109 protein-coding genes and 1 pseudogene (2 of these 110 only partly in view) are annotated in these 110929 nt (G+C 71.6%); 58 read left to right on the top strand and 52 right to left on the bottom strand.

Annotation, left to right across the window (positions count from 1 at the left end; genetic code table 11):
• The 3 genes in view from ACNYS0_RS42355 to ACNYS0_RS42345 are tightly spaced (at most 4 nt apart) and all read right to left on the bottom strand, a layout consistent with a single transcriptional unit that may run on beyond the window.
• Window positions 1-384 carry the start of an iron ABC transporter permease gene (locus ACNYS0_RS42355; RefSeq protein ID WP_422482213.1) on the bottom strand. 1671 nt of this gene lie to the left of the window's left edge, so the window shows 384 of its 2055 coding nt (coding positions 1-384); the start codon lies at window positions 382-384; the stop codon falls past the left edge of the window.
• Window positions 385-388: 4 nt separating this feature from the next.
• Window positions 389-1372 carry an ABC transporter substrate-binding protein gene (locus ACNYS0_RS42350; RefSeq protein ID WP_422482211.1) on the bottom strand — a complete coding sequence of 328 codons (984 nt, stop codon included), beginning with the start codon at window positions 1370-1372 and terminating at the stop codon, window positions 389-391.
• Complete coding sequence (locus ACNYS0_RS42345; protein ID WP_422482209.1) at window positions 1369-2241, bottom strand: ABC transporter ATP-binding protein; 873 nt, start codon at window positions 2239-2241, stop codon at window positions 1369-1371. The genes ACNYS0_RS42350 and ACNYS0_RS42345 overlap by 4 nt, the downstream gene beginning before the upstream one ends.
• Before the next feature lie 143 nt (window positions 2242-2384).
• Between ACNYS0_RS42345 and ACNYS0_RS42340 the strand changes: the two genes are divergently transcribed.
• The 5 genes from ACNYS0_RS42340 to ACNYS0_RS42320 all read left to right on the top strand — a co-directional run bounded on the left by ACNYS0_RS42340 (window position 2385) and on the right by ACNYS0_RS42320 (window position 7393).
• A complete protein-coding gene (locus ACNYS0_RS42340) occupies window positions 2385-2942 on the top strand; it encodes a Dps family protein (protein WP_422482207.1) in 558 nt (185 codons plus the stop codon).
• Between the two features lie 131 nt (window positions 2943-3073).
• Window positions 3074-3238 carry a hypothetical protein gene (locus tag ACNYS0_RS42335; RefSeq protein ID WP_422482205.1) on the top strand — a complete coding sequence of 55 codons (165 nt, stop codon included), beginning with the start codon at window positions 3074-3076 and terminating at the stop codon, window positions 3236-3238.
• A gap of 98 nt (window positions 3239-3336) precedes the next feature.
• Window positions 3337-3825 (top strand): HPP family protein, encoded by a 489-nt coding sequence (locus ACNYS0_RS42330; protein ID WP_422482203.1) that lies wholly within the window; start codon window positions 3337-3339, stop codon window positions 3823-3825.
• 212 nt (window positions 3826-4037) lie between these two features.
• On the top strand, window positions 4038-5672 hold the full coding sequence (gene abc-f, locus ACNYS0_RS42325) for a ribosomal protection-like ABC-F family protein (protein WP_422482201.1): 1635 nt from the start codon (window positions 4038-4040) through the stop codon (window positions 5670-5672).
• Window positions 5673-5755: 83 nt separating this feature from the next.
• Window positions 5756-7393 (top strand): ABC-F family ATP-binding cassette domain-containing protein, encoded by a 1638-nt coding sequence (locus ACNYS0_RS42320; protein WP_422482199.1) that lies wholly within the window; start codon window positions 5756-5758, stop codon window positions 7391-7393.
• Between the two features lie 9 nt (window positions 7394-7402).
• On the opposite strand, the gene ACNYS0_RS42315 is transcribed toward ACNYS0_RS42320, so the two are convergent.
• A complete protein-coding gene (locus tag ACNYS0_RS42315) occupies window positions 7403-8137 on the bottom strand; it encodes a nitroreductase family protein (RefSeq protein ID WP_422482197.1) in 735 nt (244 codons plus the stop codon).
• Between the two features lie 200 nt (window positions 8138-8337).
• Between ACNYS0_RS42315 and ACNYS0_RS42310 the strand changes: the two genes are divergently transcribed.
• From ACNYS0_RS42310 to ACNYS0_RS42300, 3 genes are all read left to right on the top strand, one after another.
• On the top strand, window positions 8338-8673 hold the full coding sequence (locus ACNYS0_RS42310) for a hypothetical protein (RefSeq protein ID WP_422482195.1): 336 nt from the start codon (window positions 8338-8340) through the stop codon (window positions 8671-8673).
• A 72-nt stretch (window positions 8674-8745) separates the two neighbouring features.
• Window positions 8746-9327: a carbonic anhydrase gene (locus ACNYS0_RS42305; RefSeq protein ID WP_422482192.1), complete on the top strand. Its 582-nt coding sequence runs from the start codon at window positions 8746-8748 to the stop codon at window positions 9325-9327.
• Between the two features lie 8 nt (window positions 9328-9335).
• A complete protein-coding gene (locus tag ACNYS0_RS42300; protein ID WP_422482190.1) occupies window positions 9336-10829 on the top strand; it encodes a SulP family inorganic anion transporter in 1494 nt (497 codons plus the stop codon).
• 63 nt (window positions 10830-10892) lie between these two features.
• Here the strand turns inward: ACNYS0_RS42300 and ACNYS0_RS42295 are convergent, their stop codons facing one another.
• The 3 genes from ACNYS0_RS42295 to ACNYS0_RS42285 all read right to left on the bottom strand — a co-directional run bounded on the left by ACNYS0_RS42295 (window position 10893) and on the right by ACNYS0_RS42285 (window position 13741).
• Entirely contained in the window at window positions 10893-11300 is a 408-nt protein-coding gene (locus ACNYS0_RS42295) for a RidA family protein (RefSeq protein WP_422482188.1), read from the bottom strand.
• A gap of 65 nt (window positions 11301-11365) precedes the next feature.
• Window positions 11366-12703 (bottom strand): alpha/beta fold hydrolase, encoded by a 1338-nt coding sequence (locus ACNYS0_RS42290; protein ID WP_422482186.1) that lies wholly within the window; start codon window positions 12701-12703, stop codon window positions 11366-11368.
• A gap of 177 nt (window positions 12704-12880) precedes the next feature.
• Window positions 12881-13741: a Cof-type HAD-IIB family hydrolase gene (locus ACNYS0_RS42285; protein WP_422482184.1), complete on the bottom strand. Its 861-nt coding sequence runs from the start codon at window positions 13739-13741 to the stop codon at window positions 12881-12883.
• A 220-nt stretch (window positions 13742-13961) separates the two neighbouring features.
• On the opposite strand from ACNYS0_RS42285, the gene ACNYS0_RS42280 reads away from it, so the two are divergent.
• From ACNYS0_RS42280 to ACNYS0_RS42260, 5 genes are all read left to right on the top strand, one after another.
• Window positions 13962-14774, top strand: a complete 813-nt coding sequence (locus ACNYS0_RS42280; RefSeq protein WP_422482182.1) for an alpha/beta fold hydrolase — start codon at window positions 13962-13964, stop codon at window positions 14772-14774.
• 9 nt (window positions 14775-14783) lie between these two features.
• A complete protein-coding gene (locus ACNYS0_RS42275; RefSeq protein ID WP_422482180.1) occupies window positions 14784-15551 on the top strand; it encodes an IclR family transcriptional regulator in 768 nt (255 codons plus the stop codon).
• A gap of 95 nt (window positions 15552-15646) precedes the next feature.
• A complete protein-coding gene (locus tag ACNYS0_RS42270; RefSeq protein WP_422482178.1) occupies window positions 15647-16660 on the top strand; it encodes an aromatic ring-hydroxylating dioxygenase subunit alpha in 1014 nt (337 codons plus the stop codon).
• The gene (locus ACNYS0_RS42265) at window positions 16657-16827 is read left to right on the top strand and encodes a hypothetical protein (protein WP_422482176.1); all 171 of its coding nucleotides are present in this window, start codon (window positions 16657-16659) and stop codon (window positions 16825-16827) included. The genes ACNYS0_RS42270 and ACNYS0_RS42265 overlap by 4 nt, the downstream gene beginning before the upstream one ends.
• Window positions 16824-17759 (top strand): PDR/VanB family oxidoreductase, encoded by a 936-nt coding sequence (locus tag ACNYS0_RS42260; RefSeq protein WP_422482174.1) that lies wholly within the window; start codon window positions 16824-16826, stop codon window positions 17757-17759. The genes ACNYS0_RS42265 and ACNYS0_RS42260 overlap by 4 nt, the downstream gene beginning before the upstream one ends.
• Here ACNYS0_RS42260 and ACNYS0_RS42255 read toward each other — a convergent pair.
• The 5 genes from ACNYS0_RS42255 to mdlC form a co-directional block, all read right to left on the bottom strand.
• Window positions 17743-19299 (bottom strand): MFS transporter, encoded by a 1557-nt coding sequence (locus tag ACNYS0_RS42255; RefSeq protein ID WP_422482172.1) that lies wholly within the window; start codon window positions 19297-19299, stop codon window positions 17743-17745. The genes ACNYS0_RS42260 and ACNYS0_RS42255 overlap by 17 nt on opposite strands.
• Before the next feature lie 106 nt (window positions 19300-19405).
• The gene (locus tag ACNYS0_RS42250; RefSeq protein WP_422482170.1) at window positions 19406-19891 is read right to left on the bottom strand and encodes a GNAT family N-acetyltransferase; all 486 of its coding nucleotides are present in this window, start codon (window positions 19889-19891) and stop codon (window positions 19406-19408) included.
• Window positions 19892-19958: 67 nt separating this feature from the next.
• On the bottom strand, window positions 19959-21188 hold the full coding sequence (locus ACNYS0_RS42245; protein WP_422482168.1) for an MFS transporter: 1230 nt from the start codon (window positions 21186-21188) through the stop codon (window positions 19959-19961).
• Window positions 21189-21289: 101 nt separating this feature from the next.
• Window positions 21290-22747, bottom strand: coding sequence for an aldehyde dehydrogenase family protein (locus ACNYS0_RS42240; protein ID WP_422482166.1), 1458 nt, complete (start codon window positions 22745-22747; stop codon window positions 21290-21292).
• A gap of 2 nt (window positions 22748-22749) precedes the next feature.
• Window positions 22750-24333, bottom strand: coding sequence for a benzoylformate decarboxylase (mdlC, locus tag ACNYS0_RS42235; protein WP_422482164.1), 1584 nt, complete (start codon window positions 24331-24333; stop codon window positions 22750-22752).
• A 128-nt stretch (window positions 24334-24461) separates the two neighbouring features.
• Between mdlC and ACNYS0_RS42230 the strand changes: the two genes are divergently transcribed.
• Window positions 24462-25370: a LysR family transcriptional regulator gene (locus tag ACNYS0_RS42230; protein ID WP_422482162.1), complete on the top strand. Its 909-nt coding sequence runs from the start codon at window positions 24462-24464 to the stop codon at window positions 25368-25370.
• Window positions 25371-25406: 36 nt separating this feature from the next.
• Here the strand turns inward: ACNYS0_RS42230 and ACNYS0_RS42225 are convergent, their stop codons facing one another.
• The 4 genes from ACNYS0_RS42225 to ACNYS0_RS42210 form a co-directional block, all read right to left on the bottom strand.
• Window positions 25407-27689: an FtsX-like permease family protein gene (locus ACNYS0_RS42225; RefSeq protein ID WP_422482160.1), complete on the bottom strand. Its 2283-nt coding sequence runs from the start codon at window positions 27687-27689 to the stop codon at window positions 25407-25409.
• Complete coding sequence (locus tag ACNYS0_RS42220; RefSeq protein ID WP_422482158.1) at window positions 27689-28372, bottom strand: ABC transporter ATP-binding protein; 684 nt, start codon at window positions 28370-28372, stop codon at window positions 27689-27691. Before ACNYS0_RS42220 ends, ACNYS0_RS42225 begins: the two co-directional genes overlap by 1 nt.
• Window positions 28369-28893 carry a PadR family transcriptional regulator gene (locus ACNYS0_RS42215; protein ID WP_422482156.1) on the bottom strand — a complete coding sequence of 175 codons (525 nt, stop codon included), beginning with the start codon at window positions 28891-28893 and terminating at the stop codon, window positions 28369-28371. Before ACNYS0_RS42215 ends, ACNYS0_RS42220 begins: the two co-directional genes overlap by 4 nt.
• A gap of 99 nt (window positions 28894-28992) precedes the next feature.
• A complete protein-coding gene (locus ACNYS0_RS42210) occupies window positions 28993-29580 on the bottom strand; it encodes a TetR/AcrR family transcriptional regulator (protein WP_422482154.1) in 588 nt (195 codons plus the stop codon).
• Between the two features lie 115 nt (window positions 29581-29695).
• Between ACNYS0_RS42210 and ACNYS0_RS42205 the strand changes: the two genes are divergently transcribed.
• A complete protein-coding gene (locus ACNYS0_RS42205) occupies window positions 29696-30481 on the top strand; it encodes a glucose 1-dehydrogenase (RefSeq protein ID WP_422482152.1) in 786 nt (261 codons plus the stop codon).
• A 22-nt stretch (window positions 30482-30503) separates the two neighbouring features.
• On the opposite strand, the gene ACNYS0_RS42200 is transcribed toward ACNYS0_RS42205, so the two are convergent.
• Complete coding sequence (locus tag ACNYS0_RS42200) at window positions 30504-30908, bottom strand: tautomerase family protein (protein ID WP_422482150.1); 405 nt, start codon at window positions 30906-30908, stop codon at window positions 30504-30506.
• 188 nt (window positions 30909-31096) lie between these two features.
• Here ACNYS0_RS42200 and ACNYS0_RS42195 point away from each other — a divergent pair, with 188 nt between their 5' ends.
• Entirely contained in the window at window positions 31097-31486 is a 390-nt protein-coding gene (locus ACNYS0_RS42195; protein ID WP_422482148.1) for a hypothetical protein, read from the top strand.
• Window positions 31487-31558: 72 nt separating this feature from the next.
• Here ACNYS0_RS42195 and ACNYS0_RS42190 read toward each other — a convergent pair whose 3' ends face one another.
• Window positions 31559-33952, bottom strand: coding sequence for an ATP-binding cassette domain-containing protein (locus ACNYS0_RS42190; protein WP_422482146.1), 2394 nt, complete (start codon window positions 33950-33952; stop codon window positions 31559-31561).
• 352 nt (window positions 33953-34304) lie between these two features.
• Between ACNYS0_RS42190 and ACNYS0_RS42185 the strand changes: the two genes are divergently transcribed.
• Window positions 34305-35180, top strand: a complete 876-nt coding sequence (locus tag ACNYS0_RS42185; RefSeq protein WP_422482144.1) for an SGNH/GDSL hydrolase family protein — start codon at window positions 34305-34307, stop codon at window positions 35178-35180.
• Between the two features lie 45 nt (window positions 35181-35225).
• Here the strand turns inward: ACNYS0_RS42185 and ACNYS0_RS42180 are convergent, their stop codons facing one another.
• A complete protein-coding gene (locus ACNYS0_RS42180; protein WP_422482142.1) occupies window positions 35226-36365 on the bottom strand; it encodes an alpha/beta hydrolase in 1140 nt (379 codons plus the stop codon).
• A gap of 289 nt (window positions 36366-36654) precedes the next feature.
• Here ACNYS0_RS42180 and ACNYS0_RS42175 point away from each other — a divergent pair, with 289 nt between their 5' ends.
• The 5 genes from ACNYS0_RS42175 (at window position 36655) to ACNYS0_RS42155 (ending at window position 42428) form a co-directional block, all read left to right on the top strand.
• The gene (locus tag ACNYS0_RS42175; RefSeq protein WP_422482140.1) at window positions 36655-38919 is read left to right on the top strand and encodes an FUSC family protein; all 2265 of its coding nucleotides are present in this window, start codon (window positions 36655-36657) and stop codon (window positions 38917-38919) included.
• A gap of 96 nt (window positions 38920-39015) precedes the next feature.
• A complete protein-coding gene (locus ACNYS0_RS42170) occupies window positions 39016-39783 on the top strand; it encodes a nucleoside phosphorylase (RefSeq protein WP_422482138.1) in 768 nt (255 codons plus the stop codon).
• On the top strand, window positions 39780-41072 hold the full coding sequence (locus tag ACNYS0_RS42165) for an amidohydrolase (RefSeq protein ID WP_422482135.1): 1293 nt from the start codon (window positions 39780-39782) through the stop codon (window positions 41070-41072). The genes ACNYS0_RS42170 and ACNYS0_RS42165 overlap by 4 nt, the downstream gene beginning before the upstream one ends.
• Window positions 41069-41680: a sulfite oxidase-like oxidoreductase gene (locus ACNYS0_RS42160; protein WP_422482133.1), complete on the top strand. Its 612-nt coding sequence runs from the start codon at window positions 41069-41071 to the stop codon at window positions 41678-41680. Before ACNYS0_RS42165 ends, ACNYS0_RS42160 begins: the two co-directional genes overlap by 4 nt.
• Complete coding sequence (locus tag ACNYS0_RS42155; protein ID WP_422482131.1) at window positions 41673-42428, top strand: ferredoxin reductase; 756 nt, start codon at window positions 41673-41675, stop codon at window positions 42426-42428. Before ACNYS0_RS42160 ends, ACNYS0_RS42155 begins: the two co-directional genes overlap by 8 nt.
• A gap of 3 nt (window positions 42429-42431) precedes the next feature.
• On the opposite strand, the gene ACNYS0_RS42150 is transcribed toward ACNYS0_RS42155, so the two are convergent.
• From ACNYS0_RS42150 to ACNYS0_RS42140, 3 genes are all read right to left on the bottom strand, one after another.
• Window positions 42432-43754: a S28 family serine protease gene (locus ACNYS0_RS42150; protein WP_422482129.1), complete on the bottom strand. Its 1323-nt coding sequence runs from the start codon at window positions 43752-43754 to the stop codon at window positions 42432-42434.
• 163 nt (window positions 43755-43917) lie between these two features.
• Window positions 43918-44409 (bottom strand): peptidylprolyl isomerase, encoded by a 492-nt coding sequence (locus ACNYS0_RS42145; protein WP_422482127.1) that lies wholly within the window; start codon window positions 44407-44409, stop codon window positions 43918-43920.
• Window positions 44410-44521: 112 nt separating this feature from the next.
• Window positions 44522-45001, bottom strand: coding sequence for a DUF4188 domain-containing protein (locus tag ACNYS0_RS42140; RefSeq protein ID WP_422482125.1), 480 nt, complete (start codon window positions 44999-45001; stop codon window positions 44522-44524).
• A 103-nt stretch (window positions 45002-45104) separates the two neighbouring features.
• Here ACNYS0_RS42140 and ACNYS0_RS42135 point away from each other — a divergent pair, with 103 nt between their 5' ends.
• Window positions 45105-45743, top strand: a complete 639-nt coding sequence (locus ACNYS0_RS42135; protein ID WP_422482123.1) for a MerR family transcriptional regulator — start codon at window positions 45105-45107, stop codon at window positions 45741-45743.
• 75 nt (window positions 45744-45818) lie between these two features.
• Window positions 45819-46103: a zinc ribbon domain-containing protein gene (locus tag ACNYS0_RS42130; protein ID WP_422428680.1), complete on the top strand. Its 285-nt coding sequence runs from the start codon at window positions 45819-45821 to the stop codon at window positions 46101-46103.
• 202 nt (window positions 46104-46305) lie between these two features.
• Here ACNYS0_RS42130 and trpS read toward each other — a convergent pair whose 3' ends face one another.
• From trpS to ACNYS0_RS42115, 3 genes are all read right to left on the bottom strand, one after another.
• Window positions 46306-47376 (bottom strand): tryptophan--tRNA ligase, encoded by a 1071-nt coding sequence (trpS, locus tag ACNYS0_RS42125; RefSeq protein ID WP_422482121.1) that lies wholly within the window; start codon window positions 47374-47376, stop codon window positions 46306-46308.
• Window positions 47377-47567: 191 nt separating this feature from the next.
• Window positions 47568-48791, bottom strand: a complete 1224-nt coding sequence (locus tag ACNYS0_RS42120; RefSeq protein WP_422482119.1) for a cytochrome P450 — start codon at window positions 48789-48791, stop codon at window positions 47568-47570.
• Between the two features lie 80 nt (window positions 48792-48871).
• Window positions 48872-49912, bottom strand: a complete 1041-nt coding sequence (locus ACNYS0_RS42115; protein WP_422482117.1) for an NAD(P)-dependent alcohol dehydrogenase — start codon at window positions 49910-49912, stop codon at window positions 48872-48874.
• Between the two features lie 299 nt (window positions 49913-50211).
• Here ACNYS0_RS42115 and ACNYS0_RS42110 point away from each other — a divergent pair, with 299 nt between their 5' ends.
• Together ACNYS0_RS42110 and ACNYS0_RS42105 are read left to right on the top strand one after the other, a co-directional pair.
• A complete protein-coding gene (locus tag ACNYS0_RS42110; RefSeq protein ID WP_422482115.1) occupies window positions 50212-51216 on the top strand; it encodes a Dyp-type peroxidase in 1005 nt (334 codons plus the stop codon).
• A complete protein-coding gene (locus ACNYS0_RS42105; RefSeq protein WP_422482113.1) occupies window positions 51213-52037 on the top strand; it encodes a family 1 encapsulin nanocompartment shell protein in 825 nt (274 codons plus the stop codon). Before ACNYS0_RS42110 ends, ACNYS0_RS42105 begins: the two co-directional genes overlap by 4 nt.
• A 21-nt stretch (window positions 52038-52058) precedes the next feature.
• Here the strand turns inward: ACNYS0_RS42105 and ACNYS0_RS42100 are convergent, their stop codons facing one another.
• The 5 genes from ACNYS0_RS42100 to ACNYS0_RS42080 all read right to left on the bottom strand — a co-directional run bounded on the left by ACNYS0_RS42100 (window position 52059) and on the right by ACNYS0_RS42080 (window position 57053).
• Window positions 52059-52562 (bottom strand): FBP domain-containing protein, encoded by a 504-nt coding sequence (locus ACNYS0_RS42100; protein WP_422482111.1) that lies wholly within the window; start codon window positions 52560-52562, stop codon window positions 52059-52061.
• A 56-nt stretch (window positions 52563-52618) separates the two neighbouring features.
• Window positions 52619-53497 carry a universal stress protein gene (locus ACNYS0_RS42095; protein ID WP_422482109.1) on the bottom strand — a complete coding sequence of 293 codons (879 nt, stop codon included), beginning with the start codon at window positions 53495-53497 and terminating at the stop codon, window positions 52619-52621.
• 45 nt (window positions 53498-53542) lie between these two features.
• Window positions 53543-54901: a polysaccharide deacetylase family protein gene (locus ACNYS0_RS42090; RefSeq protein WP_422482107.1), complete on the bottom strand. Its 1359-nt coding sequence runs from the start codon at window positions 54899-54901 to the stop codon at window positions 53543-53545.
• Window positions 54902-55060: 159 nt separating this feature from the next.
• Window positions 55061-56446, bottom strand: a complete 1386-nt coding sequence (locus ACNYS0_RS42085) for an FAD-binding oxidoreductase (RefSeq protein ID WP_422482105.1) — start codon at window positions 56444-56446, stop codon at window positions 55061-55063.
• Between the two features lie 157 nt (window positions 56447-56603).
• Window positions 56604-57053, bottom strand: coding sequence for an ATP-binding protein (locus tag ACNYS0_RS42080; protein ID WP_422482103.1), 450 nt, complete (start codon window positions 57051-57053; stop codon window positions 56604-56606).
• Between the two features lie 166 nt (window positions 57054-57219).
• Here ACNYS0_RS42080 and ACNYS0_RS42075 point away from each other — a divergent pair, with 166 nt between their 5' ends.
• The 3 genes from ACNYS0_RS42075 to ACNYS0_RS42065 all read left to right on the top strand — a co-directional run bounded on the left by ACNYS0_RS42075 (window position 57220) and on the right by ACNYS0_RS42065 (window position 62220).
• Entirely contained in the window at window positions 57220-59175 is a 1956-nt protein-coding gene (locus ACNYS0_RS42075; RefSeq protein ID WP_422482101.1) for a hypothetical protein, read from the top strand.
• A gap of 92 nt (window positions 59176-59267) precedes the next feature.
• A complete protein-coding gene (locus tag ACNYS0_RS42070; RefSeq protein WP_422482099.1) occupies window positions 59268-60818 on the top strand; it encodes an SDR family oxidoreductase in 1551 nt (516 codons plus the stop codon).
• Window positions 60819-60858: 40 nt separating this feature from the next.
• Window positions 60859-62220, top strand: a complete 1362-nt coding sequence (locus ACNYS0_RS42065; RefSeq protein ID WP_422482097.1) for a cryptochrome/photolyase family protein — start codon at window positions 60859-60861, stop codon at window positions 62218-62220.
• Here the strand turns inward: ACNYS0_RS42065 and ACNYS0_RS42060 are convergent.
• A complete protein-coding gene (locus tag ACNYS0_RS42060; protein WP_422482095.1) occupies window positions 62195-63193 on the bottom strand; it encodes a MerR family transcriptional regulator in 999 nt (332 codons plus the stop codon). The two genes, ACNYS0_RS42065 and ACNYS0_RS42060, sit on opposite strands and share 26 nt — an antisense overlap.
• Before the next feature lie 158 nt (window positions 63194-63351).
• Here ACNYS0_RS42060 and ACNYS0_RS42055 point away from each other — a divergent pair, with 158 nt between their 5' ends.
• Together ACNYS0_RS42055 and ACNYS0_RS42050 are read left to right on the top strand one after the other, a co-directional pair.
• On the top strand, window positions 63352-63948 hold the full coding sequence (locus tag ACNYS0_RS42055; RefSeq protein ID WP_422482093.1) for an RNA polymerase sigma factor: 597 nt from the start codon (window positions 63352-63354) through the stop codon (window positions 63946-63948).
• 173 nt (window positions 63949-64121) lie between these two features.
• A complete protein-coding gene (locus ACNYS0_RS42050) occupies window positions 64122-65351 on the top strand; it encodes a GNAT family N-acetyltransferase (RefSeq protein WP_422482091.1) in 1230 nt (409 codons plus the stop codon).
• A gap of 57 nt (window positions 65352-65408) precedes the next feature.
• Here ACNYS0_RS42050 and ACNYS0_RS42045 read toward each other — a convergent pair whose 3' ends face one another.
• The 4 genes from ACNYS0_RS42045 to ACNYS0_RS42030 form a co-directional block, all read right to left on the bottom strand.
• On the bottom strand, window positions 65409-65777 hold the full coding sequence (locus ACNYS0_RS42045) for a peptidase inhibitor family I36 protein (protein ID WP_422482089.1): 369 nt from the start codon (window positions 65775-65777) through the stop codon (window positions 65409-65411).
• A gap of 31 nt (window positions 65778-65808) precedes the next feature.
• On the bottom strand, window positions 65809-66327 hold the full coding sequence (locus ACNYS0_RS42040) for a hypothetical protein (RefSeq protein ID WP_422482087.1): 519 nt from the start codon (window positions 66325-66327) through the stop codon (window positions 65809-65811).
• A 7-nt stretch (window positions 66328-66334) separates the two neighbouring features.
• Complete coding sequence (locus ACNYS0_RS42035; protein WP_422482085.1) at window positions 66335-66706, bottom strand: hypothetical protein; 372 nt, start codon at window positions 66704-66706, stop codon at window positions 66335-66337.
• A 94-nt stretch (window positions 66707-66800) separates the two neighbouring features.
• Window positions 66801-67235 (bottom strand): hypothetical protein, encoded by a 435-nt coding sequence (locus tag ACNYS0_RS42030; protein WP_422482083.1) that lies wholly within the window; start codon window positions 67233-67235, stop codon window positions 66801-66803.
• Between the two features lie 245 nt (window positions 67236-67480).
• Here ACNYS0_RS42030 and ACNYS0_RS42025 point away from each other — a divergent pair, with 245 nt between their 5' ends.
• Together ACNYS0_RS42025 and ACNYS0_RS42020 are read left to right on the top strand one after the other, a co-directional pair.
• A complete protein-coding gene (locus tag ACNYS0_RS42025) occupies window positions 67481-67981 on the top strand; it encodes a mycothiol transferase (protein WP_422482081.1) in 501 nt (166 codons plus the stop codon).
• Between the two features lie 169 nt (window positions 67982-68150).
• A complete protein-coding gene (locus ACNYS0_RS42020; RefSeq protein ID WP_422482079.1) occupies window positions 68151-69848 on the top strand; it encodes a chitinase in 1698 nt (565 codons plus the stop codon).
• 45 nt (window positions 69849-69893) lie between these two features.
• Here ACNYS0_RS42020 and ACNYS0_RS42015 read toward each other — a convergent pair whose 3' ends face one another.
• Together ACNYS0_RS42015 and ACNYS0_RS42010 are read right to left on the bottom strand one after the other, a co-directional pair.
• Window positions 69894-70421, bottom strand: coding sequence for an OsmC family protein (locus ACNYS0_RS42015; RefSeq protein WP_422482077.1), 528 nt, complete (start codon window positions 70419-70421; stop codon window positions 69894-69896).
• A 247-nt stretch (window positions 70422-70668) separates the two neighbouring features.
• Entirely contained in the window at window positions 70669-71163 is a 495-nt protein-coding gene (locus ACNYS0_RS42010; protein WP_422482075.1) for a cupin domain-containing protein, read from the bottom strand.
• 179 nt (window positions 71164-71342) lie between these two features.
• Here ACNYS0_RS42010 and ACNYS0_RS42005 point away from each other — a divergent pair, with 179 nt between their 5' ends.
• From ACNYS0_RS42005 to pgm, 5 genes are all read left to right on the top strand, one after another.
• Window positions 71343-75656 (top strand): discoidin domain-containing protein, encoded by a 4314-nt coding sequence (locus tag ACNYS0_RS42005; protein ID WP_422482073.1) that lies wholly within the window; start codon window positions 71343-71345, stop codon window positions 75654-75656.
• A gap of 76 nt (window positions 75657-75732) precedes the next feature.
• Window positions 75733-76686: a BUD32 family EKC/KEOPS complex subunit gene (locus tag ACNYS0_RS42000; RefSeq protein WP_422482071.1), complete on the top strand. Its 954-nt coding sequence runs from the start codon at window positions 75733-75735 to the stop codon at window positions 76684-76686.
• Window positions 76687-76774: 88 nt separating this feature from the next.
• Window positions 76775-77809, top strand: a complete 1035-nt coding sequence (locus ACNYS0_RS41995; protein ID WP_422482069.1) for an aldo/keto reductase — start codon at window positions 76775-76777, stop codon at window positions 77807-77809.
• Between the two features lie 75 nt (window positions 77810-77884).
• Entirely contained in the window at window positions 77885-78628 is a 744-nt protein-coding gene (locus ACNYS0_RS41990; protein WP_422482067.1) for a Clp protease N-terminal domain-containing protein, read from the top strand.
• Between the two features lie 88 nt (window positions 78629-78716).
• Complete coding sequence (gene pgm / locus ACNYS0_RS41985) at window positions 78717-80342, top strand: phosphoglucomutase (alpha-D-glucose-1,6-bisphosphate-dependent) (RefSeq protein ID WP_422482065.1); 1626 nt, start codon at window positions 78717-78719, stop codon at window positions 80340-80342.
• A gap of 9 nt (window positions 80343-80351) precedes the next feature.
• Here pgm and ACNYS0_RS41980 read toward each other — a convergent pair whose 3' ends face one another.
• Both ACNYS0_RS41980 and ACNYS0_RS41975 read right to left on the bottom strand, forming a co-directional pair.
• The gene (locus tag ACNYS0_RS41980; RefSeq protein WP_422482063.1) at window positions 80352-81041 is read right to left on the bottom strand and encodes a phosphonatase-like hydrolase; all 690 of its coding nucleotides are present in this window, start codon (window positions 81039-81041) and stop codon (window positions 80352-80354) included.
• Window positions 81038-81826 (bottom strand): GntR family transcriptional regulator, encoded by a 789-nt coding sequence (locus ACNYS0_RS41975; RefSeq protein WP_422482061.1) that lies wholly within the window; start codon window positions 81824-81826, stop codon window positions 81038-81040. The genes ACNYS0_RS41980 and ACNYS0_RS41975 overlap by 4 nt, the downstream gene beginning before the upstream one ends.
• Before the next feature lie 127 nt (window positions 81827-81953).
• Here ACNYS0_RS41975 and ACNYS0_RS41970 point away from each other — a divergent pair, with 127 nt between their 5' ends.
• From ACNYS0_RS41970 to ACNYS0_RS41960, 3 genes are all read left to right on the top strand, one after another.
• Window positions 81954-83141: a TIGR03364 family FAD-dependent oxidoreductase gene (locus ACNYS0_RS41970; protein WP_422482059.1), complete on the top strand. Its 1188-nt coding sequence runs from the start codon at window positions 81954-81956 to the stop codon at window positions 83139-83141.
• Between the two features lie 261 nt (window positions 83142-83402).
• A complete protein-coding gene (gene asnB, locus ACNYS0_RS41965; protein ID WP_422482057.1) occupies window positions 83403-85244 on the top strand; it encodes an asparagine synthase (glutamine-hydrolyzing) in 1842 nt (613 codons plus the stop codon).
• 128 nt (window positions 85245-85372) lie between these two features.
• Window positions 85373-85762, top strand: coding sequence for a VOC family protein (locus tag ACNYS0_RS41960; RefSeq protein WP_422482055.1), 390 nt, complete (start codon window positions 85373-85375; stop codon window positions 85760-85762).
• A gap of 61 nt (window positions 85763-85823) precedes the next feature.
• On the opposite strand, the gene ACNYS0_RS41955 is transcribed toward ACNYS0_RS41960, so the two are convergent.
• From ACNYS0_RS41955 to ACNYS0_RS41945, 3 genes are all read right to left on the bottom strand, one after another.
• Window positions 85824-86168: a VOC family protein gene (locus ACNYS0_RS41955; RefSeq protein ID WP_399234406.1), complete on the bottom strand. Its 345-nt coding sequence runs from the start codon at window positions 86166-86168 to the stop codon at window positions 85824-85826.
• A gap of 106 nt (window positions 86169-86274) precedes the next feature.
• Entirely contained in the window at window positions 86275-86511 is a 237-nt protein-coding gene (locus ACNYS0_RS41950) for a hypothetical protein (RefSeq protein ID WP_422482052.1), read from the bottom strand.
• 74 nt (window positions 86512-86585) lie between these two features.
• Window positions 86586-87122, bottom strand: a complete 537-nt coding sequence (locus ACNYS0_RS41945; protein ID WP_422482050.1) for an SRPBCC family protein — start codon at window positions 87120-87122, stop codon at window positions 86586-86588.
• Window positions 87123-87271: 149 nt separating this feature from the next.
• Between ACNYS0_RS41945 and ACNYS0_RS41940 the strand changes: the two genes are divergently transcribed.
• A complete protein-coding gene (locus ACNYS0_RS41940; protein ID WP_422482048.1) occupies window positions 87272-88243 on the top strand; it encodes a glutathione S-transferase family protein in 972 nt (323 codons plus the stop codon).
• A gap of 37 nt (window positions 88244-88280) precedes the next feature.
• The gene (locus ACNYS0_RS41935; RefSeq protein ID WP_422482046.1) at window positions 88281-89429 is read left to right on the top strand and encodes a dihydrofolate reductase family protein; all 1149 of its coding nucleotides are present in this window, start codon (window positions 88281-88283) and stop codon (window positions 89427-89429) included.
• Here the strand turns inward: ACNYS0_RS41935 and ACNYS0_RS41930 are convergent.
• Entirely contained in the window at window positions 89343-90302 is a 960-nt protein-coding gene (locus ACNYS0_RS41930) for a DMT family transporter (RefSeq protein WP_422482044.1), read from the bottom strand. The genes ACNYS0_RS41935 and ACNYS0_RS41930 overlap by 87 nt on opposite strands.
• A 108-nt stretch (window positions 90303-90410) precedes the next feature.
• On the opposite strand from ACNYS0_RS41930, the gene ACNYS0_RS41925 reads away from it, so the two are divergent.
• Genes ACNYS0_RS41925 through ACNYS0_RS41915 form a run of 3 tightly spaced genes read left to right on the top strand, consistent with a single transcriptional unit; the run spans window position 90411 to window position 92192 of the window.
• Window positions 90411-91031: a TetR/AcrR family transcriptional regulator gene (locus tag ACNYS0_RS41925; RefSeq protein ID WP_422482042.1), complete on the top strand. Its 621-nt coding sequence runs from the start codon at window positions 90411-90413 to the stop codon at window positions 91029-91031.
• On the top strand, window positions 91028-91465 hold the full coding sequence (locus tag ACNYS0_RS41920) for a protein-tyrosine phosphatase family protein (RefSeq protein WP_422482040.1): 438 nt from the start codon (window positions 91028-91030) through the stop codon (window positions 91463-91465). Before ACNYS0_RS41925 ends, ACNYS0_RS41920 begins: the two co-directional genes overlap by 4 nt.
• Before the next feature lie 58 nt (window positions 91466-91523).
• Window positions 91524-92192, top strand: coding sequence for a DUF4230 domain-containing protein (locus ACNYS0_RS41915; protein ID WP_422482038.1), 669 nt, complete (start codon window positions 91524-91526; stop codon window positions 92190-92192).
• Window positions 92193-92231: 39 nt separating this feature from the next.
• Here the strand turns inward: ACNYS0_RS41915 and ACNYS0_RS41910 are convergent, their stop codons facing one another.
• The 4 genes from ACNYS0_RS41910 to ACNYS0_RS41895 form a co-directional block, all read right to left on the bottom strand.
• Window positions 92232-92972: a dienelactone hydrolase family protein gene (locus tag ACNYS0_RS41910; protein ID WP_422482036.1), complete on the bottom strand. Its 741-nt coding sequence runs from the start codon at window positions 92970-92972 to the stop codon at window positions 92232-92234.
• A 139-nt stretch (window positions 92973-93111) separates the two neighbouring features.
• Window positions 93112-93987, bottom strand: a complete 876-nt coding sequence (locus tag ACNYS0_RS41905; protein ID WP_422482034.1) for a PhzF family phenazine biosynthesis protein — start codon at window positions 93985-93987, stop codon at window positions 93112-93114.
• Window positions 93988-94075: 88 nt separating this feature from the next.
• Window positions 94076-94447, bottom strand: a complete 372-nt coding sequence (locus tag ACNYS0_RS41900) for a hypothetical protein (RefSeq protein WP_422482032.1) — start codon at window positions 94445-94447, stop codon at window positions 94076-94078.
• 86 nt (window positions 94448-94533) lie between these two features.
• Window positions 94534-95337 (bottom strand): putative protein N(5)-glutamine methyltransferase, encoded by an 804-nt coding sequence (locus ACNYS0_RS41895; RefSeq protein WP_422482030.1) that lies wholly within the window; start codon window positions 95335-95337, stop codon window positions 94534-94536.
• 274 nt (window positions 95338-95611) lie between these two features.
• Here ACNYS0_RS41895 and ACNYS0_RS41890 point away from each other — a divergent pair, with 274 nt between their 5' ends.
• Both ACNYS0_RS41890 and ACNYS0_RS41885 read left to right on the top strand, forming a co-directional pair.
• Window positions 95612-96337, top strand: a complete 726-nt coding sequence (locus tag ACNYS0_RS41890; RefSeq protein ID WP_422482028.1) for a 2OG-Fe(II) oxygenase — start codon at window positions 95612-95614, stop codon at window positions 96335-96337.
• A 111-nt stretch (window positions 96338-96448) separates the two neighbouring features.
• Window positions 96449-97225: pseudogene (locus ACNYS0_RS41885) on the top strand (slipin family protein); the annotation flags it as partial.
• Between the two features lie 12 nt (window positions 97226-97237).
• On the opposite strand, the gene ACNYS0_RS41880 reads toward ACNYS0_RS41885, so the two are convergent.
• From ACNYS0_RS41880 to ACNYS0_RS41865, 4 genes are all read right to left on the bottom strand, one after another.
• The gene (locus tag ACNYS0_RS41880; RefSeq protein ID WP_422482026.1) at window positions 97238-97615 is read right to left on the bottom strand and encodes a nuclear transport factor 2 family protein; all 378 of its coding nucleotides are present in this window, start codon (window positions 97613-97615) and stop codon (window positions 97238-97240) included.
• Window positions 97616-97641: 26 nt separating this feature from the next.
• Window positions 97642-98958, bottom strand: coding sequence for an MFS transporter (locus ACNYS0_RS41875; protein WP_422482914.1), 1317 nt, complete (start codon window positions 98956-98958; stop codon window positions 97642-97644).
• A 128-nt stretch (window positions 98959-99086) separates the two neighbouring features.
• A complete protein-coding gene (locus tag ACNYS0_RS41870) occupies window positions 99087-99542 on the bottom strand; it encodes a MarR family winged helix-turn-helix transcriptional regulator (RefSeq protein ID WP_422482024.1) in 456 nt (151 codons plus the stop codon).
• Between the two features lie 84 nt (window positions 99543-99626).
• Window positions 99627-100253, bottom strand: a complete 627-nt coding sequence (locus ACNYS0_RS41865; RefSeq protein WP_422482022.1) for a TetR/AcrR family transcriptional regulator — start codon at window positions 100251-100253, stop codon at window positions 99627-99629.
• A 142-nt stretch (window positions 100254-100395) separates the two neighbouring features.
• Between ACNYS0_RS41865 and ACNYS0_RS41860 the strand changes: the two genes are divergently transcribed.
• Window positions 100396-101844: a cytochrome P450 gene (locus ACNYS0_RS41860; RefSeq protein ID WP_422482020.1), complete on the top strand. Its 1449-nt coding sequence runs from the start codon at window positions 100396-100398 to the stop codon at window positions 101842-101844.
• Between the two features lie 30 nt (window positions 101845-101874).
• On the opposite strand, the gene ACNYS0_RS41855 is transcribed toward ACNYS0_RS41860, so the two are convergent.
• Window positions 101875-102621 carry an MgtC/SapB family protein gene (locus ACNYS0_RS41855; RefSeq protein ID WP_422482018.1) on the bottom strand — a complete coding sequence of 249 codons (747 nt, stop codon included), beginning with the start codon at window positions 102619-102621 and terminating at the stop codon, window positions 101875-101877.
• A 93-nt stretch (window positions 102622-102714) separates the two neighbouring features.
• Here ACNYS0_RS41855 and ACNYS0_RS41850 point away from each other — a divergent pair, with 93 nt between their 5' ends.
• The 9 genes from ACNYS0_RS41850 to ACNYS0_RS41810 form a co-directional block, all read left to right on the top strand.
• Entirely contained in the window at window positions 102715-102963 is a 249-nt protein-coding gene (locus ACNYS0_RS41850) for a hypothetical protein (RefSeq protein ID WP_422428733.1), read from the top strand.
• Between the two features lie 74 nt (window positions 102964-103037).
• Window positions 103038-104288, top strand: a complete 1251-nt coding sequence (locus tag ACNYS0_RS41845; RefSeq protein ID WP_422482016.1) for a cytochrome P450 family protein — start codon at window positions 103038-103040, stop codon at window positions 104286-104288.
• A 51-nt stretch (window positions 104289-104339) separates the two neighbouring features.
• Window positions 104340-105152 (top strand): arylamine N-acetyltransferase family protein, encoded by an 813-nt coding sequence (locus ACNYS0_RS41840; protein ID WP_422482014.1) that lies wholly within the window; start codon window positions 104340-104342, stop codon window positions 105150-105152.
• 95 nt (window positions 105153-105247) lie between these two features.
• On the top strand, window positions 105248-106414 hold the full coding sequence (locus ACNYS0_RS41835) for a substrate-binding domain-containing protein (protein ID WP_422482012.1): 1167 nt from the start codon (window positions 105248-105250) through the stop codon (window positions 106412-106414).
• A 103-nt stretch (window positions 106415-106517) separates the two neighbouring features.
• Window positions 106518-107861 carry an ABC transporter substrate-binding protein gene (locus ACNYS0_RS41830; RefSeq protein ID WP_422482010.1) on the top strand — a complete coding sequence of 448 codons (1344 nt, stop codon included), beginning with the start codon at window positions 106518-106520 and terminating at the stop codon, window positions 107859-107861.
• A 29-nt stretch (window positions 107862-107890) separates the two neighbouring features.
• Window positions 107891-108874 carry a carbohydrate ABC transporter permease gene (locus ACNYS0_RS41825; protein WP_422482008.1) on the top strand — a complete coding sequence of 328 codons (984 nt, stop codon included), beginning with the start codon at window positions 107891-107893 and terminating at the stop codon, window positions 108872-108874.
• Window positions 108871-109734 (top strand): carbohydrate ABC transporter permease, encoded by an 864-nt coding sequence (locus ACNYS0_RS41820; RefSeq protein ID WP_422482006.1) that lies wholly within the window; start codon window positions 108871-108873, stop codon window positions 109732-109734. The genes ACNYS0_RS41825 and ACNYS0_RS41820 overlap by 4 nt, the downstream gene beginning before the upstream one ends.
• A complete protein-coding gene (locus ACNYS0_RS41815) occupies window positions 109731-110738 on the top strand; it encodes a hydroxyacid dehydrogenase (protein WP_422482004.1) in 1008 nt (335 codons plus the stop codon). Before ACNYS0_RS41820 ends, ACNYS0_RS41815 begins: the two co-directional genes overlap by 4 nt.
• Before the next feature lie 2 nt (window positions 110739-110740).
• Window positions 110741-110929: the beginning of a DUF2264 domain-containing protein gene (locus tag ACNYS0_RS41810; protein ID WP_422482913.1), read on the top strand. The gene runs 1689 nt beyond the window's last position; only the first 189 of its 1878 coding nucleotides appear in the window; it begins with the start codon at window positions 110741-110743; the stop codon falls past the right edge of the window.

Raw genomic sequence — 110929 nt, 5'->3', positions numbered from 1 at the left:
GGACGCGAACACGGAGACGGTCGCGCCGGTGGCCGCGAGCACGCCGAGCGCGAGGTACGAACCGGCGTTGACGGCGAGGGTGTCGGGCGAGGCGAGCACGTTGCGGCTGACCGCCTGGAGTACGGCGCCCGCCGCGCCGAGCGCCACGCCGACGAGCAGTCCGGCCGCCATGCGCGGCAGCCGGGAGGCGACGACGACGGAGGCGTCGCCCGCCTCGGCCTGCCCGGTCAGGGCCTGCCACACCTGGCGGGCGCCGACGTCGGCCGTGCCGTAGGTGATGTCGGCGACGGCGAGCACGGCGACGAGCAGCACGAGCCCGGCCGTCACCCCGACGGCGCCGAAGGACGGCGCCGTCAGAGTGCGGGGAGGTGCGGTGACGGCCACGTGCCTACTTCTTCGTCAGGGCGGCGACGACGCCGTCGATGTACTGCTCCATGGACTTCGGTCCGCCGAACAGCCAGGTGCCGTCGGGCAGCCGGTGCACGTCGCCGGACTTCACGAAGGGCAGCGACGTCCACACGGAGTTGTCGGCGAGGTCCTTGGCGAACACGTCGGAGCCGCCGGCCTTCTTGTTGCCGATGTACGTGAACCGCACGTCGTCGCCGAGCCCGGTGAGGCCCTCGACGTCGGTGGTGGCCAGGCCGTAGTCCTTGTCGCCCTTGAGCTTCCAGGCGTTCTTCAGACCCAGGTCCTCGTTGACGGCGCCGAGCAGGGAGTTGCCCGTGAAGGCGCGCACGGACACCTGGTTGGAGGCGGAGTAGCCGTCGGCGGTGGCGACCTTCGAGCCGTCGGCGCCCGCGTCCTTCAGGGCCTTCTTGCCCTCGGCGAGCTTCGCCTCGTACGCCTTCTTGGCTGCCTTCGCCTCGTCCTCCTTGCCGGTGGCCTTCGCGAGGGTGTCGAGGGTGTCGAACATCGTGCCGACCTGGTCGGCGCCGTCGGCCGACTTCACCTGGAGGACCGGTGCGATCTTCTTCATCTGCTTGACCGCGGAGGCCGACAGGTCGGTGGTGGCGACGACGAGGTCGGGGGCGAGGGCCGCGATGCTGTCCATGCTGGGCTCGCCGCGGGTGCCGATGTCCTGGGGCGCGTTGGTGAGCGGCGCGGCGGTGTCCCAGGCCTTGTAGCCCTTGACGTCGGCGACGCCCGTGGGGTCGACACCGAGGGTGACGAGGGACTCGACGACGTTCCACTCGGTGCCGACGACCTTGGTGGCCGGCCCGTCGAGGGTGACCTTGGAGCCGTCGGCCCCGGTCAGGGTGATCGGCTCGCCCTTGCGGTCGGGGTCGGTCTGCGCGGGCTCGGAGCTGCCGCAGGCGGACAGGACGAGGGCGGCGGCAGCGGCGCTCGCCGCGGCGATCAGGGGGCGTCTCATGAGGTGCTCTGGAGCCTTTCGCTTCTGCTGTGGTGACGGCCTATCGCGCGGGTGCGCAGCCGTCCGGTGAAGGGGTCGGTGTCGACGTCGACACGGATGCCGTACGTCTCGGTGAGGCGTTCGGAGCACAGAACATCCTCGGGGGCGCCGTCGGCGATGACACGGCCCTCGCTGAGCAGCGCGATCCGGTCGGCGACGGCGGCGGCCTGGTCGAGGTCGTGCAGGACGACGCCGACGGCGATCCCGCCGTCGTCCGCCAGGTCCCGCATGAGGTCGAGGAGTTCGATCTGGTAGCGCAGGTCGAGGTAGGTGGTCGGCTCGTCGAGGAGGAGCACGCCGGTCTGCTGGGCGAGGCAGCTCGCCAGCCACACGCGCTGGAGCTGTCCGCCGGAGAGCTGGTCGACACCGCGGTCGGCGAGGGTCTCGACCCCGGTCATCGCGAGGACCCGTCCCACGACTTCGGCGCCTTCGGCATCGGCCTGCCCCCACCGCCCCCGATAGGGGTAGCGGCCGAACTCGACGACGTCGCGCACGGTGAGCCCGCCCGGCGTGGGCCTGCTCTGCGTCAGCAGGGCGACGCGGCGGGCGAACTGACGGGCGGTGAGGTCGAAGCCGTCGGCGGCGTCGGACGTTCCCGCGTCGAGGCTCAGCGTGCCGTGCCGGGGCTTCTGAAGCCGGGCGACGGTCCGCAGCAGCGTCGACTTGCCGCTGCCGTTGGGGCCGACGAGGGCGGTCACTTCACCGGGCTTGAGGACGAGGGCCGCGTCGTGCACGACGTCGACTCCGTCGTACGACACGGTCACATGCTCGGCCGACAGTTCGTGACCGCGCGGACGAGGGGCGCTACCTGCGCGTTCACCAGATCTCACGTGCCGAAGGTTAGCCTAACCTTACCGATCGGGGAACCCTGGGTCCGCACCCCCGATCGGCGTCGATCAGGAATGGATCTCTCCTGCTGGGTAGTCCGTCAGGGCAGCTCATTGCGCTCGAAGTCCGAAGGGAGACACGCACCATGGCTCTGCGGAGCAACCCGAAGTACACCGTCCCCGGCCTCGACGTCTCCGAGGCGGGCGAGCTCATCGACATCCTGCAACTGCGCCTGCACGCCCTCAACGATCTGCACCTCACGCTCAAGCACATCCACTGGAACGTCGTCGGACCGCACTTCATCGCCGTGCACGAGATGATCGACCCGCAGGTCGACAAGGTCCGGGAGATGGCGGACGAGGTCGCGGAGCGGGCCGCTGCGCTCGGCGGCGTCAGCTGCGGCACACCCGGCGTGCTCGTCGCCGCGCGGACCTGGGAGGACTACAGCGTCGGCCGGGCGGACGCCCTCGCCCACCTCGGCGCCCTCGACGTCGTCTACACGGGCCTCATCGAGGACGTCCGCAAGGCGATCGAGCAGACCGGCGCGATCGACCTGGCCACCCAGGACCTGCTGATCGGGCAGCTGCGCGAGCTCGAGAAGTTCCAGTGGTTCGTCCGCGCCCACCTGGAGACGGCGGGCGGCGCCCTGCGCACCGGCGACGCCGACACCGAGACGGAGGCGGCACACCAGGCCGTACGGTGAGGCCCACGGACCCGAACGTGTGACTGCGCCCCGCCGGTGCACCCGGCACGCCACCGGGTGTGTCTACCGTGGAAGTTCGTCAATTGTTGAGCCGACGCGGCACCGCGCCGCGTCGGCCGTGAGGAGCTCTCATGTCCGACGAAGAGCCGCAGCGCACAAGTAAGTTGGGCGTCGAGATGCGGCAGGTGTCGCTGGAGGACGGCAGCGTGATGACGATCGTGTGCGACGCGGGACTGTCCGAGGCGGATGTCCGCTCCCGGGCGACACGGATCGCGGAGGACAACCGCCGGCAGTAGCGGGCCCCGGGCTCTTTGCCCGAGAGGCAAGCGAAATGCCCGCGCTTCAACAGTTTGTTTATGATCACCGGGTCCCCGCTCCCCTGCCCGGAGATCGCATGTCCACGCCCCCGTCCGCCGTCCCCCGACCGCACCCCCTGCACGCCCTGCGGGCCACCGTGTTCGCGATCGGCGCCCTGCTGGTGCTCGTCGGCGTCGGTGTGCTGCTGCGTCAGCCGCTCCTGATACCCCCGCTCGCCGCGAGCGCCGCCCTGGTGCACGGCGCGCCCGGGCTGCCGATCTCACAGCCGCGCAACCTCGTCGGGGGCCAGCTGATCTCGGCGGCCATCGGGTCCGCGACGCTCGCGGTGACCGGGAGCAACGGCTGGGGCGCGGCCGTCGCCGCGGGGCTCTCGCTGGGCGCGATGATGCTCACCCATCTCTCCCACTCCCCCGCGGCCGCCACGGCCGTGATCGTCGTGCTTCAGGCCCCGCGCCCGGTTCCGTTCCTGTCCCTGCTCGCGCTCGGCACCGCGCTGCTGGTCCTGGTCGGGCTGCTGCCGGCCAGGATCGGCGGACACCCGGTCCGCTACCCATTGAACTGGTGAGCGGACGTCCGTAGCTGTTAGTGTTCTTGGACCTTTCGCGTCTGGAGGAGAACGAACATGGCGGTGGACGACGACATCTCCGGGTGAAGACCCGGCTCTGACAGGCCAGCGGCCGGTGCGCGGATGCATCGCCGGTGTGGCCTCACAGTCGTCCCCTTTCCTGTTCCGGGCAGCCGTTTCGGCCTGTCCGTCTCCCACGCGAGGTCTCTTCCGTGTCCGACGCTTCCGTCGTCTGCTCGAACCTGTCCTTCTCCTGGCCCGACGACACTCCGGTGTTCGACGGCCTGTCCTTCTCCGTGCCGTCCGGCCGCACCGGGCTCGTGGCCCCGAACGGCGCGGGCAAGAGCACGCTCCTCAAGCTGATCGCCGGTGAGCTGAAGCCCACCGGCGGCTCGGTGACCGTGCACGGGGTGCTCGGCCATCTCCCCCAGAACCTGCCGCTGGCCGGCTCGCTCTCCGTGGCCGAGGTGCTCGGTGTCGCCGAGATCGTCCGGGCCATCGACGCCGTCGAGTCCGGAGATGTGAGCGAGGAGCACTTCACCGTCATCGGCGACGACTGGGACATCGAGGAGCGCACCCGCGCCGAGCTCGACTCCCTCGGTCTCGGCGCCCTGGGTCTCGACCGCCGCCTCGACACGCTCAGCGGCGGCCAGATCGTCTCCCTGGGCCTGGCCGCCCAGCTGCTGCGCCGCCCCGACGTACTGCTCCTCGACGAGCCCACCAACAATCTGGACCTCGACGCCCGGCACCGCCTCTACGACGTGCTGGAGCGCTGGAAGGGCTGCCTGCTCCTGGTCAGCCACGACCGGGCACTCCTGGACCGAATGGAGCGCATCGCCGAACTGCACCACGGCGATCTGCGCTGGTACGGCGGCAACTTCACGGCCTACGAGGAGGCGGTGAGCGCGGAGCAGGACGTCGCCGAGAAGAACGTCCGCAACGCCGAACAGGAGGTGAAGCGCGAGAAGCGGGAGATGCAGCAGGCCCGCGAGCGCGCCGAGCGCCGCGCGAGCAACGCCGCGCGCAACCTCAAGAGCGCCGGACTGCCCAAGATCTTCGCGGGGACCATGAAGCGGGGCGCCCAGGAGTCCGCGGGCCGGGCCGGGCAGACGCACGCGGCCCGCGTCGGCGACGCGAAGGCACGGCTCGACGAGGCGGAGCGCGCGGTGCGCGACGATCCGCGCCTCGTCCTCGACCTGCCCGACACCAAGGTGCCCGCGGGGCGCACCCTCGTCCTCGCCGAGCACGCACAGGTCCGGCGGGGCGAGCGGGATCTGTTCGCCGCCGACGGCGTCGACTTCGCGGTGCGCGGCCCCGAGCGGATCGCGCTCACGGGCCCCAACGGGGCGGGCAAGACCACCCTGTTGCGACTCGTGAACGGCGACCTCCAGCCGAGCGGCGGCAGCGTGAAGCGGGCCGACGGCCGGATCGCCTATCTGTCGCAGCGCCTTGACCTGCTCGACCCCGAGCGCACCGTCGCGGAGAACTTCGCCGCGTTCGCCCCGGCGCGCCCGGAGGCGGAGCGGATGAATCTGCTGGCCCGGTTCCTGTTCCGCGGCCCGCGCGCACATCTGCCGGTCGGGGTCCTGTCCGGCGGGGAGCTGCTGCGGGCCACCCTGGCCTGCGTGCTGTGCGCGGAGCCGGCCCCGCAGTTGCTGCTGCTCGACGAGCCGACGAACAACCTCGACCTGGTCGGCGTCGGCCAGCTGGAGAGCGCGCTCGCCTCGTACGAGGGCGCGTTCATGGTCGTGAGCCACGACGAGCGGTTCCTGGCCCGGATCGGAGTGCAGCGCGGACTGCGGCTCGCGGACGGCCGGCTCACCGAGGTGGGGGCCCCTGAGATGTGATCCCCCGGCGTGACGACATGGCCCGCCCCGCGGTGTACACCCGGCGGGCCCCACGGCTCATCACGTCGAACGGAACACATCTCATGGTTCAGCCCGCCCTCATCGCCCACGACCTGACCCGAACCTTCGGCACCCGCCGCGTCCTCGACGGTGTGTCGCTCACCGCGGCGCCCGGCCGCCGGATCGGCCTGATCGGCGAGAACGGGGTCGGCAAGTCGACCCTGCTGCGCCTGCTCGCCGGGGTCGACACCCCCGACTCCGGCAGCGTCGTCCGGCCGCCCGACCTCGGCTTCCTCCAGCAGGAGGCGCCCTACGACGGCACGCACACCCTCGCGGACGTGCTGGACGACGCGCTGCGCGAGACCCGCGCCGAACTCGCCGAACTCGACCGGCTCGGCGGTCGGCTCGCAGACACCCCGGAGGACTCCGACAGCTACCCCGAACTCCTCGACACCTACGGCCAGTTGCTCGAGAGCGCCCGGGAGCACGAGGCCTGGGACGCGGACCGGCGCGCCGAGATCACGCTGGCCGGTCTCGGCCTCGGGGCGCTCGCGCACACCCGGCCCCTGGGTTCGCTCTCCGGCGGCCAGCGCGGGCGGCTCGCCCTGGCCGCACTGCTCGTACGCCGTCCCGCCGCGCTGCTGCTCGACGAGCCGACGAACCACCTCGACGACGCCGCGGCGCTGTTCGTGGAGGAACAGGTGCGGGCGCTGCCCGGCGTGGTGGTCCTCGCCAGCCACGACCGGGCGTTCCTCGACGCCGTCTGCACGGACCTCGTGGACCTCGATCCGGCGGTGGACGGTCCCGTGCGGTTCGGCGGCATCTACAGCGCCTACCTCGCGGAGAAGCGGGCCGAGCGGGAGCGGTGGGAGCGGCGGTTCGACGAGGAGCAGGAGGAGTTGGTTGCGCTGCGGCACGCGGCGGGTGTCTCGGCGCGCCGTGTCGCCCCGGACCGCGGTCCGCGGGACAACGAGAAGATGGGCTACGGCGTCCGCGCCAACCGGGTGCAGAGCCAGATCTCCCGCCGGGTCCGCAACGCGACCCGGCGCCTGGAGGACCTGGAGCGCGGCCAGGTCGCCGCGCCCCCGCCACCACTGCGCTTCCGGCCCGACCGCCTCACCGACCTGCGCGCCGATGACATCGACGAGCCGCTGGTGTCCCTGCGCGCGGTTCAGGTGCCCGGGCGGCTGGCACTGGACCGCCTCGACGTGACACCCGAGGACCGGCTCCTGGTCACCGGCGCCAACGGCAGTGGGAAGTCGACCCTGTTGGCGGTCCTGGCCGGGCGGTTGCCCGCTCGGGGCGAGATACAGCGGCGCCCCGGCCTGTCGGTGGGGATGCTCGCCCAGGACTCCGTGTTCGAGCGGCCCGAGCTGACGGCCCGGGACACGTACACACGGGAGCTCGGGTTCGCGCGGGCCGAGGCCGTGCCGTTGGCGGACCTCGGCCTGCTGCGCCCGGCCGACCTCGCCAAGCCCGTGGGCCGGCTGTCGGTCGGCCAGCGACGCCGGCTCGCGCTCGCGCTGCTCGTCGCGGACCCGCCGGAACTGCTGCTGCTCGACGAGCCGACCAACCATCTGTCCCCCACGCTGTGCGACGAGTTGGAGGACGCGCTGGGCGCGGGTCCCGGCGCCATCGTCGTCGCCTGCCACGACCGCTGGCTGCGGATGCGCTGGAAGGGCCGCGAGATCCGGCTCGACCGGGGCGCGGCCGACGGGTGAGCGCGGGGCCTACCAGCGGTCGCGGTGCACCACGTCCGCGACGGGCCTGCGGCGCACCGGGCCGAACCGGCCGAGCGGCCAGCCGATCGGGATGGCGGCGAACGTCCGCATGTCGTCGGGGATGCCGAGCGCGGCCTTCCACTCGTCCTCCAGCATCAGGTGCCAGATGGTGATGTTGGCGGCGAGGCCGAGGCCGCGCGCGGCGAGCAGCAGGTTCTGTACGCCGGGGTACACGCAGGAGCCCTCCGCGAGCGCGGCGAAGCGCTCCTGCGTGCTCGCTATCGTGGCGGCCGCCTCGGGGCCGAGTGCGGTGACGGAGGCGAGCAGCCCCTCGTCGTCGACGCGCGGCGGCGGGAACTGGTAGCAGGGGATGACGAGCGCCGGCGTCTCGGCGAAGTGGTCGCGCTGGTACTCGATGGCGGCGACCATCCGCGCGTACGCCGCCTCGTCCATGCCCTCGGGGGCGTACTTGCCGGTGGTCGCCAAGTAGGCGTCCACACAGCGCCTCCACAATGGTTCCAATTCGGCCATGACCGCCGGATCGGTGACCACGACGTATTCGTAGCGCTGCATATTGCCGCCACTGGGTCCCCACACGGCTGCCTGAATCAGCCTTTCCAGCATTTCGTCGGGAACCGGTTCCGGGCGCAGCCTACGCATGGCGCGCATCGTGGCCATGGTGCCGAACAGGGTTGTGTCGTCGGGGATTTGAGGTGTCTCGGTGTCTGTCGCCGTGTGAGTCATGATCGCGAGTGTAGGGGTGTCATTCGCGCCAAAACACCCGCATCTTTCACCCATCCTTTGAGACGAAACACCCAGTTAACCCACGAGCCACCTTTGCAGAGTTAACCTGTCTCTTGACCATCAGTTGACCGTACGTTGACGAGTTCTTGGCGAGAGAGGCGTGAGGGGGGAACATGTCCCGAGGTGGGAAGAGGCGCTCAGTGGTGGCCCTTCTGTTCGCCGTACTGCTCGCGCTTCCCCTGCCCGCGTCCGCACAGGCGTTCGCTCCCGCACACACCCCGGCCGCGACCCCGGCCGAGGTGCGGGCCTGCAACGGCGAGGTGTCGGCCCCCCAGGGCCCGGCCGAGGTGATCCGCGGCCGCGACCGGCACCGGGCGGCAGCGCGCACGGGTCAACTCCCGTACCCGTGCACCCAGTCACCGGTGCCCGACGGCCCCTCCGCGCACGCACACACCTCCTCCCGCGCCTCGTACACCCGCCCGGACAGATCCATCGACGAACTGTCAGCGGCTTCCCTCCAGGTGTTTCGCTGCTGACAGGCACAGCTGTTCCGACCTGTCCTGCCCGTCCGACGCGCCATGCAGGCGCGCCAGGAGGAATCACCACACATGCAGCCCCTCATCGACAACGCCCGTACCTTCGGCTCGCGCCCTGAGGAGTTCGCCAGTCACGCCGACGGCCAGTCCCCGCAGGTACTCTTCATCACCTGCTCCGACTCTCGCGTCGTGCCGGCCCTGATCACGGGCGCGCGCCCCGGTGAGCTGTTCGAGCTCCGCACCGCGGGCAACATCGTGCCCCCGTACACCAGCGGCAGCCCCAGCGGGGAGACCGCCACCATCGAGTACGCCGTGGAGGTCCTCGGCGTCCAGGACATCGTCGTGTGCGGTCACTCGCACTGCGGGGCGATCGGCGCGCTGGTGCGCGGCGACGACCTCGCGGCCGTACCCGCCGTCCGCGACTGGCTCGCGCACGCCGCGGACGAGCCGGGAGCGTGCGACCCCGCCGATGTCACGGTCTCCGAGGCCGTTCAACAGCACGTTCTCGCCCAGCTGCTGCGGTTGCGCTCCTACCCGTGTGTGGAGCGCCGGCTCGCCGACGGCCGCCTCACCCTGCGCGGCTGGTACTACGAGGTGCACACCGGCGGCGTCCGCGAACACCGCGTCGACAGCGACGCTTTCGAGACTCTGTGAGCGCCGCCATGACCGATACCACCCCCCACACCCGAACCCCCAAGTCCGCCCCCAAGTTCCCGCACCTCAAGGCGGACTTCACCGCCTCGCTCGTCGTGTTCCTCGTGGCACTGCCGCTGTGCGTCGGTGTGGCCGTCGCCTCCGGTGTGCCCGCGGAACTCGGCCTGATCACCGGCATCGTCGGTGGCATCGTCACCGGCCTGATGCGCGGCAGCAGCCTCCAAGTGTCCGGCCCTGCCGCCGGGTTGACCGTGCTCGTGTACGAAGCGGTGCGCGAGTTCGGTCTGCCGGTCCTCGGTGTCATCGTGCTGGCCACCGGCCTGCTCCAGGTCCTCATGGGCGCGCTGAAGGTCGGCCGCTACTTCCGGGCCATCTCGGTCTCGGTCGTCGAGGGCATGCTCGCCGGAATCGGTCTGGTCCTGATCGCGGGCCAGATGTACTCGGTGCTCGACGCCAAGGCCCCGGAGTCCGGACTCGGCAAGATAGCGGGGCTCCCGGAGGCGTTCATCGACGCGCTCGGCAGCACGAGCGCGCTGGCCTCGCTCGCCCTGGGCGCCGGGACCGTCGCGGTCCTGGTGTGCTGGAAATACATGCCGCGCAAGGCCCGCGTGGTTCCGGGTCCGCTCGCCGCGGTGGGCCTCGCGATGCTGGCGGCGTTCGTGTTCGACGCGCCCGTCACCATGGTCGAGGTCAACGGTCTGCTGGGTTCGATCCAGCCGCCGCCCCTCGACGCGTTCGGTGAGCTCGCCGCCGTCGGTGTGCTCGGCACGATCGTGGCGTTCACGCTCATCGCGTCCGCCGAGTCGCTGTTCAGCGCGGCGGCCGTGGACCGGATGCACGACGGTCCGCGCACCCAGTACGACAAGGAACTGCTCGCGCAGGGTGCGGGCAACGCGGTGTGCGGTGTGCTCGGCGCACTGCCGATGACCGCGGTGATCGTGCGCAGCTCGGCCAATGTGCAGGCGGGCGCCAAGACCAAGGCCTCGCGTGTCATGCACGGTGTGTGGCTGCTGCTGTTCGCGGCGCTGCTGCCCGCGCTGCTCGCCTACATCCCCATCCCGGCGCTCGCGGGTGTGCTCGTGCACGCCGGGGCGAAGCTGGTGCCCGTCCGGGCACTGGTGCCGCTGTGGCGCGAGCATCGCGGTGAGGCGCTGATCCTGGGCGTCACCGCGGTGTCGATCGTGGCGGTCAGCATGTTCGAGGGTGTGCTCATCGGCCTCGCCCTGTCGGTCGTGAAGACCGCCTGGGAGGCCTCGCACATCAAGCTGGAGGTCATAGACAAGGGCGCGGGTCCGGTGCAGGCACACCTGTCCGGCAACGCGACCTTCCTGAAGCTGCCGAAGATCCTCGACAGCCTGGAGGCGCTCCCGCAGGACCGGCCCGTGGAACTGAACCTGACCGGACTCCACCACCTGGACCATGCGTGCCGCACGGCCCTGGAGAACTGGGCGGAGCGGCACAGTTCGGCGGAGACGGAGCCGGTGAAGGTGACATCGGCCTGATCGGTTCGAGACGCATCGGCCCCGACTCCCGTGTCCTGCACGGGAGTCGGGGCCTTCGCACTCTCAGTCGACCACCGCGGCGACCGCCTCGACCTCGACGAGCTGGTCCGCGTAGCCGAGCACGGTGACACCCATCAAGGTGCTCGGCACGTCGTGGTCGCCAAAGGCGTCACGCACCACCTGCCAGGCCGTGACCAGGTCCTCCCGCCGGGTCGACGCGACCAGGACGCGGGTACTGATGACGTCGTCGAGGACCGCGTCGGCCGCGTCGAGGGCGACGCGCAGGTTCGCGACGCACTGCGCCGCCTGACCCGCGTAGTCACCGACCGAGACGGTCGACCCGTCCTCGGCCAACGGGCAGGAACCGGCGAGGAAGACGAGCCGCGCCCCGGCCGGCGCGGTGGCCGCGTAGGCGTACTCGGCGACATCGGAGAGGGCGTCGGAACGGATCAGGGTGACGGCGCGGGGCACGGGGTTCCCTTCGGGCGGATGCGGCGGGCGGTCATCGTGCCACGGCCCCGCACCCGCCCGCGCGGTCATTTCTGCGACGGGAGCTCGGCACACGTGGAAGTGGCCGGTTCGCCCGACAGGCGGTCGGTGAGCCAGTTGATCGCAGGTCCCTGGTCGGTGAGCAGCGGGGCGAAGTGGTTGATCAGCGCGCGGCCGACGTCGGGGATCTTCACCGGCTTGTACGTGACCTGGGCGCCGCGCCCGCACCAGTCGACGGCCAACTGGCGTGCCTGGCCGTGCGGGACGAGGTTGTCGCTCACTCCCGTGGCGACGCGGACCGGGCTCTGCGGCTCGATGTCGCCGATGCGCTGCTGGGCGAGGAATTCCTGGAGGCGCGGTTCGGCCTTGATGATCTCCTCGAGGCTCTTGCCGTCCTTCGTCCAGTCCGAACTCTTCCGGGACGAGTAGCCGAGGATGGCGTCGCCGACGCACGCCGTGGAGAGGTCCTTCAGGGCGGCCCGGCCCTTGTCATTGAGGTGCTTGTCGGCGATGGCCCGAAGCTCCGGGTCGGATTGCAGGAACCCGTTGAGCGACCAGCCGAGCGCGCCGACCAGGTCGGTGCCGTCGATGGCCTTGGTCGTCGCGGTCAGGTCGGCGGGCGGCGCGCCCGCGTAGGTGCCGGAGAGCGTGACATCGGGCGCGTAGGTGGGCTGGAGTTCGGCGGCGGCCGCGGTCGCACCGCCGCCCTGGCTGTAGCCGAAGAGACCGACGCGCGAACCGGTGGTGATGGTGGCGGACTTGAGGGCGCGGGCGGCGCGCACGGCGTCGAGCACCGCGTGGGCCTCGTCGAGCCGGTTCACGTAGGTGTGCAGCCGGTCGGTGGTGCCCAGGCCGATGTAGTCGGTGACGACGACGGCGACGCCCTTGGCGAGGAGCCGGTAGATCGCCAGGTCCTCGTAACCGGCCACCAGGGTCTGCCCGTTGAACCGGACCGGGTGCTCCAGGCCCATCGACGCGGCGCACTGGTCGCCCTGCCCCTGTGTACCGGGGGCGAGCGCCACGAGCGGACGGGGGCCCGCACCGCGCCACTTGGCACTGGGCTCGATGTACGCGCCCGTGGACGCGGCGGGCTTCCCGTTGGAGTCGGTGGTCCTGTACATGATGCGGGTCGCCCTGCCTGGCAGCGGGCCGTTCAGGCCGGGCAGGCCGAGGGCGAGCGGGAGCCCTTCGCTGCGGATCAACGCCCCGTTGTCGCCGGGCAGTTCGGCGGGCGGGTTGTAGAACGCGGGGATGGTGACACCGCGCGAGACCGTGTCGCCGGAGTCGCCCGCTCCGGTGGCGGCCGCGGCGGGCGCCGCCTGGGCGCCGACACACGCGGCGACGGTGACGGCGGCGGCCAGCAGGCGGGTGGGGGCGGCGGGCATGGCGAACCTCCGGTCTACGGGCGGGGGTTCACCCCCGCCTGGCGGCTGTCGGCCGGAACTTCGGGCAGGCCGACGACGCGCTCGAGGCGGTCGTCCCACCGCCACCACGCGCCTTGCCGGACGTTATCCAGATCACCGTTACCGCGGGTAGCGCCGGGAAGGTTACGGTTCAGTAATTTACGCCTGCACCGTGAGTCCGAGCACGTCGCGGACCGTTCGCACGACGCCGTTCTCGGTGTTGGCCGGGGCGCGCAGACGGGCGCGGGCGAGGACGTCGGGGTGGGCGTTGGCCATGGCGTAGGACCAGTCGGCGGTGTCCAGCATCTCCAGGTCGTTGCGGTAGTCGCCGAAGACCATGGTCTGCGCGGGCGTGATGCCGAGGGCGTCCTGGAGCCTGCGGACGGCGGCGCCCTTGTTCGCGGCCGGGTTCATGACGTCGATCCAGTGGTGGCTGGAGACGACGACCTGGTGCGAGTCGGCGAGCGGGGCCAGGAGCGGGGCGGTGGTGTCCTGCGCGCTGCCGAAGTCGAAGAGCGCGACCTTGACGAATTCGTCCTCGACGGCGGTGGCGTCGTCGACGATCTCGTGGGCGGCGTAGTACGTGCGGACCTGCGCCATGAAGGCCTCGTCGGAGCGCTCCACGTACGCGGACCGCTTCCCGCAGACGACGACGCCCGCGTCGGCCCCGCCCTCGTGGACGAGCTCGCGCATCGACTTCACGATCCACTCGACGACGGACGGCTCCAGCGGGTCGGAGCTGAGCTCGGCGCCCCCGCGCACGACGTACGCGCCGTTCTCGGCGACGTAGACCATGCCGCCGTCGTCCACGGCGTCGAACTGCGCGGCGAGGGTGGCGTACTGCCGGCCGCTGGCGGGGCAGAAGGCGATGCCGCGGTCGCTCAGTTCGGTCAGGAGCGGCCACAGGGAGTCCGGCACGTTTCCGTCGCCGTCCAGGAGCGTGCCGTCCATGTCGGTGACGACCAGGCGGATGTCGGGCGGGGTGCTGGTGGCCGTCGGCCGGTGATGCTGGACGTTCACGGTGGTTCCTGGTTCGGTGGTGCGGTGTGCGGGGCGGCGGAGCACGGCCCCGCCGCGTCATGCCACCAGTGTATGGAGGGGCCTTGCCCAGGGGTTTCGCGCCCTCCGGGGCTCCCCCGGCGCCCCCGCCCCGGGCGGTTCCCACTCTTGATCATGCCCACGCCCGCGCCGTACGGTTCCGGCACACCCCGCGCGGGACCAACCCAACCAGGAGCAGGCAATGCCCCGATTCACGCTGGATGGCACCGTTTTGCGGTACGACGATTTCGGCCCCGCGTACGGGGTGGCGGTCGTGCTCTTCCACGGGCATCCGTTCAACCGGACCCTGTGGGCCCCGCAGGCCGAGGCGCTCGCGGCGGCCGGGTACCGGGTGCTCACGCCCGATCTGCGCGGGTACGGGGAGAGCGATGTCACTCCGGGGCAGGTGCTGCTCGCGCGCTTCGCGGACGATGCCGCCGCGCTCCTGGACGAGGTGGGGATCGGCTCCGCCGTGATCGGCGGTGTGTCGATGGGCGGCCAGATCGCGATGGAGTTCCATCTGCGGCACCCGGACCGCACCCGCGCCCTCGTCCTGTCCGACACCTCGGCGCCGCCGGAGACACCGGAGGGCAAGGTCCACCGCAACCGGCTCGCGGTGCGGCTGCTCGCCGAGGGCATGAGCGGGTACGCGGACGAGGTCATCGACAAGATGCTCGCGCGCTACAACGTGGCCGCACTGCCGGATGTCGCCGCCCATGTCCTCGGCATGATGCAGGTCACCGACCCGCGGGGGGCCGCGGCGGCGCTGCGCGGGCGGGCCGAGCGCCCCGACTACCGCGACAGCCTCGCGGCGGCCCGGGTCCCCGCACTCGTCGTGGTCGGCGCGGACGACGCATACACGCCGGTCGCGGACTCCGAGGAGATGGTGAAGCTGGTGCCGGACTCGGTGCTCAGGGTGGTCGACGGCGCTGGACACCTGCCGGGCGTGGAGCAGCCCGAGCTGTTCAACGCCGTGCTCCTGGAGTTCCTCCGCGACCGCTGCCCGACCGGGTAGGGGGAGGTCGTGACCCGTTCCGCCAGCGACCGGCTGCTCGACGCGCTCGGCGCCTTCGACCAGGACCACCCCTCGCTCACCCTGACCCAGCTCGCGCAACGGGCCGATCTTCCGCTGCCCACCGCGCACCGGCTCGTCGGCGCGCTCTCGCGCTGGGGCGCCCTGGAGCGCGACGAGGCGGGCAACTACCACGTGGGTTTGCGGCTGTGGGAGATCGCGGCGCTCGCCCCGCGCGGTCTCGGCCTGCGGCAGGCGGCGCTGCCGTTCCTGGAGGACCTGTACGAGTCGACGCACGAGAACGTGCACCTCGCCGTGCGCGACGGCCACGAGGTCGTCTACATCGAGCGTCTGTCGGGCCGTTCCGCGGTGGGCGTGCACTCGCGGGTGGGCGCGCGCTGGCCGCTGCACGCGACGGGTGTCGGGCTCGTGCTGCTCGCGCACGGCGGCCTCGATCTTCAGGACCGCTACCCCGAGGGCGGGCTCGACGCGTTCACTCCCTACACCGTGACCGAGGCGGATCGGCTGCGCCGGATGCTGGCCGAAGTGCGGCGCAGCGGAGTCGCCGTGAGTGACCGTCAGATCACGGACGACGCACTGTCGGTGGCGGCCCCGGTGCGCGGACCGCGCGGTGATGTCGTCGCCGCGGTCTCCGTCGTCGTACCGGTCGAGGGCGCGCGGACGCCTGCGCTGATCCCGGCGGTGCAGCTGGCGGGACGCGGCATTTCGCGCGCTCTGGGCTGGCAGCCCGCCTCGACCGCGCCCTCGGCTTCCGTCTGACGGAAGTGGCGTTGTGGGGCTGTGGCCCAGGTCACCAGGGTGTTCCGTGACGCGCGGCGACGGAGCCGCGCGCGGTGACAGGAGGGACGCCCGTCATGACCGCCTATTCGGCCTTCGCCCGCAACCAGTGGTACGTCGCCGCATGGTCGAAGGAGGTCGGCAGGGAACTGCTCGGCCGCACGATCCTCGGCGAGCCGATCGCCTTCTACCGCACCGAGGCCGGGGACCCTGTCGCCCTCGCGGACCGCTGTGTGCACCGCCGCTACCCGCTGTCGGCGAGCGGGCTCGACGGTGACCGGGTGGTGTGCGGGTACCACGGGTTCACCTACGACACGACGGGCACCTGTGTGTTCGTGCCGGGACAGAAGCGGGTGCCGCGGACCGCGCGGGTGAGCTCGTACCCGGTCGCGGAGGTCGACGGGATGGTGTGGGTGTGGGTCGGTGACCCGGAGCAGGCCGACACGAGTGCGATCCCGCGGGCCCCGCACCTGGTCGCGGACGGCTTCGTGACCGTGGAGGGCATGGAGCCGATCGACGCCGACTTCATGCTGCTCGTCGACAACCTCATGGACCTCTCCCACGAGACGTACCTGCACGGCGGCTACATCGGCACACCGGAGGTCGCCGAGACACCCATCGCCACGGAGGTCGACGAGGAGTCCGGGATCGTGCGGGTGTCGCGGCACATGAAGGACGCCGAGTGCCCGCCGTTCTACGCCCGTTCCACCGGCATCGAGGGCCGCATCGACCGGCGCCAGGACATCGAGTACCACGCGCCGTGCCTGTATCTGCTGCACAGCACGATCAGCCCGTCGGGGCAGGAGACGCCCGCGTTCCGCACGGAGATCACGTACGCGATCACGCCGTCCTCGCCCGGCAAGGTGTACGACTTCTGGGCGGTGTCACGGAACTTCGCGACCGAGGACGAGGAAGTCACCACGTTCCTGCGGGACTTCAACCACAAGGTCGTGATGCAGGACGTCGACGCGCTCAATCTGCTCCAGCGCACCCTGGACACCGAGCCCGAGGGTTACCAGGAGCTCAGCATCAACATCGACACGGGCGGCCTGGCCGCGCGCCGCATCCTCGGGAAGCTGGCCGCCGGATGACACGGCCCGTCTTCCGCATCGAATGGCTCCCCGGCACCGACGTCCTGGACGGCCACTGCCACTGCGGCGAGCGGCACACCAGCGAGGACCCGGTCGCCATGTGGGAGTGGATGCTCGCCCATCCCGACCATCCGCAGACCCTCGAACCGAAGGACCGCACCCCGTGAGCGACCCGCTCGACACCTACGACCTCGTCGTCGCCGAACGCCGTCAGGAGGCCGACGGCGTCGTCTCCCTGCTGCTGCGCCGCCCGGACGGCGCGCCGCTGCCCGCGTGGGAGGCGGGCGCCCACATCGACCTGATCCTTTCCGAGGCCGCGGGCCTGGAACGGCAGTACTCGCTGTGCGGCGGCGACACGCACTCCTGGCGGATCGCCGTGCTCCGCGAGCGGGACGGGCGGGGCGGTTCGGCGCATGTGCACGGCGAGCTCAAGGAAGGCGCGGCCGTGCGCGCCCGTGGGCCGCGCAACCACTTCAGGCTCGAACCGGCGCCCGCGTACCGGTTCGTCGCGGGCGGCATCGGCATCACACCGATCGTGCCGATGCTGGCCGCGGCGGCCGAGCGGGGCGCCGCGTGGTCCCTGCACTACGGGGGCCGTTCACGGGCAACGATGGCGTTCGCCGAGGAGCTGACCGCCCGCCACCCCGGCGGGCACATCGAACTCGTCGAGGGCCTGCTTGACCTCCCCGCGGTCCTCGCGGATCTGCGGCCCGGTGAACTCGTCTACGCCTGCGGGCCCGAGCCGCTGCTCGCCGCCGTCGAGGAACTGGTGCCGGCCGAGGCGCTGCGCACGGAGCGCTTCACCCCGGCGGACGTCGACACCAGCGGCGACACGGCCTTCGAGGTCGAACTCGCCTCCTGCGGACGGACGTTGAAGGTCCCGGCCGACCGGACGATCCTCGCCACCTTGCAGGAGGCCGGGGTCCAGGTGCTCTACTCCTGCACCGAGGGCACGTGCGGCACCTGCGAGACGGATGTGCTCGCCGGGGAGGTCGACCACCGCGACAGCGTGCTCACGGCCGCCGAGCGGGAGACCAACGAGACGATGATGGTGTGCGTCTCGCGGGCCAGGGGCGAGCGGCTCACGCTGGATCTGTGACCGCCGCGTCCGTACCGGCCTCGACCTCGGCCTCCGGCTGCGCCGCGTGTTCCGCGCGGCGCAGCAGCGTGGCCGCCACCAGGCCGCCCGTCAGCACGGCCGCCGCGCCCACGAGCTGACCGGTCTCCAGGGCGGAGCCGAACGCCCGCGTCACCGTGCGGCGTTCGGCCGCCGAGTCGCTCGCGGCGAGGGCGGCGGGCAGCGAGGCGGCGGCCACCGGGACGAGCGCGGAGAAGCGGGCGCTGAGCACGGCGCCGAGGACGGCGACGCCGAGGCCGCTGCCGAACTCGGTGACCGTGCCCTGGATACCGGCGCCCGCCCCCGCCTTCTCGCGGGGGATCGAGCCCATCACGGCGACGGCCATCGCCGGGTTGGCGAACGCACAGCCGATGCCCATGAGGACGAGACCGACGAGCAGGCCTCCGTACCCGTCCACGACCCGCCCGGCGAGGGCGACCGCGGCGAGCCCGCAGGCGAGCAGGGTCATGCCGACGGCCACGGACCCCGGGATGCCGAGTCGCTTGCTCAACCGGGCGGACACTCCGGTGAAGTTGAGCAGTACGACGGTGAGGGCGAATGGCGCGGTGCGCAGACCGGCCTCCAACGGCCCGTACCCCAGGACGAATTGGAGCTGCTGTGTGAGCAGGAAGAGCGCTCCCCCGCTGCCGAAGGTGATCAGCACGGCACCGATCACGGCACCGGTGAACGTCCGGTTGCGGAAGAAGCTCATGTCGAGCATGGGGTCGGTGACGCGCCGCTCCCACAGCACGAACCCGATCAGCGCACACGCGCCGATCCCCGCGCCCGCGAGCACGTACGGGGAGGACCAGCCGTGGTCGGGTCCCGAGACGACGGCGTAGACGAGCGAGCCCATCGCGACCGTCGACAGGAGCGCGCCGAGCAGGTCGGGGCGGTGACTCCGCTCGACCCTGCTCTCCGGCACCAGGAAGCTCACGGCGCACAGGCCGAGCAGCACGACGGGCACGTTGACGATGAACAGGGAGCCCCACCAGAAGTGGGCGAGCAGGACGCCGCCGACCAGCGGTCCCGCCGCGAAGCCGAGGGCGTTGACGGCGGCCCAGACGCCGATGGCGCGGACCCGTTCGTCGTCGTCGAAGACCTGCACGGCGACCGCCAGGGTGGTGGTCAGCAGCAGGGACCCGCCGACGCCCATGCCGGCGCGCGCGGCGATCAACTGTCCGGTGCTGTCGGCGAGTGCGGCGGCGAGCGAGCCCGCGCCGAACAGTACGAGGCCGGTCAGGAGCAGCTTCTTGCGGCCGTAGCGGTCGGCGGCGGCCCCGGCCGCGAGCAGCAGCCCCGCCTGCACCAGGACGTACGCGTTGATGATCCACTGCACGTCGGCGGTGCCTGCGCCGAGGTCGTCGGTGAGGGTGGGGACGGCGACGTTGAGGATCGTGTTGTCGAGGATGACGACGAGTTGGGCGAGGCAGATCACGCCGAGGATGAGCCAGCGGCGCGGGTCCCGGGGCCTGGCAGGTGTGGGGGCGGTCGGCTGCTCGGCGGCGGGGGTCGCCGTCATGCGGACTCCTTGAAGGCAGGCAGGGGCGCGGGGACCGGTGACCACCCCGCTGGTTAGGTAACCCTAACTCAGCGGATGGCCCGCGTCCGCCCCACCCCACCAGGGCCTATAGCGCGCGATGCATGATGTGCAGCCCGACCCTGCCGTCCCGCGGGTGGTCGTACGCCGCGGGCACGGTGCCGAGGATCGTGAAGCCGAGCGAAGTCCACAGCCGGACCGCCGGGTTGGTCTCGACGACGGCGTTGAAGACCATGGCGCGATAGCCGTCCGCCCTGGCCGTCTCAAGCACGTGCTCGGCGAGCGCGCGGCCGTGGCCGTGGCCGCCCTGGTCGGGGTCGACCATGAAACCGGCGTTGGCGATGTCCCGCGCGGGACCGCCGTAGTTGGGCTTCACGTACGCGGTGGCGACGACGTCACCCGCGTCGTCCTCCATGACGAGGACGCGCTTGCCCGCGCCCTCGGTCCACAGGGCGCGGGCCTCGGGCTCGCTGGTGTCGGGGTCCCAGGCGTAGGTCTCGCCCGCGCGCACGATCCGCCGCCAGAACGGCCAGATCCGCTCCCAGTCCCCGTCCCGGATGTCTCTGATCTTCATGGGGGCGAGTCTGGCACGCGGTCCGGCCGCCCTGTCGGGGTCGCTCAGCCGGTGAACGCGGCGCCGGTCAGCCGGTGTACGCCGCGCTGGGTGTCCTCGCCCGGTCCTCGGCCGAAGGAGCGGCCAGGAGCAGCATCGCGCCGAGGCCGAGTGCCGCGACGCCCGCGAAGAACCAGAAGCCCCACGGGTGGGCGATGCCCGCCGTGACCAGGGCGCCGGTGACGAAGGGACCGGTGATCGAGCCGAGCCGGCCCACCGCGGAGGCGAGGCCGAGCGCGGTGCCGCGGGTGCGGGCCGGGAAGACATGGGCCACGTACCCGTAGATGAGGACCTGCGCGGAGAACACGAAGACCCCCGTGAGCAGGACCAGCGCGTTCAGGAGCAGGCTGGATTCGATGCGCAGGCTCAGGACGGCGAGCAGCACGGCGCCCGCCGCGAACCAGATCCGCGCGATGCGCCGGATGCCGTACTTGTCGGCGACGACGCCCGCGACGACGAGCCCGATGACGGCGCCGACGTTGAGGACGAGCAGCAGCGCGATGGAGCGGGAGATCGGATAGCCGGCGCTGCGCATGAGTTGGGGCAGCCAGGTGTTGAGCCCGTAGACGAGCAGCAGGCCCATGAACGAGCCGCCCCACACCGCGAGGGTGGTGCGGCGGATGCGCGGGCCGAGGAGGTCGCGCATGCCGATGCGTTCGGCCTCGGGCTGCTGTTGGGCGGCGAGATAGGCGGCGGACTCCGGCAGCTTCCACCACATCAGCGGGACGACGAGGAGGCCCGCGACTCCCCCGCCGTAGAACAGCCAGTGCCAGTCACCGGCGACGGCGAGCGCGAGCAGCGAGGTGAGCACCGCGCCGACGTGGTAGCCGGTCATGGTGAACGTGCTGGCGCTGGCGCGGCGGCGTTCGGGCAGGTTCTCCGACATGACGGTCAGGGCGACCGGCATGCAGGCGCCGAGGCCGAGCCCGGCGAGGAAGCGCAGCACACCGAACACGGCCACGTTCGGGGCGAGCGGTGTCACCAGGGTGAACACCGAGAACAGCAGCACCGAGCCGATGAGCATGCCGCGCCGCCCGAAGCGGTCGGTGAGCGGGCCGAGCCCCGCGGCGCCGACCGCGACCCCGACGAGGGACACGGTGGCGACCGCGGTGGCGTCGGCGGCGGTGAAGCCGAGGTGGTGCGTCTTGAGCAGGGTGGGAATGGTGGCGCCGAGCGCCACCAGGTCGTATCCCTCGAGCAGAACGGTCAGCCAGCACAGCACCGCCGTGCTGGCTGCCCGCATGGGAGACGTCGTCATTGGCGTGCTCCTAGCCGGATTGAGCGGATGGGGACGGGGACGCGCTGCTCCTGGGGGGGGGGCGGGGGACTTCGTGAAGGGACTGGCCCCTTCCGCGGGGATCAGAAGGGGTACGGCGCGATCTGCGGGCGCACGGTCACCCACTGCGTCTCGGTGAACGCCTCGATATTGGCCTGCGCGCCGCCGAACCGTGATCCGTTGCCGGAGTCGCCGACGCCGCCGAAGGGCGCGGCGGGCTCGTCCATGACGGTCTGTTCGTTGATGTGGACCTTGCCGGAGCGGATCCGGTCGGCGAGGGTCATCGCGGTGCCGACGTCGCCGAGGATGCCGACGGACAGGCCGTACGGCGAGGCGTCGACGATGCGGGCCGCCTCGTCGAGGTCGCGGTAGGTGCGCACGGGCGCGACGGGGCCGAAGATCTCCTCGCGCCAGGCCGGGCTGTCGTCGTCGAGGCCGGTGAGGACGGTCGCCGGGTAGTACGGGGCGTCGGCCTTGCCGCCCGCGGCGAGCTTCGCGCCGGCGGCGACGCTGTCGGTCACCACCTTGTCGATGTGGGCGAGTTGCCGCCCGTCGATGATCGGGCCGAGCGCGACGTCGCCCTGGGCGGGGTCGCCGACGGGCAGGTTAGCGGCCTTCTCCGCGAGCAGCGCCACGTACTCCTCGGCCTGCGACTCGTGGACGAGGTGGCGGCCGGTCGCCATGCAGATCTGGCCCTGGTGGAGGTACGAGCCGAACGCTCCGGCCGAGGCGGCGGCCGGGATGTCGGCGCCCGGGAGGACGACGAGGGCGTTGTTGCCCCCGAGTTCGAGGTGCACCTTCTTGAGGTTCCGGGCGGCGGCCTCGCCGACCTTGCGCCCGGCGGCGGTCGAGCCGGTGAAGGAGACGACGGAGACCTCGGGCGCCTCGACGACGGCGGCGCCGACGCTCGCGTCGCCGGGCAGCAGATGGAGCAGGCCCTCGGGAAGGCCCGCCTCCTCGAAGATGCGGACGATGGTGACACCGCCGCACACCGCGGTGCGCGGGTCGGGCTTGAGAAGCACGGCATTGCCGAGGGCGAGCGCGGGCGCGACGGAACGGATGCCGAGGATGAGCGGGAAGTTGAACGGTGCGATGACCGAGACGACGCCCGCGGGCACGCGGCGCGCGAACGACCAGCGGGGCTCGGCGCTGCTGAGCACGTCGCCGAGCGGGTGCGCGGGCAGCGCCGCGTCCTCGTAGCACTCGGCGGCGGCGAAGTCGGTCTCGACGGTCGCCTTGGCGCGGGTGGAGCCGGCCTCGCGGACGATCCAGTCCTTGATCTCCTCGGCGTGCTCGGCGAACAGGTCACCGGCCCTGCGCAGCACGGCGGCCCGCTCGGCGGGCGAGGTGCGGGCCCACTCCCGCTGCGCTTCGGCGGCGCGGGCCGCGGCGCGCGCGACGTCATCGGCGGTGGCACTGCCGATGGCACCGAGCGTCTGCCCGGTGGCGGGTTCGACGACGGCGGTCGTGCCCCCGCTTCCCGCGGTCCAGCCGTCGAGGTGGATGCGTTCGTGCCATACGGGGTCTTCGAGGAGAGTCATGTTCACTCCGGTGAGGTGGGGTGGGTGTCGACCTGAATGAGGCGGGGCCCCTCGGTCGCGGGTTTCTTCAACTGCTCGCGCAGCTCGGCGAGTTCGGTCACGGCGGTGGCGGGCACCCCGTAGCCCGCGGCGAGCGCGGTGAAGTCGAGGCCGGGGATCTCGGTGCCCGGCACGTCCGGGGTGTCGAGCAGCTTCCCGAACCAGCGCAGCGCGCCGTAGGTGCCGTTGCGCAGGATGAGGAAGGTGACGGGGACCCGGTAGTGGGCGGCGCTCCACAGCGCGGTGATCCCGTAGTTGGCGGAGCCGTCGCCGACGACCGCGACGACCGGACGGTCCGGGTCGCCCATCGCCGCGCCGACGGCGGCGGGCAGGCCGAAGCCGAGTCCGCCGGAGGCCGGGAAGAAGTAGGAGCCGGGGTGGCGCAGGTCCATCTGCCGCCACCAGGCGCCGTTGGTGGAGGTGGACTCGACGACGTAGCGGGTGTCGGGTGGCTGGGTGTCGCGCAGGGCGGCGAAGACCTCCTCGGGGTGGAGGGCGGTTCCCGGGACGGTGGCGGGTTCGGGCGGGGGCGTGAACTCCCCTGCCTTGCTTGCACGTTGAGGCAGTCGGGCCATCAGCGCCGTCAGCACGGGGCCCGGGTCCGCGACCAGCGCCTCCCCCATCGGCGCGCGGGCCGCGGCGCCCGCGTCGTCGGTGACCTGGATCAGCCGGGCGCCGTCCGGCAGATAGGGGCCCGGCACGTGCTGGTGGTAGCGGAAGACGGGTGCGCCGAGGACGAGCACCAGGTCGTGCCCGGCGAGCGCGGAGGACACCGCGCCGATGCCTGCGGGCAGCACACCGCGCAGCAGCGGATGCCGGTTGGGGAACGGGAGGCGGTGCGGCGACGGTGCCACCCACACCGGCAGGTCGAGGTGTTCGGCGCAGGCCACGGCCCGCTCGAACAGGCCCGTGGCGTCGATGTCACCCCCGAGGACGAGCACGGGGCTGCGGGCCTCACCCACTTCTCGTACGAGGTCGTCGAGTTGTGCCTCGTCCGGGACGAGGCCGCGCCGCACCCGCCGCTCCAGGACCTCACCGGCCTGCGGGTCCAGCTCGGCGTCCCAGTCGTCGTAGGGCACGGACAGGTAGCTCGGGCGGCGTTGCAGCTCGGTCTCGAAGACCGTCTGGGCCAGCGAGCGGGGGACGTCGGCGGCGCAGGCCGGTTCGGCGGAGTGGCCGACGAGCGGGCGCATCAGCTGCGGGGCGTCGACGTTGGCGAGCATCGCCTCCAGGCCGATGGCGGAGCGCACCTGCTGGCCTGCCGTGAGGACCAGCGGCGAGCGTGCGTACACGGCGTTCGTGAGCGCGCCCATCGCGTTGCCCGAACCGGCGGCCGCGTGCAGATTCACGAGTGCGGGGCGGCCGGTGACCTGGGCATATCCGTCGGCCATGCCGACGACGACGCCTTCGTGCAGGCCGAGGACATAGCGGAAGGACTCCGGGAGTCCCGCCAGGAAGGGCAGTTCGTTCGATCCCGGGTTCCCGAAGATCGTGGTCAGACCCTGGCGCTCGAGGAACGCGTGGGCGATCCGGCGTGCGGTCGGCATGCGCAGACTCCTCCTTGACCGGCGGTGATGTGGTTGAGCCTAGAAATAAAGCCGACCATGCTCCAATCAATGTTGCCCACCTGCTTCATAGACTGCATCGATAACACCCCTCGTAGAGTGGACGGATCATGCGGGACTTCGACCTCAACCTCGTGCGCACCTTCGTGCTGCTCTACGAGACCCGGAGCGTGACGGCGACCGCGGAAGCCCTGCACGTCACCCAGCCGACGGTCAGCTACGGGCTCCAGAAACTGCGCCGCCGCTTCGACGACGAGCTGTTCCGCCGCACGGGCGCGGGCCTCGCCCCGACGACCACGGCGCGCGCCCTGTACGAGCCGCTGCACGGCGCCCTCGCGGAGATCGACACGACGGTGAGCGGCGCGCACACCTTCGACCCGGCCACGGCCCGCGCCGCGTTCACGGTGTGCCTGTCGGACCTGGGCGAGGTGGCCCTGCTGCCCCGCCTGATGGCCGCGCTGCCCCGACAGGCGCCGGGCACCACGCTCACGGTGCGGCCGCTCGACATCACCGGCGCCGCCGACCAGTTGGGCCGTGGGGAGATCGACGCGTTCATCGCCTCGACGCCGCTCGGCTCGCCGCGGGTGGAGCGGATTCCGCTGTTCTCCGAGGGGTACGTCGCCGTGGTGGCGCGCGACCACCCGCGGCTGCGCGGCCGCTCCGTGGACCTGGCCGCACTCGGCGCCGAACAGCATGTGACGGTCTCGGGCCCCGCCGGACACGAGGGGCCGCGCCGCGCCCTGGAGGCGCACGGGCTGCTGCACCGCGTCCTGCTGGACGTGACCCGGTTCGCGGGTCTGCCGTACCTCATCCAGGACAGCGAACTCGTGGCGGTGGCGCCCCGCCTCGTGGGCCGCGTGTTCGCCGCCGACCACCGGGTGCGGCTCCTGGAGCTGCCGATCGACATCGAACCGGCGCAGGTCTCGGTCTACGCCCGGCACACGCACGCCCGCACTCCGGCGCAGCACTGGCTGGTGAATTTCATGCGGGAGACGCTGGTGGACGCGACGGAGACGTGAGGCGCGGCGCCCGCCGCGGGGACGGGCGCCGCGGTGTCAGTCGTTGCGCGCCGTCTCCGGTCCGGTGATGCGCCGCAGCAGCGGCAGCGTGGAGGCGATGACGGCGAGCGAGACGACGATCCCGGCGAGGGTCAGCCCGTAGTAGCCGGCGCCCGGTGGACGTATCGAGTAGCCGTACTGCGCCTGGAGGAAGAGCTGCGCGGTCAGGAAGCCCGTGCCGATGGCGAGCGCCGCGACGATCAGCAGCGGGGCCGCGCTCTCGAGGAGGACCACGCGGCGCAGCGTGCGCAGGGGCACGCCGGTCAGCCGCAGCAGAGCGAAGGGGCGCCTGCGCTCGTTCAGTCCGCCGGCCACGGCGACCGCGAGCCCGCATCCGGCGATCGGGAAGCTGATCACGATCACGACGGTGGCCAGTTGCCGGTAGGCCGCGATGTCGTTCCAGCGCTGCGCGTGGTCCTCGGCGACGGTGTACGGCGGCAGTTCATGGGGGTGCGCCGTGGCGAGGAGCGTGCGGACCCGCTCGACGGCCGCGATGGAGCCGTCCGTCGTCACCACGATCTCGCTCACCGGCAGCGTGCGCAGCCGGTGCGGGCTGATGTCCGCCGCGGGCCACACGGCAGGCCAGGCCCGGTCCTCCTGCGTGCCGAAGCGCGAGAAGTCCGGTGGAACGGCGGCCGCATCGGCCCCCGGACGGCAGTCGTTGTGCGCGGGCATCCGCGCCAGTTCGGCACAGGAGACCAGGCCCGCCAGGATCGGCGGCGCCCCCTTCGGGGGACGGGGCTCCACGGGGTCGGGGATGCGCAGCGGGTTCGTGCGGACGGCCAGCACGCCCCGGACGCCGGGCACGGACTCCAGAGCGGAGCGGGTCGTGGCGGGCAGCGTGGGCGGCGGCTCGGCGGACCGGGCTCCGAACTGCCGGTCGTAATTGGCGACCACCGAGCTGCCGAACGCCGCGTTGTCCTCGGGCACCCCGCTCTCCGCGACGACCGCGGTGATGATGCCGACCGCGGTACTGGTGACGCAGAGCGCGAGCACCAGGCCGCTGACCGCCCGGAATCCGGCCTTCGGGTCGTCCGCGAGGCGCCGCCCCGCGACGAGCAGCGCCGGCCTGCGGGTGAAGCGGACGAGGAGCCGCGCCCCGGCCATGGTCAGCCACGGCCCCGCGAGGACGATGCCGACGAGGATCAGCAGGATGCCGGGGACGAAGGCGAGTATCTGGCCGGAGCTGCCCTCGGGGACGCGCCCGATGACCCACCACAACTGCCCGATGCCGAGGGCCAGCGGGATCAGCCGCCGGGCCCGAGGCGGACGGGGCGTGGTCCTGCGGGTGACACCGAGCGGCGAGACCCGCACCCGGCGCAGCGCCACGCGCGCCGCGACGGCCGCGGCCACCGGCACCCCCACGGCCGTTCCCAGGACGTCGAGCGCGCCGAGCGACAGGTCTCCGGTGAAGAACGGCGTGCCGGTCAGGTCGGCGTGTGCCACCAGCGGCCGCAGCGCGTACCAGAGCACGAAGCCCACCGCCGTGCCGGCGACGGCGGCGACCGCGGACTCGATCGTCGAGATCAGCGAGACCTGGGCCGGTGTCGCGCCGACCAGCCGCATCGCGGCGAAGCGCTGCTCGCGGCGGGCGGCGGCGAGGCGGCTCGCCGTGCCGGTCAGGATCAGCACTGGGAAGATCAGTGCCACGGCGACCACGGAGAGGACGAGCGCCATGCCTTCGGCGTTGATGCCGACGGCGACGTCGCAGTTCGGGCCGTTGCAACTGCTGGGCGAGTGGGTCTCGATGGTGGTGACGCGTCGGGCGCCCGCCTTCCCTGCCAGCTCGCCGGGGCGGTGCCCGACCACGACGATCAGGGAGTCGGGTCCGGGCAGCGCAGAGCTGCCGATGATGCCCGCCCGGCGGCCGGGGTAGCGGTCGCTCAACTCGGCGGCGGGCGTGGCGCGCAGCAGGTCGGCGAGGGCCGGGGACACGTAGTACTCGCCGGGGCCGGGAAGGCGTGGCAGGCCCGGCGGCACCGGTGCGTTCGGTCCGGTGGCCGCCACGTCGACGCGGCCGATGAGCCCGCCGTCGTAGTGGTCTGCCCGCAGCAGCCACCACAGCGGGTCGGCGTCGGCGGCCCGCGCGTCCCTGCTCCGGGTGAACTCGGCGCCGGTGTTGAGCCAGGCGTTGCGGTCGTTCTGGGTGCGGGTGGCCTGGATGGCGGCGAGCGTGGACAGCAGCAGCGCGACGCCGACGGCCACCGCGGCGGCGATCACGGTCAGGCGCACCAGGGCCTCGCGGCCGCCCGCGACGGTGAGGCGGAGCGCGAGCCGCATCACGATACGGCCCGTTCGACGGAGAGCGGGGTCACCCTGCCGTCGCGGACGATGACCTCCCGGTCAGCGAACGCGGCGACGCGCGGCTCGTGGGTGACGAGAACGACCGTCGTGCCCTGCTCGCGGGCGGAGCCGACCAGCAGGTCCATCACCTGTTCACCGGTGAGGGAGTCGAGTGCCCCGGTGGGCTCGTCGGCGAAGAGCACCCGCGGGCGGGCGACCAACGCCCGTGCCAGCGCGACGCGTTGAGCCTGGCCGCCCGACAACTCGCCGGACCTTCGACCCTCCAGGCCGGCCAGGCCGAGCCGCTCGAACCAGGACCGGGCCTCGCGCAGCGCGGAGGTCCGGCGGCCGCGCGCGAGGAGCAGCGGAAGCGCCACGTTCTCCTCGGCCGTCAGCTCCGGTACGAGCTGGCCGAATTGGAAGACGAAGCCGAAGCTGTCGCGGCGCAGTGTGCTGCGCTCGGCCTCCCGCAGGGCGTCGATGCGCCGCCCGTCGTAGCGGATCTCCCCGTCGTCGGGCACCAGGATCCCCGCGAGACAGTGCAGCAGCGTCGACTTGCCGGAACCGCTCGGGCCCGTCACGGCGACGATCTCGCCCTGCGCCACGGACAGTTCGGCGCCCCGCAGCGCGGGGGTGCTGCCGAACGAGAGCACCACGCCACGTGCCTCGACCAGGCTCATGACCGCACCTCCGCCGCCAGCGCGCCGAGCCGCGCCACGGTCATGTCGATCCAGCGCAGGTCGGCCTCCAGATGGAAAAGACCGTGGTCGGCGAGCATCCGGTCGACGAGTTCGCCGGTACGGCGCAGCTCGGTCAGCTCGCGCATCCGCTGCATGTGGGCGGCCCGCTGGGTGTCGAGGTACTGCTGGGCGTCCCGCTCCAGGAGCAGCGCCAGGACGACCTTGGTGAACAGCGTGGTCTGCAAGTGCTGTTCGGGGGCGACCGGCTCGGTGAGCCAGGTCTCCACCTGCGTGACACCGCTGCCGGTGATCACGTACCGCTTGCGGTCGGGCCCCTCCCCCGGCTCGGACTCGCCGACCGCCACCTTCCCGTCCCGGGCGAGGCGGCGCAGCGTCGAATAGACCTGCCCGTAGGGCAGCGGTTTGCCGCGGCCGAAGTACGTGTCGTAGTTCCGCTTGAGGTCGTAGCCGTGGCTCGACTCACGTTCGAGGAGCCCGAGAAGCGCCAGAGGAACGGTCATACCGTGATGTATACGCCGGGTGTATACGCCCGGTCCATACGTCAGCGAGCGTAGTCACTGCTCGTCCAACTGGCCGATCATGCAGAGCAGTTGAGACAGTCAGCCCTCCCGGCGCGTGTACGGCAGCGCGTCCACCAGCCCCGCGAGGTCCGCCTCGGTCGGCGCGCTCTCGAGGAAGACCACGCGGTACAGCGCATAACCGAGCCAGCTGTCGATCACCGCCCCGACGTCGAGACCGGCGGGCAGCTCACCCCGTTCGATGCCGCGCCGCAGCAGCACGACCCCCGGCTCGCTCCAGGCGACGAGGAGATCGCGCAGCTCCGCCCGGCCCGCCTCGCCGCGCTCGACGAGCGCACCGGCCACCACGCTCGGGTCACCGAGCAGCGTCAGGGTGCTGACGAGGTCGGCGACATGGGCCCGCGCATCCTCGCGCACGGAGCCGGTGTCGGGCAGCGGGCCCGGCGCGAGCTGGTCCGTGACGGCCTCGGTGATCACCGCGGCCTTGTTCGGCCACCAGCGGTAGAGGGTCATCTTGGCGACGCCCGCCCGGGCGGCGATCCGTTCCATCGTGACCTTGTGATACCCGAGGTCGGCGACGAGCTCCCGCGCAGCGCGCAGCACCGCCGCATGCGCCTGCGGATCCCGATAGCGCCCTCGCCTGGGGCGGGGAGCCGTCGACTCGTCCATATCTCGCTCCGATCCCCGCGGACGGGAATTTCTAGACAGTACGTATCGTCTACGAATAGTGACAGGCCCGCCGGACGACGGCGGACCGCGACACAGGCCAATCAGGAGGTCCGCAATGAACAACAGGTTCGACGGCAAGGTCGTTCTCATCACCGGTGGCGGCTCGGGTCTGGGCCGGTCCGCCGCGCTCCGGGTCGCGGCCGAGGGCGCCAAGCTGGCGCTCGTCGACGTGAACGCGGAGGGGCTCGCGCAGAGCGCGGCCGAGATCGAGAAGGTCACGCCGGGCGCCGAGGTCCTGACGCTCACCGCCGACGTCAGCGACGAGACGGAGGTCGAGCGCTACGTGGCGGAGACCACGCGGACCTACGGCCGGATCGACGCCTTCTTCAACAACGCGGGCATCGAGGGCAAGCAGAACCTCACCGAGGAGTTCGGGAGCGACGAGTTCCAGCGCGTCGTCGACATCAACCTCCGGGGCGTCTTCCTCGGCCTCAAGCACGTCCTCGCGGTCATGCGCGAGCAGGGCAGCGGCACCGTCGTGAACACGGCGTCCGTGGGCGGCATCCGCGGCGTGGGCAACCAGTCCGGCTACGCGGCCGCCAAGCACGGCGTCGTGGGCCTGACCCGCAATTCGGGCGTGGAGTACGGCCGCTTCGGGATCACCGTGAAGGCCATCGCGCCCGGTGCGATCATGACGCCGATGGTCGAGGGCTCCCTCAAGCAGCTCGACCCGGTGAACTGGGAGGAAGCCGGCCGCCAGTTCGTCAGCACCAACCCGATGAAGCGTTTCGGCCGCCCCGAGGAGGTCGCGAATCTGGTGGCCTTCCTGCTCTCCGACGAGGCGTCCTTCATCAACGCCACGGTCGTGCCGATCGACGGCGGCCAGTCCGAGCAGTACTGAGCGCGCCGCGGGGACCGAGACCTCAGCGCCGGCCGTCCACGGCGGCCGGCGCGTACTGGGCGACACCGTCCCCGAACGACCAGTCGATCGACTGGTTCTCGGTGATCGTGACGAGCACGTTGCGCGGCTCGGTTCCCGCGTAGGCGTGCGCGAGCTCGGCGATCCGCCGGTACAGCGCCCGCTTCTGCCCGTCGGGCCGCCCGGCCCGCAGGGTGATCCCGACGAACACCACGTCGTCGTCGCGCCGCACCCCGAGGTAGTCGCCGTAGCGGAGTGTGCCGCTCACGCCGTCGTGACTGGTGAGTACCTGGAACAGGTCGTCGGCCGGGAAGCCGAGCGTCTCCCCGAGGGCGTCGTGCACGGCGCGCCCCAGCGCCTGAAGGCGGTCGTGGTCGGCCCTGAGGGCGTCTATGCGGACAAGCGGCACGGGTGGACTCCTTCGCCGTGGGCGTGGAACGCGGCGCGACTCGACACCGTTGCCGTACATACTAGTAGTTACAGTTTCTGGTTCTACAACCCCACCCCGGATGTACCCACGTCACCCGATCGACGTAGGGTCCCCTTTTGTTCACCCGCAGGGTGACATCAGGACCTCGACGACCAGGAGCTCTTCCCGTGCCCGCACCGTCTACTGCCCCGGCGCCCATCTACGACCGACTCGTCGACGAGCACGGTGATGTGCTCGCAGACGCGCGTGAGGCCGCACACAAGGCCGAGCGCACCGCGGAAGGCGTGCTCGACTTCGGGCACGGGGGCGCCCGCCAGGAACCGCAGGCTCCCCAGGCCCCGGCATCCCTCCAGGACCAGCAGGCCTCCCAGGCCGCCGACCCCATGCAGGCGCAGGCCCCGCAGGGTCATCAGGCGCCGCAGATCCCGCAGGGTCAGCACGCCCCCCAGGACCAGCACGCGCCCCAGGGCCAGCAGGCCCCGCAGGGCCAGCAGGCTCCGCACTTTCCGCAGGGTCAGCAGGCCCCGCAGCACGCCACTCCCCCGCAGGAGGGCTGACCGCGACAGCGGCCGGCCCTCCCGCACGGCTCCGTCCGTCGCGGCCCTCCCCCACGGGCCGACGGCAACCGGTCAGGCACCCACGTACTGCGCCAGGTGCTCGCCGGTGAGGGTGGAGCGGTCCGCGACGAGGTCGGCCGGGGTTCCCTCGAAGACGACCTTGCCGCCTTCGTGCCCCGCACCGGGGCCCAGGTCGATGATCCAGTCGGCGTGCGCCATCACGGCCTGGTGGTGCTCGATGACGATGACCGACTTACCGGAGTCCACGAGCCGGTCGAGCAGCCCGAGCAGTTGCTCGACGTCCGCCAGGTGCAGACCCGTCGTCGGCTCGTCCAGAACGTAGACGCCGCCCTTGTCGGCCATGTGCACGGCGAGCTTGAGCCGCTGCCGCTCACCGCCGGAGAGTGTGGTCAGCGGCTGGCCGAGGGTCAGGTAGCCGAGCCCGACCTCCTCGAGCCGCTCAAGGATCTTGTGCGCGGCCGGGGTGCGCGCCTCCCCCGCCCCGAAGAACTCCACCGCCTCGGTCACCGGCATCGCGAGCACCTCGCTGATGTCCTTGCCGCCGAAGTGGTAGTCGAGCACGGAGGCCTCGAACCGCTTGCCGTCGCACTCCTCGCAGGTGGCGGCCGCGCTCGCCATGATCCCGAGGTCGGTGTAGATGACGCCCGCGCCGTTGCAGGTCGGGCAGGCGCCCTCCGAGTTGGCGCTGAACAGCGCGGGCTTCACGCCGTTGGCCTTCGCGAACGCCTTGCGGATCGGCTCGAGGAGCCCGGTGTACGTGGCCGGGTTGCTGCGCCGTGAGCCGCGGATCGGGGTCTGGTCGACCGCCACCACCGCGTCGTCGGCGGGGACGGATCCGTGCACGAGCGAGCTCTTGCCGGAACCCGCGACACCGGTGACGACCGTGAGCACCCCGAGCGGGATGTCGACGTCGACATCCCGCAGGTTGTGCGCGTTCGCCCCGCGGATCGCGAGCTTGCCGGTGGGCTCGCGCACGGTGTCCTTGACGGCGGCCCGGTCGTCGAGGTGGCGCCCGGTGATGGTGTCACTGGCGCGCAGCTCGTCGACGGTGCCCTCGAAGCAGACGCTGCCGCCGCCCGTACCGGCGCCGGGTCCGAGGTCCACGACGTGGTCGGCGATGGCGATGGCCTCCGGCTTGTGCTCCACGACCAGCACGGTGTTCCCCTGGTCGCGCAGCCGCAGGAGCAGCTTGTTCATCCGCTGGATGTCGTGCGGGTGCAGGCCGATGGTGGGCTCGTCGAAGACGTAGGTGACATCGGTGAGCGAGGAGCCGAGGTGGCGGATCATCTTGACGCGCTGCGCCTCACCGCCGGAGAGCGTGCCCGCCGCCCGGTCGAGGGAGAGATAGCCGAGGCCGATCTCCTCGAACGACTCCAGGGTGTGCCGCAGCTTGGCGAGCAGCGGGGCGACCGAGGGCTCCTTCAAGGCGCGCACCCACTCCGCGAGGTCCCGGATCTCCATCGCGCACAGATCGGCGATGCTCTTGCGCTTGATCTTCGAGGAGCGGGCCAGCTCGCTGAGCCGGGAGCCCCCGCAGTCGGGACAGGTCTGGAAGGTGACCGCACGGTCCACGAAGGCCCGGATGTGCGGCTGCATCGACTCCCGGTCCTTGGCCAGGAAGGTCTTCTGGATCTTCGGGATGAGGCCCTCGTAGGTGAGGTTCACACCGTTGATCTTGACCTTGACGGGTTCGCGGTGGAGGAAGTCGTGCCGCTCCTTCTTCGTGTACTTGCGGATCGGCTTGTCCGGGTCGAAGAAGCCGGAGTCACGGATGACCCGCACCACCCAGCCGTCCCCGGTGTACGTGGGGATGCTGAACGGGTCCTCGTTCAGCGACTTGGATTCGTCGAAGAGCTGGGCCAGGTCGATGTCGGAGACCGTGCCCCGCCCCTCGCAGTGGACGCACATGCCGCCGGTGCGGCTGAAGGACACCTTCTCGGTCCTGGTCCTGTCGGCGCCCCGGTCGACCGTGAACCCGCCCTGCGCCGAGACCGACGCGACGTTGAAGGAGTAGGCCCCCGGTCCGCCGATCTGCGGCTTGGCGAGCCGGCTGTAGAGGATGCGCAGCATCGCGCTCGCATCCGTGGCGGTACCGACCGTGGAGCGCGGGTCGGAGCCCATCCGCTGCTGGTCGACGGTGATCACGGTGGTCAGGCCGTCCAGCACATCGACCTCGGGCCGCGCCAGCGTCGGCATGAAGCCCTGGACGAACGCGCTGTACGTCTCATTGATCATCCGCTGTGACTCGGCGGCGATCGTGTCGAACACCAACGAACTCTTGCCCGACCCCGAGACCCCGGTGAACACCGTCAGGCGCCGCTTGGGCAGTTCGATGCTGACGTCCTTGAGGTTGTTCTCCCGCGCGCCGTGCACGCGGATCAGGTCGTGGCTGTCGGCGGGGTGCGACGTTGCCGACGGTGTCCCCGTCCTCGCGACCTTGCTCATCATGTCTCCATCGGGTGTCCGCGGGCGCCTGCGGGAATCCGCGGCGTCGCCAGTCTCGAATCGGTGTGTTCGATTGTCGCCGTCCGGGCCGCCCCCGCCACCGCAATCGGTGAACACGCCGGGGCGGCCTGCCGACGGGTCCGCCATGCGTCTGTGAGGCTATCGAGCACCACTGACAACCCCGTGTTGCACGACTCTCCCCTGGTCACGACCCTGTGCACACCTATTGACTCATATTCAAACTCGTCGGTAGCTTCAACTACCAGCGCGCTGAACCCCCTTGCCTCAAACGGAACTTGGCCATCCCTCCGGCCGCTTTCCGTCGGCCCTCAAGGCTTCGAAGGAGCATCAGATGGCGAAACGCGCGTTCAGCGGCAGACTCACGGCCCTCGCGGCAACGACCGGCGCAGCCCTCGTCACGCTCGCCGCGCCGGCCCACGCGGCGCCCGAGCCCCTCTCCTACGTCGCCCTGGGCGACAGCTACAGCGCCGCGTCCGGCGTGCTCCCGCTCGATCCGCAGGCCAGCCCGCTGTGCGCCCGCTCCACGGCCAACTACCCGCACGTCATCGCGAAGCGCACCGGCGCCGCCCTCAAGGACGTGACATGCGGCGCCGCGCAGACGAAGGACTTCGCCGGGTCCCAGTACCCCGGCGTGCCGCCGCAGCTCGACGCGCTCGGCCAGGACACCGACCTGGTGACCCTCACCATCGGCGGCAACGACAACAGCACCTTCATCAACACGATCCTGTCCTGCGCCACCGCCGGGCTCGCCTCCGCGGGCCAGGGCCACCCCTGCAAGACCCTGTACGGCGACAAGTACAGCGACGACATCGATGCCAAGACGTACCCGGCGGTGAAGTCCGCCCTCCAGGCCGTCAAGAGCAAGGCACCGAACGCGAAGGTCGCCGTCCTCGGCTATCCGTGGATCATGCCGCCCACCGCGCAGAAGGGCTGCTTCGTGAAGATGCCGATCGCGTCCGGCGACGTGCCGTACGTGCGCGACATCCAGTCCCACCTCAACCGCGCGGTGCAGCGCGCGGCGAGCGAGACCGGCGCCACCTACGTGGACTTCTCGCAGTCCTCCGAGGGCCACGACGCCTGCAAGCCGATCGGCACCCGCTGGGTCGAACCGGCGCTCTTCGGCACCAACTTCGTCCCCGTGCACCCGAACGCGCTGGGTGAGACGGCCATGGCCGATGCCACGATGGGCGCGCTCGGGCTGCGCTGATCCCCGGGCCGGGCTCCCCGCCTCATCCGAACCGGGGAGCCCGCGTCATATGAAGGCGATCTCCGGATACCGCGGCGACGGCGCGTCCAGGAGCGTGCCGTCACCGCCCCGCAGCCAGCGGTCGAAGAAGGCCGCGAGATACGCCCGTTGAGCCGCGACCGCCCGGTGGGCCGGCACCGTGCCCACCCATTCCTCCAGTGTCCGGCTCGGCAGGTCGAGGCGATCCGCGATCTGCGGCAGCAGACTCGTCGCGTCCGTGTACGTGGCGTGCGCGGAGCCGCGCAGGGTCAGGTCGCGCCGCCATCCGCCGCTGTGCCGCCACAGCTCCCGCCACGAGGGGACGCTTCTGCGGTCGTTGCCCTCGCTGCCCATGAGGAGCACCGGCCGGTCCACGCCCTCGGCCGCGACGGTGGACAGACCGCCCTCGTCGTGGTCGTCCTGGACGTACGCGAGCACGCCGTCGAGGTTCGCGGCCGCGGTCAGCCGCTCGTCGTCGTGCAGGGTCTGCAGCGCCGCGAAGCCGCCCGCGGACTGCCCGAACATGCCGATCGGTGCCTTGCGCAGCCGGTGTGTGTCGAAGGCCCGCCGCACCACGTCGAGGACGAAGCGGGTGTCGGCGACGCGTACGGCCGTCGTCTTCCTCAGCAGCGCCGTGATCGCCTCGGGACCCGCCTGCTGCGCCTTCTCGAATTCCTGCGGGAGCCGGGAGAGCGCCACCCTCCCATCGGGGAACTCCACCGCCGACACGTCGTAGGGATGGTCGATGGCGATCACGACATAGCCGCGGGACGCCAGGTCGTCCGTGAGTGTCGTGCCCAGCGAGCGGGGGTCCACCACCCCCGGCGAGTACAACACCACGGGGTGTGCCGCCCGGCGGTCGAACGGCGCCGCGGTGTGGGCGAAGGTACGCGTGGCCGACCAGTCGACCCGGCCCGGGGGCAGCCCCGCGAAGTTGTTGAGCCGGTCGAAGCCCGCCGCCTCCTGTGGCGTCAGCTGCGCCGCTCTTCCGTGCCCGGCCACCGTGCGCGCGGGGTAGCGCACGTCCACCATCAACTCCCGCGCCGCAGCCGCCGTCCACGGATCGCGCCGGGAGCGGTCCACCAGGCGCAGCGCCACCCTGCCCACCGGGTGCGGGCCGCTCGGAGCCGGTAAGCGCAGCCGCACCCGCCGCGGGGCGGCTGCCACCGCCGGCGCCGCACCCAGGGTCAACAACGCCGCTCCGGCCGCGAGTACGCCCCGCCGGGCCGGCCTTCCCGTCGAAATCCTGCCGTGATCGTCCATGGCTCAAGATTCGCGGGACCGGGCCCGGCACACCATCCGGCTGCCCTCCACTTCTCGTTGGGGGAAATCCCCCAGAAGTCACCTTGTGCCCAACCCGGTCGCCGTCCACCTGTCGATACTCGTGTCAAGAGCGCGCCCACCTCCTCGTATGCTCGGGGACGACGCCGACGAACTGATCTTGGAGTGAGCACTGGTGGCGCGACGGCCGAGGGACACCTGGGACCGCTTCATTGCATCCGATCCGGGGCTGCTGCGCCTGACGGCCGGGCTGCGGATCGTCGCGGCCATCGGGCTGACGCTCGCCGTGCTCGCGCTCCTCGGCACGGACGTGACGCACATGGTCGCGGGTGCGATGGCCGCGATGGTGAGCACGTTCGCGATCCGGGAGAAGAACCTGCGAGGGCAGGCGATCACGCTCGCGTGGGGGTTCCCCGTGGCGCTCGCCGCCGTGACCCTGGGCGCGCTGCTGCACAGCAGGGTCATCGCCGGTGATCTCTTCTTCATCGCGCTGATCTTCGGCGCGGTCTACTTCCGCCGCTTCGGCGACCGGGGCACGGCCCTCGGCCTGATGGGTTTCCAGGTCTACTTCGTGTCGCTGTTCGTGAACGCGACCACCGATCAACTGCCCGTGCTCGCGGGCACGTTGGCGGTGGCGTTCGCATGCAGCGCGGTGGCCCGTTTCGCGCTGGTGCCGGAGACGCCGCAGCGCGTCCTGGACCGGCTGCGCGGGGCGTTCCGGGCCCGGCTGGCACAGCTCGTGACCGCGCAGACGCGGCTGCTCGACGCCGCGCCGGAGGATCTGGACGACGTACTGAACGATCTGCGGCACCACACCTCGCGGCTGCACGAGACGGCCCTGATGATCCAGGGCCGGCTCGAGGACGGCGCCCGGGACGCGGCGACCGCCTCGCTGATCCAGCGCCGTATCGCCGACGCGGAGATCTCCGCCGAGCGCCTCGGCATGCTGCTGCTCAACGCGCGCAGCGCCGAGCGCGCCGACACCCTGACCCTGCACCTCCCGCACGCGCCCGCGCCCGCCGCGGGCAAGCTGCTGCGTCACGAGGACGAGTCGACGGCCACCCTGCGCCGCGATCTGGGCGCCCTGCACCTGATGGTGGTGCGCCCCGCCGACGCCAACCGGGGCACGGCCGTCGCCCAGATCCGCAACCGTCTGCTCGGCTACCGCGACGAGGAGCGGATGCCTCCGGGCGCCACGCTCGCCGTGCAGGACGTGTTCCGCGGCATCGGTGAGGCGGCCCGCGCGGTGATGGGCCTGCGGATCGCGCTCGACGGGCCGCAGGACGAGTCCGACGACTCCCCCGCCACGACGCGTTCGCGCGAGGAGCTGGAGGCGGAGGACATGTCCATCACCGGCACCGTCGCCCTGACCAGCACCGAGAAGGACGCCGCCGAAGAGGAGGAGGACGACCGCTCGGGGCTCGACCGGCCCACCACCCGGGCCGCCTTCCAGGTCGCCGTCGGCTCGGGCCTCGCGATCGTCGGCGGCGAGTTCCTCTCCAGTCAGCGCTGGTACTGGGCGGTCCTGACCTGCTGGGTCGTCTTCCTCAACACCGCGTCCACGGGCGAGATCGTCATCAAGGGCTACCGTCGTGTCCTCGGCACGGTGCTCGGTGTGCTCGCCGGAGTGCTGCTCGCGGGGGCGGTCGGCAACCACACATGGGTGGCGTTCGCCCTGGTCCTGCTGTGCGTGTTCGCGGCGTTCTTCACCGCTCCGTTGTCGTACGCGCTGATGTCGTTCTTCGTGACGGCGATGCTGGGCCTGCTCTACACGCTCCTGAACACCTACAGCTTCGACGTGCTGGTGCTGCGCATCGAGGAGACCGCGCTCGGCGCGGCGTGCGGCATCATCGCGGCGATGCTGGTGCTTCCGGTGCGCACCGACAGCCGCACCGACGAGCTGCTCGCGACGGTCCTGGAGCGGCTGGGTGACGTCGTGGCGGGCGCGGTGGAGCAGCTCAGCGGCGGTCCGGCCGCGGATCTGCTCGACCGGGCGCGGGATCTGGACACCGCCCTGGACGACCTGCGCGCGTCCACCAAGCCGCTGACCCACGCGATCGCCCCGCAGCGCGAGCGGCGGCAGACCGTGCGCTATCTGGTGGCGCTCCTGGAGACGTCCGCGTACCACGCGCGTTCCCTGGCGGCGACCGCCGAGCTCGTCCCGTACAGCAAGCATGTGGCCGCCGATCCGCGGCTCGGCAGGGCGGCGCGGCGCATCGCGCACAACATCGACGTGCTGGTGGCGCAGGTGAACGACGAGGACCTGACCGGCGCCGTCGAGTCGGGCGCGAGCATCGCGGCGATGCTGGAGACGGACGGTCTGGGGGTGCCGGCCGCGAACACCGTCACGTTCCGTGTGCTGCGTCACCTTCAGCGGCTCGACGAGGGGATCTCCGGTCTGGCCCGGCCGCTCGGCGTCCCTGTGGGACCGCGCACATAGCGCGGTCCTGCCTTCCGACCCACTCTGACCTGGGGATACGATCCAAAGATCCCCTACGAATCCGATGTCGCGCCGCCCCATGACTGGAGCCACCTCGTGAGTGCCCCCGCACCCGATCCCCACTCCTTGCTCCCGCTGAGCCGGGTTCCGCGTACGGGACTGCCGCCGCGCGCCGTCGTCGTGGGCGACCCGGCCCGTGCCGCGGCCGTCGCCGCGCTGCTCGACGACGCCGTGGAGGTGGCGCACAGCCGCGAGTACCGGACGTTCACCGGTACGTGGCGCGGGGTGCCGGTCGTCGTCGCCTCGCACGGCGTCGGCGGTCCCGGAGCGATCCTGCTGTTCCAGGAGCTGGCCGACGCGGGTGTACGGACGTTCGTGCGCTTCGGTACGGCGGGTGCGATGCGGCCGGGGATCGGCGACGGCGATCTGGTCGTGGCCGAGGCCGCGGTGCGCGACGACGGTGTGACGGGCCAGCTGGTGCCCGCCGAGTACCCGGCGGTGTCGAGTCCGGAGGCCGTGTTCGCCCTGACGCGCGCGGCCCGCGAGGCGGGGGCGCCGCACCATCGGGGAATCGTGTGGACGCGGGCGGCGTTCCAGCCAGGGCTGATCCCGTTGAACCAGTACGACGGGGCGGGCCTCGCGGCCATCGAGATGGAGGTGTCCGCGCTGTTCGTCACGGCGTCGCTGCGCGGCCTCGTCGCGGGTGCCGTACTCGTCGTCGACGGCGTGAACGCGGACGAGCTGGTGGACCAGGAGAGCACTGGCGGCTACGACCCGCATCGCGACGTCGTCGCGGAGGGGGTGCGGCGCGGCAGCGTCGTGGCCCTGGAGGCCCTGCGCATTCTGACCGAGGAGCAACTGTGACCGAGTCCGTCGATCTGCTGGTGCACGGTGGCACCGTCCTCACCGTCGACGACGCGTCGACGGTGCTCGCCGACGGCGCGGTCGCCGTGCGCGACGGCGTGATCGTGGCGGTCGGCCCGGCCGAGGAACTGCGCGCCGGGCACACCGCCGCCGAGACCATCGACGCCTCCGGCGGACTCGTCCTCCCCGGCCTGATCAACACGCATACGCACCTCGCGATGACGCTGCTGCGCGGCACCGCCGACGACGTGAGCCTCCAGGAGTTCCTGGGCCGTGTCGTGCCCGCCGAGGCGCGTCTCCTCGACCCCGCCACCGTCGCCTCCGCCGTCCGCGTGGCCGTCGCGGAGAGCGTGCGCGCCGGGGTGACCTCGGCGCTCGACATGTACTGGTTCCACGAGGCCGCCGAGGAGGCCGCACACGCGGCCGGCTGGCGGCTGCACACCGGGCCGCTGTTCATGGACGTCCCGGAGCCGCCGGACGGTCGGCCGTACAAGGAGCGCATGGAGTGGGCGCGCCGTGACCTGGCCGCGCGCCCCGCGGGCACCCGCCCGGTCATGTTCGCGCACTCGACGTACACCCTCTCCCCCGAACAGCTCGTCGAGTGCTTCGCGCTGGCCCGTGAGTTCGGCGCGCTGACCCACCTGCACGCGGCGGAGAACGCCGCCGAGGTCGCGGGCGTCGAGGTCGCGCACGGCAAGCGGCCGGTGGAGCTGCTCGAATCCCTCGGCCTGCTGGGCCCCGATGTGGTGCTCGCGCACGCCGTCGACCTGACCGGCGGCGAGATCGCGGCGATCGCCCGCGCGGGCGCCTCGGTCGCCCACTGCCCGGTGTCGAACCTGAAGCTGGGCTGCGGCATCGCGCCGGTGCCCCGGCTGCTGAGCGCGGGCGTCACCGTCGGCCTCGGCACGGACGGCGCGGTCAGCTCGAACACGCTCGACGTGCTGGGCGCCGTGCGGCAGGCGGCGCTCGTGCACAAGGCGGACGGGGACCCGACGGCGGTCGGCGCCGAGCAGGCCGTGCGGATGGCCACCATCGAGGGCGCCCGCGCCCTGGGCCTCGGCGACGAGCTGGGCTCGATCGAGGTCGGCAAGCGCGCCGACCTGGCCGTCCTCGACCTGAACCGCCCGCACCTCACGCCGCGCCACGACCCGTACGCGATGCTGGCGTACGCCGCGCAGGCCTCCGACGTACGGGACACCGTCGTCGACGGCCGGGTCCTGATGCGCGACCGTACGCTCACGACCCTCGACGAGGGCGCGGTCCTCGCCGACCTGGAGGCCCTCGCATGACCGGCCACGCGACCCGCGGCTTCGTCGGCCGCCCCCGCGTCCACAACCCCGGCCTGCCGCCGGGCCAGTACGACGCGGGCGACGACTGGCCGGTGCTGTCCGCCGAGGTGACACCGCAACTCGACCGCGCGGACTGGACGTTCACGATCGACGGCCTGGTCGCGGAGCCCCGCACCTGGACGTGGGACGAGGCGCAGGCCCTGCCCCCGGCGTCGTACAGCGGTGACATCCACTGCGTGACGACGTGGTCGAAGTTCGGGGTGCGCTTCGGTGGTGTCTCGCTCGACACGTTCCTCGACGCCGTCCGGCCCTCCCCCACGGCGACGCACATCATGGCGTACTCGCACACCGGTTACTCGGCGAACCTCCCGCTCGCCGATGTGACGGGCGGCCGGGCGTGGCTCGCGTTCACCTACGAGGACGAGCCGCTGCCGACCGAACACGGCGGCCCCGCCCGCCTGTTGGTTCCGCACCTCTACTTCTGGAAGAGCGTGAAGTGGGTCGCGGGTCTGCGGCTGCTCGATCACGACGAGCCCGGTTTCTGGGAGCAGAACGGGTACCACGCACGGGGCAACCCCTGGGAAGAACAGCGATACGCAGGTGACTGAGACCGTGCCGCAGACCACCGCCTTCACCCCGCCGACCCGGTTCGCCGTGCCCGGCCGCATCGCAGCGGGCCAGGGCGCCGCGCTCTGGCAGCGTGCCGTCATCGCGGAGATCCGCCGCGAGACGGCGAACGCCTCGACGTTCCGCTTCGCGGTGCCCGGCTGGCAGGGACATCTGCCGGGCCAGCACCTGATGCTGCGGCTGACCGCCGCCGACGGGTACACCGCCCAGCGGCACTACTCGCTCGCCTCCGCGCCCGACGACTCGGGGCACATCGAGCTGACCCTAGACCACGTCGAGGACGGCGAGGTGTCGGGTTTTCTGCACACCGGGGCGCGGGTCGGCGACGAGGTCGAGGTGCGCGGCCCGCTGAGTGGCTTCTTCGCGTGGCCGGGCGACCGCCCCGCGCTGCTGCTCGGTGCCGGTTCGGGTGTCGTGCCGCTGATGTCGATGATCCGCCACCACCGGCGGCACCGACTCGACCTGCCGTTGAAGCTGTTCGTGTCGGCACGCACGCGTGCGGACCTGATCTACGCCGACGAGTACGGGGCCGAGACGACGCCGGTGCTCACCCGTGAGGGCGAGCGCCGGCGCCTGGCGGCGGACCATCTGGCGCCGTGCTTCAGCGACGGCGCGCCCGAGTGGGAGGCGTACGTGTGCGGTTCCAACTCCTTTGCCGAGCACGCCTCGCAGCTGCTCGTCGGCCTCGGTCAGCCGGTGGATCGCATCCGTATCGAGCGGTTCGGGTGACCGCTAGCGCACTCCCGCCCACCGCTTGATCGTGGCCGTCGCGGCATCGCGCTCGTTCGCGGGCAGCGCGGAGATCCGGGCACCGTGGTTGGACTTCGGTACGACGTACTTGTACGAGTCGTTCTTGCTGGGGGTGAACTGCTCGGCGCTCCACGGGTCGTTCTGCCCGTAGACGAACAGCATGCGCTGGGACTTGGTCCGCACCCACTTGTCGACGCCCTTGATGACGGTGCCGTCGTAGGTGGTGCGCATGTCGGCGGGCAGTACCGAGTTCGGCTGGTAGATGTCCGGGTAGTGGCGGACACCCTTGAGGTTCTTGAACTTCAGGTCGGCCCAGCCGAGTTGGGCGGCGGCCTGCCGATAATAGGGGCCCGAGCTGTTGGCGCCGAGGGTGGAGTCCTCGTAGATGGACAGGCCGTGGTCGAGGGACCACTTGTAGAGGTCGTCGTCGGAGACCTTCTTGGCGTCGGGCACGGTCGGGCAGTTGTCGACGGAGCCGGACTGCCAGAAGTTCCACACCTGGTCGAGGACCGCGAACTCGTAGGCCCGGTCGGTCGTTCCGAGGGTGTTGGTGAAGGTGTACCCCTCGTCCTTCGCGGTCTTCTCGAACTTGGGCAGCAGGGTGTCGCGGCGCGCCAGCATCTCGCGCTGCACGGCGGCGAGCGCGTCGCGGCACTCCTGGGTGCCGACCCTCTGGAAGAAGTCCTCGTAGCCGCTGTCGTCGTCGTTGTTGGCGTCGTTCGGGGCGACGTAGGCGACGACGCCGTCGTAGTCCTTCGGGTAGAAGCGGTAGTGGTAGGTCGCCGTCATGCCGCCCTTGGAGCCGCCGGTCGCCAGCCACTTGGACGTCTTCTCGTACAGCGGCCGCACCGCCTGCACGATGCCGTGCTCGTCGGCCGCCTCCTGCTGCACCGTCATCTTGTTCCAGGGGGTGCCGCCGGACGGTACGGACTCTTCGAAGAAGCGGTGTTCGACGCTGAGCTGGTTGGCGTCGAGCAGGCTGGTGGGTTCGCGGGTCGAGGAGGACAGGCCGTAGCCGCCGGTGTAGACGACGACGGGCTTGGCCGTCGACTTGTGCCAGAGCGTGAAGCGCTGCTGGAACGTGCCCGCGCCGGGTCTGGCGTGGTCGACCGGCTGCGTGATCGACAAGGAGTAGAGCGGGAAGCCCTCCTTGTCGGTGACGCCGGTGACGCGCACTCCGGGCAGCGCCCGAAGCTGGTCTTCGAACGAGGCGGGCGCGGCGGTCGCCGGTGCCGCGGTGGCGGCGAGGGCGCCCGCCGTGAGGGTGGCGGACAGCAGCAGCGTGGGTATGGCGCGCAGGCGCACGGGTGCCTCCCTGGGTCGAGGAAACGGTGCGGCGGATCGGTGATCCACCGACCGAGACCTTAACCCGCTCCGTGTGCCCGGGAGTTGGGCTCGCGCCGAAATACGAGGAGCCGGGACCCCGGTTGACGGGGTCCCGGCTCCTCGCGCCGGATTTCGGCCTGGATCAGAGCTGGCCGGACTCGGCGATCGTGATCTTGGCGGAGGTGGCGCCGCTGCGCGAGCCGAGGGACTCGATCTTCTTCACGAGGTCCATGCCGTCCTCGACCTCACCGAAGACGACGTGCTTGCCGTCCAGCCAGCTGGTGACGATCGTGGTGATGAAGAACTGCGAGCCGTTGGTGTTCGGGCCGGCGTTGGCCATCGAGAGCTGGCCCGGCTTGGTGTGCTTGAGCTGGAAGTTCTCGTCGGCGAACTTCTCGCCGTAGATGCTCTTGCCGCCGGTGCCGTTCCCGGCGGTGAAGTCGCCGCCCTGCAGCATGAACTCCGGAATGACGCGGTGGAAGGACGAGCCGGCGTAGCCGAAGCCCTTCTCGCCCGTGCACAGGGCACGGAAGTTCTCCGCGGTCTTCGGGACGACGTCGTCGAAGAGGTTGAACGTGATCCGCCCGGCGGGCTCGTCGTTGATCGTGATGTCGAAGTAGGTCTTGATTGCCATGGACGCAATCCTTTCATCACGAACCCCGGATTGCCGATTCGGCCCGTCGGGATGGCCGTTTTCGTACGCCATTCGCACGCTGCGTGACGCTTCGCTTGCGGGGCGCGAGCATTCAGGCCGCGAGCCGGTCGCGCGCCTGCACGCCTTCGCCCAGCGGTCGCACACCGTAGGCCTTGCCGAGGCCGTGCGCGGGCATGTCGCCGTAGATCGTCTCGTAGGCGCCCGCGGGCACGATGTAGGTCTCGTGCCAGACCCCGACGTGCCCCTCGCCCTTGCGGAGGTAGCGGTTGAGGCGGGCCCACCAGGGCTGGTGCCGCCCGTCGGAGGCGGCCGCATAGGCCAGCAGCTTCTCCTTCGACTCCCAGTACTGGATGACGTAGTAGTTGCGCGGGTCCGAGGTGCCCAGCACGTGGTGGAGCAGGCCGACCGTGCGATCCTTGCCGAGTTCCCGCAGCATCATGGGCATCGCGTACATCACCGGCAGCCAGCGGTGGACCGCCCAGAACCGGTTGATCCGCATGCCGATGACGAAGAGCACGACGTCGCCGTCGGCGGCCGCGGTCACCCGCCCCATCTCCAGCTTCGTGAACACAACAACTCCCCCGATTTCGTCGGTTGTTGGTGGGGAGTCAGGGGTCCCCCGATCCCCTGACTCGTGTTTGGATAGTGGCACTTTCCAAGGAGGGGCACAAGGGATGCGACTGGCGGAGTTGAGCGAGCGCAGTGGGGTGCCGGTCGGCACGATCAAGTACTACTTGCGCGAGGGGCTGCTGCGGCAGGGCGAGCGGATCAGCGCCACCCAGGCCGCGTACGGCGAGGCGCATCTGCGGCGGCTCGGCCTCATCAGGGCGATGATCCAGGTCGGACGGATCCCCGTCGCCACCGTGCGGGAGGTCCTCACGCACGTCGACGACGAGTCCCTCGGGACGACCTTCCGGCTCGGCGCGGCACTGTGGGCGATGCCGCACCCGCCCGAGGCGCCCGCGGACGACCCCCTGACGGTGGAGGTGACCGGGGCGGTCGACCGGTTCCTCGGCGACATGGGCTGGCACCACGCACGCGAGATCGGCGCCATCTCCCCCACCTATCGCACCCTGGTCAGCACGATCGTCACGATGACCCGCCTCGGATTCTCGCGCGGGCCCGACGCCCTCATGCGGTACGCGCACCTCATGGAAGAGGTGGCCCAGTTGGACCTGGACCAGGTCGACGCCTACGACGACTCCGAGAAGGCCGAGCTGGCAGTCGCGTCGACGGTCCTCTACGACCCCCTGCTGCTCGCCCTGCGCCACCTCGCCCAGGAGGAGCACTCCACGCGCCGCTACGGCTTGTGACGCTCAGGGGCGGGCCGCATACGATGAGGCCGGACGCCGAACGCTCTGCGGCGGCCACACCACGGGAGGGAACCAATGATCATCTTCGGCACGCGGGGCTACGCGTACCAGCTCGCGATCCTCACCTTCGTCTGCGGCAGCTGCGGCAATCCCGCGGCGCACACCCTGCGGAAGTTCGTCACGAAGTTCACGCTGTTCTTCGTCCCGCTGTTCCCGGTCTCGACGAAGTACCAGGCGCAGTGCACGTTCTGCGGCGCCGCGCACCAGGTTCCCAAGGAGCACGTCGACGGGATGCTCGCGCAGGCCGCCGGGCCGCAGGCCGGGGCGCCCCAGCAGCAACAGCAGCACTACCAGGGCTAGTTCGTCGGGTCCCCGCCCCAGGCCGACGGCGGTGACAAAAGGTGGCCCTGCCGCCTCCCAGGGGGGAGAGGGGGCGACAGGGCCACAGGCTCGAGCGCCCGGGGGGGGTGGGCTGCTTGAGCGTCTGTTCTGCTGCTGCCCGGGATCGGGCCGGGCATGCATGCCGTAGGCAGAATCGTCCCGGCGGCTTTCCGCGCCCTCGTCAGTAGTCGGCGTTCATGGCGGCCCGCACCTCCCTGAGCGTGGCGTCCGCGATCGCGCCCGCCCGCTCGTTCCCGGCCCGCAGCACGTCCCTGACCAGGCGACGGTCCTGCGCGTAGGCCTCGCGGCGGGCCCGGACCGGCGCGAGGTACTCGTTCACGGACTCCGTGACGCGGCGCTTGAGTGCCGCGCCTCCCCCGTCCCCGATCTCCTCGGCCACCGTGGCCGGGTCCACGCCCTCGCACAGCGCGGCGAGCAGGACGAGCGAGGAGACCTCGGGGCGGGTCTGCGGCTCGTACGTGATGTGGCGTCGGGCGTCGGTCCTGGCGCCGCGGACGAGGCGCGCGGTCTCGTCGGGCGTGGCCGACAGGGCGATGGCGTTGCCGCGGGACTTGCTCATCTTGGTGCCGTCGGTGCCGAGCAGTAGCGGCGCCGTGGACAGCAGGGCCTCGGGCTGCGGGAAGACCGCAGTGCCGTCGGCGTAGCGGTCGTTGAAGCGGCGTGCGACGGTGCGGGTGACCTCCAGGTGCGGCAGCTGGTCCTGGCCGACGGGGACGAGGTTCGCCTTGCAGAAGAGGATGTCGGCGGCCTGGTGCACGGGGTAGGTGAACATCAGGCCGCTCACCGCGGACTGCCGGGAGTGGGCGATCTCGTCCTTGACGGTGGGGTTGCGCTGGAGCTCGGCGACGGAGACGAGGCTGAGGAACGGCAGCAGGAGCTGGTTCAGGGCGGGCAGGGCGCTGTGCGTGAAGATCGTGGAGCGCTCGGGGTCGACGCCGATGGCGAGGTGGTCGAGGATCAGTTCCTCGACGTGCTCCGTGAGGTTCTCGGCGATGTCGCGGTCGGTGAGCACCTGGTAGTCGGCGATCAGGACGAAGGTCTCGACGCCGAGGTCCTGGAGCCGGACGCGGTTGTGCAGGGTGCCGAAATAGTGCCCGAGGTGCAGGCGCCCGGTGGGCCGGTCGCCGGTGAGGATGCGGAACTGTCCGGGATCCTTGCGGATCAGCTGTTCGAGCTCGGCGCTGCGGTCCTGTGCGGCGGAGGTGCCGAGGGCGTCGGTGGTGCTTCTCATGGTTTCTCTCCCCTGGGTCACGGGCGTCCGCGGGACGGCGTGACCTCCGCTGGGAGGGCGTGCAAAAGGGCCGTCCGGTGGGACGGCCCTTGTACGTGCTCGAGTGTGCGGCCGCCTCTAAGTGAGGCGCCACCAGTTCAGGCACGAAGATCGATGCATGACGCAATCGTACACCTGACGGACCGTGCGGGTCAGGCACCGACCGGCGTGAACCGCACCGGCAGCGCTTGCGGACCGCGCGTGAAGACGCCCTGTTCGACCGGGTCGAAGCCGTCGGCGAGCCGCAGGTCGGGCATCGCGTCGAGGAGCTGGTTCACCCCGGTCTCCACCTCCGCCTTGGCGAGCAGCGCGCCGACGCAGAAGTGCCGGCCGAGCGCGAAGGCGAGGTGGTCGGCGGCTGCCGAGAACGCGGTCGTGGCGGTCAGGTCCTCGCGGAACAGGTCGAAGCGGTCCGGGTCCTCGTACCGGCTCTCGTCGCGGTTGGCCGCGCCGATGAGGCAGGTGACGGTGGCCCCGGCCGGGACGGTGCCGCCGGTCAGCTCGACGTCGACGGCGGACTGGCGCATGATCATGTGGACCGGCGGGGTGACGCGCAGCGTCTCGGCGAAGGCCCGCGGGATCAGGGCCCGGTCCGCGCGCACGGCGGCCAGCTGGTCGGGGTGCGCGAGCAGGTTGGCGAAGATGCTGGCGATGGCCTTGTCGGTGGTCTCGCCGCCCGCCGCGAGCAGCAGGCTGCAGAACGCCTTGATGTCCTCGTCACTCATCCGCACCCCGTCGACCTCGGCGGCGCACAGCGCGGAGAGCAGGTCGTCGCCGGGGTTCTCGCGGCGCTCCTGGATGACCGGGATCATGTACTCGGCGAACTCGACGCGGGTCCGCTCTCCCGCGGCGGCGACGTCCGGGTCGCCCGCCAGGTTGCCGAGGAAGTTGATGACGGCGGTGTACCAGCCGTGGAAGCGGGCGTGGTCGGCCTGGTCGAGGCCGAGCATGTCGGCGATGACGTTGACCGGGAGCCGGGTGGCGTAGTCCGCGACCAGGTCGGCCTCCCCCCGGTTCCTGAACGCGTCTATCAGCTCACGGGAGTTGCGCTCGATGACGGGCAGGAACGTGTCCTGAAGCTCGCTGCCGCGGAAGGCGGGGGCGACGAGCGCGCGGCGCACGGCGTGCTCCCGGCCGCTCATCTGCAGGATGGTCCTGCCGTGCACGGGTTCGAGCTGCCAGTCGTAATTCTCGGTGGTGAACGTCGCCTCTTTGTCCTTGAAGACGCGTTCCACATCGGCGTACCGCGACACGATCCAGCTCTGCGTCGCCTCGTGCCAGAGGAGCGGGGCGCTCTCGCGCATCGCACGGTAGGCGGGGTACGGGTTCGCGGCGAACTCCGGCGAGAGGATGTCGGGGACCTGCGCGGTGGACATGGGGCTCCCTGTGGGGGGTTCAACGGGCGGTAGCCCTCAGACTATTGACCGCCCGTCAGCCCGTACACCCCCGCCCCGTGTCAGCCGTGCGGCAGGATCACCGCACGTCCGCTGATCCTGCCGTCGTGCAGCAGCTGGTATGCCTTGGGGGCGTCGTCGAGCGAGAAGGTCTCGGTGTGCACGGAGACGGCGCCGGCTCGCGCCAGGTCGAGGACCTCGATGAGTTCGGCGCGGCTGCCCCAGTACGGGGCGCTGACGTTGACCTCGAAGTTGGTGGCGCCGAAGCCGACGGGCAGGGTGCCGCCGCCGATGCCGACGATCGTGACGTCGCCCTCGACGGCGGCGACGGCGCCCGCGGTCTCGACGGTGGGCTGGACGCCGACGAAGTCGAAGACGGCCTCGGCGCCGCGCCCGCCGGTCAGCTCCTTGACCTTGCCCGCGGCCGCCGCGTCGGACAGTACGGCCTGGTGGGCGCCGACCGTCCGGGCGAGGGCGAGCTTGTCCTCGGTCACGTCGAGGGCGATGACACGGGCGGCGGTCATCGCGCGAAGCAGCTGGATGGCGACGTGGCCGAGGCCGCCGGTGCCGATCACGACGGCGGTAGAGCCGGGCACCAGCTTGGGCAGCGAGCGCTTGATGGCGTGGTACGGGGTGAGGCCCGCGTCGGTGAGCGGTACGGCAGCGACGGGGTCGAGGCCCTCGATCGGTGTGAGGTGCCGGGCGTCGTCGACGATCATGTACTCGGCCATCGAGCCGGGGGCGCCGAGTCCGGGCGGGCGGATGCCGAGCTCCTCGGCACGCAGGCAGTAGTTCTCCTTGCCCTCCGCGCACTTGGCGCAGGCCCCGCAGCCCCAGGGCCCGTACACGGCGACCGAGTCGCCCTCCACGAAGCCGGTCACCCCGGCGCCGAGCGCGGCGACGGTGCCGACCCCCTCGTGCCCGAGGGTCAGCGGCAGCGCGTAGGGGAAGCTCTCGGCAGGCCAGCTCATCACGGCGATGTCGGAGTGGCACACGCCGGCGGCGGTGACCTTCAGCAGGACCTGTCCGGGGCCGGGCTCGGGATCGGGGACGGTCACGACCTCGGGGGCGTCTCCCACGGACCGGTACTGGAGTGCCTTCATGTTCGGGCTCCTTCGTGGCTGACCCCCGCCACCCCATGCAACCCCAGGCACCCACCGTGCGCACGCCCGCAGACAAAAAAGGACCCCGACCGTACGGGGGAGAACGGTCGGGGCCTGGTTCAAAGTTTAACAGAAAACAGCCGGGGTCCGACGCCGCCTCGGCGCGGTGGGACGTGAGGTCGGACACAACAGTTCATCTGGGTTTCAGAACGTGCTTTTCGGGCGCGAGTGCCACGGGGCGCCACAGCCCATATGGTGACAACAGCCAACTGACGCCCTCCCTCGCCATCGGAGCACTCGTGGCCGAACCCCAGCCCGTCCTCCTCACCCCGCCCGCGAAGGCCGCTGTCTTTCTGGTGGTCACGATCGCCCCGGGCGGCGAGAGCGCCGTCCGTGACACGCTCGAGGAGGTGTCGGGGCTGAGCCGCTCCGTCGGCTTCCGCGACCGCGACGCCGCCCTCAGCTGCATCGTGGGCATCGGCTCGACCGCGTGGGACCGCCTGTTCGGCGGGCCGAGGCCGCGCGAGCTGCACCCGTTCCAGGCGCTCGCGGGCCCCCGGCATCTGGCCCCCGCGACGCCCGGCGATCTGCTCTTCCATCTGCGCGCGCGCCGCATGGACCTCTGCTTCGAGCTGGCCCGCGTGATCATCGGGCGGCTCGGCGCCGCCGTCACGGTCGTCGACGAGGTGCACGGCTTCAAGTACTTCGACGACCGCGATCTGCTCGGCTTCGTGGACGGCAGCGAGAACCCGACCGGGCGGGCCGCTTCGGCCTCCGTGTTCGTGGGCGAAGAAGACCCGGACTTCGAGGGCGGCAGCTACGTCGTCGTCCAGAAGTACGTGCACGACATGGCCGCCTGGGAGGCGCTGCCCGCCACGGAGCAGGAGAAGGTCATCGGCCGCACGAAGACCGCGAACATCGAGCTGGACGACGACGTGAAGCCCGCGAACTCGCACGTCGCGCTCAACACCATCGTCGACGAGGACGGCACGGAGCGGCAGATCCTGCGCGAGAACATGCCGTTCGGCAGCGTCGGCCAGGGCGAGTTCGGCACGTACTTCATCGGCTACGCGCGCACGCCCGACGTCACCGAGCGAATGCTGCGCAACATGTTCCTCGGCGACCCGCCCGGCACCCACGACCGGATCCTCGACTTCTCGACCGCGGTCACCGGATGCCTCTTCCACGTGCCGAACGCCGCGTTCCTCGACGACCTGCCCGAGCCGCCGACCGGCGCCGCCACCGCCGACCCCACTGACGGATCCCTCGGCATCGGCAGCCTCAAAGGAGATGGACGACCATGAGCAGCGCCCCGAACCCGACCCCGAGCAACAATCTGCACCGCGAGCTCGCCCCGATCACGCCCGCCGCCTGGGCCGAGATCGAGGAGGAGGCCTCGCGCACCTTCCAGCGCCATGTCGCGGGCCGCCGTGTCGTGGACGTCACGGGCCCGGACGGCGCCGACCTCTCGGCCGTCGGGACCGGACACCTCGCGGAGATCGCGCCGCCCGCGCCGGGTGTGACGGCGCGGCTGCGCGGCGTGCAGCCGCTGGTCGAGCTGCGGGTGCCGTTCACGGTGAGCCGGGAGGCCGTCGACGACGTGGAGCGCGGCTCCAAGGACTCCGACTGGCAGCCGGTGAAGGACGCGGCCCGCGCCATGGCGTACGCCGAGGACCAGGCGATCTTCGACGGGTACGCGGCGGCGGGCATCGAGGGGCTGCGTGAGCGCACCTCGAACCCGGTCCTGAGCCTGCCCGCCGAGGCCCGCGACTACCCGGACACCATCAGCCGGGCGCTCACCGCGCTGCGTCTCGCCGGCGTGGCGGGCCCGTACGCGCTGCTGCTGGGTGCCGACGCGTACACGGCGGTCAGCGAGACCTCCGACCACGGCTACCCGATCGCCAATCACCTGGGCCGGATCCTGGACGGCGAACTGATCTGGGCGCCCGCGCTGAACGGGGCGTTCGTGCTGTCGAAGCGCGGCGGCGACTTCGAGCTGCGGCTCGGTCAGGATCTGGCGATCGGCTACAGCGCGCACGACGCGCACGGCATCGAGCTGTACTTCCACCAGACCCTGACGTTCCTGCCCTACACGGACGAGGCCGTCGTCGCGCTCAAGGCCTGAGCCCTCGGCCGCCCTCGAACCTCAGCCTCCCTCGACCCTGGCGACGAAGGCGTCCAGGTTGCCGAGCGCCCGCGCCACGCGCTCGTCCAGCGTGAGCGACTCCTCGTAGCGGCCGGCGCGCAGCTTCGGCTGCTTCTTGCCGCGCAGGTACAGGGAGCAGGCCAGGTCGGCGCAGACGTACAGGCCGACCGTGTTGCCGTCGCGGCCGCGCGCTCCGGCGAGCGGCGCGGCGAACAGGGAGACGCCCGACGAGGCGTGTCCGGTGAGGCAGATCTGGCACAGGCTCGACTTCATCGCGCTGGTGCGTCCGCTCTGCGGCACGCGTAGGGTGATGCCGACCGGACCGTCGTCCGTGGGGCGCACGAGGTGGGCGCGCAGCGGCGCGCCCGGGTCCACCCAGCCGAGGAAGTCCAGGTCGTGCCAGGGCAGCTCGGCGAAGTCGAGCGGCAGCCGCATACGGGTCGCCTCGCCCTTGGTGCAGTTCACGAAGGACGAGCGGATCTGTTTGTCGCTGAGTGGTTCCACATCGTGGACCTTACAAAGCCGCTCGCCGATCATGCATCCGGATATCCGCGCACCGGTCAGCCGAGGTTCGGGACCACCGTCACCGGGCACGGCGCGTGGTGCAGCACCGCGTGGGCGACCGAGCCGATACGGGAGCCGATCGCGGTGCGGCGCGCGCGGCGTCCGACGACGAGCAGCTGGGCCTCGGCCGCGACCGAGAGCAGCACCTGGCCCGCGCTGCCGATCTCGACGTGCTCGCGGACCGGCACATCGGGGAAGCGCTCGCGCCAGGGGGCGAGCGCGGCGCCGAGGGCCTTCTGCTCGTACGGCTCCATGCCGCCCGCGTCGTCCAGCAGGGCGAAGGAGCTGGGGCTGTAGGAGAACACCGGCGGCAGGCTCCACGCGCGCACCGCCCGCACGGCGACGCCGCGGGCCTGCGCGGTGGTGAAGGCGAACTCCATCGCGGCGGCGCTGTCCTCCGGTTCGCCCTCCTGCCCGACGATCACGTCGCGCCCGCTCGCCTCCGCCGGGGCGGCGTCGTCCGCGCGGACGAGCACGATGGGCCGCTCCGCCTTGGCGATCACCTGCTGCCCGACCGAGCCGACGATGAATCCGACGATCACGCCGTGCCCGCGCGAGCCCAGCACCAGGGACTCGCCGTCGCGCGCGGCCGCCAGGAGCGCCTCGGCGGGCCCGTCCCCGTCGAGGACGTCGGTGGTGACCGCGAGTCCGGGGTGGTGCTCGGCGATCTCGTGCTCGGTGTCGGAGAGCAGATCGCCCGCCCACTGCGTGAGCGCGGACTCGTCCGCGGCGAGCGCCAGGCTGTCGGGGGCGGGCTCGCCCACGTGCACCAGGCGCAGCGGCAGTCCGCGCCGCACCGCCTCGCGCGCCGCCCAGGCTGCCGCCGCCGCGCTCTCGGGGGATCCGTCCACTCCCGCGGTGATGGGCCGGGTCATCGCACCGCCTCCTCTTCTGTCCGGACTCGGTCTGTCCGGTCTCGTCTAGTGAGCTGTCTGTCCGGGTGCGCCGGTTTTACTCTTCGTACCGGTTCCACTCGTCGCGCCGGGCACTACCGCGTTCTTCGACGGTCGCAGATACCGGTTCCAGCCGCCCGCCGGACGCTCCCCCACCTGCAATTCGCGCAGCCGGGCGAGGACGGCCGGGTCCTGCGCGTCGAGCCAGTCGACGAACTGCCGGAAGGACACGAGCCGGACGTCGCCGCTCCCCGCCTTGTCGGCGATCCGCTTGAGCGCCTCCTCGACCGCGTCCATGTAGATGCCGCCGTTCCACTCCTCGAAGTGGTTGCCGATGAAGAAGGGCGCCCGGTTGCTCTCGTAGGCGCGCTGGAATCCGGTGAGATACGCCTGCGTGGCCTGGGTGCGCCAGCCCGGATAGTTGTGGGCGGGGGCGCGGGTGGAGTTCTTCGACTGGTTGGCGAGGATGTTGTAGTCCATCGAGAGGACTTCGAAGCTGTGGCCGGGGAACGGGATGCCCTGCAAGGGAAGGTCCCAGATTCCGTGCCGTTTGTCCGGCCAGCGCTGAAGACCGCCCGGCGAGGAGGCGTCGTAGCGCCAGCCGAGTTCGCGGGCCACGGGCAGCAGGTTCTCCTGGCCGAGCAGACAGGGTGTGCGGCCGCCGACCAGTTCCTTGTCGTAGTCGAAGGGCAGTGCCGGCTGGTCGTGCCAGCCGGTGTGGGTGCGCCAGGACTTGACGAAGGTGCGGGCCTGTTCGATCTCGCTGCGCCACTGCTTGGAGCTCCAATTGGCGACCGAGCCCGAACCGCCGCAGAAGTGCCCGTTGAAGTGGGTGCCGATCTCGTGCCCGTCGAGCCAGGCCTGGTGGACGTACCTCAGCGTCTCCTTCACGTGCGGATCGCTGAGGTAGCCGATGTCGGAGGCGCCGACGGGGTTGCCCGGCGGCAGGTAGCGGCGCTTCTGTGCCTCGGGGAGCAGGTAGAGCCCGGACAGGAAGAAGGTCATGCGGGCGTCGTGCTGCCGGGCCAGTTCGAGGAAGCGGGGGAACAGGCCGTTGCCGACCTCGCCCGCGCCGTCCCAGGAGAAGACGACGAACTGGGGCGGCGTCTGGCCGGGTTCCAGGGCGACGGGAGCGGCGGGCTGCTTGGGCTGGCGTCCCGTGTACGAGGTCGAGCCGTCGCCGATCAGGCGGGGCAGCGCCTTCTTCTTGGCGCGGCGCTCGGGATGGCGGGCGGGGCCTGCCGGGGGCGGGCTCTCCTTCTCGCCGCCGCTCGTCCCGCAGCCGGCGAGCGTCCCGGCCGCGGCGCCGAGACCGGCACCGAGACCGAGACGTGCCACACGTCTGCGGCTGATTCCGCTGGAACGACCGGCTTCTTCGAATTCCATGGACAACCCAATCCGCGCCCCGGGCGGGGGCGTTGCGCGTCCCCCCGCACGGACACCGACCCCCGCACCGTAGGGCGGATAAACGGACAATTGCCTCATTTGGGACGGCGTGCCGCGGAAAGGGACAGCACTCGCGATGGGCTGCCGGGAGCCGGCGGTTCAGTCCTCGCCGACGACCTTGCCGGGGTTGAACAGGTCCAGCGGATCCAGGGTCTGCTTCACGGCCCGCTGCAACGCGCAGACGGCGGGCCCGAGTTCGCTGCGCATGCCGCCGCGCTTGAGCAGGCCGACGCCGTGCTCGCCCGTGACCGTGCCGCCCGCCGCGATCGCGGCCTGAAGGAGTTCCTCGAAGGCGGCCTGCGCGGCGACCCGTTCGGCCTCGTCGCCGGGCTCGGTGATCAGGAGCGGATGCAGATTGCCGTCGCCCGCGTGCGCGATGGTCGCGATCCGCACGCCGTGCCTGCGCCCGATCTTCTCGATGGTCGCGAGCATCTGCGGCACGGCGGACCGCGGCACGCACAGGTCCTCGGTGAGCACGGGCCCGAGGCGCTCCAGCGCGGGATACGCGAGGCGCCGTACGTCGAACAGGGCCTCGGCCTCGACGGCGTCGGTGGACTGCTCGGCCCACAGCGCGCCCGCTTCCCGGAAGGCGTCGGCGATCGCGCTCGCCTCGGTCTCGCCCGCGTCGCCCGGGGCGTCGACGCGCGCCAGGAGCATCGCCTCGGCGCCGGGCTCGATGCCCAGGTGCTTCCAGTTCTCGACGGCCTCCATGCAGGCCCGGTCGAGGAGTTCGAGGGCGGCGGGCGCGAGGCCCCGGCTCGTGACGAGGGCGACGGCGGAGCCCGCGGCGACCAGGCTGTCGAAGTTGCCGACGACGGTGCGCGGCTCGGCGGCCGGCGCGGGCCGCAGCTTCAGCGTGATCTCCGTGATGACGCCGAAGGTGCCCTCGGAGCCGACGAACAGGCTGGTCAGGTCGTAGCCCGCGACGCCCTTCGTGGTGCGTCGGCCGAGCCGGACCCGGCTGCCGTACTCCCCCGCCGGGCCGCCCATGACGACTTCCATGCCGAGGACGTAGTCGCGGGTGACGCCGTACTTGAGGCAACACAGGCCGCCCGCGTTCGTGGAGACGTTGCCGCCGATCGTGGACCAGGGGGCGCTGGCCGGGTCCGGCGGGTACCACAGGCCGTGTTCGGCGACGGCGGCCTTGAGGTCGTTGTTGACGACGCCGGGCTGGACGACGGCGATCAGGTTCTCGGTGTCGATCTCCAGGATGCGGTTCATCCTCGACACGTCGAGCAGGAGGCAGCCGTCGCTGGCGTTGGCCCCGCCGGACAGACCGGTCCCCGCGCCGCGTGTGACGACCGGTATCCGCCGGTCCGCGCAGACCCGCACCACGGACTCGACCTCCTCGGCGGACGTGGCGCGCACCGCGGCGAGCGGCCGGCCCATCGGCGCCCACTCGGCGTCGTCGTGGCCGAGGGACGCGAGGACGTCCGGGTCGGTGACGAGGGTGCTGTCCGGGAGCGCGGCGGCGAGTTCGCCCACCGTGCCCCTCGTGTCTGCGGTGTCGATGTCGTCCTCCTGAACAGATGTCCCTGAACGGCGCGTTCACGGGTCCGGAACACCATCATGGAACACCGCCTCGCGCCGCCGGACGGCGCGGGTCGCTCAGGAGACGGGGTCGGTCAGGAGACTTGGTCGTTCAGGAGGCGAGGGTCAGCACGGCGCGCACCCGCTTGCCGACCGGGATCTGCTCGACGGAGACGGCGGCGAGCGCGTCCACGATCTCCAGGCCGTGCCCGCCCACGCGCGCCGGGTCCCGCGGGAAACGCACCGGTACGGCGGCGCTGCTGTCGTAGACGGTGACGGCGACGTGCCGCGACGTGCCCTCGAGTTCCAGGACGTAGGGGCCGGCGCTGTGCCGGTCCGCGTTCGTGATCAGCTCGGTGACGACGAGCAGGACGTCGCCGGCCGTCCGCGGGTCGAGTTCGACGCACCACTCCTGGCGGAGCCGGGTGAGAAATACGTCGGCGAACCTGCGCGCGTCGGCCAGGCACCCCTCGTCGCCCGCGTAGTGGGTGGCCTGCATCAGTGGCCCGACTGCCTCGTCGAAGCCGGTGGGGACCAGTGCCCCGTCCATGTACTCGGTCATTCGTGTCTCTTTCACGCCTGCAGGACTCCGCGATGGACACCCGCAGCCTGCTGATACCCCGCTTGAGGCCGCGCAGTCCTGCCGGATTCAACCGGGTGACCGGGCCCCCGGCGCGTCGTTTGAAGGACGACACCGCGTCCCTTCGGACTTCCGGGAGAGGCCAGCCATGCCCCAGCTTCGTCGCGACAGCATTATCCCCCGCTCACGGACTGCCACCGACCAGGCGGAGACGGCCCTGCTCGAGCAGTACACCGGCCTCGTACGCCTCGCCTATCTCACCCTCCCGGCCGCCTTCACCCGTCACCGCCGGGTGCTGTTGGCCCATACCGCCGTACAGCGGGCGCTGCCGGGGCGCCGGGCCGCGGTCGTTCCTGCACCCCGCGTCCCCGACGGCGTCGAACCCGCCGCCGACGCGCTGCGCGTACGGATTCTGCGGACCGCCCTGTCCGCCGCGCACCGGCCGACCGGCTGGCCCGCGGCCCTGCCGCCGCCGCGCATCCTGCTGCCCCGGCTCCCCGTGGTCTGGGGGCTGCGGCTGTTCCCGCGCTCCGGCGGCGCCGAGGAACTCGCGCTGGTACGTGCCCTCTCCGGCGCTTCGGCCGCGGCGCGCGCCGCGTTCGTGCTCCGGCACGTCGACGGCTTGGACGCGGACCGGGCGACGGCGCTCCTGGCCGCGGCCGGGGTGACGCGGGCGGAAGCGGCCGTGCGGGAGTCCGTCGGCCTCGACGCCGAAGCGGGGCCCGCTGCCGCGGCGTTGCTGCGCTCCCAGGAGTTCGACGCCTGCTCCGTGCAGACGCGTCCCACGGATCTGCCGCGCCGCGCACGGCGGACCCGGGCGGCGCTCGCGGCCGGGGCCGTGGCCGTCGTCGCGGCGGCCGCGCTGCTCTCCCCCGGCTCCGCCCCGCGCGAGGAGGCGACGGACAGCGGCGCCCCGGCCCGGGCGTCGCTCGGTGCGGGTGACCTCACCCGCGCCGAGCAGGACACCTGGGCCGACACTTCGCGGGTCGACTTCACGGCATGGCCCGCGCGCGGCGACCGGACCGGCGACACGGCCCTGCTGGACCGGGCGCTGGCCGCGTGGGCCGAGCCCTCCGGCGCCGTGCGCGTCAGCAGGACCCCGGACACGCCCGCAGACCCGGCGCCGCGTGCCCCGCAACTGCTGTTCGCGGGCGACGTCGACGGCCGCACCGTGGTGCTCCTCAGCGACGGCGAACGGCTGGCCCGCTACACCGCACCGGACGGCGACGACCGCGCCCGTCTCGCGCTGGCCCGGGTCGACGACGCCGACGTCACCACGGCCGCGGCCGTGGTCCTGAACCGGGGGCACGGCTTTGCCCGCTACCTGACGGCGCCGTGGATCGCCGAGGCGACCACCCGGGACCTCCTGCGGCCCGACGCTCCGGGACGGCCGCTCGACGTGTCGGACGACGGGGTGACCGACGCCGTGCCCGTCGCGCCCGCGGACGGCTGCACGCGCCGCCCCGTGCTTCAACTGCGGTCCTCGCCGCGCATCGTGGAGGACCACTCGTTCCTGCTCGCCGACCTCGGTGGCCTGTCGCCCGTCCACCTCACGTACACGCCGCTGCCGGGCCACGGCACGCCTCCGCCCCGGCAGCCGCGCGAGGCCACCGGCAGCCAGGCCCTGGTCGCGTGGGCGCGTACCGCCTGCCGGCTCCAGCCGTGGCGGGGCGGCGCGGTACGCGCCGTGAACGCGTGGGACTTCGCCGAGCAGCGACTGCCGCAGGACGCGGGCCGGGCCGTGTGGTCCTGTGTGCGCGCCTCCACATGGCGCGGTCCGGGCGATGTCGCGCTCCTGCTGCGCACCCCCGCCGCGGCCACCGAACCGGCGCGCCTGGTCGGCCGGGCGCGGGCCACGGCGGCGTGCAGCCGGTTCGGTCAGCATGTGGTCTCCGGGACCCGGTGGCGGGCGCCGGACGGCCACTGGTATCTCCTGGCCGCGGGCAGCCGGGCGGTCACCCGGATCGAGGCGAGCGGTGCGGTCACCGAGTCCCGCCCGGGCCGCACCCTGGCCGTCCGCGCCCCCGAGCGCGGCGCCGTCCGGGTGGCGGCGCGACTCGACACCGGCGAGCGGCTTCAGGAGGCGGCACCCGGGCAGCCGTGAGCGCTCGGGGCGGTGCATCCGCCTGCGCTGTTGATGCGGAAGTCGGTCATGGGGCGGACGGTGGTGGAACAGGGGGCGAGCGAGGGAGACACATGGACGCGGAACATGCCGGACAGCGGTGTCTGGTCACCGGGGCGAGCGGCTACATCGGCGGCCGTCTCGTGCCGGAACTGCTGGCCGCCGGTCATCAGGTGCGCTGCCTGGCGCGCTCCCCCGGCAAGCTCCGGGATCATCCGTGGTCCGGCGACGTCGAGGTGGTGCGGGGCGACCTCACGGACCGCGACTCGCTCGGCGCGGCGCTGCGCGGCGTCGACGTCGCGTACTACCTGGTGCACGCGCTCGGTACCGGCAAGGACTTCGAGCGCACCGACCGTGAGATGGCGACGGCCTTCGCCGAGGAGGCCCGCCGTGCGGGGGTGCGGCGGATCGTCTATCTGGGCGGACTGACGCCCGCGGGCGTGCCCGAGCGGGAGCTGTCGCCGCATCTGCGCTCGCGGGCCGAGGTGGGCCACATCCTGCTGGCCTCCGGTGTGCCGACGACGGTGCTGCGCGCGGCCGTGATCATCGGGTCGGGCTCCGCCTCGTTCGAGATGCTGCGCTATCTCACCGAACGGCTTCCGGTGATGGTGACGCCGAGCTGGGTGCACACCCGGATCCAGCCGATCGCCGTCCGCGACGTGCTGCGCTGTCTGGTGGCCGGGGCGACGCTGCCGCCCGAGGTGTCCCGCGCCTTCGACGTCGGCGGCCCCGACGTGCTCACCTACCGCGACATGATGCTCCGGTACGCGGAGGTCGCGCGGCTGCCGCGGCGCGTCGTGATCGGGGTGCCGATGCTCAGCCCCGGCCTGTCGAGCCACTGGGTCGGCCTGGTGACGCCCGTCCCCGCCGCCATCGCCCGCCCGCTGACCGAGTCGCTGCGCCACGAGGTCGTCTGCCACGAGCACGACATCGAGGAGTGGGCGGCGTATCCGCCGGGTTCCCCGATCGGGTTCGACGAGGCGGTCCGGCTGGCACTGCGCCGCGTCCAGGAGGCGCAGGTGGCCACGCGCTGGTCGTCCGCGGCGCTGCCGGGCGCGCCCAGCGACCCGCTGCCCACCGACCCGGACTGGGCGGGCGGCAGCCTCTACACGGACGAGCGCGAACGGCTCGTCGAGGCCTCGCCCGACCGGCTGTGGGACGTGATCGAGGGCATCGGCGGGGAGCACGGCTGGTACTCGTTCCCGCTGGCGTGGGCGGTGCGCGGGTGGCTCGACCGGCTGGTGGGCGGCGTGGGGCTGCGGCGCGGGCGGCGCGACGCGGAACGACTTCGGGTCGGTGACTCGCTGGACTTCTGGCGCGTCGAGGCGATCGAGCCGGGGCGGCTGCTGCGGCTGCGCGCGGAGATGCGGTTGCCGGGGCTCGCCTGGCTCGAGCTCTCCGTGGAGCGGACGGACGACGGGCAGGCCCGCTACCAGCAGCGGGCGCTGTTCCATCCGCACGGCCTGGCGGGCCAGGCGTACTGGTGGAGCGTGGCCCCGTTCCACTCCGTGGTGTTCGGCGGGATGGCCCGCAATATCGCGGCCGCGGCGGAACGCGGTCCCGACGGGGGTGCTCCGTCCGGCCGATCGGTGCATCCGCGTACGTCCTCGGCCGGGAAGGGCTGACACAGCCCGCTTTCGACCCCTGCCCGTCTGGAGCCCTGCCGTGCGTGTCCGTGTCGTCCTGTTCACTTCCGATCTCCGCGTGCACGACCACCCTCCGTTGCGCGCGGCGCTGAACTCGGCGGACGCCGTGGTGCCGTTGTTCGTCCGCGACGCGGGGGTCGCCGGGTTCCTCGCACCGAACCGGGAGGCCTTCCTCGCGGACTGTCTGCGGGACCTGGACGCGGGGCTGCGGGAGCGCGGCGGGCGGCTCGTGGTGCGCTCCGGCGACGTGGTCGACGTCGTCGCCAAGGTGGTGGCCGAGACCGACGCGTGCGCCGTGCACGTCGCGGCCGGCGTGTCCGCCTACGCGCAGCGCCGGGAGGACCGTCTGCGGGACACGCTGGGCCGTCTCGGCTGCGAACTGGTGGCGCACGACGGGGTCGTGACCTGTGTGCCGCCCGGCGCCGTCACGCCCGACTCCCGGGACCACTTCGCGGTGTTCACGCCCTATCACCGGCGCTGGGCGCAGCACGGGCTGCGGGCCGTCGTCCGGGCCCCGCGCGCGGTCCGGGTCCCCGACGGCGTCGGATCCGAGGCGCTGCCCGAGCGGGCGGAGGTGACGGGGGTGTCGCCGGGGCTCGCCGCCGGTGGCGAAGAGGCGGGCCGCTCGCTCCTGACCTCCTGGCTGCGTTCGGGTATCGCCGCGTACGAGGACCGGCACGACGACCTGGCGGGAGACGCCACCTCGCGCCTCTCCCCGCATCTGCACTTCGGCACGGTCGGTCCCGTCGAGGCGGTGCACCGCGCCAGTTCGGCGGGCGGTCCCGGTGCGGAGGCGTTCGTCCGGCAGCTGGCCTGGCGGGACTTCCACCACCAGGTGCTCGCGGCCCGGCCCGCCGCCGCGCACGCCGACTACCGCACACAGCACGACCGTTGGCGCAGGGCGCCCCGGGAGGTCGAGGCGTGGCAGGAGGGGCGCACCGGCTACCCGGTGGTGGACGCCGCGATGCGGCAGCTTCGCCACGAGGGCTGGATGCACAACCGGGGGCGGCTGCTCACCGGGTCGTTCCTCGTCAAGACGCTGTACGTGGACTGGCGGGTGGGCGCCCGGCACTTCCTGGAGCTGCTGGTGGACGGGGACGTCGCGAACAACCAGTTGAACTGGCAGTGGATGGCGGGCACCGGCACCGACAGCCGCCCGAACCGGGTGCTCAATCCGGTGACCCAGGCCAAGCGCTACGACCCGGACGGCGCCTATGTGCGGCGCTGGGTACCGGAGTTGGCGGGCGTCGAGGGCTCCGCGGTGCACACGCCGTGGAAGCTGGCCGGGCTCGACCGGGCCGCGCTCGGCGACTATCCGGACCCGATCGTCGAACTGCCGGACGCGCTCGCCCGGTTCAGGAGGGGCCGGGGGCTCGACTGACCTCCGGGTAGTGGCGCTCGATCTGGTCGAGGGCCTGCGGCAGCGTCGCCGGGTGCAGCGCGCCGCGCACCCCCCTGCCCGCCCAGCCGGGTCCGGCCAGCATCACCGCGGGCTTGCCGCGGGCGCCGCGCACCCCCCAGTGGGTCTCGGCGAGATGACGGGCCAGCGGCAGGGTCGCGGTGGAACGCGCCTGCGCCCACAGCACCACGACGCGCGGCCCGATCCTGCGCACGGCGGCCGACACCGCCTCCACGGGCACCGCCGCGCCGAACATCCGCTGCGGTACGCCCAGTTGACTCAGTCCGGCGCTGAGCGCCTCCAGGGCGAGCACGTGCTGCTCGGCGGGGACGCAGGCAAGGACCAGCGGCGGCAGCGCGAGCGTGGACTCGACGGGGGCGGCGGCGCGGTGCAGGGTGCGCGAGACGTGCCAGGACAACAGGTGCTCGACCTCGACGTACCGGTCGCCCGCCTCCTCCCACTTGCGGCCCACCGCGTGCAGCACCGGCGCCATCACGTCCTGCCAGGCGGCGACCAGGCCGTGCCGCGCCACGGCCTCGGTGAGCAGGTTCTGCACCGTCGGCGCGTCCATGCGGGTCGCCGCGCGGGAGATGCCCCGGCACTGGCGCTCCAGCGTGGCCGGTGAGGCGGGCGCGGCGGGTGCGGGGCGCTGGAGCGGCAGTCCGGCGGGCGGTGTCGCCAGCCGCTTGCCCGCGAGGCGCGCGGCCTCCGCGGGCGGCAGGCCCGTCGTGGTCAGTCGGCACATCTCCTCGACGGCCGCGATGTCCTGTTCGGTCCAGCGCCGATGGTGCCCCGTCGAGCGCTGCGCGGGCCCGAGCCCGTAGCGCCGGTCCCAGCTGCGCAGGGTCGTCGGGGAGACCCCGAGCCGCCTGGCGAGGGCGCCGGTGGTGACGCCCGCCTCCCCCGGTGTCTTCCGTGACTCTGCCGCGTCGCGCGCGTGCTGCCCCTCGTCCATCGGCCCACGATACGACGCACAACCGATGCGGGTTGCCGTGCGGCGGGAGCCGTTTCCAGGATGACCGGACCGCGACCCGGCGGGCACCGCGCTTGTCCGGTCCGGATCGCCGGCAGTCGGGTTCGGGACCGTTTCGAGGAGTTGACGAGGCGTTGAGGATGCCAGGCTTGCTGTCACGGGGCGTCGACCCTCGCGAGGTGTCGGAGGCCGCCCTGGCGGACGGTCTCGCGGCGGGTGACGTCGCCTGCCTCGCCGAGGTGTACCGGCGGTGGGCTCCGCTGGTGCGGGGCCTGGCCCAGCGGGCGCTCGGCGACCGCTTCGAGGCGGAGGACGTGATGCAGCAGGTGTTCCTCGCCGCCTGGCACGGCCGGTCCGGGTACCGGCCCGAACTGGGCCCGCCCTCCGCCTGGTTGACCGGCATCGCGCGGCACCGCGTCGCCGACGCCCTCGCCGCCAGGAACCGTCGCGCTGCGCTGTTCGAGGCGGCGGCCGGTCGGCACGCCGCCCTGGCCGACCGGGAACCCGTGAACGACGCGGCCATGGACGCGGTCGTAGAACGGCTGCTGCTGTCGCAGGAGTTGGCGCGCCTGCCGAGCACGCAGCGCACCGTGCTGTCCCTCACGTTCTACGAGGATCTGACGCAGCCCCAGATCGCGGAGCGCACCGGCTGGCCGCTGGGCACGGTCAAGAGTCATGCCCGGCGCGGCATGCGGCGCCTCGGCGACCGGCTGCGCGGCCGGGGCGAGCGCGGGTGAGATTCCTGGGATCCGGGTGCATCCGTTCGGCCCCTTCGGCCCGAATCCCCGGTGTGCGGCGCACGAGTACGGCCGCACGGACCCGGGCGGCCCAGACCCCGCCGCCCGCCCATCTCAGCGGGGTCGGCGCCGCTGAGGTGGGTATCGGCGGACCGCCACTACAGTCGATGATCATGAACATTGGCTCCGTCCGCCTCCGCGACGTACCCGAGTCCGACATCGAACGCGCCCTGGCGCTCGCCTGTCTCGTCTTCCACGAGTCACCCGACGCCGACCGCCGCAAGCAGCAGGAGCAGATGCTGTCCGGCTGTCTGCGGATCGGCGCGTACGACGGCGAGGAGCTGGTCGGCTTCGCGGCGGCGCATCCCTTCACCGTCTCCGTGCCGGGCGGCGACCTCCCCTGCCCCGGCCTGTCGTACGTCTCGGTCGCGCCCACGCACCGCAGGCGCGGCGTGCTGTCGGCCATGATGTCCGAGCTGTTCGCCCGCTGCGCCGGGCAGGGCGCGCCGCTGGCCGCGCTGTGGGCGTCGGAGGCGGCGATCTACGGCCGGTTCGGCTTCGGCCCCGGCACGTACGGGGCGACCGTGGAGATCGACTCGCGGCGCGCGCTCGCGCTGCGTGTGGCGCCCGACGAGCGTGCGCTGCGCCTGCTCGACTCGGACTCGGTGCCGGCCGTGCTCGCGCCGCACTTCGAGAGGACCCGCGGGCGGCGGGCGGGCCGGCACGCGCGCACGCCCGCGTGGTGGCGCGAGCAGTGGCTGGCGCGACAGGACGAGGAGGACGAAAAGCTCTCACCGCCGCGCGTGGTGGCGCTCGGCGATCCGCTTGCCGGTTACGCGATCTACCGCACCAAGTCGGGTGACTGGTCCGGGGGCGTCGCCGGCCTCGTGAGCGTCGAGGAGCTGGAGGCCGATACGCCCGAGGGGGCGGCGGCGCTGTGGCGGTATCTCGCGGACATCGACCTGACGGGCACGGTGCGCGCGCACGGCAGGCCCCTCGACGATCCGCTGCCGCTGCTCGCGGCCGACCGCGATCAGGTGACCGTGACGCGTGTCGAACCGGCGCTGTGGGTGCGTCTGGTGGACGTGCGCGCGGCGCTCGCGGCCCGCGCGTGGGCGGCGCCCGTTGACGTGGTCCTCGCGGTCCGTGACGCGCGGATCCCGGCGAACGCGGGGACGTTCCGTCTGACCGCGTCGCCGGACGGCTTCTCGTACGCGCCCACGGACGACGCACCCGACCTGACCGTGGAGGCCCGCGATCTGGCGACCGCGTACATGGCGGCGACGCCGGTGGCGGCCCTGGTGCGCGCGGGTCTGGTGGCGGAGCACACGCGGGGCGCGGCGTCGATGCTCGACGCCGCGCTGCGCACGGAGCTACTGCCGCACACCGGCGACACGTTCTGAACTCACGTCACCGGTGGGCGGGTTCAGCACTGCACCTTCTTCAGTGCTCCGTCTTCGTCAGCACTCCATCTTCCACGTGTGCGAGTCGCCGCTGTCGTTGGCCCAGCCGTTGGACGGGATCTCCTGGCCGGGCGACAGACAGACGGTGCCGAAGCCGATGAGTCCTGGGTTCTCGTAGACCTGGACGTGGTCCTTGATGCCTGGTCCTGAGATTCCGTGGTTGGCCCAGGAGGAGTCCTCGTCCTGGATGCCGTCCTCCCAGTCGTGGTCGTCGCCGGACCAGTTCCAGCGCATTCCGGTGTAGTTGGCGTCGGTCCAGGCGCAGAACTCGCCGCTGGGGCACTGGGCCGCGAAGGCGGTCGCGGGGAGGGCGGCGCCGCCGAGGGCGAGGACCGCGGCGGTGACCAGGGCGATCGGGTGCTTCATGAGGTCTGTTCTCCTTGCAGGTTCAGTGGGATCAGTGGGTGGAGGCGTGCAGCACGCGGGTGGACGCGTCGAGCGCGTGGTCCCGCAGGCGCTGCCATTCGGCGAGGTCGGCGCGGTGCCGGGCGCGCACGGAGGCGAGGCTGAGGTCGCGGTGGGCGGCCTCTGGCTTGAGGTTGTTGACGACGGTCGACACCTGGAACCAGCGTTTCTGGTCGCCGTAGAGGGTGCGTTGGGCGGCGGCCAGGCAGCCGTCGGTGTGGGCGCGTACGGGGATGCCGTTCGCGAGGGTCAGGGAGAGTTCGGCGGGCGGGCGGCCGAAGAGGGCGGCCGCGACCCGCTGTTCCTCCGCCCGGTTCGCCGGGTGTCGCCCCGGCCGGGGCGGCGTGAGGCCCTGCCGGGTGAGGCAGCGGTCGGTGAGGGTCTGGGTGGCGGCCCTGATGGTGTCGTCGGGCATGCGGTCGGATCTGTCGGTGCGCTCGGTGGTGCAGCCCGTGAGCGGGAGCAGCGCGGCGCAGGCGAGGACGGCGAGGGCTCGGGTGCGGCGGTTCATGGCGCGCTCAGCCCTGCTCGCACCCCATGGTGGTGTCCGAGACACCGTCGAGTTTTCCCGCCCACTCCCAGTTCTCGGAGTAGTCGTCGCGCCGGATCTCGCGGTAGAGGCAGCCGGTCGAGGTGTAGCTGATGGCGTAGACGGTGCCCGCGACGCGGGAGTCGAAGGAGACGGCGTGCCGCGCCGTCCCGTTCTCCGCGTCGGCGTAGCCGGGCGGTCCGTAGCACCAGGCCTGGCCGTGCATGCCGACTTCGGTCCAGAAGCAGACCTGCCCGGGCGGCACGGCGGCGGGCGCCGCGGCGGCGGTGGGTGCGAGAGCGGCCGTGGCGCCGCCGAGGAGGGAGAGCGTGAGGGTGAACAGCACGGATCTGTGCTTCATGAAGGGTTTCATTCCTGACCCCGGAGTGATCGTTCTTACTGAGCGTGATCACACTGCCCCGGAGTCGGCGCGATCAAGCGCCGTGTCACCCTTGTCAGTGACTATTGGTAACCGGCATGCGACGCCGCGGGCCGCGTCGGCGCGGCTGGGTGCGGGCCATGCGGACCGCGTCGACCGACTCGGCGAGGAGTTCGTACTCCGTGGTCTCGTCGCGGGTCGCGATCCTGACGAGTCGCCCGGAGGCCAATTCCTCCGCGACGCTCTCCTGTTGCTCCGGGTCGGCGCACCAGGCCCGCAGCTGGTCCGGCACATCGGGCGCGTCCTCGGCCACGGGCGTCAGCGCACCCTCGGGTAAGTGGGGCTGGCCGGGTCGCGGGTCGAGGCGCTCCGCCATCCACATGGCCCGGTCGCGCAGCCACCACAGGGCCAGCGCGATGGTGGGGGCGCGATATGTGCCGAGCGGAACACCCACGCGCCGGCCGCCGCAGATTCCGTACGCGGTGACGTGGCACAGGAATTCGTCGTGCACGGTCTCCCCCATTGCCTGGCGCCCGACTGCATTGACTGTTGTGCCAAACGTTCAGTGATCCACCGCAACGGCGGGAATGTGCGGGGCAATTGGCCCGGGCCACGCCGTCTTCGAGCAAAGTTCAACCGTTCCCTGATCAAGTATCGGCACTTCAGAGACACTGTCACCATGGCTTTTACGCCAGTCTCCGGGCATATTCACGGTGCGCGTTGGCCGAAATCCTCCAGTTCGGAGACACTGCACGCATGCGCTCACACGACGTACTCATGGACGGCTACAGCCGCATTCGGGAAGAGGTGCACGCGGCCGTCGAGGGACTTTCCGCCGACGCGCTGAACGAGCGCCCGGAGGACACGGCGAATTCCATTGCCTGGCTGATCTGGCATCTCACCCGCGTGCAGGACGACCATGTCGCCGACGCCGCGGGGCTGGAGCAGGTCTGGCTCGCGGGCGGCTGGGCGGAGCGTTTCGAGCTGCCGCTCGACGAGTCGGACACCGGGTACGGGCACACACCGAAGCAGGTCGGCCAGGTGCGGGTCGCCTCGGGCGAGCTCCTCGTGGGCTATTACGACGCGGTGCACGAGCAGACGCTCGGGTTCCTCGGCGGCCTGAAGGACGCCGACCTCGACCGTGTCGTCGACGAGGGCTGGGATCCGCCGGTGACACTGGGGGTACGACTCATCAGCGTGCTCTCGGACGACCTTCAGCACGTGGGACAGGCCGCCTACCTGCGCGGACTGAGCTGAGCCCACCGGCTTCGCGCCCTCCTCAGCGGCGCCGGACCTCCCGTCCGGCGCCGCTTTCGTGCGTGCCAGAGGTCTTGACAACTCCATTGGTCTGAACCAACTTTGGCGCACACACGGTGGCCACCGTTCACATCCGCAGCATCCCCACCTCTTCCCAGGAGGCTCCCCCGTGGACCGTGCACGCCCCCGCAGACGCAGACCCGGCCTCGCGCTCGCCGTTCTGGCGGCCGCCTCGCTCGGCGTCACCGCGCTCGCCTCTCCCGCGCAGGCCGCCGACGTCAACGTGGCCAAGAACGCCGGCTTCGAGTCGGACCTGAGCAACTGGACGTGCACCGCGGGCAGCGGCTCCGTCGTGTCCTCGCCCGTGCACGGCGGCACGAAGGCCCTGAAGGGCGCCCCCTCGGGCCAGGACAACGCGAAGTGCAGCCAGACCGTCGCGGTGAAGCCGAACTCGACGTACACGCTGAGCAGTTGGGTGCAGGGCGGGTACGCCTACCTCGGCGCGAGCGGCACCGGCACCACCGATGTGTCCACGTGGACGCCGGGCGGCTCCTCCTGGCAGCAGCTCACGACGAGCTTCAAGACCGGCGCGAACACGAGCTCCGTGACGGTCTACACGCACGGCTGGTACGGGCAGAGCGCGTACTACGTCGACGATGTGAACGTCTTCGGCCCCGACGGGGGCGGCGGCTCGGATCCGGTGGTGGTCCCTGCCGCGCCCACGGGGCTCGCGGCGGGCGCGACCACCGCCTCGTCCGTCGGCCTGTCCTGGTCCCCGGTCTCCAATGCCACCGGCTACAACGTGTACCGGGACGGCACGAAGGTCGCCGCCGTCACGGGCGCCTCGACGACGGTCACCGGCCTGACGGCCGACACCGCGTACAGCTTCCAGGTCACCGCGACGAACGCGGCGGGCGAGTCCGGGAAGTCGGCGGCGGTGAGCGCGCGGACCGCCGCGTCGGGCGGCGACCCCGGCGGTGGCACCGTGCCCAAGCATGCGCTGACCGGGTACTGGCAGAACTTCGACAACGGCGCGACGGTGCAGAAGCTGCGGGACGTGCAGTCGCAGTACGACATCATCGCGGTCTCCTTCGCCGACGCCACCACCACGCCCGGTCAGATCACTTTCAACCTGGACCCGGCCGTCGGCTACGGAGGTGTCAGTGACTTCAAGGCCGACATCGCGGCCAAGCACGCGGCGGGCAAAGCCGTGATCCTGTCGGTGGGCGGCGAGAAGGGCACCATCTCCGTCAACAGCGACGCCTCGGCGACGGCGTTCGCGGACAGCGCGTACCAGCTGATGCAGGAGTACGGCTTCGACGGCGTCGACATCGACCTGGAGAACGGCCTCAACTCGACGTACATGTCGAAGGCGCTGCGCCAGCTGTCGGCGAAGGCGGGCGGCAAGCTGGTCCTGACGATGGCGCCGCAGACCATCGACATGCAGTCGACGTCCGGCGAGTACTTCAAGACCGCGCTGAACGTGAAGGACATCCTCACGGTCGTCAACATGCAGTACTACAACAGCGGTTCGATGCTGGGCTGTGACGGCAAGGTCTACAGCCAGGGCTCCGTGGACTTCCTCACGGCGCTCGCCTGCATCCAGCTGGAGGGCGGCCTCGACGCCTCGCAGGTCGGGCTCGGCGTGCCCGCGTCGACGCGCGGCGCGGGCAGCGGCTACGTGGCCCCGTCCGTCGTGAACAACGCGCTGGACTGTCTGGCGCGCGGCACCGGCTGCGGCACGTTCAAGCCCGCGAAGACCTATCCGGGGCTGCGCGGGGCGATGACCTGGTCCACGAACTGGGACGCGACGGCGGGCAACGCCTGGTCGAACGCGGTCGGGCCCAAGGTGCACGCGCTGCCGTAGGGCCGGGACGGGCCGGTGGCACGACGCCGCCGGCCCGCACGGGTGTCAGCCGCCCATGAAGAGCATCGTGCCGTCGGGGCCCAGCGCCTCGACGCGCGCGCCGTGTTCGACGGTGCGGCTGACCGTGCAGTACTTCTCGTGGGTCAGGCGGATGCCGCGTTCGAGCGCCTCCGCGGCGTCCGTGTCCCCCTCGGGCAGGTCGATCTCGTAGGAGACGCGGACGGAGCCGACCCGCCCGTCGTCCTCCGGCCGTGACGCGGACTCGACGGTGATGCGCAGCGCGTCGTGCGGCACGGTGCGCGCCGTGCGGTCCACGACCAGGCCGCCGCAGCCACCGAGGGCGGCGAGGAGGAGTTCCACGGGGGTGAAGGAGGGCTGGGCGCCCTCGCTGTCGGCGGGGGCGATGCGGACCTCGGCGCCGCGATCATTGCGCGCGGTCCAGTCGCGGTCGCCGTTGCGGACGGTCTCAATGCGGTAGTCGGCCATGCCGGAACCGTAACCAGCGGCGGGCTGTGCGCCCCGCAGCGCCCCCGGGGTGTCGGGGCGGCGGGTCGGGGAGTCCGCGTGCCCCACGCCCACGGACTCCCCGATGGTGCTCCCTCCCCTGGCGACCGCTGCCCGAGTGCGCGGCCGCCGTGCCGCAGAGTCTGCCGGGGACGGCCGCGGAGTTCATCCCGCACCCCCGGATTTCGGTAACTTTACGTATTGAATCAGTGGCGAGAAGTTACGGGCCCGTGGCGCCACATCCCGTACATACGGCGGGAGTCGAGGCGCGGGCCGCTCCGTCTGGCGTGATCCCTTCACTTCAAGTACGGCCGGATCACTGCGCCTGCGCGCGACCCTCCAGACGCTCCCCGCAGCGGGCGCAGAACCGGGCGCCGGCATCGTCGGCTGCGCGGCCGCACGCCGCGCACACGAGCGGCAGCAGGCAGGGCGCCTCGCCGCCCTCGGCCGTGACCTGCGATTCGGCGCGGCGGATGGCCATGCCGGGCCGCCTGCGGTGCGCCGTGAGATAGACGAGCCCGTCATCGCCCGCACTGACCGAGCGCCGCTCGCCGCGCGGCACGAACGCCAGCGTGCCGGGCGCCAACCCCGCCTCCTCGCCCGCCCGGTGGAGCGTGCCGTGGCCCTCCACGACGACGAGGAGCACGTCGAGCTCGGTCTCCACGTATCCGTCGCCGCCTCCGCCCGGCCGCAGGCGGACCACGTTGGCATCGAGCTGGCGGGCCGCGCCGTCGAGCCGCCAGAGGGCGCCGGTCGCCTCCGGCGCGGCGGCGCTCAGTACGTCGGCGAGGGTGACGTGGGCTGCGGGCATCGGTCTTGCTCCCCTGGCGTGGCGCGTCTGATCGTGACCGTTCAATTCTCCCGCACCGCAACTCTCTCTGTTCAAACAGTAGACTCAGCAACACTGTTCTGCAATTCTCCAACAACTGAACGCAAGAACGTGATGCACGTCCTTCAATTCGCTCACAACGGCGCAGGGACAGGAGAGGCATGTTCGGACAGTGCGTGTTCAGATCCAGAGGGAGACGGGGATGGCGGGGGGCCGCGGTGGCGTTCCTCGTGTGCACCCTGGCGCTCCTCGGCCTGCCCGCCGTGACCGCGCAGGCCGCGGGCGGGCCCAATCTCGCGGCGGGGGCACAGGCCAAGGCGAGCAGCGCGAAGCCGGACTACGGGGCGGGGAACGTCTCGGACGGCAACTCATCGACGTACTGGGAGAGTTCGGGGGCCGACTGGCCGCAGTGGGTGCAGGTCGACCTGGGGTCCACGGCCCGCGTCGACGAGGTGACGCTGCGCCTGCCGGCCGCATGGGAGAGCCGGACGCAGACGCTCTCGGTGCAGGGCAGCGCCGACGGTACGACGTTCGACACACTCAAGACCTCGGCGTCGTACACCTTCTCGCCCGGTTCGGGCAACACGGTGGACGTCTCCTTCCCCGCCACCCGGGCGAGGTACGTACGGATCGCAGTCACCGCCAACACCGGCTGGAAGGCCGCCCAGTTGGCCGAGCTGGAGGTACACGGAGCCGCCGACTCGTCGGCGAATCTGGCGCGCGGCAAGACGTTCACGGCCAGCTCCGTGACGCAGACGTACGCGGCCGCCAACGCGGGCGACGGCGACCTGTCGAGCTACTGGGAGAGCAAGAACGACGCACTCCCCCAGTGGGTCCAGGTGGATCTCGGCGCGTCGGTGCGGGTGAACCGGGTCGTGCTGCGCCTGCCGCCGTCCTGGGAGACACGGACGCAGACGCTCGCCGTGAAGGGCAGTGTCAACGGATCGGACTTCACGGATCTGGCGGCATCGAAGGGATACGAGTTCAGCGCGGCGGACGGGCAGCGGCAGAGCATCACGTTCGACTCGGTGACCACACGCTACGTACGCGTGCTCGTGACGGCCAATACCCGCCAACCAGCAGGTCAGCTCGCCGAGTTGGAGGTGTACGGCCCCACGACGGGAGACACCGAGGCACCGACGGCGCCCGGCGACCTCGCCTACACGGAGCCCGCGTCCGGCCAGATCAAACTGACGTGGAAGGCGTCCACGGACAACGCGCGGGTCACCGCCTACGACATCTACGCGGACGGGCAGCTGCGCGCCTCGGTCGACGGGGACACCCTCACGTACACGGACACGCAGCCCGCGTCGGCGACGCTCACGTACTACGTGCGCGCCAAGGACGCGGCGGGCAACCAGTCCGCGAACAGCAACTCCGTGACCCGCAAGGGCGATTCGGGCGACACGCAGGCACCCACCGCGCCCGGCACCCTCTCCTTCACCGAGGAGACGAAGGGCCAGGTCAAGCTGGACTGGCGGGCCTCGACCGACAACGTGAAGGTCACCGGCTACGACATCTACGCGAACGGCAAGCTCCTCACGTCCGTCGCCGGTGACACCACTTCGTACACCGACACCCAACCCGCTTCGGCGACGGTGACGTACTACGTGCGCGCCAAGGACGCCGCCGGCAACCAGTCCGCGAACAGCAACTCCGTGACCCGCAACGGCTCGACCACCGAGTCCGCGAACCTCGCGGTCGGCAAGCCGCTGTCCGCGTCGTCGTCCGTGTACTCGTACGTGGCGCAGAACGCGGTGGACGACGACACCAGCACGTACTGGGAGGGCGCCCCGGGCTCGTACCCGAACAGCCTGACCGTGAAGCTGGGCGCGAACGCCGACGTCTCCTCGCTCGTCCTGAAGCTCAGCCCGGACGCCGCATGGGCGGCGCGCACGCAGAAGATCGAGGTGCTCGGACGCGAACAGAAGGCGTCGGAGTTCACACGGCTCGCAGAGCCGAAGGAGTACCGCTTCGATCCGTCGAGCGGCAACAAGGTGACGGTGCCGCTGACCGCGCGCGTCGCGGACGTACGGCTCGTCTTCACCGCCAACTCGGGCGGATCGGCGGGCCAGTTGGCGGAGTTCCAGGTACTCGGCGAGCCCGCCCCGAACCCGGACCTGGTGGTCTCGGGCATCACGGCGAAGCCCGAGACACCGGTCGAGTCCGACAAGATCACCCTGTCGGCGACGGTCCGCAACGCGGGTACCGAGGCCGCCGACGCCACCGACCTCGACTTCACGCTCGGCTCGAAGAAGGTCGGTACGGGTTCCGTGGGCGCGCTCGCGGCCGGTGCGTCCGCCACGGTGAGCGCGGACATCGGCGCGCACGAGGCGGGCTCGTACCAGGTCGGCGCGGTGGTCGACGCGAGCAAGCTCGTCGTGGAGCGCGACGAGGCGAACAACGCGTACACCAGCCCGACGAATCTGGTCGTGAAGCCGGTGACGAGCGCGGACCTGGTGGCATCTCCGGTCGCCTGGTCGCCGAGCGCGCCCGCCGAGGGTGACACCGTCAGCTTCTCGGTCGCCCTCAAGAACCAGGGAAACCAGGCGAGCGCGAGCGGCGGGCACGACATCACGCTCACCGTCACGGACTCCGGCGGGAACGTCGTGAAGACACTCACCGGCTCCCACGACGGCGCCATCGCCGCCGGTGACACCACGCAGCCCGTGAAGCTGGGCACCTGGACGGCGGGCAAGGGCAGGTTCACGGTGAAGACGGTCATCGCCGACGACGCGAACGAGCTCGCGGTCAAGCGCGCCAACAACACCTCCACGCAGCCCCTGTTCGTGGGCCGCGGCGCGAGCATGCCGTACGACATGTACGAGGCGGAGGACGGCACGGTCGGCGGCGGCGCGAAGGTCGTCGGCCCGAACCGGACCGTCGGCGATGTGGCCGGCGAGGCATCGGGCCGCAAGGCGGTCACGCTCGATTCGACGGGCAGCTACGTCGAGTTCACCACGAAGGCGCCGACGAACACGCTCGTCACGCGCTTCTCGATGCCGGACGCGGCGGGCGGCGGAGGCAAGAACTCCACGCTGAACGTCTATGTGGACGGCCGGTTCCTCAAGGCCGTCGACCTGACGTCGAAGTACGCGTGGCTGTACGGCTCCGAGACAGGTCCGGGCAACTCGCCGGGCTCCGGCGCGCCCCGGCACATCTACGACGAGGCGAGTCTGCTGCTCGGCACGACGGTCCCGCAGGGCAGCAGGATCCGTCTTCAGAAGGACACGGCGAACGACTCCACGTACGCGATCGACTTCATCAACCTCGAGGAGGCGAAGGAACTCCCCAACCCGGACCCGGCGGCGTACGCCGTGCCGAACGGGTTCTCGCACCAGGCGGTGCAGGACGCGCTCGACAAGGTGCGGATGGACACGAGCGGCAAGCTCGTCGGTGTGTATCTGCCGCCCGGTGACTACGAGACGTCCAACAAGTTCCAGGTGTACGGGAAGGCGGTGAAGGTGGTCGGCGCGGGCCCGTGGTTCACGCGCTTCCACACGCCGTCCTCGCAGGAGAACACCGACGCGGGCTTCCGGGCCGAGGCGAGCGCCAACGGGTCGACCTTCGCCCACTTCGCCTTCTTCGGGAACTACACGTCGCGGATCGACGGCCCGGGCAAGGTCTTCGACTTCTCGAACGTCGCCGACATCACCATCGACGACATCTGGAACGAGCACACGGTGTGCCTGTACTGGGGCGCCAACACCGACAGGATCACCATCAGGAACTCCCGGATCCGGGACACGTTCGCCGACGGCGTCAACATGACGAACGGGTCGACGGACAACCACGTGGTGAACAACGAGTCGCGGGCGACCGGCGACGACAGCTTCGCCCTGTTCTCGGCGATCGACGCGGGCGGCGCGGACGAGAAGAACAACGTGTACGAGAACCTGACGTCGCTGCTGACCTGGCGGGCCGCGGGCATCGCCGTGTACGGCGGCTACGACAACACGTTCCGCAACATCCTCATCGCGGACACCCTCGTCTACTCCGGAGTCACCATCAGCTCGCTCGACTTCGGCTATCCGATGAACGGCTTCGGCACGGGGCCGACGAAGCTGGAGAACACCTCGATCGTCCGCTCCGGCGGCCACTTCTGGGGCGGGCAGACCTTCCCCGGCATCTGGATGTTCTCGGCGTCGAAGGTGTTCCAGGGGATCCGTGTCAATGACGTCGACATCGTGGACCCGACCTACAGCGGCGTCATGTTCCAGACCAACTACGTGGGAGGGCAGCCCCAGTACCCCATCAAGGACACGATCCTCACGGACGTGACGATCTCCGGCGCCCGCAAGAGCGGTGACGCGTACGACGCGAAGTCCGGTTTCGGTGTGTGGGCGAACGAGATGCCGGAAGCGGGCCAGGGCCCGGCCGTCGGCGAAGTCACCTTCCACAACCTGAAGTTGAGCGACAACGCGGTGGACATCCGCAACACGACGTCCACGTTCAAGATTGAATCGCTGCCGTAGGCGGTCGTCGACACAGCAGGATGGGGTGGCCGGGCGCTCATGCCCGGCCGCCCCTTCTTGCCACCAGGAGCCACCCATGCACCGCCATGCCTCGTACGCCCGCATCTCGACCGCGCTCGCGATCCACGACGACCGCCGGCTGAGGGACATGGTCGAGGCCGCACGGTCCGGCGGGGCAGGGATCGGCGGGCGCTCCGGCGTTCTCGATGTCGACGGCACTCCCGTGTTCGTGAAGCGGGTGCCTCTCACGGAACGGGAGTTGAGGCCGGAGCATCTGCGCTCGACCGCGAATCTCTTCGGGCTCCCGGACTTCTACCAGTACGGCGTGGGTTCGGCCGGGTTCGGGGCGTGGCGGGAGCTGGCGACGCACGTGATGACCACGAACTGGGTGCTGTCCGGCGCCCACGACGGGTTTCCGCTGATGTACCACTGGCGGATCCTGCCGGACGCGCGGCCCGACGGTTTCATGGACCAGTTCGGCGGGATCGACGGGGCCGTGGCCCACTGGGAGAACTCCCCCGCCGTGCGCGGACGCCTGGAGGAGCTGGCGGCGGCGCGCCACAGTCTCGTGCTGTTCCTGGAGTACGTACCGGACACGCTCGCGGGATGGCTCGCGGCGCGGGGTGACGATGTCGCCGCGTACCGCTGGGTGCTGCGGGAGCTGGGACGCGGCACCGGGTTCCTGAGGCACCAGGGCGTCGTGCACTTCGACGCGCACTTCGGCAATCTGCTCACCGACGGCGAGCGGATCCTCTTCGCGGACTTCGGCCTCGCGCTCAGCTCCCGGTTCCAGCTCTCCGCCACGGAGCGCGATGTCCTCGACCGGCACCTCCCCTCGTACGACTTCTTGCTGACACTGAGCCATCTGCGGCGCCACCACCTGCCTCCGACCGCTCCCGACGCGGTGCGCGGACTGCTCGCTCCCCACGCGCCGGCGCTCGCGGTGTTCGACGGCTTCGTCGAGCGTCTGCTGGGCGACGGCAAGCGGACGCCGTACCCGGCCGAGGACATCGCGGAGACACAGGCCTAAAAGAACGACAGTTCCATTACGGCCGATCTCTTGCTAGGGTTCCAACACGCCTTAACGGAACTGGCAATCCATTAGCAGGGAGATCGTCATGGAGTACCGACAGTTGGGAACGTCCGGCCTGAAGGTTCCGGCGCTGAGCTTCGGGGCCGGAACCTTCGGCGGGCGCGGGCCGCTGTTCTCCGCCTGGGGCACCGCCGGGGTCGACGAGGCGCGACGGATGGTCGACATGAGCCTGGAGCACGGGGTCACCCTGTTCGACACCGCCGACGTCTACTCGGACGGAGCCTCCGAGGAAGTACTCGGCGCCGCCCTCAAGGGCCGTCGCGACCGGGCGCTGATCTCGACGAAGGCCGCGCTTCCGACCGGCGACGGGCCGTACGACGCCGGGGTGTCGCGCTCGCGGCTGATCGCGTCCGTCGACACCGCGCTGCGACGCCTCGACACGGAATACATCGACCTGTTCCAGCTGCACGCGTACGACGCGAGCACACCGGTCGAGGAGGTCCTGGCCACCCTCGACGACCTGGTCCGGGCGGGCAAGATCCGCTACACCGGCGTCTCCAACTATGCGGGCTGGCAGCTGATGAAGGGGCTCACGGCGGCGGACAAGCACGGGCGCCCGCGCTTCGCCGCGCACCAGGTGTACTACTCGCTCGTCGGCCGGGACTACGAGTGGGAGTTGATGCCGCTCGCCAAGGAGGAGGGGGTCGGCGCCGTGGTGTGGAGCCCGCTCGGCTGGGGGCGGCTCACCGGGAAGATCCGGCGCGGGCGGCCGCTGCCCGCCGACAGCCGACTCCACCAGACAGCGCAGTTCGGGCCGCCGATCGAGGACGAGCACCTGTACCGGGTGGTGGACGCGCTCGACGAGATCGCCGAGGAGACCGGGCGGGCGATCCCGCAGATCGCCATCAACTGGCTGCTGCGCCGCCCCACCGTCTCCACGGTGCTGATCGGCGCCCGCAACGAGGAGCAGCTGACGCAGAACCTGGGCGCCATCGGCTGGGAACTCACGCCGGAACAGGTCGCGAAGCTGGACGCGGCGAGCGAGACCAAGGCCCCGTACCCGTACTACCCGTACCGGACCCAGGACGGGTTCCGACAGCTGAACCCGCCGACCGTGTGAGTCGCCCCGAGGTTCCACCCAGAAGGGTGTCAATGTTGGGTTGACACTCCAGAGGTGTCAACCTACGGTTGCATCATGACCAATTCCGGCGGCAACACGCCTTCCGTTCGCCTCGACGACCTCATCGACGCCATCAAGAAGTCCAACACCGACGCCCTCGACCAGCTCCAGAACGCCGTCATCGCGGCGGACCACCTCGGCGACATCGCCGACCACCTGATCGGCCACTTCGTCGACCAGGCCCGCCGCTCCGGCGCTTCCTGGACCGACATCGGCAAGAGCATGGGAGTCACCCGGCAGGCCGCGCAGAAGCGCTTCGTGGCCAAGGGCTCCGAGTCCGGCCTCGACCCCAGCCAGGGCTTCAACCGCTACACCGACCGCGCCCGCAACGTGATCGTCTCCGCACAGAACGAGGCCCGCGCCGCGAGCAACGCCACGATCACCCCCGCACACCTGGTGCTCGGCCTGCTGCACGAGCCGGAGGGTCTCGCGGCCCGGGCGATCGTCGCGCAGAACGTGCTCCTGGACACCGTGCGGCAGGCCGCGACGGCCGAACTGCCCGCGAAGTCCGACGACATGCCGGCCCTGGTGCCGTTCGACGCGGACGCCAAGAAGGCCCTGGAGCTGACGTTCCGTGAGGCGCTGCGCCTCGGCCACAACTACGTCGGCACCGAGCACATCCTGCTCGCGCTCCTGGAACACGAGAACGGTTCGGGGCTGCTCGCCGGCCTCGGCATCGAGAAGGACCAGGCGGAGTCGCAGGTCCTCGCGGTGCTCTCGGAGATCGTGAAGAACCAGCAGGAGTCCGGGGAGGACTGAGCGTCCTCCCGGCACACGACCGTCCGGAACCCGTCTCCCGCCCGTGCCGCCCGTTTTTCTTCATAGGCGCAGGTGGGAGACTGCTTCCATGACTGCTGAGCGCTCAGGAACCCCCGCCCTGCCGGGCGATCTCATCGACGTCGACGAGCTGATCGAGGCGTACTACGCGCGCGAGCCCGACGTCACGCGCCCCGAGCAGCGCGTCGTCTTCGGCACGAGCGGCCATCGCGGCTCCAGCCTCGACGGGGCCTTCAACGAGAAGCACATCGCGGCGATCACCCAGGCGATCGTCGAGCACCGCACCGCGGAGGGCATCACGGGCCCTCTCTTCATCGGTCCGGACACGCACGCCCTGTCGCTCCCCGCCCTGAAGACCGCCCTCGGCGTCCTCGCGGCGCACGGCGTGCGGGTGCTGGCCGACGCGCACGAGGACTTCGTCCCGACACCCGCGCTCAGCCACGCGATCCTGCGCTGGAACCGGGACGCGTCGACCGAGCGCGCCGACGGCATCGTGATCACGCCGAGTCACAACCCGCCCCGCGACGGCGGCTTCAAGTACAACCCTCCGCACGGCGGCCCCGCCGACTCCCGGGCCACCTCGTGGATCGCCGATCGCGCCAACGAGCTGCTCGAGGACCCGACGTGGACGCCGCGCACGGTCGCCGACGCGGCCTGGGAGCCGTACGACTTCCGTGAGCGCTACGTCGAGGACCTCGAGGACATCATCGACATCGACGCCATCCGCGCCTCCGGTGTGCGGGTCGGCGCCGATCCCCTGGGCGGTGCGAGCGTGCACTACTGGGCGCGGATCGCCGAGAAGTACGGGCTCGACCTGACCGTGGTGAATCCGGAGACCGACCCGACGTGGCGTTTCATGACGCTCGACTGGGACGGCAAGATCCGGATGGACCCGTCGTCGGCGCCCGCGATGGCCTCCGTGCTCGCCCGGCGCCACGACTTCGACCTGCTGACCGGCAACGACGCGGACGCCGACCGGCACGGCATCGTCACCCAGGACGCGGGCCTGATGAACCCGAACCACTATCTGGCCGTCGCGATCCACTACCTGTTCAGCCACCGGCCCCAGTGGTCGGCGTCCGCGGCCATCGGCAAGACGCTCGTGTCGTCCGCCGTCATCGACCGGATCGCCGCCTCGCTCGGCCGCGAACTCGTCGAGGTCCCGGTCGGGTTCAAGTGGTTCGTGCCGGGTCTGGTCGACGGCTCGGTGGCGTTCGGCGGCGAGGAGAGCGCCGGGGCGAGCTTCGTCCGCAAGGACGGCAGCGTGTGGACCACCGACAAGGACGGCATCCTGCTCGCGCTGCTGGCCGCCGAGATCACCGCGGTCACCGGGAAGACGCCCTCCGCGTATTACGCCGAACTGGCCGCCGAGCACGGCGCGTCGGGCGCCGCGTACGCGCGCATCGACGCCAAGGCGACGAAGGAGCAGAAGGCGCGGCTCGCGAAGCTGACCGGCGACGCGATCACCGCCGACACCCTCGCGGGCGAGCCGATCACGGCCCGCCTTTCCGAGGCGCCGGGCAACGGCGCGGCCATCGGCGGCCTCAAGGTCACCACCGAGAACGCGTGGTTCGCGGCCCGGCCCAGCGGCACGGAGGACGTCTACAAGATCTACGCCGAGTCCTTCCACGGCGCCGAGCACCTCGCCCAGGTGCAGAGCGAGGCGCAGGCGATCGTGGACGCGGCGCTGAGCTGACGTACGCCCTCAGTCGGTCTCCCGGGTCTCCGCGATTCCCGGGAGGTCGGCGACGCCGTCCAGCACGTAGCTGTGCGGGTGGGCTTCGAGCTGCTCACGGGTGAGCTGCCCCGTGAGCACGCCGACCACGACCGCCGCGCCCGCGTTGAACCCGGCCTCCAGGTCCACGACCGTGTCGCCGGCGACGAGCACCTTCCGTACGTCGACGGTCCCGGTCTTCTCCATGGCGCGCTGGATCATGTACGGGGCGGGGCGGCCGCGCGGCACCTCGTCGGAGGTGACGACCGCGTCGAGGTTGCCGCCCTCCTCTGTGGACCAGCCGAGGGATTCCAGCAGCGGCAGCGCCACGTCCGCGCTGAAACCGGTGGTGAGGGCGACCTTGATCCCCCGGGCGCGCAGCTCCGCCAGCGCCTTGTCGGCGTGGGCGATCGGCTCCGGCGGCCGCTTCGCGTAGCTGTCTCGCAGGTGGGCGCGGAACGTCTCGTACTGCTTCTCGACCAGGTCCGCGTCGGGGGTGCCGCCGCCGATGCGGACGAGCGCGGCGATGGCCTCGCGCTTGTCGGTGCCCATCCAGGTCTGAAGGTCGACCGGGTCGACGCGGACTCCGGTGGTCTCGACGGCGTGCCGCAGCGCGTCGTACACGGCCCCGTGCTCGTCGATGGTGGTGCCTGCCATGTCGAAGACGGCGAGTTCGATCACTGCTGTTCCTTACGTGCGGTGCGGGTGTCTGCGGTGCCGCCGCGAGCGGCGACGGTACGGCCGTCCATGGTGTTCTCGATGGTGAACGTGGCCATGGACGGCAGATAGCGGTCGTCCGCGTACTCGACGGGCCTGCCGTCGCCGGTGTACGCCAACCTCCGTACGCGGAGCAGGGGCCGGCCGGGCTCGACGCCGAGGAGCTCGGCGTCCTGGGGGTCGGCCGCGACGGCGTCGATGGTGTGCCACGCTCGGTGCAGGTCGACGCCGCAGGAGGTCAGGGCGTCGTATACGGAGCCCTTGTCCGGGTCGACCGTGAACAGGTGGAGGCCCACGTCGAGGGCGAACGTGGACCGCTCGACCATCGCGGGCACCCCGTCGAGGTGGCGCAGCCGGACGAGGTCGACGCCCGGCGCGCCCTCGTCGAGACCCAGGCGCGCGGCGGCCTCGGGGCTCGCGCGGCGCCGGGCCACCTCCACGGTGTGCTGCCCCGGGGTCCGCCCGATGGACTCGGCCCACTGCGTGAACGACATCAGCGAGGCGAACGGCTGGGAGGGGGTGACCCTGCGGGCGACGGGCGGCTTGCCGCGGCCGCCGACCAGATGGCCGTCGGCCCGCAACTGCGCGAGCGCCTGCCGCACGGGGCCGCGCGAGGTCCCGAACTCCTCGCACAGTTGCGCCTCGCTGGGCACGGGCGCCCCTTCGGGCCACTCCCCCGCCTCGATGCGCCGCCGGAACTCCGCGCCGAGCCGCTGGTGCAGCGGCCCCTCCTCACCACTTGTCTTCACAACTTGAGTTTCTCAGCCCGAGGACGAGCCGGGCAAGGTCAATCTCGGCGCACAGCTGGTAAACAACGAGAAAACTTGTATAGACAACCCTTGCGGGCAGCGGCGGGCGGTCCGCAGGGTTGGTGTCATGAACAACGCATCAGCGCCATCCACCGCCCTCCCCTCCGGCCGCAGCGATCTCGTCGTGGTCGGCGCCGGCATCGTCGGCCTCGCCCACGCCTTCGAGGCGGTGCGCCGCGGGCTCAGCGTCACGGTGGTCGAGCGGGACCGGCGGCCGGTGGGCGCGTCCGTGCGCAACTTCGGTCACTGCTGCGTCACGGCGCAGCGCGGCGAACTCCTCGACCTGGCGCTGCGTTCGCGCACCGGCTGGCTGGACGCCGCAAAGTCGGCCGGGCTCTGGGCGCCGGAGGCGGGCGCTCTCGTGGTGGCCCGGTCGGCGACCGAGCTGGCGGTCCTGGAGGAGCTGCGCGAAGAGCGCGGCGCGGACGCGGTGCGACTGCGTACGCGCGACGAGGTGGGCGAGGAACTGGGCCGCTCCGCCGAGGGCCGCGACGACCTGGTCGGCGGCGCGCTGCTCCCCGCCGACCTCCGGGTCGACCCGCGCGAGGCGGCACCGCGGCTCGCGCAGTGGCTCGCCGAGCAGCCCGGCGTGACGATCGCCTGGGGCACGAACGTGGTCGGCGTGGAGTCCGGCACGGTGCACACCAGCCGCGGTCCGGTGCACGGGGACCGGGTCCTGCTCTGCGTCGGCCACGACCTGGACCGGCTGTATCCGGAGCAGGCCGAGGCCCACGGCATCGAACGCTGCCGCCTGTCGATGGCCCGGGTGGCCGCGCCCGACGCCTTCCACACGGACTCGGCGGTCCTGACCGCGACGTCGATGCTGCGCTACGACGGCTTCACGGCGATGCCCTCGGCCGACCGGCTGCGCACCGAAGTCATCGGCCACAGTCCCGAGCTGCTGGACGTGGTCGCCAACGTGATGTTCACGCGGCTGCCCGACGGAACGGTCCTGGTCGGCGACTCGCACGCGTACGACGCGACGGAGATCCCGTTCCAGGACGAGGGCACGACGGAACTGCTGCTGCGCGAGGCCTCGCGCGTCCTGGGCGTTGCCTCGGTGCGGGTCACGGAGCGCTGGCAGGGCGTGTACGCCAGCAGCCCCCGCGGCCCCCTGCTCGTACGCGAGGTGGCGCCGGGCGTCCGGGCGCTCTCGGTGACCTCGGGGATCGGCATGACGCTGTCGTTCGGGCTCGCGGCGGCGACCTTCGACGGGTCACTTGCTGAGACGGCGTCGGGCCCCGCGCAGGATTGATCAATTCTTTGCCCGTGGCCGGATCGCTCTGGTCGCCCAAGGCAACTTCTTCCGGGAGGCCCCCGCCACAAGGGATTTGCGAAGGGGATCATTCCGATTGGCGCCACGACCGGCGGCTGAAACCGCTCGGTCGGGCGCCCTCTGCGTGTTACGGGCACATTGACCGACCCCGCCGCCATGACACACGCTCGACACATAGATGCCGTGTACAACTTGTTGTCCCGGTTGGCCACGGCCGTACGGCGAGCAGGAGGAAGCGTTATGTGTGGCATCACCGGCTGGGTTTCCTTCGACCGTGACCTGCGGGCCTCGGCCGAGACAGTGAATGCGATGACTCAGACCATGGAGTGCCGCGGTCCCGACGACCGCGGCACCTGGATCGAGGGCCCCGCGGCCCTCGGTCACCGCAGGCTCGCCATCATCGACCTGCCGGGCGGTCGGCAGCCCATGACCGTGGAGACCGCGGACGGGAACGTCGCCCTGGTGTACTCGGGCGAGACGTACAACTACACCGAGCTGCGCGCCGAACTGGAGACTCTGGGCCACGAGTTCCGCACGGACTCCGACACCGAGGTGGTGCTGCACGGCTACCTGGAGTGGGGCGAGGACCTGCCCGAGCGCCTCAACGGCATGTACGCGTTCGCCGTCTGGGACGGCCGTACCGACAAGCTCGTCATGATCCGCGACCGGATGGGCATCAAGCCCTTCTACTTCTACGAGACCCCGGACGGCGTGCTGTTCGGCTCCGAGCCCAAGGCGATCCTCGCCAACCCGCTCGCCGCGCGCCGGGTCACCCTGGACGGGCTGCGCGAGTTGTTCACGCTCGTGAAGACTCCGGGGCATGCCGTGTGGGACGGGATGAACGAGGTCGAGCCCGGCACCGTCGTCACCGTCGACCGTGCGGGACTGCGACAGCGCGCGTACTGGACGCTGGAGACGAAGCCGCACACCGACGACCAGGAGACGACCGTCGCCCGGGTGCGCGAGCTGCTCGACGACATCGTGCGCCGCCAGCTCGTCTCGGACGTGCCCCGCTGCACGCTCCTGTCCGGCGGCCTCGACTCCTCCGCGATGACGGCGATCGCCGCCCAGCAGCTGGCCGGTCGGGGCGAGACGGTGCGCAGCTTCGCCGTCGACTTCCTCGGCCAGGCCGAGAACTTCGTCGCCGACGAGTTGCGCGGCACACCCGACACCCCCTTCGTGCACGACGTGGCGCGTGCCTCGGGCACCGACCACCAGGACATCGTGCTCGACTCGAACGCCCTCTCCGATCCCGAGGTGCGCGCCCGCGTCATCCGGGCACGCGACCTTCCCGCGGGCTTCGGCGACATGGACGCCTCCCTGTACCTGCTGTTCAAGGCGATCCGCGAGCAGTCGACGGTCGCCCTGTCCGGCGAGTCGGCGGACGAGGTGTTCGGCGGCTATCTCCAGTTCTTCGACGAGGAGGCCCGGGGCGCGGAGGCGTTCCCGTGGCTGGTGAGCATGGGCCGGCACATGGGTGACGACTCGGACGTGATCAGGCCCGAGCTCGCCAAGCGTCTGGACCTGGAGGCGTACACCGCCGACAGCTACGCCGAAGCGGTGCGCGACATCGAACGCCTGGAGGGCGAGAGCGACTTCGAGTACCGGATGCGCCGCATCTGCTACCTGCACCTGACCCGCTTCGTGCGGGTCCTGCTCGACCGCAAGGACCGGGCGAGCATGGCGGTGGGCCTTGAGGTGCGCGTCCCGTTCTGCGACCACCGGCTCGTCGAGTACGTCTACAACACACCCTGGGCGCTGAAGTCCTTCGACGGGCGCGAGAAGTCCCTGCTGCGCGAGGCGACGGCGGACGTGCTGCCGACCTCCGTGTACGAGCGGGTCAAGAGCCCCTACCCGTCGACACAGGACCCGAAGTACGCGCTCGCGCTTCAGGAACACGCCAAGGAGCTGCTCGCGAAGCCCTCGCACCGGGTCTTCGAGATCGTCGACCGGGACCGGCTCAGCGCCCTCGCCCACCGCGAGACACCGCAGATCATGCAGGCCTCGCGGCGCGGCCTGGAGCGCACGCTCGACCTGGCGCTCTGGCTCGACATGTACGACCCGGAGCTGGTTCTGGACTGACAACGGAGCCGAAAACGGGCTGGCCCCGGGCGTCGTACCGTGTATAAGATCCGCCGCAGCATCGCGTGCCGGTCACCGACCGGGTGAGGCATGGAGGTGCCGGAGTTGCCTTCTGGAGGCAATCCACCATGGCAGTTCAGCTCAATCACACCATCGTTCACGCCCGGGACAACCGGGAGTCCGCCGAGTTCCTGGCGCACATCCTGGGACTCGAAGCAGGGGACGCATGGGGCCCGTTCATCCCGCTCGAACTGAGCAACGGCGTGACCCTCGACTTCGCGACGATCCCCGCCGAGTCCATCGTCATGCAGCACTACGCCTTCCTCGTCACCGAGGAGGAGTTCGACGGAATTTTCGGGCGCATCAAGGCCGCGGGGCTCACGTACTACGCGGACCCGCACGGCAAGCAGCCCGGCGAGATCAACCACAACGACGGGGGCCGCGGCGTGTACTTCACGGACCCCGCGGGCCACGGCATGGAAGCGATCACGCGCCCCTACGGGGGCGGTGAGCAGTAGGACCGGGATCGGGTGGGGCCGTGGCCTTCGGGCCCGGCCCCACCGTTCGTTCCGGGGCCGGTCAGCTGTCCTGGAGCACCCCGAAGACATTGCCGTCCGCGTCCTTCAGGGACGCGATCCGTCGGCCGGGGCCGACCTCGGTGACGTCCTGGACGACCTCGGCGCCGGACTCGACCAGGGACTTGACGGTCCCCGCGATGTCATCGACGGTCCAGTAGCCCACGGGGCCCGTCATGCCCTGCTGGTGCCCGTTCGGATTCAGACCGAAATGCTGTCCCGCCACGTCGTAGCCCACGTAGTACGCCTCGTCCGAGGACGGCTCCACGCCGAGCAGCTTGGTGTAGACGGCCTTGGCGGCGGCGAGGTCGCGGACGGGGGCGATGATCGTGTGCTGACCGCTGGTCATGGGGTACTCCTTCGATCGATACGTGACTCTCACTGCTACGACACCCGCCACCACGGATGTGTGACAGCTTCCGGGAAGAAATTCCGGAAGCGTTCCCCGACCGCGCTCAGCCGAAGTTCGTCACGTCCAGAAACAGGAACACCGTCCCGACGACGAACGCCGCGATGCCGAGCGCACCGAGGGCGAGCGCCGTCCGCCTGGCCGGGCGGCAGACCGCCTCGGCATCCTGCTGCCGGACCGAAGCCCCGCACGGGAGCGCCGCAAGACCGTAGGTCACCAGTCCCGCGGTACCGACCGTGAGGCCGAGTCCGAGCCACGTCACACTCGCGGACATAAAGGACATGAGTCCGATTTTGCGCCCGTTCGTGGGATCCCGCTATTCAGAGTGTGACTGCCCGCACACGCGGTGCGGGCGGTTCAGCGTTCCTCGTCCATGCCGGGCACGGGCGCGCCGGACGGGAAGCCGGACGCGGTGTAGGCGTCGTAGAGCTCCTTCCACGGCGGCGTCGCTCCCGTGTGGTCCTCGGTCGGCGGGTCACCGCGGTCGGCCGCGTCGAGGGCGAGCAGGCAGACCTCCCAGCCCGCCGCGTTGCGCGCCGCCGCGTCCACGCTCTGGAGCACATTGGTGAGCGTCAGGTGCGTGCCGCCGTCGCCGCGCTCCTCCAGGTCGTAGCGCAGTTCGTCGCCTCCCCACGTGAAGGAGAAGTGCCGCGGGGGCTCGGCGTCGACGACGGTGCCCACGGACTCCGGCAGGTTCGGATCGTCGAAGAAGCGGATCGTCGCTCCCGGGCTCAGCTCCGCGGCCTCGAACTTGGACGGGAACCAGTGCGCGAGGTCGACCGGGTCCGTGACATACCGCCAGACGCGGTCCACCGGCTTCTCGTAGGTGCGGGTGAACCGGACGGCGGGACGGCCGTCGTCCAGGGTGAGGTAGCTGCCGGTGGTGGTCGTCATGCCTGCGCCTTCCTTGCCATCACGGTCAATGCACACTGCGACCTTCTCATCGGCCACTGACAGGCGCCTCCGCCGCGGTGGTGCGCGGGCCGTTCCTCGGGCAGGCTCGGGGCGCACGGATCGTGTTCGACCCCGGAGGGAGCCCCCACATGCCCGGCAACGCCTCGTACGGCAAGAAGGCATTCAAGCGGTCCCGCAGCCATTTCACCGACCGGATCACCGCCGACGGCCGCGACGGCTGGCCGGTGGAGGCGGGCCGCTACCGGCTCGTCGTGAGCAAGGCCTGCCCCTGGGCGAGCCGCGCCCTCGTGGTGCGCCGGCTCCTCGGCCTGGAGGACGCGCTGTCGCTCGCGGTCGCCGATCCCATCCAGGACGACCGCAGTTGGCGCTTCACTCTCGACCCGGACGACCGCGACCCGGTGCTCGGCATCCGCTACCTCAGCGAGGCCTACGACGCGCGGGAGACCGGGTATCCGGGCGGGGTCAGCGTGCCGGCGATCGTCGACGTGCCGTCCGGGAAGCTCGTCACCAACGACTATCAGCAGCTGACGCTCGACCTGGAGACCGAGTGGACGGCGCTGCACCGGGACGGCGCGCCCGACCTGTATCCGGAGCCGCTGCGCGACGAGATCGACGAGGTGATGGACGGCATCTACCGGGACGTGAACAACGGCGTGTACCGGGCCGGGTTCGCGAGCGAGCAGGACACCTACGAGGAGGCCTACCGGGACGTGTTCGCGCGCCTCGACACGGTGTCGGAGCGGCTCGCCGGGCAGCGGTATCTCGTCGGCGACACCATCACGGAGGCGGACGTGCGGCTGTTCACGACGCTGGTCCGCTTCGACGCCGTCTACCACGGCCACTTCAAGTGCAACCGCAACAAGCTGGCCGAGGACCCGGCCCTGTGGGCGTACGCGCGCGACCTGTACCAGACGCCCGGCTTCGGGGACACGGTCGACTTCGACCACATCAAGCGGCACTACTACCGGGTGCACACCGGCATCAACCCCACGCGGATCGTGCCACTCGGCCCGGACCTCTCCGGCTGGCAGAGCCCGCACGGCCGGGAGAAGCTGGGCGGGCGCCCCTTCGGGGACGGCACACCACCGGCGCCTCGATAGGCTCTGCGCGTACGTCCCGCCCGGTCACGGAGTCGCCATGTCCCGCCCCCACGTGTTGTTGTCGGCCGCAGTCTCGCTCGACGGATGCCTCGACGACACGGGGCCCGAGCGGCTCCTGCTGTCCGGCGCGGAGGACTTCGAGCGGGTGGACTCGGTGCGGGCGGCGAGCGACGCGATCCTCGTCGGGGCGGGGACGCTGCGCGCGGACCGTCCCCGGCTGCTGGTGAACTCCCCGCAGCGGCGCGCCAAGCGGGTGGACGACGGGCAGCCCGCCTACCCATTGAAGGTGGCGGTGACCGCGTCCGGGGACCTGGATCCGGGTGACCCGTTCTGGACGACGGGCGGCGAACGGCTCGTGTACACCACGAAGTCGGGCGCTTCGCTCGCGCGCACGCGCGTGGGTGGCGCGGCGGACGTGGTGGAACTCGGCACGCACCTCGACTGGGCGGCGCTCCTGGACGACCTCGGCGCGCGCGGGGTGCGGCGGCTGCTCGTCGAGGGCGGCGCGCGCGTGCACACCCAGTTGCTGCAACTGGGCCTCGCGGACGAACTGCGGCTCGCCATCGCCCCGTTGGTGGTCGGCGAGCCGGGCGCGCCGCGCCTGTTCGGGCCCGGCTCCTATCCCGGCGGGCCGCGCAGCCGGATGCGGGTGCTCGGCACGGAGCGGGTCGGGGACGTGATCGTCACCCGGTACGCGCCGACCGTGCCCGGGACCTCGGAGGCGGCCACGGCCGCGGACCGGCACTGGCTGCGCCTCGCCTGCGAACTGGCCGCCGAGTGTCCGCCGTCGACGACCGCGTTCAGCGTCGGCGCCGTGGTCGTCGCGGACGACGGCACGGAACTGGCGCGCGGCTACTCGCGCGAGGGCGAGGACCCGGTCGTGCACGCCGAGGAGGCCGCGCTCGGCAAGCTCGCCGCCGACGACCCGCGCCTGGCCGCGGCCACCGTGTACAGCAGCCTGGAGCCGTGTGCCCGCCGCGCCTCGCGACCCAAGCCGTGCGCCCGGCTCATCGTCGACGCGGGGGTGCGCCGGGTGGTGACGGCGTGGCGGGAGCCGGACACCTTCGTGCCGGGCGCCGACGGGATCGGGCTGCTCGCCTCAGCGGGCGTCACCGTGGTGGAGGTCCCGGAGCTGGCCGACGCGGCGATGCTGCCCAACCGCCACCTTGTCACGGCCGCTCCGTAGCGGGTACGCACGCGTGCCGAGCCGCACGACCACGACGGCCGCGAGGCCGAGGACGAGTCCGACCGCCGTGCGTGCCCCGAAGGGCTCGCCGAACATCAGGGCTCCCCACACGGCGGTGACGGGGGCCATCAGGAACATCAACGTGTTGACCTGCGTGAGGCCGCGGCGCCGCAGCACGAGCCAGTAGAGGCCGTAGCCGCCGAACGTCGACAGGCCGACGAGCCAGGCGACCGCCAGCCAGAAGGACGGCTCGGCGGGCGGCGCCGCCTCGCCGAGCGCGACGGCGAGACCGGTGAAGACGACGGCGCTGGTGGCGCAGTGCACGGTCAGCGCGACCATCGGTTCGACCCGGGTACGCGAGCGGCTCTCCACGAAGGTGGCCGCGACCAGCGACAGCATGCCGAGGAAGGGGACCCCGTAGGCCCACCACGGGACGCCGGTGACGGCGCCCGCGTCGGCCGTGGTGACGACCACGACACCGGCGAGCCCGAGGCACAGGCCGAGCCACTGGCGGGCGGTGACGTACTGCCGCAGCAGCGGTCCGGCGAGGGCTCCCGCGACCAGCGGCTGGGTGCCGTCGATGAGGGCGGTGGTGCCGCTGGAGACGCCGAGCTGGATGGCGTAGTAGACGGTGAGCAGGTAGCCGCTCTGCGAGAGGGCGCCGATGACGGCCTGCCGGCCGACGGTTCGCGCCCCGAGGCCGCGCCACCGGTCCCTGCCGGCCGCCAGCGCGACGGCTCCCAGGACCAGCGCGAGCGGCAGGAACCGCCACATGAGCGTGGTCACGGCGCTCGCGTCACCGGCGCCGAGTTTGGCCCCGATGAAGCCGGAGCTCCAGGTCAGGACGAATCCAATGGACAGAAGGACGTTCATGGCACGGCCACCGCCTCGCGTGGTCGGGTTCAGGTCAAGGGCCCCACGGCCCGGGTATACCGATCTGTTTACTTCTCGCCACTATACAGATCGGTATAGGCTGGATGCATGCCTACTTCGACGAACCCCGCCCCGCCGGCCGTCGACCCCGACCGGCCCGACCTCACCCCCGCCGCGCGCAGGGTCCTGGAGACCGCCTCGCGGCTGTTCTACGAGCGCGGCATCCACGCGGTCGGCGTGGACCTGATCGCGGCGGAGGCGGGCGTCACGAAGAAGACGCTCTACGACCGGTTCGGCTCCAAGGAGCAGATCGTCGTCGACTATCTGGCGACCCGCGACGCCCGCTGGCGCGCCTACCTCGCCCAGCACCACGAGAACGCCGAACTCTCCCCCGCCGACCGGGTACTGGCCGTCTTCGACGCCTCCCAGGAGTGGATGCGCGACAACAGCGGCAAGGGATGCAGCATGGTCAACGCGCACGCGGAGATCAGCGACCCCGCGCACCCCGCCTACGCGGTGATCACGGGGCAGAAGCGGTGGATGCTGGAGCTGTTCACCCGGCTCGCCGGGGACGTGGCACCCGACGCCGCGAGGGAGTTGGGCCGCTCGCTGATGCTGCTGCACGAGGGGGCGCTGGTCTCGGACGGTCTGGACGTGTTCCCGGACGCGTTCGGGCGGGCGCGCCGGATGGCCGCGTTCCTGTTGTCGGCGGCGAAGGAGGCGCGGTGACGGCGGCGACGTGGGAGGCCGGGGCGCCGGGTGTGCTGCGGCTTCCGTCGGGGCGGCTCGTGCGCGGCAGAGGGCTGCGCGATCCGCTGCCCGGCGGCCCCCTGCCCACGTACGGCGTCTACCTCCTGGGCGCCGAGCCCCCGGCCGTGGACTGGGAGTCGACGTGGCTGCGCTGGCCCGACTTCCGGCTCCCCGCCGACCGGGCACGCGCGCGTGCCGTGCTCACCGATGCGTGGCGGCGCTGCGCGCACGAGCGGCTGGAACTGGCCTGCGCGGGCGGACGCGGTCGTACGGGGACGGCTCTCGCGTGTCTAGCGGTGCTGGACGGAGTACCCGCGGACGTGGCCGTCGCCTACGTACGCGAGCACTACAGGCGTGAGGCGGTTGAGACGCCGTGGCAGAAGCGGTACGTACGAAGGTTCGCGGCTTCCTGAAAAGGGCGTGATCAGCGCCCTCCGTGGCATTTCGTAGTCATGGGAAGGAGGCCTCCCCATGACGACGAGGTCCGTACTGCCCCGGTGGGCGAGGGTCGCGCGACTGCCCCTGTGGGCGAAGGCGGCGGTCGTGCTCTTCGTGGTGCTCGCGGTCGTGCTCACCGGCCTTGGCATGGTGCACCGCCTGGGCGACGTGTTCGGCACCGAGACGCACGACCGCTCGGGCCCCGCGCTGCTCAAGTCCGTGCGGGACCTGAGCCGTTACGACGCCGCGGCCGGGAACTACCAGGTGGTGGTCGACCTGGACAAGGACTCCAAGTACCTGCCGGACGCCATCCAGGGCACGCGCACGCTCTACGTCGGCGCGGGCAGCGTCAACGCGTACGTGGACCTGGGGCGCATCGACCCGGGCGATGTCCGCGTGAACGACGACCGCACCTCCGCGACGCTCCACCTGCCGCACGCCCGGCTCGCCGCCCCCGTGCTCGACACCGACCGCTCGTACGCCGTGGCCAAGCAGCGCGGGCTGCTCGACCGGCTCGGCGACCTCTTCTCCGACAACCTGGGCGACGAGAAGGCGGTGCGCCAACTCGCCGCCCGGCACATCGGCGAGGCCGCGCGGAACAGCCACCTCACGGGCCGCGCCGAGCGCAACACGACCGAGATGCTGCGCGGCCTGCTGCGCTCCCTGGGGTTCCGTGAGGTGAACGTCTCCTACGGGACGTGACCAGGGTCCTTCGGAAGGGGCCTGGCGCGGTTGCCCGGGCTAGCGCAGATGGCGGGCGAAGAAGGCGGCCGCGTCCTCCCCCGCGGACTGCGGGACGCCCGTGTGGCCGCCCATGTTGGCGAGCAGCGTCTTCTCCTTGGAGGCGAAGGCGTCGAACAGGTCGAGGGCCGCCTGCCGGTCGTTCCCCTCGTCGTCCCACTGCAACAGGACGTGCAGCGGAATGGTGACCCGGCGGGCCTCCTCGAGGATGGCGCGGGGCACGAAGCTTCCGGCGAAGAGGCCGGCGGCCACGATCCGTGGCTCGACCACCGCGAGGCGGACACCGATGGAGATCACGCCGCCCGAGTAGGCGACCGGGCCGCCGATCTCCGGCTGCGCGAGCAGGGCGTCCAGGGCAGCCTGCCACTCCGGGACCGACTTCTCGACGAGCGGCAGGATGACGGCGTCGATGATCTCGTCGCCGACCTGCTCCCCGGCCCGCACGGCCCGCCGCAGGTCGGCGCGGGCCTGTTCGGCGGCGGGCAGGCGGGGCCGCTCGCCGCAGCCGGGGAGTTCGATGGTGGCGGTGGCGAAGCCGTCCGCCGCGGAGCGCTGTGCCCTGCCCACGAGCCGCGGGTACATCCTGTTCAGACCGAGCGTGGGGTGACCGAGCAGGATCAGCGGGACCGGAGTGGATGCCGACGCGGAGGCGGGCGTCCACAAGAAGCCGGGGATGTCCCCGAGGGTGAAGGCGCGCTCGACGAGGCCGTCGTCGAGGCGCCGTTCAGAGGTGACATGCATGGTCGTGCCTTTCGGGAGAGCGCGGATACGGCGCTCCCGGGCGACGACCTATCGCCCGACCGTGACCCCGAAGGAGAGCACCCACGTCGATTCGTTCACGGGTACCACCTCCTCGGTCTCTCGCACGGCCTCCGAAAGGCTAGCACCGGACACGGACCGCCGCCCCGCACACCCGCACCCGCCTCTCCCCCGCGCTCAGGTCGACCTCCAGAAGCGAGGGGCGGCCCATGTCGTGCCCCTGGTGCAGCGTCAGGTGTGCCTCGTCGGGCACGAGTCCCAGTGCGCGGGTGTACGCGCCGAAAGCGGCGGCCGCGGCGCCGGTGGCGGCGTCCTCCACGACACCGCCGACGGGGAACGGGTCGCGTACGTGGAAGGTGGTCGCGTTCTCGCGCCACACCAGCTGCACGGTCGTCAGGTCGAGCCGGCGCATGAGGGCCAGCAGGGCATCGAAGTCGTAGTCCAGATCGGCCAGCCGCTCGCGGGTGGCGGCCGCGAGGACCAGGTGCCGCACGCCCGCGTAGGCGATCCTCGGCGGCAGGTTGGGGTCCAGCTCCTCGGCCCGCCAGCCGAGCGCGGCGAGCGCCTCCCGCACGTCCCCCTGGGCCGCCTCGTCCACGTGCGGCTCCACGCTGGTGAGCGTGGCCTTGAGGACGCCGTCCGCGCGGCTGACGGCGACCGGCACGAGCCCGGCCGCGGTGTGGAATTCGAAGTCCCCCGTGCCGAACTGCTCGCCGAGCGCCACCGCTGCGGCGACGGTGGCATGGCCGCAGAAGTCGACCTCCGCCTTGGGGCTGAAATACCGCAGCGTAAAGGCCCGCTTGTCCTGCGGATCGGGTCCCGGCGTGAGGAACGCGGACTCGGAGTAGCCGAGTTCGGCGGCGATCCCGACCATCTCCGGCTCGCCGAGCCCGGTCGCGTCGAGCACGACACCGGCGCCGTTTCCGCCGTCCGGGCTCGTCGAGAACGCGGTGTAGTGCAGCACTTCGGGGGCCGGGGTCGGCGCGGTGTTCGTCATGGAGGCAGAGCCTTTCACGCGGGTGTGCTGTCGTGGGTGCGGTCTGACGAACGCACCAACACCCGCCGCCCCGCGCCGGATTCCCGGGTCAGTGCCGTGTCATGAGGCGCACGTGAAGTTCCTGTTCCTGGTCACCGGAGGCGGCGCTCGCCTCGGTGAGGGTGAAGGCGTTCGCCAGCGCCGCGCGCACATGGTCCAGTGCCTCGGGGCCGCCCTGGATGTCCGCGGTGACCGCCTCGGCCAGCGGCCTCGGTTCGGAGGGCTCCGGCAGGCCGGCGGCGTCCACGGTGGTGAGCCAGACCGTCGCGTCCTCGTCTGGGCGCTCCGTGGGCGTGCGGTCCGAGGGAAAGGCCGTGCACAGCACGCGCAGGACCGCTGCGGCGTCCTGTGGTGTGCAGTCGCTGAGGGCCACGCCCACCACCGCGGGGGCGAAGCCGTTGACGGGAGGCGTGTCGGTCATGGTGCTGCTCCCTGTTCGTCGCCGGTACCCGGACCTGGGTCCGTGGTTCTTGCGGGTACCGGCGACACGGCGGGTCAAACCCCACGTCAGGAGGCGCGGGTGCCGATGACGATCGTGGCGTGCAGGTCCTCGTTCGCGACCACGCGCGCGTGCAGGCCCGCCGAGCGCACGGCCGCCTGTGCCGCGGCGGCCTGGCGTTCGCTCGTCTCCACGTAGAGGTGTCCGCCGGGGGTCAGCCAGTCCGGGGCCTCGCCCGCCACCCTGCGCAGCACGTCGAGGCCGTCGTGCCCGCCGTCGAGGGCGATGCGCCGCTCGTGCTCGCGGGCCTCGGGCGGCAGCAGTGGGACGTCGCCGGTGGGGACGTAGGGCCCGTTCGCCACCAGGGTGTCGACGCGGCCCCTGAGGTCGGCGGGCAGCGGTGCGTACAGGTCGCCCTCGTGGACCTCGCCGCCGAGCGGGGCGAGGTTGCGGCGGGCGCAGCGCGCGGCCGCGGGGTCGAGGTCGGCCGCGTGCAGCCGGGCCGGGCGGCGGGCGGCGAGAACGGCGGCCACGGCTCCCGTGCCGCAGCACAGGTCGACGACGACGGCGCCGGGTGGTGTGCGGGCGAGGGCCTGGCGGGCCAGGAACTCGGTGCGGCGGCGCGGCACGAAGACGGTGGGGTCGACGGCGACCCGCAGCCCGCAGAACTCGGCCCAGCCGACGACGTGTTCCAGGGGGAGTCCGCTCGCGCGGCGCTCGACCATGGCGGCCAGTTCGGCGGCGTCGCGGGCGCTGGACCGCAGGACGCGCGCCTCGTCCTCGGCGAAGACGCAGCCGGCGGCGCGCAGGGACGCGACCACCGAGGCGGTGTCGGTGGGAAGGGGGGAGCCGGTCGAAGGGGAAAGCGGCATAAGGGGGTGGCCTCTCGGGATGCCGAGGGGGCTCCCGGTCACCGCACGGCCGAGGCCACGCTCAGCGCGAGCGGGCGGGGCGTACGGCGGGAGAAGGGAGCTCCCGACCTGTCACAACGGTGATCGGACTCACCTCCTCGTTCCTTCGCGGTGCTGCACGGAGCGGCCACATTACCCCACCGAACACCGCGTCCGATTGCCGCCAGCACACCCCGCCGGAGCCGACGAGGCTGGTGTCCTGGCCGCTACCGCCCACCTACGGAGACGTACCGCGATGACCGGCACCACCACCGCCCCTCAGACCCGTGTGGAGACTCTCGACTGGGCCGCCCTCGGCGCGGAACTCGACGCGTTCGGGCACGCGCTCACCCCTGATCCCGTACTCACCGCCGACGAGTGCCGGTCCGTCGCCGCGCTCTACGACGACGTGCACCGGTTCCGGTCGACAATCGACATGGAGCGCTACCGGTTCGGACGCGGCCAGTACCGCTACTTCGACCACCCGCTGCCCGAGCTCGTACGGGAGCTGCGCGCGGCGTTCTATCCGCGGCTGCTGCCCGTCGCACGGGAGTGGGCGCGGCGCCTGAACAGGAGCGCGCCGTGGCCGGACACCCTCGACGGCTGGCTGGAGCGCTGCCACGCGGCGGGCCAGACCCGGCCGACCCCGATCCTGCTGCGCTACGGGCCGGGCGACTGGAACGCGCTGCACCGTGACATCTACGGCGAGTTGGTGTTCCCGCTCCAGGTCGTGATCGGCCTGGACGAGCCGGGCGTCGACTTCACCGGCGGCGAGTTCCTGATGACCGAGCAGCGGGCGCGCGCCCAGTCGCGCGGCTACTCGACGACGCTGCTCCAGGGGCACGCCCTGGTGTTCACGACGCGTGACCGGCCGGTGCGCTCGGTGCGCGGCTGGTCGAACGGGCCGATGCGGCACGGCGTGAGCACGGTCCGCTCGGGCCGTCGCCACACCCTGGGGCTCGTGCTGCACGACGCGGAATGAGCCGTGGGCCCCACGGTCCTGTCCCGTGGTCCCCTCCCGCCTCTCGACTGAACCAGCACACCGGGCATATCGTTGATTAAGCGGAGGACTAGGACACCTGGGGGTGTCGCCATGGTCCAGGAACTGGCGATCGCGGGCGTGGCGCTGCTCTGCGTCCTCATGGTGTACGCGGCGGCCGCGGCCCGCGTGGTGAAGCAGTACGAGCGTGGTGTCGTCTTCCGCCTCGGGCGGCTGGCGGGGAGCGCGCGCGAGCCGGGGTTCACGATGGTCGTGCCGATGATCGACCGGCTGCGCAAGGTGAACATGCAGATCGTGACGATGCCGGTGCCCGCGCAGGACGGCATCACGCGGGACAACGTCACGGTGCGGGTGGACGCCGTCATCTACTTCAAGGTCGTCGACCCGGCGAACGCGCTGATCCAGGTCGAGGACTACCGGTTCGCCGTCTCCCAGATGGCACAGACCTCGCTGCGCTCCATCATCGGCAAGAGCGACCTCGACGATCTCCTGTCCGACCGGGAGAAGCTCAACCAGGGCCTGGAGCTGATGATCGACAGCCCGGCCGTGGGCTGGGGCGTGCAGATCGACCGCGTCGAGATCAAGGACGTGTCGCTGCCGGAGACGATGAAACGCTCGATGGCCCGGCAGGCCGAGGCGGACCGTGAGCGCCGCGCCCGCGTCATCAACGCCGACGCCGAGCTTCAGGCATCGAAGAAGCTCGCAGCGGCCGCGAAGGAGATGTCCGCGCAGCCCGCCGCCCTCCAGCTCCGCCTCCTTCAGACGGTGGTGGCGGTCGCCGCCGAGAAGAACTCCACGCTGGTGCTGCCGTTCCCGGTCGAACTGCTGCGCTTCCTGGAGCGGGCACAGCAGCAGCCACAGCCGCCGGCCTCCTGAGCGGGTTCAGCGGGCCCCGGCCGGGTTGACGTCCTCGCCGAGGTAGGTGCCGTACCCCTCGGTGACGAGCGGCCCTTCGAAGATCAGCACCTCGTTGACGAGACCGCCCTTCTGGTTGCGGTAGTTGATGACCAGGCTGTTCACGCCCACGTAGCTGCCCACCACCTCGAACCGGAGGTCCGGGATGCGCCGGAGCCCCTCCTCCCAGTAGGCGCGCAGCGCGTCCTTGCCGCGCATGACTCCGTCGCCGCCGAGCAGTTGCGCGGCCACGGGCGAGCGGAACGTCACGTCGTCCGCGAAGTGGGCCAGCAGGGCGTCGAGGTCGTGCGCGTTCCACGCCGTCACCCAGGAGTCGACGAACGTCCGCGCGGTCACATGATCCATGACCGCATTATGGGCATCCCGCCGGCTCAACTCCTACGCAGCGCCCGGTCCGTCACCGTCAGGATCACCAGGAGGACGCCGAGGACGACGGAGACGCCGGCCATCAGGTGCAGCCCGCCGTCGCTGGCACGCTGCCCGTAGGCGAGGGCGATCAGGCTCGACGCGGTGATGGCGCCGATGTACTGGGCGGTGCGCTGGAGTCCCGCGGCGGAGCCGATGTCGGCGGCGGGGGCGTGCTCCTGCACGGCCGCCTGGTTGCAGGTGCCGACGAACCCCTGCGGGATGCCGAAGCACGCGCCCGCGAGCAGCAGCAGCGCGAGAGGTGTGTCGCCGTCGAGGAGGACGAGCAGTCCCGCGCCCGCGGTCAGCAGCACGCACGCGGTGATGAGCGGCGCGCGGATGCCCTTGGTGCGGGCGCCCAGCAGGGAGCACACGAGCGCCGTGAGCGACATGGGGAGCATCAGCAGCCCGGTGTGCCCGGAGGAGAATCCGCGAGCCTCCTCGAGCCACTGGGTGAAGCCGTACATCACGCAGTAGATGAGCAGGTAGCTCAGGCCGTGGCGCAGGTAGGTGCGGGCCAGCGGGCCGTTCCCCGCGAGCATGCGGACGTCGATGAACGGCGCGCTGCTGCGCAGTTGCCACCACACCAGCACGCAGGTGAGCGCCACGAAGGGCGCGAGCAGCCACCACACGGGGTCGGACAGGTCGAGAAGGAAGAAGACCAGGACGGTGAGGGCCGTGGTGAACAGGCCGATGCCGAGGGGGTCGAGGGCGGGGCGCGGCGCCGGTTCGCCGTCCGTGGAGCGGAGGGGGTCCCCCCTGCTCGAGCGGAGCCGAGAGCTTGGCGGAAGGTCGCGCGGGATCCACAGCAGGGCGGCGGCGAACGCGATCGCCGCCACCGGCACGTTGACCGCGAAGATGCCGCGCCAGCCGACGAGCATGACGAGCAGTCCGCCCAGCGTCGGACCGACCGCCGCGCTGCCGAGCGCGGCGAAGGAGAGCCGGGCCATGACGGGGCGCGGCGGCCGGCGGCCCACCCTGCGGCCCTCGTCGCGCAGCACGGCCATCGCGGCCGGGTAGGCGGCGGAGGTGCCGATGCCGAGGAGCAGCCGGGAGACGATGAGCCAGCCGAAGGCGGGCGCCAGCGCGCCGACGACCCCCGAGACACATACGACGACGAGCCCGGCCAGGAACACGCGGCGCGGGCCGAGGGTGTCGGCGAGCTTGCCGAGCACGGGCTGGGCGACGGCGCTCGCCAGGTAGAGGACGGAGATCAGCCAGGCCGTGTCGGCGGCGCCGATCCCGAAGTCGTGCCCGATCGCCACCAGGGCGGTGGAGATCATCGTGGTGTTGAGCGGATTGAGCACGGAGCCGAGGAGCAGGGGCGCCGTGAGCCGCGCCCTGAATCCCTGCCGGCGCGCGGGGGCCTCACCGTCGCCCGTGACGACGGCCGGGTCTCCCACGCCCTGTGTCACTTGCGCACCAGCCGTTCGAGGAGCGCGGTGGCCTCGGCGAGGGTGTGCCGTTCGGCGGCGTCGAGTTCTTCGGTGAGTGCCTGGGTGAGCCAGCCGTGCTTGGCGGCCCGGACGGCGTCGAGGGTGACGCGGCCGCTGTCGGTGATCGACACGACGGACTGCCGCCCGTCGCTCGGGTCCGGCGCGCGCGACACGAAGCCCTGTTCCTCCAGGGCGCCGAGGGTGAGCCGCATGGACTGCGGCCGTACGTACTCGGCGCGGGCCAGCGCGGCGGTCGTGCCGGGCCCCTCCGATTCAAGGCGGGCGAGGACGGTGCGCTGGGTGGGGGTGAGCAGGCTGTCCGGCGACGCGCTGCGCAGCCGGCGCGAGAGCCGTCCGACGACGGTGGCGAGATCGGCGGCGATCTGCTCGGTGGGCGGCTCGTCCCCTGCGGCTGGTTGCGTTGCTGACATGTCGACACCGTACGAGGTTGACAGGAAGCCTTGCAAGTTACCCTTATGACTCTCGGCGGCGCGCCCTCACCGCTCGCGGACCCTTCACAGCCCGATCGCCCCGACCAGCGCCCGCGCACACAGGTCCCGCACCTGCTCCCGCGTGAGTTCCTGGGCATCCAGCCAGTCGAGACAGACGGCGACGAGGAACGCGAGCCAGCCGCGTACGGCGAGGCGCAGTACATCCGGCGCGGGGAGACCGTCGACGCTGTGCGGGTCCGCCGCGAGGGCGGCCATGATCTGCTCCTCGTGCGCGGCCAGCCCCTCCCGGTACGCGGCGCGTACGGCCGGGTCGCCCGCCGCCTCGGCGCTGTGGAAGGCCCGGAAGCCGTGCGCGTGCGTGGCGACGTATTCGAGGAAGGTGTCGAGCCCCGTGCCGAGCTGATCGCGGACGGGGATGCCCGGCACGGCCGCCGTCAGGCGCAGCATCCGCCGGCTCTCGCGCTCCACGACGGCGGCGAAGAAATCCCGCTTGTTCGGGAAGTAGTGGTACAGCAGCCCGCGCGAGACACCGGCGATCTCCGCGACCTCCTCGATCCATACGTCGCCGTAGGGGGCCTGCGCGAACAACTTGGCGCCCACGGCGAGCAATTGCTCGCGGCGCTCCTGCGTGCTGAGTCGGCGCCGGGTGCGCTCCCCCGTCGCCGACACTCCCGCTCGCTCCCTGGTCATGAGGCGCACCCTACTGGACCTGCCGCCCCTTACTTGACGTGAGTTCAATAACAGGCCCAGACTGTGGCCCGTTATTGAATCCACGTCTAACAGTGTGGTCCGGGTGCTCCAACAGGGCATCGGTGCAAGGGAGATGGACACGATGACGACGCCGCAGGTGACGCAGGCCGCGGGAACCCCGCTGCCGCGAGGTTTTCGCAGTGCCGAGCAGGGGTGGCCGCGCCTGGACCGGATCCCGCACCCGTCCCGCCGGGTCCCGTTCATCGGTGACGTGGTCGGCGCGAACGTGCGCTCCCCGTTGCAGGATTCGATGAAGCTCGCCACCGAACTCGGGCCGATCTTCCGGCGCAAGGGGTTCGGCAAGGAGATCGTGTTCGTGGCGGGCGCGGAGCTCGCGGCGGAACTCGCCGACGAGTCGCGGTTCGCCAAACACGTCGGGCTCGGCGTCGCGAATCTGCGCCCCGTCGCGGGCGACGGCCTGTTCACGGCGTACAACCACGAGCCCAACTGGCAGCTCGCGCACGACATCCTGGCCCCGGGCTTCAGTCGCGACGCGATGGCCGGCTACCACCCGCTGATGCTGGACGTGGCGGGGCAGCTGATGGCCACCTGGGACACGAGCGAGGCCGCGGGCCGCACGGTCGACGTGCCCGCCGACATGACCAAGCTGACCCTGGAGACGATCTCCCGGACCGGGTTCGGGCACGACTTCGGGTCGTTCGAGCGCGAGCGGCCGCACCCGTTCGTCACGGCGATGGTCGGCGCGCTGACGTTCGCGCAGCGCCGCAACGTCGTGCCTCCCCTGCTGTCGTTGCTGCTGCGCGGCGCGGAGAAGCGCAACGCGGCGGACCGGGCGTATCTGAACCGCACGGTCGACGAGGTGGTCGCGGCGCGCCGGTCCTCCGACGGCGGCCCCGGCGACCTGCTCGACCGGATGCTGGAGGTGACGCACCCCGAGACCGGCGAGCGGCTCTCGCCGGAGAACATCCGCCGCCAGGTCATCACCTTCCTGGTGGCCGGACACGAGACCACGTCGGGCGCCCTGTCCTTCGCCCTGCACTACCTCGCGCAGAACCCGGAGGTGCTCGCGAAGGCCCGCGACGAGGTCGACCGCGTCTGGGGCGACGCCGACGTACCCGCGTACGAACAGGTCGCCAAGCTGCGCTACCTGCGGCGGGTGCTGGACGAGTCGCTGCGGCTCTGGCCGACCGCGCCGGCGTTCGCGCGCGAAGCACTCGCGGACACCACGCTCGGAGGAACCCACCCGATGCGGCGCGGCGCGTGGGCGCTGGTCCTCACGACGATGCTGCACCGCGATCGGGACGCGTGGGGCGACGACCCGGAGACCTTCGACCCGGAACGGTTCACCCCGCAGGCGGTCCGCGCCCGCCCCGCCCACGTCTTCAAGCCGTTCGGTACGGGCGCCCGCGCCTGCATCGGCCGCCAGTTCGCCCTGCACGAGGCCACACTGGTCCTCGGCCTCCTCCTGCGCCGCTACGACCTGCACCCCGAGCCCGGCTACCAGCTCGCGATCACGGAGCGACTGACGCTGATGCCGCGGGGGTTGCGGCTGCATCTGACGCGAAGGTGATCCACCCGGGGCCCGCACACTCCCGCCGGGCTATTCGTCCGGCGCCGCCGCCAGCGACGCCACGTCCAGTACCCCGTCCAACTCCGCCAGCACGGCTACGAGGTGCGGCACGTCCGAGGCGCCCTCGATCTCCATACGGACGGCCATCGTCCCCGACCTGCCCCGGCCGGGCTCCCAGTCGGCGCTGGCGCCCCGTAGTTCGACGACCCGGAAGCCGCGGCTCGTGCACTCCTCCAGGACGCGGGTCAGGACGCTGGATCCGACCCGGTAGGCGAGGTGCAGGCCCGTGCGCCGCTCCGTGGCGAGGGACGGAACGCGGCGTGTCAGCCACGGGTAGCCGCGGACGACCAGGAAGTGGCAGGCCGTCGCGGCGATGGCGAGCAGCGGCAGGCCGCCTCCGCACGCCATCCCTATGGCGCATGTCAGCCAGACGGTCGCGGCGGTGGTCAGTCCGCGCACCGCGTCGCGCCGCACGAAGATGAGACCGCCGCCGATGAATCCGATCCCGGAGACGATCTGCGCGGCGACGCGCGACGGGTCGAACGACACGCCTCCCATGCCGAGCACGGAGTTGAACCCGTGCTGCGACACCTCCATGAACAGCGCGCTTCCCACGCCGACGAGGGTGTGCGTGCGCAGTCCGGCGCTCTTCTGCTGGACGGCGCGCTCGGCTCCGATCAGCGTGGAGAGAACCAGGGCGAGACCCAACTCGGCGAGCTGGCGCAGGCCTTGTCCGGCGTCCGGGTCGAACAGCGAGTACGCGAGCGGCGACGACAACAGCGGCCCCTCCTCTCCCTTGAATGGATCTTTCCGAGGGTAGTCCCGCGTCGTCGCGGCCGGATTGTCAGACCCATGCGCAAGAGTGGAGACATGAACGGGACCAGGAACCACGGACAGCTGACCATGAACCCCGAGTTGGCGGCGGCGCAGGCCTGCCTGCGCCTCATGCACACCGCCCGCGCGGCGCTCTCCGCCTCCGAGTCACCGGCCACGGCCGCGGTGCTCACCGTGCCGATCACCGAGGCCGACGAGGCGCTGAGCCGGGCCGGCCTCGCGGGCAACGAGGCGTGGCTCCTTGAGCGGATCTATGGGCTGGGCCTCGAGGCCGAGTCGCCCTAGCATCGTGATCCGCATCCGGTGTGCGGGGCGTGATCCGGCGCATCGGCCGTCCTTCGGCTTGCAGGGAGCGCCACGTGCCCACTGTCTCCTCGGATCCGCCGCACCGCATCGACCCGTCCGGCGGCTGCCCGCACGCGCGCAATGCCCGATTGCGTGCGAACGGCGCGGTGGCCCCCGTGGTGCTGCCCGATGACGTCCAGGGCATGCTCGTGCTGGGCCACGAGGCACTGAAGGAGTTCCTCGGGCACAGCGATGTCGCCAAGGACGCCCGGCACTTCACGGCGCTCGCGGAGGGCCGAATACCGGCGGGGTGGCCGCTGCGGACGTTCGCGACGGTGCGCGGGATGACGACGGCCGACGGCGAGGACCACCGGCGGCTGCGGTCCCTGGTGAGTCGGGCGTTCACGGCGCGGCGGGTCGAGGCGCTGCGACCGCGGGTGGAGGCGCTGACGGACGAACTGCTGGACGGACTGGCCGCGGCGGCGCGGGACGGGGACGGCGTGGCCGATCTGCGCACGCACTTCGCGCTGCCGCTGCCCATGAGTGTGATCTGTGAACTCTTCGGCGTGGAGGCCGAGTTCAGGGACACACTGCACCGGCTGTCCAGTGAGGTCGTGGCCACGAACATCGAACCGGCACGGGCCGTGGCCGCCAACCAGGAGATGGTGTCGGTCCTGGCCCAGGTGGTCGCCTCGCGCGTCCGGGAGCCGGGCGACGATCTGACGAGCGCCCTGCTCGCCGCGCAGGAGACGGACGGCGACCGGCTCAGCCACGAGGAGTTGATCGGCTCGCTCCTGCTGTTCCTCGTCGCCGGGCACGAGACGACGCTGAACCTCATCACCAACGCGGTGCGCGCGCTGTGCGCCCACCGCGAGCAACTGGCCCTGGTGCGCGACGGCGCGGCGGGCTGGGCGGACGTCGTGGAGGAGACGCTGCGCTGGGACAGCCCGGTCAGCTACTTCCCGTTCCGCTACCCGACGCGGGACCTCACGGTCGACGGCACGCTGATCCCGAAGGGCACGCCGGTGCTCGCGGGTTACTCGGGAGCGGGCCGCGACCCGGCGGCGCACGGCCCGGACGCCGACCGCTTCGACGTCACGCGCGCCCTGCCGGGCCGGCATCTCTCGCTCGGGCACGGGGCGCACTACTGCCTGGGCGCCCCGTTGGCCCGGCTCGAGGCGACGGTGGCCCTGGAGCGTCTCTTCACCCGGTTTCCCGCGCTCGACCTGGCCGTTCCCGAGGAGGAGCTGCCGGTGAACGCCAGCTTCGTGGGCAACAGCGTGCGCGCACTCCCGGTACGCCCCGGCCCGGACGCCCACGGCTGACACCCACCACCGGATGCCGGGCGCCCGCCGCACCCCTGCGACACTGGCGTCATGGATCACCGCCACACCGGCGCCTACCTCGACCGCATCGGCGCCGACCGCCCCTCGGCGCCGACCGCGGACGCGTTGCGCGCGCTGCACCTCGCGCATCTGCTCGCCGTGCCATTCGAGAACCTCTCCGTGCATCTGGGCGAGGAGATCGTCCTTGACGCGGACGCACTGGTGTCGAAGCTGGTGGACCGCCGCCGCGGCGGCTTCTGTTACGAGCTCAACGGCGCTTTCGGTGCTCTGCTCTCGGCCCTCGGGTTCGAAGTGACGCCGCTTCAGGCGCGGGTCGCCGACAAGGACGGCCACCTCGGCATCCCGTACGACCACATGGCGTTGCTCGTCCGCACGGCCGAAGGAACGACCTGGCTCGCCGACGTCGGGTTCGGCACGCACACCCACGGTCCGCTGGCCTTCGACGAGCGGGGCGAGCAGCACGATCCGGGCGGGGTGTTCCGGATCGAGGACGCCGACGCGGATGCGGTCGAGGGCGCCACCGAGGGCGATCTCCTCGTGCTGCGAGACGGCGACGTGCAGTACCTGCTCGAGCAACGGCCGCGTGCACTGCGGGACTTCGAGGCGGGCGCCTGGTACCACCGCACCTCACCCGCCTCCCACTTCACACAGTCCCTGGTCTGTTCACTGCTCACCGAGGACGGCCGGATCACCCTCAGCGGTCATACGCTCACGGCCACCGTCGACGGCGAGCGCACCGTCACCGAACTCCCCACCGACGCCTCCGTCCTCAAGGCCTACGACCAGCACTTCGGCATCGTCCTCGATCACGTACCGCCGGAGCCGAATCAGGCGGAGGGCTGACGCCCGAGGCCGCCCGCTGGTTATGCTCGGCCGAAGCGTTCAGCGAAACGCTCAAACGAACAGCGGGACCAGCGGGACACGAGGGGGCCACCAGCATGCGCGAACCGGTCGATCTCAGGCGGCAGCGGATTCTCGCCGCCGTGCAGGCGCGCGGCGCGACGCGGGTCAGCGATCTGGCCACGGAACTCGCGGTGTCGGTGGTGACGCTCCGCCGCGACGTGGAGGAGCTCGCACGCGCGGGCAAACTGCGCCGCGGCCACGGCATCGCCCGCCCGATCCTCCCCGAGCAGGACGAGGGTCACGACCAGCGGCCCGAGCAGGGCGAAACCCAGGAGTCGGCCTCCGGCGCCGGACCGGACGGCGGGCCCGTCGCCGTCGTCGTCCCCGAGCGGCACGCGTATCTGTACGAGATGCTGCACGGCGCCCGCACCGCGTTCGAGGAGGCCGGGGTCCGGATCGCCCTGCACATCGCCCCCGCGGCCCCGGGCGCCGAACAGCCCCTGGTGGAGCGGGCCCTGGCGGACGGCGCCCGCGGGCTGCTGATCGCCCCGCGCTGGCGCAGCCTCGCCACCGAGGAGGCCGACTACGCCTGGCTGGCGCGCGTCGACGTGCCCACGGTGGTGATGGAGCGCAGGCCGCGCAGGGGCAGCGCGCTGCACGCCGTGGACACCGTCTGCACCGACCACTGGTACGGCGTGCACCTCGCCGTCGAGCACCTCACGGGCCTCGGCCACCGCCGCATCGTGCTCGCGGCGCGCGACGACAGCCCGACGGCGCGTGCGGTGCGGGCGGCGTTCGCCGAGATCGCGGCGGACCATCCGCAGGTCGACAAGTGGGCCATCGCCCTCAGCTCCCCCGGGGCCGTCCCCGAACCGGACGCGGAGCATGCCGAGAAGCCGCTCGAACTGCCTCCCCTGCTGGAGGAGTTGGGCGCCACGGGCGTCCTGCTGCACGGCGACGTCGACGCGCTGATGCTCGTCCAGTCCCTGCGCGACGCCGGGGTCCGGGTCCCGGAGGACTGCTCCGCCATCGCGTACGACGACGTGGTCGCCGGGCTCGGCAGCACTCCCCTGACGGCCGTGTCCCCGCCGAAGGCGGAGGTCGGCCGGGCGGCCGCCGAGCTGCTGCTGCACCGCATCGGCCGGGGCGCGGGAGCCGGCCCCGCGCACCGGGTCGAGCTGCTGCCGACGCTCAAGGTGCGCGGTTCCACCCGTTCCGCCCCGTATCGCGAGCCGCTCCCCTCAACTCCCACCACACAGTGAGCGTTTGACCGTTTCATTTTCTTCTGATCGGTCTATTGACCGTATCTCGTGAACCGATCAGGATTCCCGTGACTCGAACACGCAGGAGCCGCGGGAGGCGCCCATGCCTGGTCGACAGAGCCGTCGATCGATGCTCGCCGCGATCACCGCGCTGCCCCTGACGGGCGCCCTGAGCGCTTGCAGCGGGAACGACAGCGCGGCGTCGGCAAGCTCTAGCTCACGCAGGACAGGCAAGACGACCATCACCTTCTGGTCCGCCCTTCGCGGCAGTCAGGAAGTGGTGGACGAGTTCAACAGGACCCACGACCACATCCAGGTCGACTACCAGCAGGTCCCGTCCGGCACCCAGGGCGGCTATCTGAAGCTCAGCAACGCGGCGCGCGCGGGCAACGCCCCCGACGTCGCGACCATCGAATACCCGCAGCTGCCGGGCTTCGCCATCGACGGTGTGGTGCGCGACATCACCGACCTCGTCGGCGACAAGCTGCGCCGCAAGCTGCTTCCGCAGGCGCTCGGCCTGACGACGTTCGAGAAGCACACGTACAGCGTGCCGCTCGACGTCGAACCGATGGTGATGCACTACCGCAAGGACCTGTTCGACACGTACGGCTTCGACGTCCCCACCACCTGGGACGAGTTCGCCGACCTGGCACGCAAGGTGCGGCGCACGGGCGGCGGCCGCAAGATCACGCTGTTCCCCACCGACGGGATGACGCAGTTCGCCGCCTGGGCCTGCCAGGCGGGCGCCCAGTGGTTCGACACCTCGCACGGCGCCTGGAACGTCTCCATGGCGGACGCCCCGACCCGCAAGGTCGCCGCGTACTGGCAGCGCCTCATCGACGAGGGACTCGTCTACACCAACGCCTCCAGCGCCCGGATCGCCGACGCGCAGATCGGCAACGGTCTGGTCCTGACCCGGCTCAGCGGGGCCTGGGACGCGGGCGCGCAGATGAACGCGCACCCCGAGCAGAAGGGCCGGTGGCGCATCGCGCCGCTCCCCCAGTGGACACCGGACAAGCCGTCCCTCGGCACCCACGGCGGCTCCACGTTCGCCGTCACGAAGAACAGCAACAAGCCCGAGGCCGCCATGGAGTTCATCGAGTGGCAGGTCTCCCACCCCGACGCCCTCAGGGCGCGCCTGTCCAGCGGCGCGAGCAGCCAGTACCCGGCCGTCAGCGATCTGATCCCGGTCGGCAGCAAGGGGTTCAACAAGGCGTACTACGGCGGCCAGGACATCTACCGGCTCTTCGAGGAGGAGGCGCACAAGATCCGCGACGGCTGGGTCTGGGGTCCTCGCATGACCGCGACCGGCTTTGTCATGCAGGACGCCTTCGCCCGTGCGGGAGCCGGTTCCGGCACCCTGCTGTCCGCCGCGCGCGCCGCGCAGGAGGGCACGATGCCCGACCTGAAAGCGCTCGGCCTCAAGACCACCACCCGATCCACGTGAGTGCCCGCACCCCGAAAGGCAGGTGACCCATGACCGCGACAACAGCCCAGGCCCCCACGGCACCGCCCGCCCCGCAAGAGGTGAGGGGCGACGCGCGCAAGGCACAGCGGGCGGCCAAGCGCCGCCGCGGCGGTGCGGCCGGCGTCCTGATGGCGCCGTTCTTCGTCCTCCTCGCACTGGTCTTCCTGATCCCGGTCGGCACCGCGGTGTGGATGAGCTTCTTCAGCGACGACCAGCCGGGCCTCGGCTTCGGCCCGGAACACAGCGTCTTCGTGGGCCTGCGCTCGTACGCCGCCGTGATCACCGACCCGACGTTCCTGTCCGGGCTCGGCACGGTCGCGCTGTACTGCGTGATCTACATCCCGCTGATGGTGATCGGCTCGCTCGCGCTGGCGCTGCTGCTCGACTCCGGTGTCGTACGGCTGCGGTCCTGGGCCCAGTTGGGCCTGTTCCTGCCACACGCGGTGCCCGGCATCATCGCCGCCCTGATCTGGCTCTACCTCTACACACCCGGCATCAGCCCGGTCGTCGAGGCGCTCGGCAAGGCGGACATCCAGATCGACTTCCTCGGCCTGCACACCACGCTGCCGTCGATCGTGAACATCGCCCTGTGGTCGAACCTCGGCTACAACATGGTCATCTTCTACGCGGCCCTGCAAGCGGTCCCCCGCGAGGTCCTGGAGGCATCGGTCGTGGACGGCGCGGGGCCGGTGCGCACCGCGCTTCAGGTGAAGACGCCGCTGGTGCGTTCCTCCGTGGTGATGGTCGCGATGTTCACGCTGATCTGGGCGCTCCAACTGTTCACCGAGCCCATGCTGCTGCACCAGTCCTCGCAGATGGTCGACACCCGGTTCTCGCCCAGCATGTACATCTACGACGCCGCCTTCAGCCGCAACAACTACTCGCTCGCGGCCGCCGCCTCGGTGATCCTGCTGATCCTCACCATCGCCGTCTCCTACGGGGTCACCCGCTGGACCAACCGCGTCAACTCGGCCGAGGAGGACGCCCGATGAGTGCCACCGACTCCACGCTGCTCCGCCCCAGAACGCTGGGGCGCGCGACGGTCAACGTCGTCGTCGCGATCTCCGTCCTCTACACCCTGCTGCCGGTCCTGTGGCTGGTCCTCGCCTCGGCCAAGTCGCGCGACGCGCTGTTCAGCAGCAGCATCCTGTCCTTCAGCGACTTCTCGTTCGTGCAGAACCTCAAGGACCTGTTCGCGATGGACGGCGGCCTCTACGGCCGCTGGTACGGCAACAGCCTGCTGTACGCGGTGCTCGGCGCGGCCATCGGAGCGCTGATCAGCGTCGCCTGCGGCTACGCCTTCGACAAGTACCACTTCCGGCACAAGGAGAAGCTGTTCGGCCTGGTGCTCGCGGCGGTCATGGTGCCGCAGACGGTGCTGGCGCTGCCGCTGTACCTGATCGCGTCGGCGGCCGGCGTCGTGAACACCTTCTGGTCGGTGTTCATCCCGGTGCTCTTCAACCCGTTCGGCGTGTATCTGGGCCGTATCTTCGCCCAGGGGTACGTACCGAACGAGGTCCTGGAGGCCGCGCGCGTCGACGGCGCGAGCGAACTGGCGACGTACTTCAAGGTGGCGCTGCGGATGCTGGGCCCCGGCCTGGTCACCGTCTTCCTCTTCCAGCTCACGACGATCTGGAACAACTTCTTCCTGCCGATGGTGATGCTGTCGGACCAGGATCTGTATCCCGTCAGCCTCGGCCTGTTCCAATGGAACAGCCAGGCGACCGTCTCGCCCGAGTACTACCCGGTGGTGATCATGGGCTCGCTTCTCGCGGTCCTTCCTCTCGTCCTCGCGTTCGTCTTCCTCCAGCGGTTCTGGAAGTCCGGTCTGACGGCGGGGTCGGTGAAATGAGCAGGCCCCGCGTGGCGCTGGCCATGTCCCCCCAGGCCGCGGCGGCCGTCTTCACGCCGCGGTCCATGGCCGCGCTCACGAAGGTCTGCGACCTCGCGCCCCTGCCCGTGCTCGACGATCTGACGACCTCGCGGGCGAAGGAGGTGCTCGCCGGGGTCGAGGTGCTCGTCACCGGCTGGGGCTGCCCGCCGCTCGACGCCGGGGTGCTGGCGGCGGCGCCCGGCCTCAAGGCCGTCGTGCACTCGGCCGGTTCGGTGCGCGGGCATGTCACCGACGCCTGCTGGGAGCGCGGCATCGCGGTGTCATCGGCGGCCGCGGCCAACGCGCTGCCGGTCGCCGAGTACACCCTCGCGATGATCCTGCTGCACGGAAAGCACGTCCTGGAGCGGGCCCGCGACTTCCGCCGCCTGCGCGAGCGCGGCGACTGGCTGCTCACCTCGCACGAGGTGGGCAACTACCGGCGCACCGTGGGCATCCTGTCCGCCTCGCTGATCGGACGCCGGGTGATCGAACTGCTGCGCCCGTTCGACTTCGAGGTGCTGCTGCACGACCCGTACGTCTCCGAGGAGGACGCGGCGGAGCTCGGGGCGGCACGGGTGACGCTGCCCGAACTCTTCGTGCGCAGCGACCTGTTGAGCGTCCACACGCCGCTGCTGCCCACCACGACGGGCCTGGTCAGCAGGGAGCTGCTGAGCTCGATGCGGCCGGGCGCCACGCTCATCAACACCGCGCGCGGCGCCGTCGTCGACCAGGACGCCCTGACCGACGTGGTCCGCGCGAGCCGCATCCGCGCGGTCCTCGACGTGACGGACCCGGAGGTGCTGCCCGCGGACCACCCGCTGTGGGACTGCCCGAACGCGCTGATCACCCCCCATCTGGCCGGCTCCCAGGGCAGCGAGTGGGAGCGCCTCGCCGACACCGCGGTCGACGAGGTGACGCGCTGGGCCGCGGGCGACGGTTTCGCCCATCCCGTACGACGCGAAAGGCTGGCGTTCCTCGCATGAGCATGAACACCACCCCGTTCGACCTCCCCGCCGAAGACCGCGAGTTGAGCCCGTACACCGGTTTCACGCGCGCGCACTGGGAGGCCGTCGCCGACGGACTGCTCGGGGCCGCCTGGCGGTGGGCGACGCCCGGGGGCGCGCTGCTCGACCTGCCGGGCCGGCCCTCGGGATCCGGTGTCCGCTCGGACGGG

The organism is Streptomyces anthophorae (genome assembly GCF_049310305.1).
Lineage (GTDB): Bacteria > Actinomycetota > Actinomycetes > Streptomycetales > Streptomycetaceae > Streptomyces.
The sequence above is the reverse complement of the archived record's forward strand: the minus strand, read 5'-3'. Positions and strand labels throughout refer to the sequence as shown.

What these genes read in the sequence shown, in the direction of transcription:
- ACNYS0_RS42350 (WP_422482211.1), bottom strand. Translation starts at nt 1,372, where the DNA reads ATGAGACGCCCCCTGATCGCCGCGGCGAGCGCCGCTGCCGCCGCCCTC.
- ACNYS0_RS42340 (WP_422482207.1), top strand. Translation starts at nt 2,385, where the DNA reads ATGGCTCTGCGGAGCAACCCGAAGTACACCGTCCCCGGCCTCGACGTC.
- ACNYS0_RS42335 (WP_422482205.1), top strand. Translation starts at nt 3,074, where the DNA reads ATGTCCGACGAAGAGCCGCAGCGCACAAGTAAGTTGGGCGTCGAGATG.
- ACNYS0_RS42330 (WP_422482203.1), top strand. Translation starts at nt 3,337, where the DNA reads ATGTCCACGCCCCCGTCCGCCGTCCCCCGACCGCACCCCCTGCACGCC.
- ACNYS0_RS42320 (WP_422482199.1), top strand. Translation starts at nt 5,756, where the DNA reads ATGGTTCAGCCCGCCCTCATCGCCCACGACCTGACCCGAACCTTCGGC.
- ACNYS0_RS42315 (WP_422482197.1), bottom strand. Translation starts at nt 8,137, where the DNA reads ATGACTCACACGGCGACAGACACCGAGACACCTCAAATCCCCGACGAC.
- ACNYS0_RS42305 (WP_422482192.1), top strand. Translation starts at nt 8,746, where the DNA reads ATGCAGCCCCTCATCGACAACGCCCGTACCTTCGGCTCGCGCCCTGAG.
- ACNYS0_RS42300 (WP_422482190.1), top strand. Translation starts at nt 9,336, where the DNA reads ATGACCGATACCACCCCCCACACCCGAACCCCCAAGTCCGCCCCCAAG.
- ACNYS0_RS42290 (WP_422482186.1), bottom strand. Translation starts at nt 12,703, where the DNA reads ATGCCCGCCGCCCCCACCCGCCTGCTGGCCGCCGCCGTCACCGTCGCC.
- ACNYS0_RS42280 (WP_422482182.1), top strand. Translation starts at nt 13,962, where the DNA reads ATGCCCCGATTCACGCTGGATGGCACCGTTTTGCGGTACGACGATTTC.
- ACNYS0_RS42270 (WP_422482178.1), top strand. Translation starts at nt 15,647, where the DNA reads ATGACCGCCTATTCGGCCTTCGCCCGCAACCAGTGGTACGTCGCCGCA.
- ACNYS0_RS42265 (WP_422482176.1), top strand. Translation starts at nt 16,657, where the DNA reads ATGACACGGCCCGTCTTCCGCATCGAATGGCTCCCCGGCACCGACGTC.
- ACNYS0_RS42255 (WP_422482172.1), bottom strand. Translation starts at nt 19,299, where the DNA reads ATGACGGCGACCCCCGCCGCCGAGCAGCCGACCGCCCCCACACCTGCC.
- ACNYS0_RS42250 (WP_422482170.1), bottom strand. Translation starts at nt 19,891, where the DNA reads ATGAAGATCAGAGACATCCGGGACGGGGACTGGGAGCGGATCTGGCCG.
- ACNYS0_RS42245 (WP_422482168.1), bottom strand. Translation starts at nt 21,188, where the DNA reads ATGACGACGTCTCCCATGCGGGCAGCCAGCACGGCGGTGCTGTGCTGG.
- ACNYS0_RS42240 (WP_422482166.1), bottom strand. Translation starts at nt 22,747, where the DNA reads ATGACTCTCCTCGAAGACCCCGTATGGCACGAACGCATCCACCTCGAC.
- mdlC (WP_422482164.1), bottom strand. Translation starts at nt 24,333, where the DNA reads ATGCCGACCGCACGCCGGATCGCCCACGCGTTCCTCGAGCGCCAGGGT.
- ACNYS0_RS42230 (WP_422482162.1), top strand. Translation starts at nt 24,462, where the DNA reads ATGCGGGACTTCGACCTCAACCTCGTGCGCACCTTCGTGCTGCTCTAC.
- ACNYS0_RS42225 (WP_422482160.1), bottom strand. Translation starts at nt 27,689, where the DNA reads ATGCGGCTCGCGCTCCGCCTCACCGTCGCGGGCGGCCGCGAGGCCCTG.
- ACNYS0_RS42220 (WP_422482158.1), bottom strand. Translation starts at nt 28,372, where the DNA reads ATGAGCCTGGTCGAGGCACGTGGCGTGGTGCTCTCGTTCGGCAGCACC.
- ACNYS0_RS42215 (WP_422482156.1), bottom strand. Translation starts at nt 28,893, where the DNA reads ATGACCGTTCCTCTGGCGCTTCTCGGGCTCCTCGAACGTGAGTCGAGC.
- ACNYS0_RS42210 (WP_422482154.1), bottom strand. Translation starts at nt 29,580, where the DNA reads ATGGACGAGTCGACGGCTCCCCGCCCCAGGCGAGGGCGCTATCGGGAT.
- ACNYS0_RS42205 (WP_422482152.1), top strand. Translation starts at nt 29,696, where the DNA reads ATGAACAACAGGTTCGACGGCAAGGTCGTTCTCATCACCGGTGGCGGC.
- ACNYS0_RS42190 (WP_422482146.1), bottom strand. Translation starts at nt 33,952, where the DNA reads ATGAGCAAGGTCGCGAGGACGGGGACACCGTCGGCAACGTCGCACCCC.
- ACNYS0_RS42185 (WP_422482144.1), top strand. Translation starts at nt 34,305, where the DNA reads ATGGCGAAACGCGCGTTCAGCGGCAGACTCACGGCCCTCGCGGCAACG.
- ACNYS0_RS42160 (WP_422482133.1), top strand. Translation starts at nt 41,069, where the DNA reads ATGACCGGCCACGCGACCCGCGGCTTCGTCGGCCGCCCCCGCGTCCAC.
- ACNYS0_RS42145 (WP_422482127.1), bottom strand. Translation starts at nt 44,409, where the DNA reads ATGGCAATCAAGACCTACTTCGACATCACGATCAACGACGAGCCCGCC.
- ACNYS0_RS42135 (WP_422482123.1), top strand. Translation starts at nt 45,105, where the DNA reads ATGCGACTGGCGGAGTTGAGCGAGCGCAGTGGGGTGCCGGTCGGCACG.
- ACNYS0_RS42130 (WP_422428680.1), top strand. Translation starts at nt 45,819, where the DNA reads ATGATCATCTTCGGCACGCGGGGCTACGCGTACCAGCTCGCGATCCTC.
- trpS (WP_422482121.1), bottom strand. Translation starts at nt 47,376, where the DNA reads ATGAGAAGCACCACCGACGCCCTCGGCACCTCCGCCGCACAGGACCGC.
- ACNYS0_RS42120 (WP_422482119.1), bottom strand. Translation starts at nt 48,791, where the DNA reads ATGTCCACCGCGCAGGTCCCCGACATCCTCTCGCCGGAGTTCGCCGCG.
- ACNYS0_RS42115 (WP_422482117.1), bottom strand. Translation starts at nt 49,912, where the DNA reads ATGAAGGCACTCCAGTACCGGTCCGTGGGAGACGCCCCCGAGGTCGTG.
- ACNYS0_RS42105 (WP_422482113.1), top strand. Translation starts at nt 51,213, where the DNA reads ATGAGCAGCGCCCCGAACCCGACCCCGAGCAACAATCTGCACCGCGAG.
- ACNYS0_RS42095 (WP_422482109.1), bottom strand. Translation starts at nt 53,497, where the DNA reads ATGACCCGGCCCATCACCGCGGGAGTGGACGGATCCCCCGAGAGCGCG.
- ACNYS0_RS42090 (WP_422482107.1), bottom strand. Translation starts at nt 54,901, where the DNA reads ATGGAATTCGAAGAAGCCGGTCGTTCCAGCGGAATCAGCCGCAGACGT.
- ACNYS0_RS42080 (WP_422482103.1), bottom strand. Translation starts at nt 57,053, where the DNA reads ATGACCGAGTACATGGACGGGGCACTGGTCCCCACCGGCTTCGACGAG.
- ACNYS0_RS42075 (WP_422482101.1), top strand. Translation starts at nt 57,220, where the DNA reads ATGCCCCAGCTTCGTCGCGACAGCATTATCCCCCGCTCACGGACTGCC.
- ACNYS0_RS42070 (WP_422482099.1), top strand. Translation starts at nt 59,268, where the DNA reads ATGGACGCGGAACATGCCGGACAGCGGTGTCTGGTCACCGGGGCGAGC.
- ACNYS0_RS42060 (WP_422482095.1), bottom strand. Translation starts at nt 63,193, where the DNA reads ATGGACGAGGGGCAGCACGCGCGCGACGCGGCAGAGTCACGGAAGACA.
- ACNYS0_RS42055 (WP_422482093.1), top strand. Translation starts at nt 63,352, where the DNA reads ATGCCAGGCTTGCTGTCACGGGGCGTCGACCCTCGCGAGGTGTCGGAG.
- ACNYS0_RS42050 (WP_422482091.1), top strand. Translation starts at nt 64,122, where the DNA reads ATGAACATTGGCTCCGTCCGCCTCCGCGACGTACCCGAGTCCGACATC.
- ACNYS0_RS42045 (WP_422482089.1), bottom strand. Translation starts at nt 65,777, where the DNA reads ATGAAGCACCCGATCGCCCTGGTCACCGCCGCGGTCCTCGCCCTCGGC.
- ACNYS0_RS42040 (WP_422482087.1), bottom strand. Translation starts at nt 66,327, where the DNA reads ATGAACCGCCGCACCCGAGCCCTCGCCGTCCTCGCCTGCGCCGCGCTG.
- ACNYS0_RS42035 (WP_422482085.1), bottom strand. Translation starts at nt 66,706, where the DNA reads ATGAAGCACAGATCCGTGCTGTTCACCCTCACGCTCTCCCTCCTCGGC.
- ACNYS0_RS42025 (WP_422482081.1), top strand. Translation starts at nt 67,481, where the DNA reads ATGCGCTCACACGACGTACTCATGGACGGCTACAGCCGCATTCGGGAA.
- ACNYS0_RS42010 (WP_422482075.1), bottom strand. Translation starts at nt 71,163, where the DNA reads ATGCCCGCAGCCCACGTCACCCTCGCCGACGTACTGAGCGCCGCCGCG.
- ACNYS0_RS42005 (WP_422482073.1), top strand. Translation starts at nt 71,343, where the DNA reads ATGTTCGGACAGTGCGTGTTCAGATCCAGAGGGAGACGGGGATGGCGG.
- ACNYS0_RS42000 (WP_422482071.1), top strand. Translation starts at nt 75,733, where the DNA reads ATGCACCGCCATGCCTCGTACGCCCGCATCTCGACCGCGCTCGCGATC.
- ACNYS0_RS41995 (WP_422482069.1), top strand. Translation starts at nt 76,775, where the DNA reads ATGGAGTACCGACAGTTGGGAACGTCCGGCCTGAAGGTTCCGGCGCTG.
- ACNYS0_RS41990 (WP_422482067.1), top strand. Translation starts at nt 77,885, where the DNA reads ATGACCAATTCCGGCGGCAACACGCCTTCCGTTCGCCTCGACGACCTC.
- pgm (WP_422482065.1), top strand. Translation starts at nt 78,717, where the DNA reads ATGACTGCTGAGCGCTCAGGAACCCCCGCCCTGCCGGGCGATCTCATC.
- ACNYS0_RS41970 (WP_422482059.1), top strand. Translation starts at nt 81,954, where the DNA reads ATGAACAACGCATCAGCGCCATCCACCGCCCTCCCCTCCGGCCGCAGC.
- asnB (WP_422482057.1), top strand. Translation starts at nt 83,403, where the DNA reads ATGTGTGGCATCACCGGCTGGGTTTCCTTCGACCGTGACCTGCGGGCC.
- ACNYS0_RS41960 (WP_422482055.1), top strand. Translation starts at nt 85,373, where the DNA reads ATGGCAGTTCAGCTCAATCACACCATCGTTCACGCCCGGGACAACCGG.
- ACNYS0_RS41955 (WP_399234406.1), bottom strand. Translation starts at nt 86,168, where the DNA reads ATGACCAGCGGTCAGCACACGATCATCGCCCCCGTCCGCGACCTCGCC.
- ACNYS0_RS41950 (WP_422482052.1), bottom strand. Translation starts at nt 86,511, where the DNA reads ATGTCCTTTATGTCCGCGAGTGTGACGTGGCTCGGACTCGGCCTCACG.
- ACNYS0_RS41945 (WP_422482050.1), bottom strand. Translation starts at nt 87,122, where the DNA reads ATGACGACCACCACCGGCAGCTACCTCACCCTGGACGACGGCCGTCCC.
- ACNYS0_RS41940 (WP_422482048.1), top strand. Translation starts at nt 87,272, where the DNA reads ATGCCCGGCAACGCCTCGTACGGCAAGAAGGCATTCAAGCGGTCCCGC.
- ACNYS0_RS41935 (WP_422482046.1), top strand. Translation starts at nt 88,281, where the DNA reads ATGTCCCGCCCCCACGTGTTGTTGTCGGCCGCAGTCTCGCTCGACGGA.
- ACNYS0_RS41930 (WP_422482044.1), bottom strand. Translation starts at nt 90,302, where the DNA reads ATGAACGTCCTTCTGTCCATTGGATTCGTCCTGACCTGGAGCTCCGGC.
- ACNYS0_RS41925 (WP_422482042.1), top strand. Translation starts at nt 90,411, where the DNA reads ATGCCTACTTCGACGAACCCCGCCCCGCCGGCCGTCGACCCCGACCGG.
- ACNYS0_RS41915 (WP_422482038.1), top strand. Translation starts at nt 91,524, where the DNA reads ATGACGACGAGGTCCGTACTGCCCCGGTGGGCGAGGGTCGCGCGACTG.
- ACNYS0_RS41910 (WP_422482036.1), bottom strand. Translation starts at nt 92,972, where the DNA reads ATGCATGTCACCTCTGAACGGCGCCTCGACGACGGCCTCGTCGAGCGC.
- ACNYS0_RS41905 (WP_422482034.1), bottom strand. Translation starts at nt 93,987, where the DNA reads ATGACGAACACCGCGCCGACCCCGGCCCCCGAAGTGCTGCACTACACC.
- ACNYS0_RS41900 (WP_422482032.1), bottom strand. Translation starts at nt 94,447, where the DNA reads ATGACCGACACGCCTCCCGTCAACGGCTTCGCCCCCGCGGTGGTGGGC.
- ACNYS0_RS41895 (WP_422482030.1), bottom strand. Translation starts at nt 95,337, where the DNA reads ATGCCGCTTTCCCCTTCGACCGGCTCCCCCCTTCCCACCGACACCGCC.
- ACNYS0_RS41890 (WP_422482028.1), top strand. Translation starts at nt 95,612, where the DNA reads ATGACCGGCACCACCACCGCCCCTCAGACCCGTGTGGAGACTCTCGAC.
- ACNYS0_RS41880 (WP_422482026.1), bottom strand. Translation starts at nt 97,615, where the DNA reads ATGGATCATGTGACCGCGCGGACGTTCGTCGACTCCTGGGTGACGGCG.
- ACNYS0_RS41875 (WP_422482914.1), bottom strand. Translation starts at nt 98,958, where the DNA reads ATGATCTCCACCGCCCTGGTGGCGATCGGGCACGACTTCGGGATCGGC.
- ACNYS0_RS41870 (WP_422482024.1), bottom strand. Translation starts at nt 99,542, where the DNA reads ATGTCAGCAACGCAACCAGCCGCAGGGGACGAGCCGCCCACCGAGCAG.
- ACNYS0_RS41865 (WP_422482022.1), bottom strand. Translation starts at nt 100,253, where the DNA reads ATGACCAGGGAGCGAGCGGGAGTGTCGGCGACGGGGGAGCGCACCCGG.
- ACNYS0_RS41860 (WP_422482020.1), top strand. Translation starts at nt 100,396, where the DNA reads ATGACGACGCCGCAGGTGACGCAGGCCGCGGGAACCCCGCTGCCGCGA.
- ACNYS0_RS41850 (WP_422428733.1), top strand. Translation starts at nt 102,715, where the DNA reads ATGAACGGGACCAGGAACCACGGACAGCTGACCATGAACCCCGAGTTG.
- ACNYS0_RS41840 (WP_422482014.1), top strand. Translation starts at nt 104,340, where the DNA reads ATGGATCACCGCCACACCGGCGCCTACCTCGACCGCATCGGCGCCGAC.
- ACNYS0_RS41835 (WP_422482012.1), top strand. Translation starts at nt 105,248, where the DNA reads ATGCGCGAACCGGTCGATCTCAGGCGGCAGCGGATTCTCGCCGCCGTG.
- ACNYS0_RS41830 (WP_422482010.1), top strand. Translation starts at nt 106,518, where the DNA reads ATGCCTGGTCGACAGAGCCGTCGATCGATGCTCGCCGCGATCACCGCG.
- ACNYS0_RS41825 (WP_422482008.1), top strand. Translation starts at nt 107,891, where the DNA reads ATGACCGCGACAACAGCCCAGGCCCCCACGGCACCGCCCGCCCCGCAA.
- ACNYS0_RS41820 (WP_422482006.1), top strand. Translation starts at nt 108,871, where the DNA reads ATGAGTGCCACCGACTCCACGCTGCTCCGCCCCAGAACGCTGGGGCGC.
- ACNYS0_RS41815 (WP_422482004.1), top strand. Translation starts at nt 109,731, where the DNA reads ATGAGCAGGCCCCGCGTGGCGCTGGCCATGTCCCCCCAGGCCGCGGCG.